The organism is Methylophilus flavus (genome assembly GCF_042678905.1).
GTDB classification, from domain to species: domain Bacteria; phylum Pseudomonadota; class Gammaproteobacteria; order Burkholderiales; family Methylophilaceae; genus Methylophilus; species Methylophilus flavus.
In genome coordinates this window covers 1,433,171-1,544,580 of sequence record NZ_JBHTLN010000001.1, presented here as the reverse complement: position 1 = coordinate 1,544,580, position 111,410 = coordinate 1,433,171, and the positions used below count along the sequence as shown (strand labels likewise).

Here is a 111,410-nt window from a genome sequence, read left to right as displayed (position 1 = left end):
ATGATGAGCCTAGTATTGACGAAATCATTGCCAACCGTCACAAAATCAAACACTGTATGTGGGAAGATAGTTGGGATCAAAAGTAAGCTTGGATCAGAAGTAATCCAGCTTTATCCTGTGAAACCCCGCAGTCGCGGGGTTTCTGTTATCTGGGAGGATAGCGATGAAGTCGCTCATTAAACGCTACCTGGCAGTATTGTATGAATCGCTGTTGATGTTGGCTCTGGCGCTGACACTGACAGCCATATACTACATGCTGTTTGGCGATGCCAGCCACGGCTGGAAAAGGTCGGGATTGCAGTTGCTGGTATGGGCAAGCATGGGCGCTTATTTTGTCCGCTGCTGGACAGTGACCGGGCAAACGTTAGCCAGTCAGACATGGAAGTTGAAAGTGGTGAATCAGCAAGGGCAGTTGCTAAACTGGCAACAGGCTTCGCTTCGCTACCTCGTTGCCAGCGTATTGCTTCTGCCTGTCGGTTTGACGCTGTGGTGGGCTATGCTTGACCGCGACCAGCAGTTTTTGCATGACCGCTTGCTGGGCTCGCGTATTGTCTGGGTGTAGCGGGATGAATACTAACGTTTTTCTACATAATGCAGCATGCCCAGGCCGGCAAATAAAAACAGTATGGTCGGGCCGATGGCACTAAACAAGGGTGACCAGTCGTTGAGCACACCCAGATGGACGAAAACACGGTTCATGATTTGATACACCACGCCTAGCAGAATCCCGGAAAATATTTTGGCACTGATACCGCCAGCGCGTTGCTGCAAAAAGCCAAACGGCAAGGCCAGCACTACCATCACCAGGCAGGCCAGCGGGTAGATCAGCTTGGACCATAATGCCACCTGGTAGCGAGTGCTTTTCTGGCCATTGCGATGCAAATGCTGGATAAAACTGTACAGGTTCCAAGCCGACATTTTTTCCGGTAACACCAGTAATACATTCAATAGTTCAGGTCTGATCAATGATTCCCACTGCGCCTGTTTCACGAACTTTGAAGTCACCGAGTTAGACTGTACGGAACGCTCATTATTGAACGAGGTTTGTGTCACATTCAGCAATTTCCAGTGATCGTCGGCAAAATGACCTTTTTCGGCATGGCTGATACTGCGCAGGCGGAATTGCGGGTCAAAGTCATAAATATCAATATTCACCAGGCTGCTATCCGGCAACACGGTGTTCACATTGACAAAGCTGCTGCCATCCTTGATCCATAAACCGGACTTGAAGTCTTGCGCCACCACAGAGTCAGTGGCCTGGATGCGGATACGTTGCGCCATTTTTTCACTTAATGGCGCAAGAATTTCACCAATCATAAAAGTGACGATGGCAAACACCAGGCCTATGCTCAGCAGTATCTTGGCAATGACTTTCAGTGAAATGCCACTGGTGCGCATGACAATCAGCTCGGAGTTACCGGCCATTGCGCCCAGGGTATACACAATGCCTAACAAAACAGCTACCGGTGCCACCTCATAAATATGCCCGGGGATACTCAGCCCGACAAATGTCAGCATGCTGTTGACACCATAGTGACCTTTGCCCAGGCTATCCAGTTCTTGCAGCAGGTCAAAGAATGAAAACATGGCGAGCAGGCCAAACAGCACCAGCATGATGTTAAAGCTGATCTCGCGCCAGAAATAACGATTGAGTATGGAAAGCGTCATGATTTATGCCGCAGCCTTTGGGCGACGCTTGAACAGGTCTGGAATCAGGGGTTTCAAGTGCTTTCGGCGATGGTACAGATACCAGCCCAACAGGATGAAACAGAGGTGCACCGGCCATAAGCCTACCCAGGACGAAATTCTGCCTTGCGTGATCCAGGCCTGGAAAATACTCAATATATTGTTATAGACGATAAAAATCAGGATGGCGAACATGATATTCAGCGATCGCCCGGCTCTGGGATCGACAAAGCTCAGGGGGATCGCCAGCAACACCATGACGATGGTGGAAATCGGTATGGCGAATCGCCAATGCAGCTCTGCCTGGTCAGATAACGAGGCATCTTTCATCAGCCCCAGTGTGGTCTTGCCTTGCGCCGTACCGGCTTCAGGCGCGGTTTCCTTGGTTTCGATACGGATATCGTAACGTTCGAATTCAGTGGTGGAGACGTCCAAAGTGTTGGGGATGACTTCGTAGCGCCGCCCATGTTGCAAGACGAGGAAATTGTCGCCGTTTTTGGCCTTATAGCGGCTGCCGCGATTGGCCGTGATAATGCCGGTTTTGCCATGCTGGCGCGATTGCACGAAGATATTTTTGACTTCATAACCTAGCTTGTCGAAACTCTCGATAAAGTAAATGCGCTCCCCGCTGCTTGATTCCTTGAATGCGCCGGGGCTGATAGAAGAGAGTTCGTCACGTTTTTTAAGTTGCTCACGGTAACCTTCTGCTTTTTCGGTCGCCCATGGCATCACGAACAGGCTAAGCAGGCTGATGATCAGCACGATAGGGAAAATAAAGCGCAGGATAGGTACAACCCATTGGCGCAGGCTCAGCCCGGCATTCATCCAGATCACCATCTCTGAATCGCGATGCCAGCGCGTTAACGTCAGCAGCACGGCGAGAAAAATAGCCAGTGACAGCATCATAGGCATCAGTTTCACCAGGCTGAAGGTGAGGATGGTGCCAATGGCATCGTTAGGCAGAATGCCTTTGGAAACCTGGCGCACGATGTTACCGGCGCGCTGTGCGACCACGATACCCAGAATAATCAGGAAAATGGCAGAAGATGAGGACATCAACTCTGCGGACAATGCACGTTTGAATATTTTCAATTTAAATGCACCGCTTTGAAATCAGCATAAAACACTAGATAATACAATCATCGCTCAAGTCACAGGCACTCGAACATAAAAGGATAAAGATGGAATTTAGCATAAAAAGCACTGGCCCGGAAAAATTGCGTACCGATTGTTTGCTGGTGGGGGTTTATGAAGGCCGTAAGCTGACTGATCTTGGTAAATCTTTGGATGAAGCAAGTGACAAAGCAATCACGCTTGCGCTGAAATCCGGTGATATCGAAGGCAAGGCTGGCAGTACTTTGTTACTACGCCAGTTATCCGGCATTACCGCGAACAGGGTACTGCTGGTTGGCTTGGGTAAATCCGAAGAATTCAGCCTGAGAACTTTGCGTAATGCTTTCCGCGCTGCCATTAAAAGTTTGCCCGCCGGTGTTGAGAGTCTGGCAACAGATTTTGCCGGTCTGGTGATCAAGAAATCTGATACCCAGTCAAAAGCGGCTGCACTGGCTGAAATTGCGTGGGAATCCATTTACCAGGTAAATGCGGTCAAAGAAAAGAAAGCGGAGCCAAAAGCACTCAAGCAGATTACTTTATTGGTCGGCAAATCCGATGTCGAAGGGGCCGAAGCCGGCATTAAACAAGGCCAGAGCGTGGGTAATGGCGTGGCGCTGGCTAAAGACCTTGGTAACCTGCCACCCAATATTTGTACGCCGACTTATCTCGGCAAACAGGCTGAGAAATTAGCCAAAGATTATGGTTTTAAAGTGGAAGTGCTGGAAGAAGCCGAGATTGAAAAACTCAAAATGGGTTCATTCCTCGGTGTGACACGCGGCAGTGACGAACCGCCACGCTTTATCGTCTTGCAACATTTAAAAGGTAAGAAAACGCAAAAACCGGTGGTGCTGGTAGGTAAAGGCATCACATTTGATACCGGTGGCATTTCGCTAAAACCCGGTGCCGATATGGATGAAATGAAGTACGACATGTGCGGCGCTGCTTCCGTACTAGGAGTGTTTAAGGCCATAGGCGAACTGGATTTGCCGTTGAATGTGGTTGGCCTGATCCCGACTTGCGAAAACATGCCTAGTGGCCGTGCCACCAAGCCGGGCGATGTGTTGACCAGTATGTCTGGCCTGACCATTGAAGTATTGAATACCGATGCGGAAGGGCGTTTGATCCTTTGTGATGCGCTGACCTATGCAGAGCGCTTTGAGCCGTCTGCCGTGATTGATATCGCAACCTTGACTGGTGCCTGCGTCATTGCATTGGGACATCACCCTAGCGGTTTGTTTGCCAATAATGATGCGCTGGCGAGAAAACTGCTTGATGCCGGTGAAAAAGCGCAAGACCGCGCCTGGCAGATGCCGTTATGGGACGAATACCAGGGTCAGCTGGACAGCAATTTTGCCGATATGGGCAATATCGGTGGCCGTGCCGGTGGTAGTATCACTGCGGCTTGTTTCCTGTCGCGTTTCGCCAAGAAATATGACTGGGCGCACCTGGATATCGCAGGGACTGCCTGGAAATCCGGCAAAGAAAAAGGCGCTACCGGCCGTCCGGTGCCATTGCTGGTGACCTACTTGTTACAGCAGGTAACTGACAAGGCCTGATAGGGTTAAAGATAAAAACGCTATGACGCGGGTACGCTTTTATACCGATATTCCTGACCGTGCCGGTTTGATTCTGCATCTGGTCGAGCAGGCCGTCGCCCGTCAACGGCAAGTGACCATCTATCTGGACTCACCTGAAGCGGCGGAACAGATCAGTCACAGCTTGTGGCAGCAACCCGCATTTATCCCCAATGTGCTGGCAGATGCGCCGCAAGCGGGCCTGACGCCAGTGCTGCTGGCCTGGTTACCAGAACATATCCGGCAGGATGATATGCTGTTCAACTGCCAGGCCGAGCTGCCAAAGTTTTTCAGTCGTTTCCGCCATCTGTTTGAATTGATAGGCGCTGCCGAAGAGGAAAAAACAGCGGGTCGCCAGCGCTATGCGTTTTACCGCGACCGTGGCTATGAAATTCAGCATATGAAGATGCAGGCGCAGTCAGCGCCTGACCAGGGAGGTTGTGTGGATATCTCAGAAATTCCGGTATTAACCAAAGTCGTACAAAAAAATAACCCGGCCACCGTGGACGTGGATGAGCTGGTTGCGCAGGTCAAACAGGCACTGCTGCCGGAGATTGCCGAGATTGTCACCAGTCAGTTGGGGCAACGGGCTTTTGAGCGGACAGTGGTTGAGCAACAAGCTTTGTCCGAATATGCGGAATCCATACAGCAGGATTTATCACGCCACGCACAAACCCAGGTCGGGGAAAGTATCCAATCCATTGAGCAGGCTTTTCGCGAAGCCATGAGCAATGTCGGCAAGCAGCAACTGCAATCTGTGGAAGAAGATGTAGCGCGTTTGACAGAAACACAACAGCAATTGCTGGCGACCACAGAGCAGACGATTCGGGAAGTGGCAGAAAATGCAGGCAAGCAGAAACTGGAAGAAAAGCTGGCGCAGCTGATAGATGACCAGCAGGCACAGATTGCCACCAAGGTGCTGGAGATGCAGGCGCAGCTTGAGAAAAGCATGGCGGATCATATCCACCAGTTGCAGGAGAGCAGCAAGGAAACGCTGACCAGCGGCCAGGAGGCGATGGAAGCCAGGCTGGTGGAAGAATATAAACTGACCCTGCAAACCGCCTTTGCCGAATTCACCGAGCAGCAAACTGCCGAGTTCAAGCAAAAATTCAATACAGAATTGTCTTCGGTCGAAGCCGAGTTACAGACCAAAGTGCAGGGCATGGTCACTGCGCAAATGCAGGTGATAGAAGGTGAACTGAACAAACGCCTGAAATCCAGCATTCTGGAAGTCTTGCAGGGCATCAAGTTCGTGATGCCCAGTATTTAAAGGTTTGCCTGCACTCCGGCTGATCTAAAGCAGGAAATCTTCAGGCATCCGCAAGCGTCAATACTACCGGTGTATGATCACTGGGGCGTTCCAGTTTGCGAGGCAGTTTATCAATCAGGCAGCTTTGGCATAACGGTTTCAAGGCGTCACTGACCAGGATGTGGTCTATGCGCAGCCCCATATTGCGACGGAATGCTGCCATCCGGTAATCCCACCAGCTGTAGTGACCAGCTTCATCAGTAAACAAGCGGAAACTGTCGGTTAAGCCTAATGCCAGCAGCTTCTGGTATGCCTCACGCTCCTGCGGGCTAACCAGCACCTGGCCTTCCCACGCCACAGGGTCATGGCAGTCCCTGTCATCCGGCGCAATATTGTAATCACCCAGCAGTGCCAGTTTTTCATGTTGCTTTAACTCGTCTACCACCCAATGGTGTAGCGCGTTGAGCCAGTTGAGCTTGTACTGGAATTTATCTGAATCCAGCGCCTGGCCATTCACCACATAAGCACAAATCACCCTGACACCTTGTATGGTCGCCGCTATAATGCGTTTTTGTTCGTCAGCAAAATTCGGCAGGTCCACATGCACATCATTGATCGCATGCGGGCTGATAATCGCCACGCCATTGTAGGTTCTCTGCCCGTTGTGGATGGCATTAAAACCCGCCTCTTTTAAAGCCGCATAGGGGAACTTGCTATCTTCCTGTTTGGTTTCCTGAAGGCACAGCGCATCTGGTTGATTGGCGACCAGCCAGTCCAGTACATGCGGCAGGCGTACCGTCAGCGAATTAACATTCCAGGTGGCCAGTTTCAACAGTATTCTCCAGTCATGGGTATGGATGGCAGTCAGCGATTGCGATTGCACTCGCGCATTTTACACCACTCTATTGCCGTTTCCGGTCATGTGCTGCCAGGGAGATCATAGGCTTATGTTGGCAGTTTACGAGTTGCCTGATTGAATATCAGACAAATGGCGTATTTTTCAACTGGCCGCCAGCCGTTACAGTGTGACCTGGATAATTGACTTTTCAGGAGAGCTGGCATGCAAGGTGACCTTAAACGCGATCAGGGGCGGCGCACCGGGTTTACGCAACACGAATGGGGGCTGGTGATCGCGATTGTGCTGGTTGCGATGGCGTTAAGGCCAGGCATTGTCTCCATGGGGCCTGTCTTGCCCGCCATCATTGATGCATTCCAGTTAAGTCATGCCACAGCCTCATTGATGACTGCGATTCCTGATTTATTAATGGGCGCGCTGGCCTTGCCTACTCCCTGGCTGGTACGCAGGTTCGGCGTGAACAGAGTGCTGATGCTGGCATTAGGCCTGCTCAGTGTTTCAATCGCTGTACGCGCTGGTGCAGGCAGCAGTTTGACCTTGATCACCGCCACCGTGGGGGTTGGTGCCGGTATTGCAGTGGCTGGCGCCATGTTTGCCGGGATTGTGAAAGCCAGTTTCTCCAATCGCGCCGCCTTAATGATCGGTATTTATGCTACTGCTTTATCATTGGGCAGCACCCTTTCCGCCGGCCTCACCGGCTGGATATTGCAATCTACAGGCTGGCGGGTAGCTATTGGTGTATGGGCAGCATTAGGGGTGGTTGCCCTGCTCGCCTGGTGGCGGGTGATACCAAAGTCAGTTGCCACACAGGAGGTGTCTGGCACAGAGGGCACATCAGCAACGCGTTTGCCATTGCATACACCAGTTGCCTGGCTGATTGCGCTGTTTTTTGCCTGCGTGAATTTCCTGTTTTATTCCATTCTCACCTGGACTGCAGCCATGTATCAGGAGGCAGGCATGCCCGCCGCTGAAACAGGTGGTGTGCTTGCCAGTTTTACCTTTTGTTTTATGCTGGCAAACCCGGTGGTGGGCATGCTTAGCAAGCGTCTGGACCGGCGCGGCTGGCTGGTGGCGTGTAGCTTGCTATCCACCATAGGCCTGGCGGGTATGGCAACTCCGGGCGCCTGGCCATGGCTATGGGTACCGCTCACGGCATTTGGCCTGGGCGGTGCTTTTACATTGGCCATGACTTTGCCGCTGGACCATACGCACACTCCGGATGCGGCGAATCGCTGGAATGCATTTGTGTTGACCATAGGTTATTTGATAGCGGCCACCGGGCCTTTTATCATGGGCTTAATGCATGATCACAGCGGGCATTTTGCTGGTGGTTTTCAATTACTGGCGGGTGTCTCCGCACTGATGCTGGTGCTGGCGACTTTGCTCAAACCGCCACGCTAAATACTTATTCCTGAAAGTAGTTCCTTAAAATTAAGCGACAGCACCAAAACGACTCTGCCTGCTGACGATTCATTTTTGCCATGGTTGTGGAAAGCCTTTCCGCAACCATGCGTTCCGCCAAGACCTGAACTAAATACACTGATATCCGCCATAAATCTCTGTCTATTTGGCTGATGTGATCAACACGGCTTACGGTATAAATCAGGCTGGACCCAATTCTCGGCAAAACGCCCAACCAGACTGCAGTGATATCGTTGTTCCAATAACCATGAAGCGCAACTCAACCCTCTTCTTATTCAGATGGCTGGTGGCTATTGTCACGTCCGCCATTGCCGGGTATGCATGTGCTTCTGAAGAGATTACCCTGCAACTGAAATGGCGGCACCAGTTCCAGTTTGCTGGCTATTACGCTGCCCAGCAGCAAGGCTATTACAAGGATGAAGGCTTGACCGTCAACATCATTGAAGGCAGCAAAGACCGGCCACCCGTGCAGCAGGTCTTGTCCGGGCAAGCGGACTACAGTATCGGCGATGCCGAAGTGTTGGTTTCACGTATTTCCGGTAAACCTTTGGTGGCACTGGCGGCTATTTTCCAGCATTCCCCCGGCGTATTGCTCAGCTTGCAGCAAAGCAATATCCAGCATCCTAAAGACCTGGTCGGTAAGCGCATCATGATGTCTTCTGATGACCAGGGCGTGTTCCAGTTCAAAGCCATGTTGCTGAAACAGCACCTGGATATCAAGGAAATGACCCTGGTGCCGCATACCTGGCGCCTGCAGGACCTGATCGATGGCAAGGTGGAAGTGATCTCAGCCTATGTGATGGACGAGCCGGAACAATTGAAACAGATGGGCTATTCGCCTGCCATCATCACCAACCAATCCTATGGTGTGGATTTTTACGGGGATGTGCTGTTCACCAGCGAGCGCGAATTATCCATGCATCCCGAGCGGGTCGATGCCTTTTTGCGCGCGACCAAGAAGGGCTGGCTGTATGCCTTGAGTCATCAATCTGAAATGGCCGAAAGTATTGCGGGCATGCCAGGCGTGGTCAAACGTGGCGTGAATAAACAAACGCTGATGCGTGAAGCCAGTATGATGCATCCCTATGTGCTGACAGAAGTCGTGCCATGGGGCCATATGAATGAAGAGCGCTGGTATGCCATTGCGCAGACCTTGGCCGATTTAGGCCTGGTGCAGCCGCATGTGGACCTCAAAGGCTTTATGTACCAGGGCGATATGCGCGTAAAGCGGCCCTACATAGTATGGTTGGCACGTGGTGTTTGTATCCTGTTACTTATCCTGGGCGTGACCTTTCTGTGGAACTTGCAGATCAGGCGCCAGGTGGTACACCGTACCCAGGCTTTACAAAATGAAATAGACCGCCGCAAACAGGCTGAGTACCTGCTCAAAGTAGCTGGTAGTGTCGCCAGGATTGGCGGCTGGATGATTGATGTAAAAACAAACACCTTGCAATGGTCGGATGAAGTTGCGGCTTTGCATGAAATGCCGCCCGGTTATACGCCGACGGTAGAAGAAGGCGTACGCATGTTTGTGCCTGAGTATCAGGCGCTCATGCAACATGCACTTGAAAAATGCATAGAGGATGGCGTGTCTTATGATCTGGAACTGGAAAAAATAACCGCCACAGGCCGCCGTTTCTGGGTGCGTGCCATGGGGCAAGCGGTGCGTGATGAGCAAGGCAATATTTTCAAGTTGCAGGGTTCACTACAGGATATTACTGCCCAGAAACAACTGGAAGCCATCAGGCAAGGGCAGGCCAGAATCCAGGCCATGATGCTGGCTGATGTGTCTCTGCACGAAATCCTAAATACTGTGGCGCAACTGATAGAACTGCAATTCCCGGGCGCCAGCTGTGCTATTTTGCTGCTGGACCAGGAAGGCACACATTTGCGCCATGCTGCTTTATCGACATTACCACCGCCGTATATCCAAGCCATGGATGGGATTGTGCTTGAAACCGATCAGATCGCGCTGCTTACCCAGGGCCGTGTGATTGCCAACGATATCAATACTTACCCGTTTGGCGACGAGAACCGGGCGCTGGCGCTCACTCATGGCCTGCAGGCCTGCTGGAGTGCACCCATCTTGTCACGCAGCTGGCGTGCATTAGGGGTGCTGGCCATCTACAGGCGGCATCAGCACACGCCAGCAGAGGCTGAACTTGATTTCGTCGAGAGTTATGCGCAAATCCTTGGCCTGGCCATTGAACGCGAGCAGTCGGACGAGCAGCTTAACCTGTTACGCAGCGGTATCTCCAGGCTGAATGACATTGTCATGATCACCGAGGCGCCACTGCAGGCACCCATGCAGCAAAAAATCGTGTTCCTCAATGAGGCATTCACCAAGATTACTGGATCTTCGCTTGAACATTTAAGCGGCAGTTCCCCTTTTGATATTTTCAATGTCGCCACGCCTGGCCGTGAACTCGAACGTATCAAACACGCTTTTCAACAGATGCTGCCTATCACGGCCGAAGTGGTCACCATCAATCTGGATGGTGCAGGCGTATCGCTGGAAATGGATGCATTGCCGCTGCATGACAGAGGTGGTCGCTATACCCACTGGGTACTGGTGTTGCGGGACATTACCGAACGCAAACAGGCCGATGCGCAGATACGCCAGCTGGCCTATTACGACACTATGACTGGTCTGCCTAACCGCTTATTGCTACAAGAAAAGCTGTCTTCCCACTTGCGCAAAGCGGTACGTAAGAAAACCGGCGGTGCCTTGCTGTTTATTGATATTGATAACTTTAAAACACTTAATGATACGCATGGGCACGATATCGGTGATGCATTGCTGATTGAGGTGGCAAAGCGCATCAAACATTCTGTCCGCCGTCTGGATACGGTCAGCCGCCTGGGTGGCGACGAGTTTGTCGTGGTGCTTGATGGCTTGCATAGGGACCCGGTACATGCCGAAAAACAGGCGCGTATCGTTTGTGAAAAAATCGTCGCCGCGTTTAAAGAACCGTTTAATTTAAACCATTACCAGCACTATACCTCGCCTAGTATCGGCGTAGCCCTGTTTGATCATGAGGTGCCCAGCCAGGCCGAAGAACTGTTGCGGCGGGCTGATATGGCCATGTACAAAGCCAAGGAGGCCGGTAGAAATGGTTACCAGTTCTTTGACACCTTAATGGAAACCGAATTATTGCAGCGTGTGGCACTGGAGGCTGATCTACATATCGCGATTGAACAGCAGCAATTCCAGCTGCATTTCCAGCCACAATATAACCAGCAGCACGATATCGTCGGCGCCGAGGCCCTGATCCGCTGGCAGCATCCCGAGCGCGGCCTGGTGATGCCAAATCAATTTATCACCATGGCCGAGAGTTCAGGCCAGATTGTCGAGATCGGGCACTGGGTGTTGCAAAAAGCCTGTCAGATACTACTGGCGTGGTCCGGTCATCCCCAACTGCGTTCATTAGTGCTATCGGTTAACGTCAGCCCTAAACAGTATCTGCAGCCTAATTTTGTGCAGCAAGTACAGCGCATGGTGAGCGACACCGGCATTTATGCAGGCAGGCTAAAACTGGAACTGACGGAAAGTATGCTGGTGGATAATGTGGAAGATATTATTGCCAAGATGACAGCCCTGAGAGAAGTCGGCGTATGTTTCTCACTGGATGATTTCGGCACCGGTTATTCTTCCTTGTCTTACCTGAAACGCTTGCCGTTTGACCAGCTTAAAATCGATCAGTCTTTTGTACGTGACATGCTCACCGGGCATGACCATCAAAGTATCGTCAATGCCATTATTTCGCTGGGGCAGAGTTTGCAGCTGGAAGTATTGGCTGAAGGGGTGGAAACAGATGCGCAATTGCGGGTATTGAAAGAGCTCGGTTGCCAGGTATTCCAGGGTTATTATTTCACCAGGCCATTAGCGATAGAACTGTTTGAACAGTGGGTGATTCACAATGCGGATAACGCTGCGCAGCATCAAACCGTGGAACAGATGCTATAAGCGGAAACGAGCGCGCACAATGAAAAACGGCAATCCTCTACAGATTGCCGTTTTTCGTTGGTAAAACTCAAGCCTGTTTACAACATACTGTAAAAACAGGCCAGAGTCATGGCTCTGCAGCAGCTGGAATTACTTCCTTGAAAAAGCAGATTTTTTCCAGGTGTAGGTGCCGCAAGTGATTAAATAAAGAATAGCCGAAAAGATATTGAGCACCGGCACCATGCTCCTGAAAGCAAGAAAAAATGCTTTGCCAAAAGCGTGCTTCAGCGTATCGAATTCACAATTACGAAACTCGATCAGAGAGCCGATGGCAGAGATCACTAGCGGTACTAAATAAAAAGCAGAGAAAATTTCAAAATCCATGACATTTTGTCCGTTGCTGCGGAGTTTATGGTTAGCGGTTATTTGAAGCAGGCTTATCAGTGCCAGAAGAGAATTTTACAACGCAATGCGTTGCAATATGGTAAATCAACCAGGGCGGAGATTAAATCAGATATGCTTTTTAAGCAGATATCGAATCAAGTTTTAAACGAAAACATCAATTTGACTTTGCTTATTCGTACGTTTGATCTGCTCTGAGACGGACTGCGTGCTTGCGTCAGAATTCTCTAGCGCTTTTTTGCTTTTCTCGGCCTCCTGTTGAACCAGTTGATTGAGCTGCATCTGGGCCATTTGTATCTGTAACTGAATATTTTTGGCTTTTTGCATACCTGCTTCACTTTGTTCACCCAATGCGCTTTTCAAGTCCTGATTGAGCGCAACAAGCTTCTTCTTCAGGCCTTCTATGGTATTGCTATTGCCGCGACCAGATGAGGAAGAACTTCCACCGGTAGATCCCACTTGCATGTTGATAGAAATAGCCATGTGAATGTCCGAATAATTGTTGAGTGACAGATGTTTATTTAACGGCAGTTTTAAGCACCTGCTTTAATGTTAATTTTATTCGGCCTATAAAACTAAAAAGCCTCGTCATCAGACGAGGCTAGTCAGTCACAATCTGCTCAATGAGTATCAGGCTGCAAAGTTCTTCGCAGCAAATTCCCAGTTAGCAAGGCTGGCCAAAAACGTTTCCACGAATTTTGGACGTGCATTGCGGTAATCGATGTAATACGCATGCTCCCACACGTCTATGGTCAGCAGTGCTGTCTCACCGGTTGTCAATGGCGTGCCAGCCGCGCCTGTATTCAGGATATCAACTGTACCATCGGTTTTTTTCACCAGCCAGGTCCAGCCGGAACCGAAGTTACCTACAGCAGAAGCCTGGAAGGCTTTTTTGAACTCTTCAAAAGAGCCCCATTTGGCGTTAATGGCATCTGCCAAAGCGCCTGAAGGTTCGCCACCACCGTTAGGAGACAGGCTGTTCCAGAAGAAAGTGTGGTTCCACACTTGTGCCGAGTTGTTGTAGATCCCGCCGGAAGACTTTTTGATGATCTCTTCCAGGCTGGCATTTTCAAACTCGGTACCCTTGATCAGGTTATTCAGGTTTGTGACATAAGTTTGGTGGTGTTTGCTGTAGTGGTAGTCAAACGTTTCGGCTGAAATGTGTGGTGCCAATGCATCTTTGGCAAACGGTAATGGTGGTAAGGTATGTTCCATGGTGTTTCCTTTTTTATGGTGTGTTGAATTGAAGTGGTATTAAAAAGCAGTGGTTAAACGTTGGTATTTTATAACAGCGACATGCAGGTGATATTTAGAACCACGAGACGGGCAAAAGGTTTAGCCATTGAATGGGATATTTTGCCATAGTTTGCTCTGCAGTAACATGATGCTTGGGTATAACTTGCCGGCGAAATCGCTTATTTTTTGCGCGCACGCGGATGCGCCGCGTCATAAATTTTGCTCAGGTGCTGAAAGTCCAGATGGGTATAGACCTGCGTGGTGCTGATATTCGCATGGCCCAGCATTTCCTGCACTGCGCGTAAATCACCGCTGCTCTGCAACACATGGCTGGCAAAACTGTGGCGCAACATATGCGGATGGACATGATTATGCAGTCCTTGCTTGATTGCCCAGTCATTCACGCGCAGCTGTATGGTGCGCCCGCTGATACGCCGGCCTTGCTGGCTGATAAACACCGCAGTTTCAGCCGGACGTTTGGTTAGCCATAGTGGGCGCACACTTAACCAGGCATGCATGGCGGAAATAGCTTTGATACCCAGTGGCACCATACGGGTTTTGTTTCCCTTGCCGATCACGGTGACAACGCCCTCCTGCAAATCCAGCCGATCCAGGTCAAGGCCGACCACTTCGCTTAAACGCAGGCCGGAAGAGTAAAACAACTCCAGCATGGCGCGGTCACGCACTACGATCGGGCCATCCCCTTCCAGTTCTACCAGCTTATTGGTTTGCTCGATAGAAAGCGCATGCGGCAGCGTTTTCGGCGACTTGGGTGCGCGCAAGCCGATCACAGGATTGGATGGGAATTGATGATGCAACACCAGGTAGTGGAAAAACCCACGCCAGCTGGAGAGGATGCGGGCAATGCTGCGGCCACTCAAGCCTTGACTGTGCAAACTGGCAATATTGCGGCGTATCAGTTGCGGGGTCAGCGTTTTCAGGTCCTGCGCATGCTGTTTTAACAGCAGGGTGATGTCACGCTGGTAATTGTTGCGGGTATGTTCGCTCAGGCCGCGTTCAAAGTGCAGGAAGTTGAGGTAATCATCCAGCAATTCATGCATACCAACATTCCCGGTATTGTAAACATGAGCGAGCGGCAGGAAGTGCAAGGCGCACGGCACGCAGGAACCGGAATGTACATGCGGGTACATGAGGGTTCCGGGTACCGAGCAACGCGGCAATTTGGCCGCGCAGCCATGTTTGATTTACGCTGACAATTGCCGCAAGAAGATACCTCTCGGCGGAAACCTCAGCGGGGGCTTTCATATGATGTATCTGGCAAGCGATGCGCTGACCAGCTCGCCTATCCTGTTCAAGAACAACGTGCCCATGCCGGCATAGAAGCGGCTGCGTTGCTCGCTGGGGATCGCCAGCAGGCCAAAGGTCACATCCTGGTAGCGCATGGGGATTACCGCCAGTGAAACCGGTGACTCGGTGAACCAGCCTGCAATATCCATGGTAGGCAGGGTGCCGCAATAAGGCTGGCTTAAGTCCTTGGCCCAGTTTTTCAGTGAGTCTTCGGCGGCAATGAAAATGTCATCGGCAGCATGGCTTTCATTGGTCCACAACCTGAGTCTTGCGTTGGGTAACTGAAAGTGCGTGGCCAGAAACTCCACCAGGTGCGCATGTAATGCCGGTACATCTTTGGCAAACAATAAGCCCAGCGTCAACTCATGGACTTTATTGGCAGTCGCTTCATTTTCTTCCGCCGTCAGGATCAGCTCGGTAAAGCGTGATTCCAGCACACGGATTTTATCGCGCTGCGCTATCTGCTGGCGTTCTGCCAGCGAAATGGTGCCTTTGCCGTGCGGGCTGGGCAGGAACAGTTCGGCCAGCAAATGCGCATGGCTTTCAAAAAAGTCCGGGTGCGCTTTCAGGTAATGCTTGATGTCGTTTTCGTTGATGCTGTCTTCCATTATGCTTCTGCAATCTTCTTAAATTTCAATGTCGCCTTCAAAGACGATGTCTGCCGGACCTGTCATCATGACCGGGCTATTGCTACCATTCCAACTGATGGTCAGTATGCCGCCGCGTGTATGCACTTTTACCGGGCTTTGCAAGGTACCAAGCTGAATGCCACTCACTGCCGCCGCGCAAGCGCCGGTACCGCAGGCCAGCGTTTCGCCACTGCCACGTTCGTAGACGCGCAGGTTGATCTCGTGCTCGTTTAACACCTGCATAAACCCGGCATTCACGCGTTGCGGAAAGCGCGGATGCGATTCTATCTGCGGGCCAAGTAAAGCTACTTCAGCAGTATGCACGTTATCCACCAGCATGACTGCATGGGGGTTGCCCATAGAGACGGCACTGATAGTCACCGTATCGTCCTCCAATGGCAGCTCATAGGCAGTCGCTTCGGCTTCAGCCTCGAACGGGATCTGTGCCGGGGCGAATCTTGGTGCACCCATATTCACGGTGACCTGGCCATCATCCTGCAAGGTCAGGGTCAGGTTGCCACTGGCAGTTTCCACCCTGATTTCGCGTTTGTCCGTCAGGCCTTTGTCCACCACAAAGCGCACAAAGCACCGGGCGCCGTTGCCGCATTGTTCGACTTCGCTGCCATCGGCATTGAAGATACGGTAGCGGAAGTCTATTCCAGGTGTGTCTGTGGTTTCAACCATCAGCAACTGGTCGCAACCGACACCGAAATAGCGGTTCGCAATGTGCTGGATCTGTGTGTGGGACAGGTGGACAGGCGCTTGCGTCGCATCAATAACGACAAAGTCATTGCCTGCGCCCTGCATTTTGGTAAATCTGAGTTTCATGGCTTGAAATGATACTCTAACAACCCCTGCAATGGCAGCTTGCGCACAACATTTATTCCGTTTGCCAGGCAAACTCGGGTAGAATCTTGCTTCCTTTTAGGTACCGGCTTCAGCCTTTAGTCGGTGTCATTGATCAACCACTTTTACTTTTCAAGGCGTCAAACATGAGTGAATATCTTTTTACTTCGGAATCGGTTTCCGAAGGCCATCCCGATAAACTGGCTGATCAGGTGTCTGACAGCATTCTGGATGCAATTCTTGCCCAGGATCCGACCGCACGCGTGGCTGCCGAAACACTGGCCAATACCGGCTTGATCGTGCTGGCAGGCGAAATTACCACCACAGCGAATGTGGATTACATCAAAGTCGCACGTGATGCGGTGAAACGCATAGGCTATGACAATACCGATTACGGTATTGATTACAAAGGCTGCGCGGTATTGGTAGCTTACGACAAGCAATCTCCTGATATTGCCCAGGGCGTGGACAACGCTAACGATGACCCGCTCGATCAGGGCGCTGGCGACCAAGGCCTGATGTTTGGTTATGCCGTGAATGAAACCCCGCAACTCATGCCATTGCCGATCTGGCTCAGCCACCGTGTGATGGAGCGCCAGGCACAACTGCGTAAAGATGGCCGTTTGCCATGGCTGCGCCCGGATGCCAAATCACAAGTGACGGTGCAGTATATCGATGGCAAACCGCACAAGATCGATACGGTACTGGTCTCTACCCAACACGCGCCGGACATGACGCTGGAAGCCATCCGTGAAGCGGTGATTGAAGAGATCATCAAGCCAACACTACCGGCTGAATTGATTAAAGGCGAGATTAAATTCCTGGTTAACCCTACCGGCCGTTTTGTGATCGGTGGCCCGCAAGGCGATTGCGGCCTGACTGGCCGTAAAATCATTGTAGATACCTACGGTGGTGCAGCTCCTCATGGTGGTGGTGCTTTCTCCGGTAAAGATCCTTCAAAGGTTGACCGTTCTGCCGCGTATGCGGGGCGTTATGTGGCCAAAAATATTGTGGCGGCTGGCCTGGCAGACAAATGCCTGGTGCAAGTCAGTTACGCGATTGGCGTTGCGCAGCCAACCTCTATCATGGTGGAAACCTACGGTACAGGTAAAATTTCGGATGACAAATTGACTCAGCTGGTACGCGAGCACTTTGACCTGCGTCCTAAGGGCATTGTGAAAATGCTGGATCTGTTGCGCCCGATTTATACTAAAACGGCAGCTTATGGACATTTTGGCCGTGATGAGCCCGAATTCACCTGGGAAGCCACAGATAAAGCCGCCGAGTTACGCGCGGCTGCCGGATTGTAATATTGCCAATAAAGCATCGTTACAAAAAGTAATTTTAAAGAGGGCTTTTAGCCCTCTTTTTTTTCGATTCTTTGACGATATCAAGCGTAAGATGTTGTGTATAAAGTCAAAAGAGTAGAGACGCAAGCTGGCAGTATGTTAAAAACAATCGCCGTCAATCAGGTAAGAATCGGGATGTATATCCAGGAGCTGAAAGGCCCATGGATGGATCATCCCTTTTGGCGCACCAAATTTATCCTCAAAGATGAGATGGACCTGCTCAAACTCAGGGGCAGTGCACTCAAACAGGTGGTGATTGATATCAAACGCGGGCTCGATGTATTGCCCGAGCCTGAGCCCGTTGCGGTGGTACTGACAGACAAAGAACTGGCCCTGCTGGAACTTGAGAGCACCACTCTCGAAGAAGTGATGCCGCAGGTCAAACAGGCACCACTGGATGCGGAGCACCGCAAGGCGGCCAGAATCATCCAATCCACCCGGCGTGAAGTCATGTCCATGTTTAAAGATTTGCGCATGGGTAAAGTGATTGAGGCAGCCAAAGTGATGCCGCTGGTCGAGGAGATTTCTGCTTCCGTTGCGCGTAATACCCATGCATTGATCAGCCTGGTGCGCCTGAAAACAGCGGATGATTACACCTATATGCACTCGATTGCAGTGAGTGCCTTAATGAGCAACCTTGCCAGAGAACTCAAAATGTCAGAGGTGGAAGTCAAGCAGGCTGGCCTGGCCGGGTTGATGCACGACCTGGGTAAAGCCGAGGTCCCGGTACAGATTCTGAATAAACCCGGATCATTAACCGACAATGAGTTTGATGTCGTCCGCCAGCATCCGCAAATTGGTTATGACATGCTGGTAAAAGCCGATATCACAGATCCGGTGACACTGGATGTCTGTTTGCATCATCATGAAAAAATGGATGGCAGCGGCTATCCGGGCCACCTGGCTGGAAACAATATCAGCATTTATGCCAGGATGGGAGCCATCTGTGATGTCTATGATGCGCTGACTTCTACACGTGCTTACAAACCAGGCTGGGAGCCCGGCATCGCCCTCAAGCGCATGGCTTCATGGAGTGGGCATTTTGACCCGGTCGTGCTGGAAGCCTTTGTCAAAAGCATGGGCATTTACCCGATAGGCACGGTAGTGATGCTTAAATCTGGCCGTCTGGCAGTCGTTGTCCGCCAGTCACCGGACAACTTGTTAACGCCGGTGGTTAAGGCATTTTTCTCCACCAAGTCACTGGTGCATATCCCGGTCGAAGAAATTGATTTATCCAGGCAGTTGGCGGATGAGATAGTCAGCAATGAATCGGCCACCAGCTGGGGCATAGGCAATATTGATCATCTGTGGGCATCACAGTGACACCTGGATAATTAGTAAGCCGGACAAAAGCTGTCTTGACCAGACGCCTGCAGGTTCAGAGTTTGCTGACCAAGTCATTCACGATTGCGTGCTTTAATCGCTGACAGAAAGTGATTAATATAAAAAAGATTCACGTAAAAGTAATTTTCAAGAGGGCTTTTTGCCCTCTTTTTTTTCCAATTTTTTTGAGTTAACAGAAGTTAAGATATCAACAATCAAAAGGAGCTGATTGTCTGATGCTTAAGACTGTTTTAGTCAAAGATGTGTGCTTGGGAATGTATATCCATGAACTGAAAGGGGCATGGATAGATCATCCTTTCTGGCGCACACATTTTGTATTGAAAGATCCGGCCGATCTGCAAAAGCTTCAGGAAAGTCCCGTTCGTGAAGTGGTGATTGATGCGAGCCTGGGGTTGGATTTAGCGCCAGCGGACATCAAACCGGCACCCGATTCCGACAAGACGATCACGTCAACAAATGAAGCACCTAAGCCGCTACCATCTTCCAGAAAGTCAAAACAGGTGACATTTGAGGAAGAGCAGGCGCAGGCTGCCAAAATCATCGCTTCATCGCGTCATGAGATTGAGTCCATGTTCTCAGACTTGCGCTTGGGCAAAACGATAGCGGTCAACAGCGTGCTGCCGATAGTCGAAGAGATTTCGGAATCGGTCACCCGTAATATACATGCGCTGGTGAGTCTGGTGCGCCTGAAAACAATCGATGACTGTACTTATATGCATTCCATCGCCGTCTGCGCACTGATGACCGCCCTGGCAAGGGCACTCGGGCTTTCAGAAGCCGAAGTCAGGCAGGCTGGCCTGGCGGGGTTGATGCATGATGTGGGCAAGGCTGCTATTCCATTAGAGATATTGAACAAACCCGGCGCACTGAGTGAGCAGGAGTTTGAGGTGGTGCGGCATCACCCCAGGCTTGGTCATCATCTGTTGATGGAAGCCAGTATTACTGACCCGGTCACGCTGGATGTTTGCCTGCACCATCATGAAAAAGTGGATGGAAGCGGTTATCCCGAAAAGCTGGGTGCTGACCAGATCAGCCTGTTTGCCAAAATGGGTGCCGTGTGCGACGTGTATGATGCAGTCACATCTACCCGTCCATACAAACCCGCCTGGGAGCCAGGTATCGCGCTCAAGCGGATGGCCAGCTGGGAAGGCCATTTTGATATGAATATCTTCAAGGCTTTTGTCAGGAGCCTGGGCATTTATCCCATAGGCACGGTAGTGATCCTGAAATCCGGGCATCTGGCCGTGGTTGTGCGTCAGAATTCTGCAAGCCTGCTAAAACCTGTGGTCAAAGCATTCTTTTCCACCAAGTCCAAACTGCATATTCCGGTGGATGAGCTGGATTTGTCCAAAGGAATGGATGAAATCGTAGGCAACGAATCTGCGGAAACCTGGGGCTTGGGGAATATAGACCATTTGTGGGCGATTTCCACCAAATAAAAAAGGCGCCTGAGGCGCCTTTTTTATGAGACTGCGTTATTATTCAGCCGCTTTTTTTGTACGCTTGGCCGCTGCTGGCTTTGCTGCTGCGGCTTTTTTGGGAGCGGCTGCCGCTGTTTTCTTGACCGGGGCTTTCTTAACTGGGTCTTTCTTCGAAGGCGCTTTTTTTGCAGCTGTCTTTCTACCTGTTGCTTTGCCGCCGCCCTTGGCAGCTTTCTCTGTCAGTAATTCCAAGCCCTGTTCCAGCGTCAGCTCTTCCGGCGTCACGCTTTTAGGCAGGGTTGCGCGTATGCCGCCATGTTGCACATAAGGTCCAAAGCGGCCAGAGAACACTTCCACCCTGCCTTCACCGGAAGGGTGCGCCCCCAAATCGGCCAACACTGCCGGACCGCTAGCCGCAGCCAGTAGCGTCACGGCGCCAGCCAAGTCTATGCCAAACACGCTCTCGGTTTTAGGGATGGATTTGAACTTGCCATCATGATTGACGTACGGCCCAAAGCGGCCGATGTTGGCGATAATTTTCTTACCAGTATCCGGATGCGTACCTAGGTCACGTGGCAAACTCAACAGCATATGTGCCGTATCGATATTGACCTGGCTGAGCGGGATCTCTTTCGGGATACTGACACGCTTAGGCTTTTTCTTTTCGCCTTCAACTGGCAACCCTACCTGCAGATAAGGGCCATATGGACCATTCATCAGGTAAATCTCTTTATTTGTTTCCGCATCCTGGCCAATCACGACCGGTTCGCTGGCGGCATTGGCTTCGCCATCCAGGCTGCGCTTGTAGTCGCATTTAGGGGTGGCGTTATAGCCGGTACAGCCAATAAAACTGCCATAGCGGCTTAATTGTTTTTGCAGCTGGCGGCCACATTTCGGGCATTGCTCATCGATTAATTCATTGCCCGGGCGTTCGACATCGGCTTTGCCAATAATTTGCTGGTTGAAGCCTTGCCAGAACTTATCCATGACCGGAATCCAGTCCAGGTTACCTTCAGCAATTTCATCAAGTTCGTTTTCCAGCTTGGCCGTGAAATCGTAATCGACGTATTGGGTAAAATGTTCAGTCAGGAACTTGTTGACCACACGACCAACGTCAGTTGGCGTAAAGCGTTTTTTATCCAGGATGACGTATTCGCGGTCTTGCAGGGTGGAGATGATGCTGGCGTAAGTCGAAGGGCGGCCAATACCGTGTTCCTCCAGCGCTTTAACCAGGCTGGCTTCAGAATAACGTGGTGGTGGTTCGGTAAAGTGTTGCTCACCGAAGATTTTTTCTACCGTCAGCACCTCGCCTGTTTCCAGATGCGGCAGTTTGGCTTCTGCATCTTCGTCGTCTTTGTCGTCATCCTTGCCTTCCATATACACGGCGATAAAGCCCGGGAAGATCAAAGTCTGGCCGCTGGCACGGAATAAGGTTGCTTCGCTACCCACCGCCAGGTCAACACTTACAGCATCATATTTTGCCTGTGTCATCTGGCAGGCCAATGTCCTTTTCCAGATCATTTCATACAATTTGAATTGTTCGTCGTTCAAGTACTGGCGCACGCTTGCTGGTGTGCGGGTGATATCGGTAGGTCGGATTGCTTCATGCGCTTCCTGCGCATTCTTGGCCTTGGTTTTGTACATGATAGGAGATTTTGGCAGGTAGTCTGCATCAAAATTCTTTTTCACGTATTCACGGATCTGCATTACCGCTTCAGCCGCCAGGCTGAAAGAGTCGGTACGCATATAGGTAATCAAACCTACGGTACCGCTACCTACATCCATCCCTTCATAGAGTTGCTGTGCCACACGCATGGCGCGGCTGGTAGTAAACCCTAGTTTACGCACGGCTTCCTGCTGTAGCGTGGAAGTAGTAAACGGTGCAGCGGGGCTGCGGCTGCGTTGTTTCTTCTCTACGCGGGTAACCGTTGTTTTGCCGGCAGAGGCCAGTAACAGTTTACCTACAATATCCGCTTGCTGATCGTGCTGTGTCACGGTGAATTGCTCCACCTTTTGACCATTCAGCTGTACCAGCTTGGCATCGAATCCGTGCGCATGCTTGAGCGCACTCATGTGGATACTCCAGTATTCCTGGCTGGTAAACGCTTCGATCTGCAGTTCACGTTCGACAATCAAGCGTAAAGCAGGGCTTTGCACGCGGCCTGCAGACAAGCCACGGCGGATCTTTTTCCACAACAGAGGTGATAGATTAAAACCTACCAGGTAATCCAGTGCCCGGCGTGCTTGTTGCGCATTGACCAGGTCCATTGAAATATCACGCGGATGATCGATCGCGTATTTCACAGCCGTTTGTGTGATCTCGTTGAATTCGACACGTTTGACCAGCTTGTTCTTGATCAGCTTTTTTTCCGCAAGAATCTCGGCAATATGCCAGGAAATGGCTTCCCCTTCGCGGTCCGGGTCGGTCGCCAGATAAATGCTGTCTGCATTTTTTACTGCTTTGGCAATCGCATCCACATGCTTGCTGTTGCGATCAATAATGTCATATTTCATCGCGAACTGTTGTGTGGGGTCCACCGCCCCGTTTTTCGGGATCAGGTCGCGCACATGCCCGTATGAAGCCAGGACTTCAAAATCACTACCCAGATATTTTTTCAGGGTCTTGGCTTTTGACGGGGATTCAACGATAAGCAGTTTAGACATTAGGAGGTGTGTGTAAGAGTTGGCTAGATAATAGCAAGCGTTCTAACGAATAGACAACATATGAGTGCGGAAAGTCCATATTTTTTAAGTCTTTCCGGCCTCCATGGTTATTTATTCTTCAGTCGTCACTGAAATGGGGAGTGGTTTACGCGCAAACTCGATCCGTTTGTCATCCTGCGAAGCAATGGTCAGCGCCATATCGGTTGGTGCAAATTTTTCGTGATCAAACATCGGGTCTTCATCTTCCTCTTTGGCCTGGCTCAGGTGCTTAAAGTCATACAGGTCAAAGTCAGCCAGGTGCGAAGGTTCGACATTGCCTATCGCGCGGAAAATATTATTGATACGTCCCGGTTGCTCGCGTTCCCAGTTGTTCAGCATATCCTTGATTTTTTGCCGCTGCAGGTTTTCCTGGCCACCACATAAATCGCACGGAATAATAGGGAATTCCATGGCGCGGGCATAAGCCGCAATGTCTTTCTCGGCACAATAAGCCAATGGGCGGATGACCATGAATTCACCACGATTGGTCGCGAGCTTGGGTGGCATGGCTTTCATTTTCGCGCCATAAAACATGTTAAGGAACAAGGTCTGTACGATGTCATCCCTGTGGTGGCCCAGGGCGATCTTGGTCGCACCCAGCTGCTGTGCAGTCGTGTAAATAATGCCGCGGCGCAGGCGTGAGCACAGGCTGCAAGTGGTTTTACCTTCGGGGATTTTCTCTTTAACGATAGAGTAAGTATCCGCTTCAACTATGCGGTATTCCACGCCCAGTTGATCCAGGTAACGCGGCAGCACATCCTCAGGGAAGTTTGGCTGTTTCTGGTCCAGGTTCATCGCGATTAATTTGAAATTGATTGGTGCGCGTTCTTGCAATGCCAGCAAAATCATCAGCATGGCATGGCTGTCTTTACCGCCGCTCATGCACACCAGCACGGTATCGCCTTCTTCAATCATGTTGTAATCGCCGATGGCTTTGCCGGTGGCGCTGATCAACTGATTGCGCAGTTTCAGGAAGTTTTGGCTAACGCCCTCAGGATAGTGTTTGATCTTCATAGGCGCGCATTATAGCGGAAAGCAATGTAAAGTCACGCTAAGTCTTTGATTATTCTGGCTGATTTAAGTATGTTAGTCCTGAATCCATGTCTGTTTATTGCATTCGTTATCACATTCAATGTGATCAGCGTATCAGAATCATGTACTTAAATGGCGGCCACCATCCACAGCGAGCACATGCCCGGTTACAAACGGCGCGTCAAAAATCAGGAACTTGACTGCCTTGGCAATATCAGCCGGTTCACCCGTGCGTTTAAGCAATGTCTGGTTAATAACCTGCTGGCGATACGCTTCATCAAACTCCTGATTGTCATCCGGCCATAACACCGGCCCGGGGGCTACCGCGTTGACTCTGACCCTGGGCGCGAGTTCCTGTGCCAGTGACTTGGTCAGGCTGACCAATCCGGCTTTGGCCGCACTGTAAACAATGTAATGTTTTTTCGGCCGCTCAACATGCATATCCGTGATATTGATAATGCAGCCCTCGCTGGCCTCAAGCGCACCGGCGGCCGCCTGGCTCAGGAATAACGGCGCTTTCAGGTTGCTGCCCATCAGGTCTTCCCATTGCTCAGGCTGGATCGATCCCAGCTTGGTCGGGTAGTAACTGGAAGCATTATTCACCAGTGCATCCACTCGGCCAAAGTATTGCACAGTCGCTTTCACCAGTGCGGGCAAGTTGGCAGTATCCAACAGGTTGCCCTGATGGATGGCGACACTGTCGGGGCGTGCAGCATTCAGTTCGGCCTGCAAGGCTAGCGCTTCGGCAACGCTGGTGTGATAGTGCAGCATGATATTGGCACCGTTGCCATGCAGTTCACGAGCGATCGCGGCGCCCACACGTTTGGCTCCACCGGTAATTAACACGACCTTGGTTGTTTGCATGGCGACTTGCTTGGTTGCTGGATTGGAATTCACGTTGTGTTCTTTATTCTGGACTGGTCACATTATAATGTCTGGATGACTGCGCAAACCATTTCTTCACGATTGCCTGCACTGGATGCGTCGGCACAGCACCATTGCGAAACTGTAGTCGCACATATTCGTCAGCAAATACAAGATCAAGGTGGCTGGATATCCTTTGCCGACTATATGCAGATGGCGCTGTATACGCCGCACCTTGGCTATTACAGCGGTGACGCCAATAAGTTCGGCCATAGCGGAGATTTTGTCACTGCACCGGAGATTTCACCATTGTTTTCACGTGCGATGGCGAATCAGGTGAGCCAGGTGCTGAGTCAGACCGGTGGTGATGTGCTGGAGCTGGGCGCCGGCACCGGGAAACTGGCGAGCGTTATGTTGCAGCAACTCAGTGAGCTAGGGCAGTTACCGAATCACTATTACATTCTGGATGTAAGTGCCAACTTGCGTGAGCGGCAGCGTCAATATTTACACTCCTCATTGCCTGAATCTGTATTTTCTCGAGTGCAATGGCTGGAGACTTTACCTGACAGTTTTACCGGTGTAGTCGTTGGCAATGAAGTGCTGGATGCAATCCCTATACATTTGATTCACTGGCAAAACGGGCAATGGCTGGAGCGTGGAGTTGTGTATGAACAGGGATTTGCCTGGCAGGATAAGTTGCTGAAAGAGGCATCTTTGGTAACAGGCATTGAAACCAGCGAGTTGCCGGACAATTATGTCACCGAAGTTTCTCCGGCGGGGCAGGGCCTGATTGCCAGTTTGACAGCCATGTTGCAGCAAGGCCTGATACTTATGATTGATTATGGTTTTTCAGCGCGGGAGTATTATCACCCACAGCGCAGGCAAGGCACAGTCATGTGCCACTTCCAGCATTATGCACATGATGATCCGTTTATCTATCCCGGTTTGCAAGACATCACTGCACATGTGAATTTTACCGCTATGGCTGAAACGGCACTTGCGCATGGCTTGAGTTGTGCAGGTTACACCTCGCAGGCGCAGTTTTTAATCAACAGTGGCATTTTGCAGATGCTGGAAGCGGTATCGCCTGAAGATAGTGGGCGTTATTTGCCTATGGTGGCTGCAGTGCAAAAATTGCTTTCCCCGGCGGAGATGGGGGAGTTGTTTAAGGTATTGGCATTGGGTAAGGGACTGGAATTGCCGTTGTTGGGGTTTTTGCAGGGAGATAAGCGGCATCAGTTGTGATGGGTGATGGATTGCTTTTGAAAAGGCAATTCTTTGATTCTTCTTTAAATGCGTAAGGCGGACTTAAATGGCATTTTTTGTCCCTGCTTAACATACGCAATTGCGTCAAATGGTGCGCGTTGCAACAGTCATCATTCCGGCGGAGGCCGGAATCCAGGCAAGGTTCATAATTAGCTTAGTTACAAGAAGCAGCAGATGTTGCACGTGCTAGAAGTTTAATCGGTATTTCTTTGGAAGGTCAAACATTCCTTTTCGCCCTTAGGCGAGTTACTTTTCTTTGCTTGCCCAAAGAATAAGTAACCAAAAGAAAAGGCACCCTAACTTCCGCTTGTATCCTGCGTTGCTCCTCCTAGGACTTTCGTACCTAACCGGACTCTGTGTGGGCGTCCAACGAAACTCGCCCTGACAAGCCACACAGAACGTGGCTTGTTGCGGAACTCAAACAGACGCTGGCCGAAGACTCCCACGCTGACTGCGCTACTCGCCGCGTCAGATAGGGGCCCGTGAAACCCCACGCGTTTAGTGAGGTGAGACTCGTCCATATTCATCCCCGCTCAACCATTGAAATAAAACAAAACAACAATACAAAACCCAACAACACAATGGAATTGGTTTGTTGGGTTCAGTCCTGAGAATTAAAAAGGTCACTAAGCGCCCTGAATGCAAAACCTTTAACTAACGTTTCATCGTGATGGGTTTCAACGGGCCCCTATCTGACGCGGCGAGTAGAGGAGTCAAGATAAGGAGTAAGGGAGCGACTGTCTGAATCCCGCGGTGGCCTGCGTACTGTGCAGGCCGCTAGGATGAGTTTCGTGACCGCTTATTTTGGCGAGCAACGCAGGAAGCAAGCGGAAGCTAGGGTGTCTTGTTCTTTGCCTTCTTTCTTATGGACAAGCATAAGAAAGAACGGTCGCCCTAGAGGCGAAGAAGAACGATCATTAAGCGGACGGCCGAAGAATATAACGTGTTACTTCCTAAAAGATCTTTGTATGAAATAAATTTTTCAGCCGTTCCTAATAAAGGGAATTACGCGCTGTAAAGTATAATGCGCCCCATGACCGAAATCGACCAAACCCCCGAATCCTCCGAAGCCCCTTATCAACGCCGCATCCGCAGTTTCGTCCTGCGCCAGGGCCGTTTAACCAAGGGGCAGGAACGTGCCTTGGAAACCGCCTGGCCTCAATTCGGCATCGAATATGCCGAGCACGCATTGGATCTGGCGAATACCTTTGGCCGCGACAACAGCCCTAAAATCCTCGAGATCGGTTTCGGTATGGGCGATGCTACCGCCAAGATCGCACAGACTTTGCCAGAAAGTGATTTCCTTGCGGTTGAAGTGCATACACCAGGCGTGGGCAGTTTGCTCAAACTGATGCAGGAAGGCGATATTTCGAATATCCGTATCGTGCAGCACGATGCCGTCGAAGTTTTACAGAATATGCTGGCCGACGCGTCTCTGGATGGGGTACATATTTTCTTCCCTGACCCCTGGCATAAAAAACGTCACCACAAACGTCGCCTGATACAGGCCGAGTTTGTGCAGCTGCTTTGCTTAAAACTGAAAGCGGGCGCTTACATTCATGTGGCGACTGACTGGCAGGAATATGCGGAATGGGTTCTGGAAGTATTGCGTGCTGAACCACAGTTGCAAAATACGGCTGTGGATTATGCGGAGAAACCAGCTTACCGGCCACTGACCAAGTTTGAGAATCGCGGCCTCAAGCTCGGTCATGGCGTGTGGGATTTGGTGTTTAAGCGTATAGCGTAAAGCGATGGCAGCTGTTGCAGGCTGCAGTTTTTTAGTCAGGTAGAGGTTGTGCTGCTGCCGGGTCTGTATCAGCCGTTAAAAACCATTCACCCAGTACTTTTTCAGCTTCATCCACGCCTTGTTTTTTCAGGCTGGAAAATAGCTGCACGCTGATCTCGTCGCCCCAGGTGTCTTTCAGTTCTTTGCGGACTTTGTTCAGGGTAATGGTAGATTCACCGCGGGATAATTTATCACTCTTAGTCAACAGCACATGCACCGGCTTACCAGTCGGGCAGAACCAGTCCAACATCTGTTTATCCAGAGGGGTAAGCGGATGGCGGCTATCCATCACCAGTACCAGGCCAGCCAGGCTTCGGCGTTCACTTAAATAACGCGATAAGACATTTTGCCAGTGGTTGCGCATGGCTTCAGGCACTTTGGCATAACCATAACCAGGTAAATCCACCAAGTGTTTGTCATCGCCCAGCGTGAAAAAGTTAATCAGCTGCGTACGGCCAGGCTGTTTACTGACAAATGCCAGACGATTATGGTTGGCCAGTGTGTTGAGTGCGCTGGATTTTCCGGCATTCGAACGTCCGGCAAAGGCGACTTCGATCCCGCTGGCAGGCGGCAGGTCGCGTAAATGATGTGCCGAAATATGAAAGCGGGCGTTTTGGAAAACTGGCATGGTGGGGTTGAGTTGCCTCAAGGTTTTATGGACTATTCAGCTGTGAATGCTATCACGAACAGGGTTTGTTTGATAAAATGGCGCCAAATAAAATGTTGGGGCATTGAATTATGTTGAAGAGTTTTAAAGCAGGGTTGTTTTTACTGCTGGTAATGGGCTTTCAGCCTGTGTTTGCCGAAGAGACTGCTGCTACCGAAGCAGCCCCTGCGGTCAATAGTCCAGATAAAGTGGTGCAGAACGTATGTGCGGCCTGTCATGGCGCGGATGGTAACAGCGTCATCACGACTAACCCGAAACTGGCTGGTCAGCATCCTGAGTATTTGCTCAAGCAATTGACTAACTTTAAAGATGGCTCGCGGGCCAATGCGGTAATGAGTGGCATGGCCGGTGCGTTGAGCCAGGAAGATATGGAAGGTATTTCGAAATACTTTTCCAATCAAAGCATCAAGTTAGCCAAGTCTAAAGAAAATGGTAAAGGCTCTCTGGGTGAGAAAATCTACCGTGGCGGTATCGCGGCGACTAAAACACCAGCCTGTGCAGCCTGTCATGGTGTAACCGGCGCTGGCCTGCCTAAGCAGTTTCCGCGTTTGGCCGGTCAACATACCGATTACACGGTGCAGCAGTTGCGTACTTTCCGCACTGGTGAACGCGCTAATGCACCTATGATGGCAACCATTGCCGCTAAAATGAGCGATGCTGAAATGCAGGCGGTTGCAGATTATATTCAAGGTCTGCGTTAATCTGAGCAACATGGAGAAAGGTGGCCGCGGCCACCTTTTTTGCTAAGTGCCGTTTTGCATGATGCAATGATACTCAGCCCATGTTTTTCAGCCAACGTTTGTTCGCGCATCCAGTGAATGTCATGCAACTTAACCATGTCGTCCATAAGCCCATGTCGTCCACAAGTGCGTTTGCAACGTTACAACGTTGTCATTGGCTATCCTGCCCCGATAATCACATAAGCCAACTCTGAAGAGAACATATTGAAAGCGTCCGTTCCTTTATCAAAACGTGTCTACGAACTGATGAGTTCGATGCGTTTTGCCGTGAGCCTGCTGACCTTGCTCGGCGTGGCATCTATTATTGGTACCGTTCTGAAACAGAACGAGCCCTACCAGAACTACATTATCAAGTTTGGCCAGTTCTGGTTTGAACTCTTCGAATTGCTGGGGCTGCTCGATGTCTATCATGCCGCCTGGTTCCTGCTGATTCTATTATTCCTGGTCATCTCTACCACGCTGTGCGTTTTCCGCAATACGCCGGTGATGTTGAAAGAGTGGCGTGCTTACAAGGAAAATGCCACCGAGAAATCCTTACGCCTGTTCAGTCACCAAACCAGCCTGGCAACCAGTCAGCCCCTGCCTGAAACGCAATCGCAGTTAAACGAATTTTTAACCGCTGAGCGCTATACTTTTAAAACCAGGCAGCAAGACAATGGCGATGTGCTTATCGCCGCCCGCCTGGGCACGCATCAGCGCCTGGGCTATATTTTTACGCACGCGGCGATCGTGGTGATTTGTTTCGGTGGCTTGCTGGATGGCAATTTGCCATTGAAAGTGCAAGAGTTGCTCGGTTTCAAAAAAATTGAGACCCGGGATATTGCTACGCGCAAGGTGCCGGAAGAAAGCCGGCTGGGCGTGAATAATTTATCGTTCCGCGCCAATATGACCTTGCCGGAAGGCGAACGTGACAACGTGGCTTTTGTGCGCGTGCGTGACGGTTACCTGGTGCAGGATCTGCCGTTTACGGTGGCACTCAAGGATTTCCGCATTGAACATTACCCGACCGGGATGCCGAAATCATTTGAGAGCGATATTGTCATTACCGACCCGGAGTTATCCAAGCCGATTGAAGCCACCATACGCGTCAATCATCCCTATATCCATAAAGGCATTGCGATTTACCAATCCGATTTCCAGGATGGCGGATCACAACTCAAATTCAAACTATGGAATCTGGCAGCGGCTAATCAGGATAGTTTTGATATAGATGGCGTGATCCTGCAAAAAGGCTCACTGGGAGAAGGCGCAGAAAAACTGAGCGTAGAATTCAACGAGTTCCGCCAGTTCAATATCCTGAATTTGTCCAAGGATGGCAAAGGTAAACCGCACAATGTCGGGCCGAATACCACGCTGAAATTGCGTAATGCCAGCGGCCAGGCGCGCGAATACGTCAATTATATGCAGCCGCTGCAGCTGGATGGCCGCGCCTATTTCGTTTCCGGCATGCGCGAGACGGTACAGGATGAATTCAAATACCTGCGCGTACCCGCAGATGATGAACTTGAGATCACGGGCTTTATGGCCTTGCGCCAGACCATGCGTAACGAGCAGTCGATTCGCGATATCGCCAGCCAGGTGGCCGGGCAAATGCCGAGTGGCAATGCGCAGCTCAAGGTACAATTCGAGCAAAGCTTGCAGCAGTTACTATTGACCTTTAAGCGTGGCGGTTACAGCGAGCTTTCCAGGATTATTGAAAATGCGGTGCCGAAAGACCAGCGCGAGCAAGCGGCTCAAACCTATTTGAAATTATTAAACACGGCTGCTTTGCAGGCTTACCAGATCAGCCGCGCAAAGCGCAATCTGGAACCGGCGCCGCAAGACCAGGCAACGGCCATATTTGTGCAGGACAGCTTGAATGCCATGAATGACCTGTTTTTTTATGGCACGCCTTATTATTTCCAGTTGAAGAATTACACGCTGAAACAGGCAAGTGGCTTCCAGCTGACTCGCTCGCCAGGCCAGAACTGGGTGTATCTGGGTTCGGTCATGCTTGTGTTAGGGATTTTCTCCATGTTTTATATCAGGGAACGACGCGTGTGGTTATTACTCAAACCCGCACAGCAGGAAGTTTTGCTGGCCATGTCGTCCAACCGTAAAAATATGGATCTGGACCAGGACTTTGTCCGTATGCAACAGCAGCTTACCGGGCTGTTGCAAACACAGGTGTCATCAACACCTGTTTAAACAGCTAGAGGGGATATTTCAATGAGTACATCACCAACGTGGACTAAACCAGCGTCCTTCTGGCAGTCACTGACTGCCTATGACTGGTTGTATGCAGTGCTGCTGCTGGCTGGCGGTATTTTTTCCTACCAGCGCTATGCTGGCTATATGGATATCTACGAAGTCAGCTTCCTGTTTGGCGCGGTGGGCGTATTCAGCTATCTTGGCTGGCGCTGGTCGGCGATTGCCAGACTGGTGCTGGGTGTAGCGATTGTCAGTTTGATTGGTGTGTATAGCTACCAGGGTGACCTTGCCAATGGTGGTCAACGCTTCCTGCTCAAATTCTTGCTGGCAAGCCAGTCCGCGATCATGTGGATGAATGTGTTGTTTGTCCTGGCGATGCTGACCTATTGGCTGGCGCTGTTCCAGCGTTCCGAGTTCACTGCAAAAGTCGCTTCTGCCTTGACCTGGTCAGCGACTTTGTTCGGCTTTGTCGGGCTGATGGTGCGCTGGTATGAGTCTTATCTGATTGCGCCGGATATCGGCCATATTCCCATCAGTAATTTATACGAAGTATTTATCCTGTTTTGCCTGATCACTGCCTTGCTTTACCTGCACTACGAGCAGCTGTTCAAAACCCGTCAGCTGGGTGGGTTTGTGCTGGTAGTAATTAACGCAGCAGTGGGATTCATCCTTTGGTATACCTTTGACCGTCATGCCAACGAAATTCAGCCATTGGTGCCCGCGCTGCAAAGCTACTGGATGAAGATACACGTACCAGCCAACTTTATCGGTTATGGCGCATTTTCACTGGCGGCCATGGTGGCCGGGGCTTATTTGCTGGTCAAGAATGGTGTTTTGGCCAGTCGCTTGCCTGCGCTGCATGTGCTGGATGACTTGATGTATAAAGCCATCGCCATCGGCTTTGCTTTCTTTACCATTGCTACTATTTTGGGTGCAATGTGGGCGGCTGAGGCATGGGGTGGTTACTGGTCATGGGATCCTAAAGAAACCTGGGCATTGATTGTCTGGCTGAACTATGCCGCCTGGCTGCATTTGCGCCTGATGAAGGGCTTGCGCGGGACTGTATTGGCCTGGTGGGCGCTGGTAGGCTTGCTGGTCACTACCTTTGCTTTCCTGGGAGTGAATATGTTCCTGAGCGGTTTGCATTCTTACGGTACCCTGTAAATGCGAATTAAATAAAAATATAAGAGTAATTTCTTGATCCTCGAATGGGCAGGCCTTAAAGGCTTGCCCATTTTGTTTTGAATATTCCTGAAATGTTGCCAGCGACAAGATTAACTAATGTTTATTTTATTTAATAAATGTTAATATTTTTGCGCTGGCTGAGTTATTTGGTCCAGCGTGGTGCTGTAAAAAATACTCAATAAAAAATATCAGGAGAATTTAAAATGAACAGGCAAAAAGGATTTAGTTTGATTGAATTGGCTATTGTGCTGGTGATTGCAGGGTTGTTACTGGCGGGTGTGATGCGGGGGCAGGAATTGATCGCGAATGCCAAAGTGAAAAGTCTGGCCAGTGACTTCAGGAATATTCCCGCTTATTTTTATGGTTATCAGGACCGCTTTCGCGTGCTACCTGGTGATGATCATGCTGCCAACGCGCATTTCAATGGCGGCACAAATGCGACCACCGGTGGCCAGCTACAGAATGGCTTGATACAAGGCAACTGGAATTCAGATACGGCCACTGACGAGGCGTTCTTGTTATGGCAGCATCTGCGCTTAGCCGGGCTGGCCACTGGCGCCAGCGATACCGCCAGCGCACAGTATATTCCCAGGAATAGCGAAGGCGGCCGGGTAGGGGTGACCAGTGTTGATGCCCTAGGTGCCGTGACCGCTGGTACGTTTAACAGCGCGCATGCCATGTGCTCGGACGGCATTTTAGGCAGATATGCCACACAACTGGACACCATGCTGGATGATGGCGCAGGCAATAGCGGTGTCATGCGTATATTGGTGAGCGGTACGCCGGGCACCGGTGAAGCCGCGCCACAGGCTGCTTCGCCTTATTTAGTTTGCATGAGTTTTTAGTGTAGAATACAACACATCTGTGACGCAAAAAGCCTGTTTTTCGGGCTTTTTGTTTTATACGATTTACATACAGAATTCTCAACGGTTTCTGATTTAGAATGAGAGCCGCTTGCAAAAGAAACCAACCACATGGCCCAATCAATCGTAGAAATTAAAGACCTTTCCTTTGGTTACAAAGGTAAATTGTTGCATCACGGCATCAATATGACCTTCCAAAAAGGCAAGGTCGTGGCGATTATGGGCGGCAGTGGCAGCGGCAAAACGACCTTGCTTCGCCTGATAGGTGGCCAGCTGAAGCCGACCAAAGGTGAGGTGCTGGTAGGCGGTGAAGTGGTGCACAAACAAGACCGTGACGGTATTTACCGCTTGCGCAGGAAAATGGGCATGCTGTTTCAGCACGGTGCCCTGTTTACCGATTTATCCGTATATGAAAATGTCGCTTTCCCTATTCGCGAGCATACTGATCTGCCGGAAAGCATGATTCGTGACCTAGTATTGATGAAGCTGAATGCGGTAGGCTTGCGCGGCGCGCACGCCTTGAGGCCGACGGAACTTTCAGGTGGTATGGCGCGGCGTGTCGCTTTGGCAAGGGCAATCGCGCTGGATCCTAGCATTATCATGTATGACGAACCTTTCGCCGGGCTGGACCCGATTTCCATGGCAGTGATTTGTGACCTGATCCGCAGCCTGAATGATGCGCTGGGTGCGACTTCCATTATCGTTACGCATGATGTGGAAGAAACCTTCCAGTTTGCCGATTATGTGTATTTTGTGGCCAATGGTGTGGTCGCCGCTGAAGGTACGCCTGATGACTTGCGCAAGTCTGAATTGCCATTTGTGCACCAGTTTGTGCATGGTGAAAAAGATGGTCCGGTGCCATTCCACTATGCTGCGCCTGAATATCATGCCAGTTTGTTAAGAGGGGCGCGTTAATGCGTAAAGTAGAACGCTTGCTCAAGATTCTGGGCGCCGGCTTTATCAATAAAATTTGGCGATTTGGTGCGGGCGCCAGATTGTTCGGGTTGACGCTGATTTCTTCCGGGGAGAGTTTCCGCCGTTTCAGGTTGACAGTGAGGGAAGTATATTTCACCGGTGTATTGTCGCTGATCATTATCCTGGTATCCGCATTCTTTGTCGGCATGGTGCTGGCCTTGCAGGGTTACCACACCTTGCAACGGTATGGTTCTTCAGAAGCCATCGGCGTACTGGTGGCACTGGCGCTTGTGCGTGAACTTGGCCCGGTGGTGACCGCATTGCTATTTGCAGGCCGGGCTGGCACTGCGATCACTGCCGAAATCGGTTTGATGAAAGCCACCGAGCAGCTTTCTGCCATGGAGATGATGGCGGTGAGCCCGATTTCACGCGTGATTGCGCCAAGGTTCTGGGCGGGTGTCATTGCCATGCCTATCCTGGCGACTTTATTCACCATGATGGGGATTTTAGGCGGCTATATGGTGGCTGTGCCTCTGATTGGCGTTGATGCCGGGGCTTTCTGGTCGCAGATGCAGGCCAATGTGGATTGGGAGTACGACATTCTCAATGGCGTCTTCAAAAGCGTGGTGTTTGGTATTGCGTGTACGATGATTGCCCTGTTTGAAGGCTATGATGCGCCGCCGACAGCAGAGGGTGTGAGCCGCGCTACGACACGCACAGTGGTGACGTCGTCGCTGGCAGTACTGGCATTGGATTTTATATTAACAGCGTTCATGCTCGGCTAAAGAAACAACGCTAGTTAACAACACTAGAGTTAAACAAACTAGATCAAGAGCATTCGTGAGGAGCAGCAATGGAAAGAACAACAATTGATTTATGGGTAGGGATTTTTGTAGCGCTGGGTTTTGCGGCATTACTGGGCCTGGCCATGAAAGTCGGCAACCTGACCACCACAGATATTGGTGCAACCTACACCGTCACCGCGAACTTTGAGAATATCGGTGGTCTTAAACCTCGTGCGCCAATTAAAAGCGCTGGCGTTGTCGTAGGCCGTGTTGAAGGAATTACCTTTGATCCGAAAACTTATGAGGCCGTTGTCAGTCTGAATATCGACAAGCGCTACAGCTTCCCTAAAGATACTTTCGCCAATATCTACACGGCGGGTTTGTTAGGCGAGCAGTACCTTGGGCTGGAAGCCGGTGGCGACGAAACCAGCTTGAAAAATGGTGACAAAATTACCCAGACACAAGATGCAGTTGTGCTGGAAAAATTGATTAGCCAGTTTTTGTATAGTAAAGCGACTGAAGGTGATGATAAACCAGCAAAAACCGCTGCGACATCAACCGAAACAGGTGCTGATGCGTTAGATGCCAGTCCGTTGGACAAAATTGGTAAGTAATTAAACGGTTAATAAAGGGAATTCGATGAAAAAATGGTGGATGGCTTGTGCCATATGGCTGGTAAGTAATGTGGCATTTGCAGGTTTGGCACCGGATCAGCTGGTGAAAAAGACTGCCGATGATGTGATTGATGTCATCAAGTCTGATAAGGATATTCAGGCAGGTAACCAGCAAAAGATTTTTGCATTGGCGGAAGAAAAAATTCTGCCAAATTTCGATTTCGAAAAAGTATCACGCCTGGTGCTGGGTAAAAACTGGAATAAAGCAACGCCTGAGCAGCAATCCGCTTTCCAGGCGGAGTTTAAAACCCTGTTGTTGCGTACGTATGCAACCGCATTGTCCAAGTATAAAAACCAGACGATTGAATACAAACCTTTCCGTTTGGACCCGGCTGCTGACTCAGCGACTGTAAAAACAGCGATTCAGCAACCAGGTGGCGAACCTATCTCTGTTGACTATACTCTGGGTAAAAAAGGCGAAGACTGGAAAGTGTACGATATTGTGATTGAAAGCGTGAGCCTGGTCACCAACTACCGTAGCCAGTTTGCACAGGAAATCCGCCAGAACGGTTTGGACAGCCTGAACAAAAAGCTGGCTGAAAAAAACAAAGCGGCAACTGGTAAATAATTTCTTTAAAGGCTTATCGTGGTCACTATTACGCAACAGGAAAATACATTGAGTTTTAGCGGGGACTTGCTGATCAATAATATCAGTGAAGCGCTGGCTCAACTGGAAACGTTGCGCCTGAATCCGCCTTTGACATTGGATTTTTCAAGGGTGGCTGAGGTGGATACCGTGGCTGTGAGCCTGATATTTGAGATTCAAAGGCAGTTCCATCATGAGCACGCCCAGGCCGGTTCAGTCTCGGTAGTAGGGGTGTCTGACAATCTGCGTAGTTTGATGCAGTTATATGGTGTGGATAGTTTCCTGTTAAATTAACTAAACATTAGAGTCAGAAAACCCCAGCTCTGGACAGAGGTGGGGTTTCGTTTTTTTAGGATATTGAAAGGCAACACCGTGGTGGCAGCCGTAGAAATAAAAGGAATTACCAAGCATTTTGGTGCGTTTGAAGCACTGCGCGGGATAGATCTGACCATACAGCCAGGTGAATTTTTTGCATTGCTGGGCCCGAACGGGGCCGGTAAATCGACATTGATTAATCTGTTATCAGGCCTGTTAAAGCCGACCAGCGGCCATATTCGCATCATGGGACATGACGTGCAAACAGCATATCAGCAAGCGCGCATGGCTTTGGGAGTGGTGCCGCAGGAGCTTGTGTTTGACCCGTTTTTTAATGTGCGGGAAATGATGCGCTTTCAAGCCGGTTACTTTGGCTGTGGCCCGGAAAATGATGCCTGGGTGGATGAAGTAATTGAGGGCCTGGGGCTGACAGACAAAGCGCATACCAATATGCGCAAGTTATCCGGTGGCATGAAACGGCGTGCACTCATTGCGCAGGCGCTGGCGCACAAGCCGCCTGTGATTGTCCTGGATGAGCCAACTGCCGGTGTGGATGTGGAGCTGCGCCAGATGCTGTGGCAGTTTATCCAGAAGCTGAACAATCAGGGTCATACCATTATCCTGACCACCCATTACCTGGAAGAGGCAGAAACTTTGTGCGAACGTGTTGCCATGATGAAGCAAGGAAAAATTGTGGCATTGGACACCACAAAACAACTATTGCAAAGCCATGCTGCCAAGCAGTTGTCCATGCGACTGGAAGGCGCAGTGCCTGCCCAGTTGCAACCTTTGATCAAACAGCAACAGGGCGATGAAGTGACTTTTAATTTGCCAGATATCGGCCGCATTGAAGTGATTCTATCTGCATTGCGTCAAGCCGAGGTCAACGTGCTGGATATCCAGCTGCAAGAAGTTGATCTGGAAGATGTATTCCTGAATCTGGTCGGTAGTCACGGGGGGCAGGCATTATGAAATTGCTACTAAAGTGGCTGAATCCTTTTTATTGGCTGGATGATCTTATCAGCGCGCGTTACCGTGGCATGTATACGCTGTTCAAGAAAGAGCTATTAAGGTTTTGGCGGGTCGCTTTTCAAACCATTGCCTCGCCTATCCTGACGGCATTGCTCTATCTATTGATTTTTTCACATGTGCTGGAGTCGCATGTGAAAGTCTACGACCAGGTCAGTTATACAGCCTTCCTGGTGCCGGGACTGATGATGATGTCATTGCTGCAGAACGCGTTTGCCAATAGTTCATCCAGCCTGATCCAATCAAAGGTGATGGGCAGTATTATTTTCCTGATGCTGACGCCACTCACCTACCTGGAGTTTTTTGTGGCTTTCCTGGCTGCTTCCATGATACGTGGCCTGGCAGTCGGGTTAAGTATCTACCTGGTGGCGTTGTTTTTTGTCGATGTGCCCACAGTGCATCCATTATGGATTATTACTTTTGCATTGCTGGGCAGTGCGCTGCTGGGTACGTTCGGGGTGATTGCCGGGATCTGGGCGGACAAGTTTGACCAGATGGCGGCCTTCCAGAACTTTGTGATTATGCCGCTGACATTTCTGTCGGGCGTGTTTTACTCTATCCACTCCCTGCCACCATTCTGGCAGGCAGTGTCGAAGCTCAACCCGTTTTTCTACATGATAGATGGGTTCAGGTATGGATTCTTCGGCCAGGGCGATGTCTCGCCGTGGTTAAGCGTCAGCGTGGTAGGTGTGTTTCTATTGGCATTGGCGTGGGTATGCCTAAAGATGTTAAAATCCGGTTATAAATTACGGAGTTAGTGCAAGTAAGTAGCAGCAAAAGTGCGCTGCCGTGTCCGCACTGATATTGAAATAAAAGCGAGGTCTTGTGTTAACAGCAGCTCAATTGCAATCGTATATCCTGAGTGGATTGGAATGCGACTATATAAAAGTGAATGGCGACGACGGTACGCATTTTGATGCGGTGGTGGTCAGTCCTTTATTTGAAGGTAAACGTATGGTGCAACAGCATCAGCTGGTGTATGCCGCGTTAGGTGACCGGATGCGCACCGAAATTCATGCGCTGGCGATGCAAACCTATACGCCGACACAATGGCAACAAATGCAGCAGGCTTAAATGCCGCAAGTTGCAAGTAAACAGATTTGATTGGAGATAAACATGGACGCACAAGCAAAGATTAAAGAGACAGTCACCAGTAATAAAGTGGTGCTGTATATGAAAGGTAGCCCGAAGTTTCCGCAATGTGGTTTTTCAAATGTGGCGACACAGATCCTGGATGCCTGCGGCGCTGAATTTGTCGCTGTAGACGTGTTGCAGGACATGGATGTTCGCGAAGGCATTAAACAATACGCCAACTGGCCAACTATTCCGCAGTTATATGTTAAAGGCGAGTTTATTGGTGGTGCTGACATTATGCGTAGCATGTACCAGAGCGGTGAGCTGCAAACCCTGTTGTCGGAAGCATAATCTTGGACAAACTGATTATTGAGGGTGGCGTGCCCTTGCACGGCGAAATCGTTGTGTCCGGCGCCAAGAATGCCGCCTTGCCTATTTTATGTGCAGGCTTGCTGGCGGAAACGCCGCTGATATTGACTGGTGTGCCAGAGTTGCGCGATGTGGCTTCCACACTCAAGCTGCTGGACACCATGGGCGTTAAGGTCAGCAAAGCGGATGACCAGGTCAGCCTGGATGCCAGTGATGTGGCTTCGTTTGAGGCGACCTACGAAATGGTGAAAACCATGCGTGCTTCTATCCTGGTGCTAGGTCCTTTGTTGTCCCGTTTTGGTACCGCACGTGTGTCATTGCCCGGTGGCTGTGCGATTGGGTCACGTCCGGTAGACTTGCACATCAAAGGCCTGCAAGCCATGGGTGCTGCGATGCATATCACGCATGGTTATATCCAGGCCAGTACTTTGCATTTGCCTAACCGCCGCTTGCAGGGCGCTACTTACTATATGGATATGGTGACGGTCACCGGCACTGAAAACCTGATGATGGCCGCCGCGCTGGCGCAAGGTACTACCGTATTGGAAAATGCGGCCAAAGAGCCTGAAGTGGTGGATCTGGCTGAATGCCTGAACAAAATGGGTGCGAAAATCACTGGTGCTGGCACTGATACCATTACCATTGAAGGTGTAGAGCGTCTGACTGGCGCACAGCACCATATCGTGTGTGACCGTATTGAAGCGGGTACCTATATGGTGGCGGCCGCCATGACCGGTGGCGAGGTGACGTTGAAAAACGCCCGTGCCGACCTGCTGGAAGCCGTGATCGAAAAACTGCGTGAAGCGGGTGTGCAGATCAGAACGGATGCAAACAGCATTACCGTTAAAAGCAATGGCCAGTTGAAAGCGGTCAATATCCGCACTGCCCCGCATCCTGCTTTCCCTACCGATATGCAGGCGCAGTTTATGGCGATGAACACCATGGCAGAAGGCGTCTCCACGGTGGTGGAAACCATTTTTGAAAACCGCTTTATGCACGTGCAGGAACTGCAACGCATGGGCGCCAATATCGAGATTCAGGGTAATACCGCTTTTGTCAAAGGTGTGCCTGCACTGGAAGGCGCCAATGTCATGGCCACTGACTTACGCGCTTCTGCCGGACTGGTGTTAGCCGGGCTGGTGGCCGAGGGTGAAACCGTGATTGATCGTATCTACCATCTGGATCGCGGTTATGAACGGCTGGAAGAAAAATTGAATCAATTGGGCGCCAAAGTACGCCGGTCAAATTGAATACCCAAATTAAAATAATACGCAGGTTAAACAAACGATGATTACTATTGCACTCAGTAAAGGGCGCATTTTTGAGGAAACCACACCGCTGCTGGCAGCGGCTGGTATCCGGTCGCTGGAAGATCCTGAATCTTCGCGCAAACTGATACTTCCCACCAACCGTGACGATGTCCGGCTGATTATTGTCCGCGCGACCGATGTGCCGACTTATGTGCAATATGGGGCAGCGGATATCGGCATTGCCGGTAAGGACGTGCTGGATGAACATGGCGGTGAAGGCCTGTACCAGCCACTGGATTTGAATATCGCCCGTTGCAAGATGATGGTCGCCGTGCGCGAAGACTTTGATTACGAAGCAAGCATCCGCCAGGGCGCACGTTTAAAGGTAGTCACCAAGTATGTGAAAACGGCGCGTGAGCATTTTGCCGCGAAAGGCATGCACGTAGACTTGATTAAATTATATGGCTCCATGGAGCTGGGTCCTTTGGTAGGGCTGGCCGATGCGATTGTCGACCTGGTCAGCACCGGTGGCACCTTGCGTGCCAATAAACTCAAGGCAGTGGAAGAGATCGGCTCTATCAGTTCACGGCTGGTAGTCAACCAGGCCTCATTCAAGGTCAACCGTCCGTCACTGCAGCCGATTATTGACAGTTTTGCTGAAGCTATCCAGAAAGATTCATCACAGTAAAGATATGAAGATCAAACGTTTAACCACCCAATCTGCGGATTTTGAGCGCGAACTGAAAGCCTTGCTGGCGTTTGAAACTGCGCAGGACGATAACATTGACCTGGTGGTCGCCAATATTCTCAAGGATGTGAAAGCGCGCGGGGATGCCGCGGTGCTGGAATATACTAATCGCTTTGATAAAACTGGTGCGGATAGCCTGGCGCAACTCGAAATTCCACAAGCTGAATTACAGGCGGCTTTGACTAGCCTGCCAGCCGCGCAGCGTGAAGCCCTGCAAGCTGCGGCTGACCGTGTGCGTAGCTATCACGAAAAGCAAGTGGTGCAGTCATGGCAATACACCGAGGCGGATGGCACCTTGTTAGGCCAGCAGGTCACCTCGCTTGATCGCGTAGGTTTGTACGTGCCTGGTGGTAAAGCCGCTTATCCCTCTTCAGTCTTGATGAATGCAATCCCGGCCAAAGTCGCAGGCGTGCAAGAGCTGATCATGGTCGTGCCCACACCTAACGGCGAGAAAAATCCCTTAGTGCTGGCTGCTGCTGCGGTGTGCGGTGTGACACGCGTGTTCTGTATCGGCGGCGCGCAAGCGGTCGGCGCGCTCGCTTATGGCACTGAAACTGTGCCACAAGTAGATAAGATTGTCGGCCCGGGTAATGCCTATGTGGCAGCTGCCAAACGCCGTGTCTTCGGCGTAGTCGGCATTGATATGGTAGCCGGGCCTTCTGAAATTCTGGTCATCAGCGATGGTAAGAGTAATCCGGACTGGACAGCGATGGATTTGTTCAGCCAGGCGGAACACGATGAACTGGCGCAGGCGATCTTGTTATCACCAAGTGCCGAGTTTCTCGACCAGGTGCAGGCCAGTATTGAACGCCAGGTGACTGACATGCCAAGGCAGGAAATCATCCGTACCTCCTTGGAAAATCGTGGTGCACTGATACAGGTAAAAGACCTGGAAGAGGCGGCAGAGATTTGTAACTTTATTGCGCCTGAGCACCTGGAATTATCCATGGACGACGCGTTAGCTTTCAGCAAAAAAATCAAACACGCCGGTGCCATTTTTATGGGGCGTGATACCTGTGAGGCTTTGGGTGATTACTGCGCCGGGCCTAACCACGTGTTGCCTACATCACGCACGGCGCGCTTCAGCTCGCCGTTGGGTGTCTATGATTTCCAGAAGCGTTCCAGCCTGATCATGGTGTCGAGTGAAGGTGCACAAACGCTAGGCAAGATCGCAGCGACTCTGGCTTATGGCGAAGGCCTGCAGGCACATGCGCGCAGCGCCGAATATCGCTTGAAATAGGTTAATCAGATGAGTAAATTCTGGAGCCCAATCGTGCATGCCCTTACACCTTACGTGCCAGGCGAGCAGCCCAAGATTCAAAACCTGATCAAACTGAACACCAACGAGAATCCTTATGGGCCCAGCCCCAAGGTAATTGCGGCATTGCAGGCGGAAGCCGCAGATAGCCTGCGCTTATACCCTGATCCTGATTCCAGCCGTATGAAAGCAGCCATTGCCGAATATCACGGATTGCAAACAAACCAGATATTTGTGGGGAATGGCTCAGATGAAGTGCTGGCACATATTTTCCAGGCATTACTTAAACATGACCATCCCTTGCTGTTCCCGGATATCACCTATAGTTTTTATCCGGTCTATTGTGGCTTGTATGGTATCCAATATGAAACCGTGCCGCTGGATGCGCAGTTTGAAATTGCCATAGATGACTATCTGCGTCCCAATGGCGGCATTATTTTCCCTAATCCCAATGCGCCTACAGGTATCCCGTTACCGTTGGCCGAGATTGAGCGATTGCTGCAAGCCAATAAAGATTCGGTTGTCGTGGTTGATGAGGCGTATGTGGATTTTGGTACCGAGTCAGCTGTCGCCCTGGTCAGTCGCTATCCGAATGTGCTGGTGACGCATACTTATTCTAAATCGCGCTCGTTAGCAGGTCTGCGGATTGGCTATGCGGTGGGTGATGCCGGTTTGATCGAAGCGCTGATCCGGGTCAAGGACAGCTTTAACTCTTACCCTATAGACCGGTTTGCGGAAGCAGGGGCAGTGGCTGCCTTGCAAGATGATGATTATTTTCAGCAAACCAGGCAGCAGGTCATCGCTGCGCGCGAGCAATTGGTGAGTAATTTACGGGCGCTGGGCTTCGAAGTGTTGCCATCGGGTGCCAATTTTATCTTTGCACGCCATCCACAATATGCAGGTGAGCAACTTGCGGCAGCCTTACGTGAACAGGCTGTGATTGTGCGACATTTCAAAAAACCGGCCAGGATTGCTGATTTTTTACGCATTACCATAGGCAATGACACACAAAATCAGGTATTGGTAAAAGCCCTAAGAGGTGTTTTACAGGCTTGATGTCGTTAAAATTAAAGTATGTGCAGCAATATAACGGCTAACATCGCTTAAATGATTCTTTAACGACGTAAAAAAAGATGACGCAATATTGTCATTTTGTTTGAAATACGGTTATGATGCACGCTATTGTACATAATGTGCAGTGAGGGTTGCGTTTGCATCATTGCTGCGCAAAAGTTCATTGGATTTAAAATAGAGCAAACTCGGAGGAAGAAAAATGGCACAAACCCAGATGGCATTAGACTCATTGGATTTTGACGCAACAATCGCTTTGGCCGCCAAAGTGGCGCCACATGTTGATATCCTGGAAATTGGTACACCTTGTATCAAGCATAACGGTATCGAACTGTTGAAAGCATTGCGTACTAAATTCCCTAACAACAAGATTTTGGTTGACCTGAAAACCATGGATGCAGGCTTCTACGAAGCTGAGCCATTCTACAAAGCCGGCGCGGATATCGTGACTGTGCTGGGTACTGCAGATGTGGGTACGATCAAAGGTGTAGTTGATGCTGCTAACAAATACGGTAAAGAAGCTCAAGTTGACCTGATCAACGTAAAAGACAAAAAAGCACGTACATTAGAAGTAGTTAAATTGGGCGCGCACATTATTGGTGTACACACTGGCTTGGATCAACAAGCTGCTGGTCATACACCATTTGCTGACTTGGGCTTGGTATCTGGCTTGAAAACAGGCGCTAAAGTATCTGTTGCCGGTGGTGTTAAAGCCGCTACAACTAAACAAGTAGTTGATGCTGGTGCTGACATCGTTGTTGCTGGTGCTGCTATCTACGGTGCTGCTGATCCTGCTGCTGCTGCTTCAGAAATCACCAAAATCGCGCACGGTGCTGGTACTTCTGCAAAAGGCGGTAACAAATTGCTGCCATGGATCATCGCTGCGGTTGCTGCAGTGTTGGTATTCTCACTGCTGGGTAAAAAATCTGAAGAAGCTGCTCCTGCTTCTGACGCACCAGTGGTTGAAGAATCTGCCCCTGCTGCAGAAGCTCCAGCTGCTGAAGCACCTGCCGCTACTGAAGAAGCTGCTCCAGCGGCAACTGAAGAAGCTGCACCAGCTGCAGAAGCTGCTCCAGCTAACTAATCTCTGCCAGATCTGATCTGTTGGCCGCCCTGGGCTGGTCACAGCAAAGAATCAGCAGTCTAAAAAAGCAGTCCTCACGGACTGCTTTTTTGTTTTTAACGACAGATTTTGCCTGGCCACGAAGACTTGCGGTAAAATGCCTGTATTATTTGCTAAATCTCTGTGAACACCTCTTTCCTCACTATGTCACGCCAAGCTGAAGTCACGCGCAATACACTCGAAACCCAAATTACAGTTGCTATCAATCTGGATGGCACTGGTGTGTCTGATTTGCAGAGCGGATTAGGATTTCTGGATCACATGCTGGACCAGATTGCCCGTCACGGTATGATTGATCTGAAGGTGCATGCCAAAGGTGATTTGCATATTGATGCGCACCATACGGTAGAAGATATCGGCATCACGCTAGGCCAGGCTTTTGCCAAGGCGCTAGGTGATAAAAAAGGATTGACCCGTTATGGCCACAGCTATGTGCCGCTGGATGAGGCTTTAAGCCGGGTTGTGCTGGATCTGTCCGGACGCCCAGGCCTGGAGTTTGACTGTAAGTTTACGCGTGCCATGATAGGCGAGTTTGATGTAGACTTATTTTATGAGTTCTTTCAGGGCTTCATTAATCACTCGCTGGTGACTTTGCATATTGATAACCTCAAGGGTCACAATGCGCACCACCAGGCGGAAACAATTTTCAAGGCGTTTGGTCGCGCCTTGCGCGTCGCCATTACACCAGACCCGCGCATGGCCGGGATGATGCCATCGACCAAGGGTTCGCTATAAGCCGATAAGCCATACATGAATCGTTTGCAAGTCGCCGTCATTGATTACGGCATGGGTAATTTAAGATCTGTCGCCAATGCCTTGAAAGCAGTTGCGCCGGATGTGCGCATCGAGATCACCAGTGATCCGGAACAGATCGCTACAGCTGAACGGGTTGTGTTTCCTGGACAGGGCGCGATGCCTGACTGCATCCGCGAGCTTGATACACGCGGTTTACGCCAGGCAGTGATCGCCGCCACCCGTGATAAACCTTTCCTGGGTATCTGTATCGGTTTGCAAATGCTGTTTGAGCATTCCGAAGAAGGTGACGTTCCTGGCCTGGGTATTTATCCAGGGGAAGTAAAGCGCTTCCCAGCCGAAAAAATGGTCGACATCCATGGCGCCAAATTGAAAGTGCCGCACATGGGCTGGAGCCAGGTTGAGCAAAGCGTAACACACGATATGTGGCGGGATATTCCTGACCTGGCACGCTTTTATTATGTACACAGCTATTATGTGGCACCTGCAGAGTCGGCATTAACAGCCGCTACTACGGCGTACCCATTTGACTATACCTGTGCGATTGCGCGGGACAATGTATTTGCCGTGCAATTTCACCCGGAAAAGAGTGCAGAATCAGGCTTGCAACTTTTGCGTAATTTTGTAAACTGGAAACCATGATTGTGTTTTCCAACCTTTTGTCCCAACCCGTTATATTTCAAAACAAAACAGCATGTTAATTATCCCGGCAATTGATTTAAAAGATGGTCACTGCGTACGCTTGAAGCAGGGGCTGATGGAAGAATCCACCGTATTTTCTGAAGACCCGGCGTCCATGGCCAGACACTGGGTGGATCAGGGTGGCAAACGTTTGCACCTGGTTGATTTGAATGGTGCGTTTGCCGGAAAGCCGGTCAACGAAAATGCCATCAAGTCTATCGTTGCTGCTGTCGGTGGCGATATCCCTATCCAGCTGGGTGGCGGTATCCGCGACCTGGATACGATTGAACGTTATCTCGATGACGGCATCAGTTACATCATCATAGGCACGGCGGCTGTGAAAAACCCCGGGTTTTTGCATGAGGCATGCTATGCATTTCCTGGCCAGATCATGGTCGGCCTGGATGCCAAGGATGGCAAAGTGGCCGTGGATGGCTGGTCTAAACTGACCGGCCACGACGTGATAGACCTGGCTAAAAAGTTTGAAGATTATGGTGTGGAAAGTATCGTCTATACCGACATTGGTCGTGACGGCATGCTGACCGGCGTCAACATTGAAGCGACTGTGGCCCTGGCGCAAGCCTTGACCATCCCGGTGATCGCCAGTGGTGGCGTCACCAACCTGGATGATGTACGCAAACTGTGTGCAGTACAGGCTGAAGGGATCATTGGTACGATCACCGGCCGTGCTATTTACGAAGGCACACTGGATTTCTCTGCAGCCCAGACATTGGCAGATGAGCTCAGCGCATAATGGGATGTGCTAAACGCATCATCCCTTGCCTGGATGTGACGAATGGTCGTGTGGTCAAAGGCGTCAATTTTCTTGAGCTACGTGATGCCGGAGACCCGGTAGAGATCGCGCAGCGTTACAACGATCAGGGCGCCGATGAATTGACCTTCCTCGATATCACGGCCAGTTCTGATGACAGAGACCTGATTTTACATATTATTGAACGTGTGGCGGAGCAGATATTTATCCCGCTGACGGTAGGCGGCGGCGTGCGCAAAGTGGAAGATGTACGCCGATTGCTGAATGCCGGAGCTGACAAGGTCAGTATCAACACCACCGCTGTGTTGAATCCGCAGGTGGTGGCAGATGCCGCCAGCCGTTTTGGTTCACAATGCATCGTGGTTGCCATCGATGCCAAGAAAGTCGATAACCAGCCGTTCGAGTGGGAAGTTTTCACTCACGGCGGCCGCAATGCGACAGGGTTGGATGCAGTCGAATGGGCTCGTAAAATGGTTAGCCTGGGTGCCGGTGAGTTACTGGTGACCAGTATGGACCGCGATGGTACCAAGATTGGTTTCAACAATCCCTTGAACAAGGCTATCAGTGATGCGGTAGACGTGCCGTTGATTGCTTCAGGCGGCGTGGGTAACTTGCAGCACCTGGTAGACGGCGTGACATTGGGTGGGGCGGATGCGGTGCTGGCCGCCAGTATTTTCCATTATGGTGAATTTACGGTACAGCAGGCGAAAGAATATATGCGTCAACACGGGTTGGAAATACGATGACTTGGCTGGATCAAGTAGCCTGGACGGATGATGGACTGGTGCCGGTCATTGCGCAGGAACAATCCTCAGGCAAGATTCTGATGTTTGCCTGGATGAATCGCGAAGCGTTGCAGCTGACGCGGGAGACCGGCCACGCCGTGTATTACTCCCGCTCGCGCAACAAACTCTGGCACAAGGGCGAAGAGTCCGGCCATACCCAGGTCGTGCATGATATCCGCCTGGATTGTGACAATGACGTGGTGTTGCTGACGGTAGAGCAACAAGGTGGTATCGCCTGTCACACCGGGCGACACAATTGCTTTTTCCAGCAACTGCAAAATGATGACTGGGTCACTGTAGAGCCTGTCATCAAAGACCCGAAAGCGATTTATCATGAGTGATGTTTTAAATCGATTGTCCGAACTGCTGGAACAGCGCAAATCTGCTGATCCATCCTCTTCATACGTGGCCAAGCTGTATGCCAAAGGCCTGGACAGCATTTTGAAGAAGATAGGCGAAGAAGCCACAGAAACAGTGATTGCGGCCAAAGGCGGCAATGCCGAAGAGATCATTTATGAAACCGCTGATTTATGGTTCCATACCCTGGTGTTGCTTAGTCACGTCGGTTTGAGCGCGCAGGATGTGCTCAATGAATTGGCGCGCCGCGAGGGCTTGTCCGGTATTGCCGAGAAAGCGGGCAGGGCAGAATGAGCGCAGATTGTATTTTTTGTAAAATCGCCGCCGGTAGCATCCCCTCGAAAAGCATATATGAGGACGATAATGTCATTGCTTTCCATGACATCCGCCCGATGGCAAAAGTACACTTTCTGATTGTGCCAAAAAAGCATATTGAAACCTTGAAAGATTGTACTGCTGAAGATCAGGCTTTACTCGGTGGCATGATGTTGCTGGCACCAAAGCTGGCAGCAGAACAAGGGTTAGTTGGCTACAAAACGTTAATGAATGTGGGCCGTGAAGGCGGGCAAGAGGTTTTTCATATTCATTTGCATGTCTTTGGTGGCGGTGCTGTTGCTGATAAAGCATAGGCAAAGCAGCGAGTGGATTAAAGGAGATTGTGATGGGAAGCTTCAGTTTATGGCATTGGTTGATTGTGTTGCTGATCGTGGTACTGGTGTTTGGTACCAAAAAGTTACGTAACATCGGTAGTGATGTCGGCGGCGCGGTGAATGAATTCAAGAAAGCCGTCAATGATGGCAAGGGTGAATCCAAGCCCGACGAACTTTCAGATAAAAAATAATTCACTACTGAACTGTGTTTGATATTTCTTTTTCTGAGCTGCTGGTCATCGCCATTGTTGCATTGGTGGTGATCGGGCCGGAAAAACTGCCAAAAGTTGCCCGTACTGCGGGCGCTTTTTTTGGCCGCTTGCAGCGATTTGTTGCGCAGGTCAAAGATGAAGTCAATCGTGAATCGCGCTTTGCAGAGCTGCAGAAGTTGCAGGATGAAGTGCATTCCAGTTTCCAGCAAAGCTATGACGATATCGAACGCAGCATTCTGCCGACAGAATCGCAGCTGATTGAAGAGCAACCGGCTGAGGCCGAGGTCGTTAAAAAGCCTCGCAAGCCACGCTTGGCGAAAGTGAAGCAAGTGCCGGCGGAAGGTTCATCGTCCACACCAGGACGCCGCTCCAAAGCCCCCGTTAAAGAAACCCCTACGGTAGCAGAACTAGAGCAAAGTCCGGCTTCCCAGGACACTGCTTCAGATACTGCGGTTAGTGCCGCTACTCGTCGTCCGCGCAAGCCTAAACCCAAGCCAGCCAGCGACACTCCCGATATGTTTGTCGATGAGCCACGCTCTTAAGCCAGAGATAATGTGCTTGAAGTATGACGCCTACTGAAAACTTTATTACCCATCTGGTTGAACTGCGCAACCGCCTGCTGCGTGCGGTGGTAGGCTTGCTGGTGATATTCGTCGGTTTGTTTCCTTTTGCAGACAAGCTCTACAGCCTGCTTGCTGCGCCGCTTTTAGCCAAGTTGCCGCAAGGTGCACAAATGATTGCCACAGCGGTCACCACACCTTTTTTTGTGCCCATGAAAGTCACCATGCTGGCGGCATTTTTGCTGGCTTTGCCTTGGATTCTTTACCAATGTTGGGCATTCGTGGCGCCGGGCTTGTATGCGCACGAGAAACGTATGTTGATGCCTTTACTGGCGGCATCGCTGATCCTGTTTTTTATCGGCATGACCTTCGCGTATTTTGCTGTTTTCCCGGTGGTATTCGGTTTCCTGGTGGGCAGTGCGCCGCAGGGCGTGGCGGTGATGACGGATATTGCTGAATACCTCGATTTTGTGATCGGTATGTTCCTTGCGTTTGGGTTTGCTTTTGAAGTGCCGGTCGCAGTAGTGCTGATGGCGCTGATGGGTTGGGTGACTTTGGAACAACTCAAGGAAGCGCGCTCTTACGTGGTGGTTGGTGCTTTTGTGCTAGGGGCGATTTTTACGCCGCCGGATATCGTGTCCCAGTTTATGCTGGCGATCCCGTTGTGGATATTATACGAAGCCGGGCTGCTGGTTGTTCGCTGGTTACCACCGCGTGATGCCAGCCCGACTTCTGCGTAATTCAACTATTCTTTATTTGGGTATTTTATTTGGTAACGGGCGCTTACCTACCACGAGCTCGATATCCACTTTTTTGCCAGTGCGCAAAATAGACAAAGTCGCTTTCTCGCGTGGTTTTAACAGCGCAATAATATTCAGCATGGATTGACTATCTGTCACCGGTTTCTTGTTAATTGCAGTGAGAATATCGCCGGGGCGTAATCCGGCACGGTCTGCCGGGCTATCCAGTAACACCCCTGCAATCAACGAGCCATTGATGTTCTTCAAATTAAATGACTCAGCCAGTTCTGGTGTGATGTCTTGCGCTTCTATACCTATCCACCCACGCGTAACCGAGCCGCTGGAAGTGATTTGTTCCATCACTTGCTGCGCAATGCTCACCGGAATGGCAAAGCCTATGCCCATGCTGCCGCCATTACGGGAGTAGATAGCGCTATTGATGCCGATCAGGTTTCCGTTGGTATCGATCAATGCGCCGCCGGAGTTGCCAGGATTGATCGACGCATCGGTCTGGATGAAATTCTCAAAGGTATTAATGCCCAAATGATTGCGCCCCAGCGCACTGATAATGCCTTGCGTCACGGTTTGACCGACACCAAACGGATTGCCAATCGCCAGCACTACATCGCCAACCTTCATTTGCTCGCTGTTACTAAAGGTGATTGCTGGTAAATTCTTGCGGTCGATTTTAAGTACCGCCACATCTGTTTCCGGGTCGGTACCCACTACTGTTGCGGACGATTTACTGCCATCACTTAATGCCACTTCAATCTGGTCTGCAGAACTGATGACGTGATTATTGGTGAGAATCAGGCCATCGGCACTGACAATCACGCCACTACCCAGGCTATTCTCAGGCTGGTCATCTTCTTCTTCCATTTCTTCGCCAAAGAAATGACGGAATAGCGGGTCATTTTTTAGCGCACGGTGCGGGTCCTGGCTGATATGGGCGGTGGTGAAAATATTGACGACTGAAGGCGTTGCCTTGCTGACGGCGCTACGATAGCCCGTTTTTGCGATGGCGGCGGCTTGGTTGTCAGCGATGGATGGCTTAACGATCACCTGTTGACTGTTAGTTTGCACCAGTAGGTTGGGATAAAATAATTTCATCACAAACAGAATACCGAGGCAGACGGTGACAGCTTGTGAGAATATGGTCCAGAGTTGGCGCATGGGTGCAGTTAAATAATTGTTTTAATAATTGATTAGTATATGAGAGTCAGAGATGGAATTGAATCGTCTTGTTAGCGAATTGGCTAATTTTTTGCAAGTTGTCAGATTTCAGGACTATTGCCCGAACGGATTGCAAGTAGAAGGGCGACCAGAAGTACGGCGCATCGTCACCGGGGTCACTGCCAGCCAGGCATTGATCGAGGCTGCCATTGAAGCGGATGCGGATGCCATCATGGTGCATCACGGCTATTTCTGGCGCGGTGAGCCGGCAGAGGTCACAGGCATGAAGCGAAAGCGCCTGAAACAATTGCTGACGCACGATATCAGCCTGCTGGCTTACCATTTACCTCTGGATGCTCATGCTGAAGTTGGCAACAACGTGCAGTTGGGTAAGGTGCTTGGCTGGCCGCTGGTGCGCTATCTGGATGAGAAAAACATGTTGCCAATGACAGCCTTGCCACAGGCGGTTTCATTGCAGCAGTTGGGCGAGCATGTCACCAAGCAATTAGGCCGCCAGGTGCAGTTGCTTGGTGATCCAAAACAGCAGGTACGTACGGTGGCCTGGTGCACTGGTGCCGCGCAATCCTATATCCAGCAGGCAGTGACGTCAGGAGTGGATGTGTTTATTAGTGGGGAAGTGTCTGAACCCACCTGGCATACTGTTCAGGAAACCGGTACCGCCTACATTGCTGCAGGGCATCATGCCACTGAACGTTACGGCATTCAGGCGCTGGGGCAATGGGTGGCCGAAAATTACGGAATTGAGCATATTTTCATAGAAGTGGATAACCCGATTTAATTGATAAATATCAATAAGTTATTGAATTATATTTGGATTGTGTACACGGAAAATGTATAATCGCGACTCAAGTTTTGATCTAACTGTTACCTTCAAAGGGTAGATTAAGGAAGCCAATGTCAGAAAACAAAATCGACAACCCTAGTTTGTCGTTTTGCGCGCCATCTGAGGTGGATTTGCAAAAGCGTGATTTTTTGGTGAAAGCCACTGCTGCCACCGGTGCTGTCGGTGTCGCTGCGGTAGCGGTGCCATTTGTAGGAAGCATGTTACCTAGCGAGCGCGCCAAAGCTGCTGGTGCACCGGTAGAAGTCGATATCAGCAAACTGAAGCCGGGTGAAAAGATGACAGCCGAATGGCGTGGTCAGCCAGTGTGGATTGTGCGCCGTTCACCAGAAATGATGGCGATACTGGACAAGCACGATGCGGATTTATCCGATCCAAATATGGAAGTGCCGCAGCAACCTGAATATTGCAAAAACAAGGCGCGCGCGATTAAACCTGAATTTGCGGTGATGTTGGGCACATGTACGCATCTGGGTTGTTCGCCGAATGATAACTTTGCGCAAACCTCTGACTGGCCTGGTGGTTTTGTCTGTCCATGCCACGGTTCAAAATTCGACCTGACTGGCCGGGTATTCAAAGGCTCTCCAGCACCGACTAACCTGATTGTGCCGCCACATCAATATCTGACAGAAACCACCATCCTGGTTGGTGATGACAAAAAGGCGGAGGCTTAAATATCATGGCAAATAATAATAAAACGATTGCCGCTGGCGTGCTGGACTGGGTAGATGCCCGTTTCCCGCTGACCAGTACCATCAAAGGACACCTTACCGAGTATTACGCACCGAAAAACTTCAACTTCTGGTATTTCTTCGGTTCATTAGCTTTATTAGTGCTGGTGCTGCAAATCGTCACCGGTATTTTCCTGACCATGAACTACAAGCCGGATGCTGAACTGGCATTTGCTTCGGTGGAATACATCATGCGGGATGTATTTGGCGGAAACATTATTCGTTACATGCACTCGACGGGTGCCTCCATGTTTTTTGTGGTGGTTTACCTGCATATGTTCCGTGGCATTATTTATGGTTCATACAGGACGCCACGCGAACTGATCTGGCTGTTTGGTGTAGGTATTTTCCTGGTGTTGATGGGCGAGGCGTTCTTCGGCTACCTGTTGCCATGGGGTCAAATGTCCTACTGGGGCGCGCAGGTGATTGTGAACCTGTTCTCTACCGTGCCTTTTATCGGTCCTGATCTGTCCGAGTGGTTGCGGGGCGACTACCTGGTGTCTGATGCGACATTGAACCGCTTCTTTGCTTTCCACGTGATTGCCTTGCCATTGGTGCTGTTGGGCCTGGTGGCTGTGCATATCGTGGCTTTGCACGAGGTTGGTTCTAATAACCCTGATGGTGTGGAAATCAAGAAGCATAAAGATAAGGAAACCGGTATTCCGCTGGATGGCATTCCTTTCCATCCTTACTATTCAGTGAAAGACTTGGTTGGCGTGGTCGCCTTCCTGATGGTGTTCTTTGCCATCGTGTTCTTTATGCCTGAAATGGGTGGTTACTTCCTCGAAGCCAACAACTTTATTCCTGCTGACCCGCTGAAAACACCGGCACATATTGCACCGGTCTGGTACTTCACTCCTTATTACTCTATCTTGCGTGCAGTGCCGCCTATCGGTATTTCACAATTCCCTGGGGTGGTGGCGATGGGCTTGTCAGTTGTTGCATTCGCTTTCCTGCCCTGGCTTGACAGAAGTCCTGTGAAGTCTATTCGCTACCGTGGCGCCTTGTACAAGCGCTGGTTGAGTGCCTTCGTCATCAGCTTTGTCATCCTGGGTTATCTGGGTACGGTTCCGGGCGATGTCTGGGGTCAATTCGGGCCATGGCTGGGACGCGCAGACCGTGCGACCGTGGTTGCCCGTATTTGTATGGTGATTTACTTTGCATATTTTGCATTAATGCCTTGGTACACCAAAAAAGACAAAACCAAACCAGTGCCGGAAAGGGTGACATACAAATGATGAAGAAATTGTTTATTCAGGCATTTGCAAGTGTAGCGCTGCTGGTTTCAGGCGTTGCTTTGGCGAATGAGGTGCATATTGATGTAACGGCGCCGATTAACATGAGTGATAAAGCCTCTTTGCAACGCGGGGCCAAGATTTTTGTAAACTACTGCCTCAACTGCCATAGCGCCAACTACATGCGTTACAACCGTTTGCAGGATATTGGCCTGACCGACAAGCAAATCAAGGATAACTTGCTGTTTGCCGGTGAGAAAGTCGGCGAGACCATGCGTGTCAGCATGAATCCCAAAGATGCCAAAAAATGGTTTGGTGCGGCACCGCCTGACCTGAGCGTGGAAGTGCGGGCGCGTGGTGCAGACTGGGTCTATGCCTACCTGCGCAGTTTCTACAAGGATGACAGCCGCCCTACCGGCTGGAATAACCAGGTGTTTGATAAAGTCGCCATGCCGCACGTGTTGTACGAGCTGCAAGGTGTGCAGGTGCTGGATCACGAAACGCATACACTGAAACTGGAAAAAGCCGGTAAATTGAGTCCTGAAGAATATGACCAGTTTGCAGGTGATTTAACCAACTTTATGGCATTTATGGCAGAGCCTGCGAAACAGTCCCGTATCTGGATTGGCGTTTTCGTACTGCTGTTCTTGTCTGTGCTGTTAGTCTTGGTGAAGAAAATCAAAGCCGAATACTGGAAAGACATTCGGTAACCAGCAACCAAGTCCGACACCAGGGCTCTGGCCTTGGTGTCTTTTTTTATAGGGAAAAATGATTATGATGAGATTGTATTCGGGCACTGTCGATCCTTACAGCCACCGTTGCCGTATCGTGCTGTTTGAAAAGGGCATGGACTTTGAAGTCATTGATGTCGACCTCACCAACAAAACTGAAGACCTCGCCATTCTGAATCCTTACGGCGAAGTGCCGGTACTGGTTGAGCGTGACCTGGTATTGTCAGAAGCCAATATTATTAATGAGTACATTGACGAGCGCTTCCCGCATCCGCAACTGATGCCGGCTGACCCGGTCATGCGCGCTCGTGCGCGCCTGTACCTGTATAACTTTGAAAAAGATCTGTTTAACCATATCAAAGATATCGAGTCTGGTGAAGATGAAAGGGTGGAGCGCGCACGTAAAGTCATTCGTGATAATCTGACGCAGCTGGTGCCTATCTTCAGCAAGCAGAATTACTTGATGGGCGATGAATACTCCATGCTGGACGTGGCGATTACGCCATTGTTATGGCGCCTGGGTCACTATGGTATTGAACTGCCAAATCAGGCAGCGCCTTTGCTGAAATATGCGGAGCGTTTGTTCTCGCGTCCCATGTATGCTGAAGCGATGACGCCTTCTGAAAAGGCCATGCGCAAGTAATTCTTGGTTCGCAGATATACAGCGCGGTGAAATTTTCCCGCGCTGTTTTTTTAAGGAAAGTCAGCATGAGCACATTGATCCCGACCACTGCTTATTTGATACGTGCGATACATGAATGGTGTGTCGATAATGCTTTGACACCGCATCTGCTGGTGAAAGTAGATGCGCAAACGCGTGTGCCTATGGCGTTTGTGAAAAATGGCGAGATCGTGCTCAATATTAATTACACCGCGGTAAAGGATCTGCACATTGATAATGATGCGGTAGTGTTCTCGGCGCGCTTCAGTGGCGTGGCGCAGCATATTTATGTACCTATCGGGCGCATTGCCGGTGTATTTGCCAGAGAAAACAGCCAGGGCATGTTTTTTGAGGTGACCGATGGTCATGCACCGGAGCCTTTAAAAAGAGTCGAGTCGTCAGCAGCGGAAGTGCCTGAATCAGCCGCGCCCAAAAAATCCCACCTCAAGGTTGTCAAGTAATCAGCGCCTCTGCAAAAAAAGCATGGTCACAAAAGTGGCATATTGCGCATGCACTATTCTTTATCGCCGAGAATAAAAAAAATTCTCAAAGCACTAGATAAAACTCATAAAAAAGTGCTATAGTTGCGCCTTTCCGAAATGCCGGGTTAGCTCAGTTGGTAGAGCAGCGCACTTGTAATGCGAAGGTCATCAGTTCGATTCCGATACCCGGCACCATAAAATTAAATACAGTTAGCATTGACGCTGATTGAATTTGCCGCGATAATCGCGGTCGATTTTGGAGGGGTGGCCGAGTGGTTAAAGGCGACGGACTGTAAATCCGTTCTCTCAGAGTACGCTGGTTCGAATCCAGCCCCCTCCACCAAATTTACTGTCTGTAGGCGTTTTGAAAAGCGGGATGGTGAGAGCCTTCCTTGGGTGTTCTGCATAGTGCGGGTGTAGCTCAGTTGGTAGAGCACTTGCCTTCCAAGCAAGATGTCGCGAGTTCGAACCTCGTCGCCCGCTCCAACAGCAATAAAGGCATGAAGCGCCCATGTGGCTCAGTGGTAGAGCACTCCCTTGGTAAGGGAGAGGTCGCGGGTCCGATTCCCGCCATGGGCACCAGTTTAGCTCGCGTTAAATTAGTAGTATAAAATTGATGACGTAGGGTTTGGTAGCATAGAGCTTGTTAAGTAGTGGCGTTTCAGGGTGATGTCATCCGCGTCGCGTAATTTGTGAAAACATAAATTATTTATTGGCATTTTCAGTATCAATAAAGGAAAACATCATGGCAAAAGGCAAATTTGAACGTACCAAGCCACACGTGAACGTTGGTACGATTGGTCACGTTGACCACGGTAAGACAACATTGACAGCGGCGATCACCACTGTATTGACTAAGAAATTTGGTGGTGAAGCGAAGGCTTACGATCAGATTGACGCGGCGCCAGAAGAAAAAGCACGTGGTATCACCATTAACACAGCACACGTTGAGTACGAGACAGCTAACCGTCACTACGCCCACGTTGACTGTCCAGGTCACGCTGACTACGTTAAAAACATGATTACCGGTGCTGCCCAGATGGACGGCGCAATCCTGGTATGTTCAGCTGCTGACGGCCCTATGCCGCAAACACGTGAGCACATCCTGCTGGCACGCCAGGTTGGCGTTCCATACATCATCGTGTTCCTGAACAAGGCAGACATGGTTGATGATGCTGAGTTGCTGGAACTGGTTGAAATGGAAGTGCGTGAATTGCTGAGCAAATACGACTTCCCGGGTGATGACACCCCAATCATCCACGGTTCCGCTAAACTGGCTTTAGAAGGCGACCAATCAGACATTGGCGAACCAGCGATCTTCAAATTGGCTGAAGCATTAGACAGCTACATCCCAATGCCAGAGCGCGCTATCGACGGTACCTTCCTGATGCCAGTAGAAGACGTATTCTCTATCTCAGGCCGTGGTACAGTTGTGACAGGTCGTATCGAGCGTGGTATCGTTAAAGTCGGTGATGAAATCGAAATCGTTGGTATCAAACCAACGGTTAAGACAACTTGTACCGGTGTTGAAATGTTCCGTAAACTGCTGGACCAAGGTCAGGCAGGCGACAACGTAGGTGTATTGCTGCGTGGTACAAAACGTGAAGATATCGAACGTGGTCAAGTATTGTCAAAATCAGGTTCTATCAAGCCACACACTAAATTCTCAGCAGAGATCTATGTGTTGGGTAAAGATGAAGGTGGTCGTCATACGCCATTCTTCAACGGCTACCGTCCACAGTTCTACTTCCGTACGACTGACGTGACTGGTGCGGTTGAATTGCCAGCAGGTACTGAAATGGTGATGCCAGGTGATAACGTTTCTATCTCAGTAGCGCTGATTGCGCCTATCGCGATGGAAGACGGCTTGCGCTTCGCTATCCGTGAAGGTGGTCGTACCGTTGGTGCTGGCGTCGTTGCTAAAATCATCGAGTAATTAATTTTTATGGGCGGCAGGAATTTCCTGCCGCTTTTGCTCTTTTTAAGGAAAAAACATGGCAGCTCAAAAAATTCGTATCCGTCTGAAAGCGTTTGATTATCGTTTGATCGACCAGTCAGCTTTGGAAATTGTGGATACTGCGAAACGTACTGGTGCAGTTGTAAAAGGTCCGGTGCCATTGCCGACACGTATTGAGCGCTTTGATATTCTGCGTTCCCCACACGTGAACAAAACTTCACGTGACCAGTTCGAAATCCGTACCCATCAGCGTTTGATGGACATCGTGGATCCTACAGACAAAACTGTAGATGCGCTGATGAAGCTGGATCTGCCAGCTGGTGTGGATGTAGAAATCAAGCTTTAATTCAAAAGCTGCAATTCTCGACATGGCCTTCAACTCGAAGGCTATTGTCAAATCCAGAATAGTTCGGTATAATCCGCGCTCTTCGGTGGACGGTCAATTGTAATCGTCCACTTTAAACTATTATAAGGAACTGATCATGAGCTTAGGGCTTATTGGTCGCAAGGTGGGCATGACCCGCATTTTTACAGAAGAAGGCGCAAGCGTTCCTGTAACAGTGCTGGAAGTGATTCCTAACCGCGTGACACAAGTAAAGACAGTTGCAACTGATGGCTATACAGGCCTGCAGGTTGCATACGGTGAGCGTCGTGCTAGCCGTATCAACAAAGCGTTGACTGGACACTTTGCCAAAGCTGGCGTAACTGCTGGTGCTGGTATCAAAGAATTCAATGTGGTTGAAGATGTTCTGGCTAACTTTCAGGTCGGTGGAAATATCACTGTTGATATTTTCTCCGTAGGTCAGTTGGTAGACGTGACAGGTACATCCATTGGTAAAGGTTTTGCCGGTGCGATCAAGCGTCACAACTTCTCCTCTAACCGTGCTTCTCACGGTAACTCTCGTTCACATAACGTACCTGGTTCTATCGGTATGGCGCAGGATCCGGGTCGAGTATTCCCTGGTAAGCGCATGCCTGGTCATTTGGGTGATGTTAAAGTCACAACCCAAAACCTGGAAATCGTTCGTGTAGACGTAGAGCGTAATCTGTTATTGATTAAAGGTTCCGTACCTGGCTCCAAAGGTGGCAATGTTGTTGTACGTCCAGCCATCAAAGCGAAAGGGGCTGCATAATGGAATTAAAGCTGATTGATCTGAACGGCAAAGTTGCTAAAAAAGGCGTGGATGCGTCTGATGTAACTTTCGGTCGTGAATTTAACGAATCACTGGTGCATGAAGTAGTCGTTGCTTACATGGCGAATGCCCGTACAGCAACCCGTGCACAGAAAACACGTGCTACCGTTGCCCACACTACCCACAAGCCATATGCGCAAAAGGGTACTGGTAACGCTCGTGCTGGTATGACTTCCAGCCCGATCTGGCGCGGAGGTGGTCGTGCATTCCCTAACAGCCCTAACGAAAACTACAGCCACAAAGTAAACCGTAAGGCTTACCGTGCTGGCATGCAGACTATCTTGTCTGAGTTGGTTCGTCAGGATCGTTTGAAGGTTGTTGATACATTTACTATCGACACACCAAAAACAAAACAATTGGTACAAAAAATCAATGCACTGGGTGTTGACGGTGGTGTGTTGGTACTGATCGATGGTTTTGATGAGAATTTGTACTTGTCTTCCCGTAACCTTCCAAACGTTTTGGTGATTGAAGCGCAATTTGCTGACCCGGTCAGCCTAGTGCGTTTCCCTAACGTTTTGGTCACTGCTGGTGCGGTGAAAAAACTTGAGGAGATCTTGGCATGATTACCGCAGCAACCAAAATTCAAGATCGTTTATTGCAAGTGATTTTGGCACCACAAATTACCGAGAAGGCAACGTTCATTGCTGACAAGCATCAGCAAATTGCTTTTAAAGTACGTACTGATGCAACCAAGCCGGAAATCAAGGCTGCAGTTGAGTTGGTATTCAAGGTCGAAGTGGCTTCTGTGTCTGTGATTAACGTTGCAGGTAAAGTGAAGCGTGCTGGCCGTCGTGCTGGTAAGCGTAGTGACTGGAAAAAGGCTTACGTTAGCCTGAAGCCAGGTCAAGAAATTAACTTTGCAGCTGGCGAATAAGGAGAGAAGACATGGCATTAGTTAAAGTCAAACCAACTTCCCCCGGTCGTCGTGGTGTATTGAAGGTTGTCACACCTGATTTGCACAAAGGCAAGCCTTACGCGCCGCTGTTGGAAAGTCAAAGTAAAAATGCTGGTCGTAATAACAACGGCCGCATTACAACCCGCCACCAGGGTGGTGGCCATAAGCAGCATTACCGTGTGATCGACTTCCGTCGTAACAAGGATGGTATTCCTGCAACTGTAGAACGTATCGAGTACGATCCTAACCGTACAGCCAACATCGCGTTGCTGTGCTATGCGGATGGTGAGCGTCGTTACATCATTGCGCCACGTGGCATTGCTGCCGGTGCACAACTGGTGAGCGGATCTGAAGCGCCTATCCGTGCTGGTAATGCATTGCCTTTGCGCAATATCCCGGTCGGTAGCACGATTCATTGTATCGAAATCCAGCCAGGCAAAGGCGCGCAAATTGCACGTTCAGCCGGTACTTCAGTTCAATTGCTGGCGCGTGAGGGTGCTTACGCTCAGTTGCGTTTGCGCTCCGGTGAAGTTCGCCGTGTGCACGTAGACTGCAAGGCAACTTTGGGTGAAGTGGGTAACGAAGAGCATTCATTGCGTTCTATCGGTAAAGCCGGTGCGATGCGCTGGCGTGGTGTTCGCCCGACCGTTCGCGGTGTGGTGATGAACCCGGTTGATCACCCGCACGGTGGTGGTGAAGGCCGTACTGCTGCAGGTATGAACCCGGTTTCACCATGGGGTCAGAAAACTAAGGGTTATCGTACACGTAAGAATAAGCGTACTGATAACATGCGCGTAAGTCGTCGTCCGAGAAATGTAAGGTAATCGCCATGGCACGTTCTATTAAAAAAGGTCCATTTGTGGACGCTCACTTGGCTAAAAAAGTCGAAACTGCGTCAGCGAACCGCGATAGAAAACCAATCAAAACTTGGTCTCGTCGTTCGACTGTATTGCCAGACTTTATTGGTTTAACCATCGCAGTGCACAATGGTAGACAACATGTGCCTGTGTTGATTTCTGAAAACATGGTTGGTCACAAACTTGGCGAATTTGCGTTAACGCGCACGTTCAAAGGGCACGCGGCTGATAGAAAAGCGAAGAAGTAAGGGGCTGATATGCAAGTTACTGCAGTTTTAAAAGGCGTACACCTTTCTCCGCAAAAAGCGCGTTTGGTGGCCGACTTGGTTCGTGGCAAAAAAGTAGATCACGCTTTGAATATCCTGGAATTCACGCCTAAGCGTGGTGCCGAGATCATCAAAAAAGTAGTGTTGTCTGCGATTGCCAATGCCGAGCATAACAATGGGGCTGATATCGATGCATTGAAGGTGACTTCAATCTACGTTGATAAAGGTGTTGTCATGAAACGTATCCGTGCACGTGCAAAAGGTCGCGCTGGTCGTATTACGAAACCAACATGTCACATTCATGTGACGGTCGGTGACTCAAAGGAATAATATGGGACAGAAAATTCATCCAATTGGGTTCCGTTTGAGCGTTCAGAAAAACTGGGCGTCACGTTGGTACTCAAATAGCCAGAACTTCCCTGCGATGTTGCAAGGCGACATCAAAGTGCGCGAGTTCCTGAACAAAAAACTGGCTAGCGCTGCTGTAAGCAAGATCATCATCGAGCGCCCGGCTAAAAACGCAAAAATCACCATTCACAGTGCCCGTCCAGGTGTTGTGATCGGTAAAAAAGGTGAAGACATCGAGTCTTTGCGTTCTACTCTGCAAGGGTTGATGGGCGTGCCTGTTCACCTGAACATTGAAGAAGTGCGTAAGCCAGAATTAGATGCAACATTGATCGCACAATCCATTGCCCAGCAATTGGAAAAACGCGTGATGTTCCGTCGTGCCATGAAGCGTGCCATGCAAAACGCCATGCGTTTGGGCGCACAAGGCATCAAGATCATGAGTTCCGGTCGTTTGAACGGTATCGAGATTGCACGTACCGAGTGGTATCGCGAAGGCCGTGTGCCTCTACATACACTGCGTGCTGATATCGACTACGGTGTGGCAGAAGCTTCTACCACCTACGGTATTATCGGAATTAAAGTTTGGGTATTCAAAGGTGAGATTTTCGGTGACAACGCTGCTAACGCTGCAGTTGCTGATGCTGAGCCAGAGAAAAAAGTAAGAAAGCCGAGGGCTAAAGATGCTGCAACCAGCTAGACAGAAATACCGCAAGATGCAAAAGGGTCGCAATAAAGGTATTGCGACTACTGGTAACAAGGTAAGCTTTGGTGAATTTGGTTTGAAAGCGATTGGTCGTGGTCGTCTGACTGCACGCCAGATCGAAGCTGCGCGTCGTGTGATGACTCGTCACATTAAACGTGGTGGCCGCGTCTGGATCCGTGTATTCCCTGATCAGCCAATTTCTAAAAAACCTGCTGAAGTGCGTATGGGTAATGGTAAAGGTAGCGTTGACTACTACATCGCTCAAATTCAGCCAGGCAAAATGTTGTACGAGATGGATGGCGTGAGCGAAGAGTTGGCTCGCGAAGCTTTCAAACTGGCTGCTGCTAAGTTGCCAATTGAAACTACATTCATGACCCGTCAAATCGGCAGTTAAGGAGTAGTGAAATGAAAGCTTCAGAATTTAGAGCAAAGTCAGCTGAAGAGCTGAACACCGAGTTGGTTGAATTGCGCCGCGCACAGTTTTCACTGCGCATGCAATTGGCGACTCAACAATTGAACAAAGCAGATCAGCTGGGTAAAGTGCGTAAAGATGTAGCTCGCGTTAAAACCGTGCTGGCTGAGAAGGCGAAACAAGCATGATGACTGAAAAAGCGAAAGTAGTACGCACTTTGACTGGTCGCGTAGTAAGCAACAAAATGGATAAAACCGTGACTGTGCTTGTTGAGCGTAAAGTTAAGCATCCTCTGATTGGTAAAGTGGTTTCTAAATCAAATAAATTTCATGCACATGATGAAGCGAATGCATGTAATGAAGGTGATTTAGTCACAATTACTGAATCACGCCCATACTCCAAGACCAAGTCTTGGGTAGTAAGCAAAATCGAAGCTAAGTAAGGCTTCAAATATAACTGGAAAAGCGCTTGTCACAAGCGTTTTTTTAGTTGTATAATGTTGGACTTTTCGGTGCCCGCCTTAGATGGCATGTAGCTGGCACCCCAATACTGACCGTGGTCTATTGGCCGAAAAATGTTTTTGAATGAAAGTTCAAGGCAGCGGCTGGTAGTGGTTATAACGGATTAAGTTGGAGATTATTTCTCATGATTCAAATGCAATCTCGGCTTGAAGTAGCCGATAACACTGGTGCGCGTTCCGTGCAGTGTATCAAGGTCTTGGGTGGTTCCAAGCGTCGTTATGCCAGCATTGGCGATATCATCAAGGTCAGCATTAAAGATGCTGCCCCTCGTGGTCGCGTCAAAAAAGGCGAAATCTACAATGCTGTGGTTGTGCGTACTGCCAAAGGTGTGCGTCGCCCAGATGGTTCTTTAGTTAAATTCGATGCCAATGCCGCAGTCTTGTTGAACAACAAGCTCGAGCCGATTGGTACACGTATTTTTGGCCCGGTGACACGTGAGTTGCGCAGTGAGCGCTTCATGAAGATCGTTTCATTAGCGCCTGAAGTGCTGTAATAGGCAGGAGACGATAAATGAGCAAAATTCGCAAAGGTGACCAGGTCATTTTGAATACAGGTAAAGACGCAGGTAAAACAGGTACTGTTTTAAACGTCTTGCCAACCGGCCATGTAGTTGTGGAGGGTCTGAATGTGGTTAAAAAGCACACTCGTCCTAACCCTATGCGTGGTGTTACTGGTGGCATCATCAGCAAAGAAATGCCTTTGGACATTTCTAATGTGGCGCTTTACAACGCTGCCACTAAAAAAGCTGATCGTGTTGGTTTTAAGGTACTCGAAGATGGTCGCAAGATTCGTGTTTACAAATCTAGCGGCGAGTCAATCGACGCATAGGAATACATATGGCACGTTTAAAACAATACTATAAAGATACAGTGGTTTCCAAATTGACTGAACAGTTTGGTTACACCTCCTCAATGCAGGTGCCTCGTATCGAAAAAATCACCCTGAACATGGGTGTGGGCGAAGCAGTGGCTGACAAAAAAGTCATGGAAAACGCAGTTTCCGATATGGAAAAAATTGCTGGTCAAAAACCTATCGTGACCAAGGCTAAAAAGTCTGTGGCTGCGTTTAAGATCCGTGATGATTATCCTGTTGGTTGTAAAGTCACATTGCGCCGCGAGCGTATGTATGAATTCCTGGATCGTCTGATTACTGTGGCTATTCCACGTATTCGTGACTTCCGTGGTATTTCAGGCAAGTCCTTTGATGGCCGTGGTAACTACAACATGGGTGTTAAAGAACAAATCATTTTCCCGGAAATCGAATACGACAAGATCGATGCCCTGCGCGGAATGAATATCACCATTACCACGACAGCTCAAACAGATGAAGAAGCAAAAGCACTGTTGGCTGCATTTAGTTTCCCCTTTAGAGGTTAAGTCATGGCAAAAGTATGTATGACAGAGCGCGAGCAAAAGCGTCGCGAAACCGTAAAAAAATATGCAGCCAAACGTGCTGAACTGGTTGAGATCATTAATAACCAGTCTGCAAGCGTTGAAGATCGTTTTGCTGCACGTTCAAAATTGCAAAGTTTGCCACGTAATTCCAGCCCGGTGCGTACACGTAATCGTTGTGCATTGACTGGTCGTCCACGTGGTGTGTTCAGTAAATTTGGTATCGCACGTAATGAGTTGCGTAAGTTGATGATGGCTGGTCATGTACCAGGCGTCACCAAGGCCAGCTGGTAACGGAGGAATAGAACATGAGTATGAGTGATCCGATTGCCGATATGTTGACCCGTATTCGTAACGCCCAACGTACGAATAAGCCATCAGTTTCAATGCCTGCCTCTAAAGTTAAAGGCGCCATTGCAAACGTACTGAAAGATGAAGGTTACATAGAAGATTTCAACGTTCAGGACAATGAAGGTAAGCCTGTTTTGAACATCAGCCTGAAGTACTATGCCGGTCGTCCAGTAATTGAGAAGATTGAGCGTGTATCTAAGCCAGGTCTGCGTATATACAAAGGTAGTCAAAACATTCCTCGAGTGATGAACGGTTTAGGTGTAACCATCGTTTCTACCTCTAAAGGTGTAATGACTGATCGTAAAGCACAAGCTGCCGGTATCGGTGGTGAAGTTTTGTGCATCGTGGCCTAAGAGGAGTTTGATATGTCACGTGTTGCTAAAAATCCGGTTGCGATTCCTGCCAAGGTAGAAGTCGTAATCTCTCCAGCCGAGATCGCAGTGAGCGGTCCTCTGGGTAAATTAAACCAAGCGCTGTCTGCAGATATCTCTGTGACGCGTGATGGCGAACAGCTGTTGGTAAAAGCCAACAATGAAACACAGCATGCGCGAGCAATGTCTGGAACTATACGTGCCTTGCTGGCAAATATGGTGTTAGGTGTTTCTGCTGGCTTTACCCGTAAATTGACACTGATTGGTGTGGGTTACAAGGCTAATGCTCAGGGTTCAACATTGAACCTGGAGTTGGGTTACTCCCATCCGATCAACCACAAAATGCCTGAAGGCGTGACTGTGCAGACACCAACACCAACAGAAGTTGTGTTGACTGGTGCCAACAAGCAAGTGCTTGGCCAGGTTGCTGCGCAGATTCGTGGTTACCGTGCTCCTGAGCCATATAAAGGCAAAGGCGTGCGTTATGCGGATGAAGTGGTTGCTATCAAAGAGACCAAGAAAAAATAAGTAAAGCACTTCTAGGTTAGAAATAGCCTGAACAGTGAATCAATATTAAAGGTAAATTCAATGAAAAACGTTAATAACCGATTGCGCAGAGCACGTAAAACCCGTGCCAAAATCGCCGAGTTAAAAGTGACACGTTTGAGTGTACATCGCACCAATACTAATATTTATGCACAGATCATCACGGAAACAGGTGATCGCGTATTGGCGAGTGCATCTACCGTTGAGGCGGAAGTGCGTCAACAACTGAAAAATGGTGGCAACATCGAAGCTGCAACCTTGATTGGCAAACGTATCGCTGAAAAAGCTGTAAAAGCAGGCATCACTGACGTTGCTTTTGATCGTTCAGGCTACAAGTATCACGGTCGTATCAAAGCTTTGGCTGACGCTGCCCGTGAACATGGTCTCAAATTCTAATGGGTGAGATGAATAATGGCTAAAGATTTTGAACAGCAGCAAACAGACGGTTTGCGTGAAAAAATGATTACTGTTAACCGTGTAAGTAAAACGGTTAAGGGTGGTCGTATCATGAGCTTCGCTGCATTGACCGTGGTTGGTGATGGTGACGGCACTGTGGGTATGGGTAAAGGTAAAGCACGTGAAGTGCCAGTGGCTGTACAAAAAGCCATGGATGAAGCCCGCCGCAGCATGGTAAAAGTGAATTTGAAGAATGGTACTTTGCATCATAGAGTTACCGGTGTACACGGTGCTGCTAAAGTGCTGATCCTGCCTGCCGCTGAAGGTACCGGTATTATTGCTGGTGGCACGATGCGCGCTATTTTTGAAGTGATGGGTATCACAAACGTGATTGCTAAGAGTCTTGGTTCTTCCAACCCTTACAATCTGGTGCGTGCAACCTTGAACGGTCTGGCTTCCATGAACACACCAGCTGAAATTGCTGCTAAACGTGGTAAGACCTTAGAAGAAATCAGAGGTTAATCATGGCTAAAGCAAAAAAAGAAAACGCTAACTTGAAAGTAACGTTAGTAAGAAGTTTGATTGGTCGTATTGAAGCGCATAAAGCGACAGTACGTGGCTTGGGTCTGCGTCGTATGCACCACACAGTTGAAGTGCAAGATACGCCAGAAATCCGCGGCATGATCAATGCTGTAAGCTATCTTTTAAAGGTTGAAGCATAATGCAATTGAACACGATTAAGCCTGCAGAAGGCGCTAAAAAGGAACGTCGTCGTTTAGGTCGTGGCATTGGCTCCGGTTTGGGTAAAACTGGTGGTCGTGGTCACAAAGGTCAAAAGTCACGTGCCGGTGGTTTCCACAAGGTAGGTTTCGAAGGCGGTCAAATGCCTTTGCAACGTCGTTTGCCTAAACGTGGTTTCAATTCATTGACACATGCTGATACCGCACGTATCCGTACTAGCGAATTAGCCTTGGTTGATGTTGAAGTGATTGATATTTTGGCATTGAAAGCAGCCAAACTTGTCCCGGCTTCTGTGAAATCAGTCAAAGTGTATTTGTCTGGCGACGTCACTGCTAAAGTACAGGTTCAAGGCTTGTTGTTGACCAAAGGTGCTAAAGCAGCCATCGAATCCGCTGGCGGCAAAGTACTCGAAGTTTAATTGTTGTCATAAGAGAGTATCAGCTTGGCACAGGATAATATTTTAAGTTCCGTAGGCAAACTTGGCGAATTAAAAGCCCGTTTGTGGTTCTTGTTGGGGGCGTTGATCGTTTATCGACTCGGTGCTCATATTCCGGTGCCAGGCATTGACCCTACTGTGTTGAAGCAGTTATTCGACACACAAAAGGATGGCATTCTGGGCATGTTTAACATGTTCTCTGGTGGAGCATTATCACGGTTCACCGTGTTTGCCCTAGGGATCATGCCTTACATCTCCGCTTCCATCATCATGCAGTTGCTGACCGTGGTATCACCACAGTTAGAACAGCTGAAAAAAGAAGGTGAAGCAGGCCGTCGTCAAATTACCAAATACACACGCTACGGCACTGTGTTGCTGGCAACTTTCCAGGCACTTGGCATTGCCATTGCGCTGGAAGGGCAGGCTGGCCTGGTACTTGATCCAGGCTTGGCGTTCCGCATCACTGCAGTGACCACCCTAGTGGCGGGCACCATGTTTTTGATGTGGCTTGGTGAGCAGATCACTGAGCGCGGTATTGGTAACGGTATTTCGATTATCATTTTTGCCGGTATTGTGGCTGGTTTGCCACATGCCATTGGCAGTACTTTAGATTTGGCAAAGACAGGCGCGTTCTCTATTCCATTAGTGATCTTCCTGTTTGTTGCAGTGATTTTGGTGACGGCTTTGGTAGTGTTTGTAGAACGTGGTCAACGAAAGATCACTGTGAACTACGCCAAGCGTCAGGTCGGTAACCGTATTTACGGTGGCCAATCGACCCACCTGCCATTGAAGTTGAATATGTCTGGTGTGATTCCGCCGATTTTCGCTTCAAGTATTATTTTGTTCCCAGCCACCCTGGCAGGCTGGTTTGGAAGTAGTGAACATATGTATTGGTTGAAGGATGTCAGTGCCAAACTGTCACCAGGTCAGCCATTGTATATTTTGTTGTTTGCAGCCGCGATTCTGTTCTTTGCGTTCTTCTATACCGCTTTGGTGTTTAACCCCAAAGAAACGGCAGATAACCTGAAAAAGAGTGGCGCTTTTGTACCAGGTATTCGTCCTGGTGATCAAACGGCAAAGTATATCGACAGGATTATGGGGCGTCTGACATTGATCGGTGCGCTATATATCACACTGGTTTGCTTGTTGCCGGAATTTCTGGTGCTGAAGTTCAATACACCGTTTTATTTTGGTGGTACGTCATTGCTGATTATTGTTGTTGTTACCATGGACTTTATGACACAAGTGCAATCGCACCTGATGTCACAGCAATATGAAGGTTTGCTGAAAAAAGCAAATTTTAAAGGATCTGGTCGCTAGATTTGCAATCTGCCAGTTGGCGGAGTTGCTGCAAAGATAACGCTAAATGATTTAACCCGTGCGTGAATAAATATTCCGCACAAAGTAAGTGAATTAATTAAAGGAAATAAGATGAGAGTTCGCGCATCAGTTAAAGCATTGTGCCGTAACTGTAAAGTGGTAAGACGTCGCGGTGTTGTTCGTGTTATTTGTACAGACCCACGTCATAAACAACGTCAAGGTTAATTGGTATAACAATTTCTTGTGAGGGTCAGGATTGGCTGATATAATATGCGGCTTTTCTTTTCTACGCACAAGTTTAATCGTGATGAACGATTGATTATTGGAGTTTAAGTATGGCTCGTATTGCCGGGGTGAATATCCCAAACCACAAACATGCAGAAATCGCTTTAACATCGATTTACGGTATTGGCCGTAACACTGCGCAAAAAATCTGTGCAGCAGCAGGTGTACAAACGACATCTAAAGTTAAAGACCTGAGCGATGCAGAAGTGGAAAAGTTGCGTGACGAAGTTGCGAAGTTCACTGTAGAAGGTGACTTGCGCCGCGAAGTAACCATGAACATCAAGCGTTTGATGGATCTGGGTTGCTACCGTGGTATCCGTCATCGTCGCGGTTTGCCAGTGCGCGGACAGCGTACCAAGACCAATGCGCGTACGCGTAAAGGTCCTGTCAAGGCCATCAAGCAAGCTAAATAATCTCTTTGAACATTAGTAGATATTAAGGACAGTACAACATGGCAAAAGCTAATGTACGCGTTAGAAAAAAAGTTAAAAAGAATATTGCCGAGGGTATCGCTCACGTGCACGCTTCCTTTAACAACACCATTATTACGATTACAGATCGTCAGGGCAATGCGTTGTCATGGGCTACTTCTGGTGGTCAGGGTTTTAAAGGTTCACGTAAGAGTACTCCTTTTGCAGCACAGGTTGCTTCTGAAGTAGCTGGTAAAGCAGCACAAGAGTCTGGCGTTAAGAATCTGGAAGTGCGTATCAAGGGCCCAGGTCCAGGTCGTGAGTCTGCAGTACGTGCATTGAATGCTGCTGGTTTCAAAATCACTAGCATTACTGATGTAACACCAGTACCGCACAACGGTTGCCGTCCACCTAAAAAACGCAGGATTTAATTATTTCGCTGATATTCATTATTAGCGAATCGATTAACGGAGAATATTTTGGCTAGAAATCTAGACCCTAAATGCCGCCAGTGCCGTCGTGAAGGTGAGAAGTTATTTCTGAAAGCTGAAAAATGCTTTACAGACAAATGCGCAATCGAAAAGCGTAACTTCGCCCCAGGTCAGCATGGCCAACGCCGAGTGGCCCGTATGTCGGACTACGGTGTGCAGTTGCGTGAAAAACAAAAAGTGCGTCGTATTTACGGAGTTTTGGAAGGTCAATTCCGTGCTTACTACGCTAAAGCAGATGGTCAAAAAGGAATTACCGGCGAGAGCTTATTGCAATTGCTGGAATCACGTTTAGACAATGTAGCTTATCGTATGGGGCTGGCAGGTTCGCGTTCCGAAGCTCGTCAGGTTGTACGCCATAACAGCATTCTGGTGAATGGCAAACGTGTGAACATCCCTTCTTACCAGGTTAAAGCAGGTGATGTGATCAGTGTTTCACAAAAGGCTAAATCGCAATTGCGTATTACAGCTGCAGTTGAAGCAGCTGGGCAGCGCGGCTTTCCTGAGTGGTTGGACGTCAACATCAAGGCATTGAGTGGTATGTACAAGGCTAAGCCTCAGCGTGATGCGTTGCCAGTTACCATCAATGAGTCATTGATCGTTGAGTTGTATTCTAAGTAATCACTTAGTCCAGGCTAAGGTTTATTTGTTTATACCCAATTACTCCAAGGAAATATATGCAAAATAGCCCTACAGAATATTTGAAGCCACGTGTTGTTGATGTTGAGGTGATTAATCCTCTGCGTGCACGTGTGACTTTAGAACCAATGGAGCGAGGCTTCGGCTATACATTGGGTAACGCTTTAAGAAGAGTGCTTTTATCTTCTATCCCAGGCTTTGCCATTACTGAAGTAAAAATAGATGGCGTAGTACATGAGTACTCCACGATTGAAGGCGTTCAGGAAGATGTTGTTGATATCCTGCTGAACCTTAAAGGTGTTGCATTAAAACTGCACAACAAAACTGAAACCATCTTGGTATTAAGCAAGTCTGGCGAAGGTATTGTGACTGCTGGTGACTTTGAAGTTGGTCATGATGCTGAAATTGTGAACCCGAATCACGTGATTGCACATATCACCAAAGGTGGTAAGTTGAATCTGGAAGTGAAGATTGAAATGGGTCGTGGTTATCAACCTGTACCAGCTCGCCAGAAAGCTAACGATGAAGACCGTGTATTGGGCTTCATGATGGTAGATGCCTCTTTCAGCCCGATCAACAAGGTAAGCTATCATGTTGAGAGTGCCCGTGTTGAGCAACGTACCGACTTGGACAAGCTGATCATGGACGTTGAAACCAACGGCATTATCGAGCCTGAACAAGCGATTCGTGATGCAGCGCGTATCTTGATCGGTCAGTTGTCAGTATTTGCAAACTTGGAAGGTGCTTCTGCTGATGTAGAAGTGAAAGCTGCACCACAGGTTGATCCTATCTTGTTGCGTCCAGTGGATGATCTGGAATTGACAGTACGTTCTGCCAACTGCTTAAAAGCAGAAAACATTTTTTACATTGGTGATTTGATTCAACGTACAGAAAACGAGCTGTTGAAAGCTCCGAACCTGGGCAGAAAATCACTGAATGAAATTAAAGACGTGTTGGCCTCCAAAGGCTTGACACTTGGAATGAAGCTGGAAAACTGGCCACCTGTTGGCTTGGAAAAAGCTTAATTTCTAATAAGATAAATACTTAAGGAATTACTATGCGTCACGGTAATAGCAATCGTAAATTGAACAGAACAAGTAGCCACCGCGCTGCTATGTTCCGCAACATGGTGACCTCTTTGCTGCGTCACGAAGTCATTAAGACTACTTTGCCAAAAGCAAAAGAACTACGTAAATATGCAGAGCCTTTGATCACTTTAGGTAAAACACCGACATTGGCAAATCGTCGCCTGGCTTTCAGCCGTTTGCGTGACCGTGATATCGTTGGTAAGTTGTTCGCTGAACTGGGCCCACGTTACACCGAGCGTAATGGTGGCTACCTGCGTATCCTTAAATGTGGTTTCCGTAATGGCGACAACGCACCAATGGCATTTGTTGAGTTGGTTGATCGTCCAGAAATCGCTGAAGCACCGGCAACTGCAGAATAATTTCTGCCGCGTGATTCAAATAAAAAGCCAGCATTGCTGGCTTTTTTGTTTTTATCAGTACTGAGTTTTCACTTTCCAAAAAATTACTGTTAGCTTTTGAATCTGCAGGATTTTTTATTTTTGTTCACTTAACCAGGTTGTCACCTGCGTTTCATTGAATGGCCAAAATAAGTAACTTTCTTCAGTATTTTCCAATACCGGAATGCTGGTGGCAAACTTCTCCAGCAAGCGATTGTCATCAATGATGTCGATTGTCTTATAAGTTAGCCCTAAAGTCTGCAATACACGCTCTGCATCGTCACATAAATGGCAGCCCAGAGTGCCGTATAAAATCAAATACTTCTGCATAAATCGCTAGGTAGTGTCATCAACGCTTTGTACAATATTACCTGTAAAAAATAAACCCTGCTCAACATTGGAATAAGCATGACTGAAATTCGTGAACATGATGAGAAGGTGAGTGAAAGCAAGGAGAGCCTGAGCGAAACATTGCAACAGGTGATTAACCTGCTCGGTAAGCACAAGCTGGTCGAACATGTCGTGCATAAGCAGGATATGCCAAAGCACGATCTGGTTGAGTCACTCGTCCACAAACAAAATCTGAATATCCTCCAGCACAAACTGGATCAGTTACATCCGGCTGACGTAGCTTATATTTTGGAGTCGCTGCCTCTTGATGATCGTCTCATGGTATGGGACTTGGTCAAAGCCGAGCGCGATGGTGAAATTCTGCTTGAAGCGTCTGATGCGGTACGCCAGACGCTGATTGCAGACATGGACAGCGAAGAGCTGCTGGCTGCGGCCGAACAGCTGAATACCGATGAGCTGGCTGACCTGGCGCCCGACTTGCCTAAAGACGTGTTGCAGGACTTGATGTACAGCCTGGATACGCAGAATCGCGAGCGTTTGCAGTCTGCACTTTCTTATCCGGAAGACACCGTAGGTGCTATCATGGATTTTGATATTGTCACCATTCGTGATGATATTACTCTGGAAGTGGTGTTACGCTACCTCCGCCGCTTGCCTAAATTCCCTGACCATACTGATAAATTGTTCGTGATTAATCGCGACGACATTCTGCAAGGCGTACTGCCACTCAAACGTATTATCCTGAATGATCCAGAAACTGCAGTTGGCGACATCATGTCAACCGATGCGGTGGTTTTTCATCCTGAAGATATGTCTGACCAGGCGGCGATGGCGTTTGAACGTTATGACTTGGTAACAGCGCCGGTGGTAGATAACAATCGCAAGCTGGTAGGACGTATTACCGTAGATACAGTCATGGATATTATCCGGGAAGAAGCGGAGGCTGACATGCTCTCCTGGGCCGGTTTGCGCGAAGAGGAAGACTTCTTTGCCTCGATCTGGAAGTCAGTACAGAACCGTTGGGCCTGGCTGGCCATTAACCTGGTCACGGCTCTGGTTGCTTCGCGTGTTATTGGCTTATTCGAGGACAGTATCGAAAAAATTGTGGCGCTGGCGGCGCTGATGCCGATTGTAGCCGGCATCGGCGGTAACTCAGGTAACCAGACCTCAACCATGATTGTCCGTGGTCTCGCGCTCGGGCAAATTTCCAGCTATCACATGAAATCGCTATTGCAAAAAGAGTTGGGCGTGGCATTGCTTAACGGTCTGCTCTGGGGTGGCGTGCTGGGGCTGATCGCCTACATGTTATATGGCAGTGCCGCACTGGGCATGGTGATGATGGCGGCAATGACGCTTAATTTACTATTGGCAGCGGTTAACGGGGTGATGATCCCGTTAGTGATGAATAAGCTGGGGCGGGACCCGGCTGTGGGTACTAGCGTCCTGATCACCGCGATTACAGACAGCGGCGGTTTTCTCATATTCCTCGGGTTGGCAACCATCATCTTGTTGTAGATAAAAATAATGGATAACGACATTAATATTCTTTGGAAAGAAATCGTTCAGGATTTTACTACCGCTTCTGCCATGTGGCAGTTATTAGTGGTCGGGTGCATTCTTGCTGTAAGTGGCTTGCTTAATTGGCACCTTCGTAAGCAGATCCAGGCTGGCCGGGTAAATGTAGTTTACAAAATGCTACTTGGTGGCATAGAGCGCCTGTTTTTTCCTTTTGTAGGCTTTTTGTTACTGGTGATTGCGCGCTACTCGTTACAACACTGGATGCATGTAGGTCTGATCCGCTTGGCCGCACGCATGTTGCTGGCCATGATCATTATTCGTAGCGTTGTATTTGTGCTGCGCTACGTGTTTTCACCCAGCGCCTGGTTGCAATCGTTTGAACGTGTGATTGGCTGGACAGTTTGGGTGATAGTCGCCTTGCATATAGGCGGCTTCCTGGACCCTGCATTGCAGGTGCTTGAAAATGTGCAATTCAGTGTCGGCAAGCAAAAGCTGGATCTGCTACTGCTGATTCAAGGCGGATTGACCATTGTAATAACCATGCTGGTCGCCTTGTGGCTGAGTCGTATGCTAGAGCTGCGACTGATGGCCTCGGAGAATATCGATAGCAACTGGCGTGTCATCATGGTCAAGCTGGTACGAATGGTGGCGATCGTGATCGCCTTGCTGATGTCTTTGGCCGCTGTAGGTATTGATGTCACCATGCTATCGGTATTTGGTGGTGCTTTGGGTGTAGGTCTGGGTTTTGGCTTACAAAAGATTGCCAGCAACTATGTGAGTGGTTTTATTATCCTGATGGATAAGTCGCTGCATATGGGCGATATCGTGACCATACGCGGTTTCTATGGCATGGTGGGAGAGCTGCGCTCGCGCTATATTGTCTTGCGCAAGCTGGATGGAACAGAGTTTATCATCCCTAATGAAACCATCATCACTGACGTGGTGATTAATCATACCTCCGCAGCGCACAAAGCAAAAGTGCCGGTTTCGGTGCAGGTCTCATATGCAAGCGATCTTGATTTAGCCATCAAATTATTACAAGAGGTTGGTAGAACGCATGAGCGCACTCTTAGAGATGACAGTGCGGTCGAGGTGATCATCAAATCATTTGGTCAGTACGGAATTGATTTGCAGTTGGCGGTAGGCGTGCTTAATCCTGAAGAGGGCACTGCCAAGCTGCAAAGTGATATCTATTACGAGATCTGGCAGCGCTTTAAAGCGAATAATATTCAGATCCCATACCCACAGCAGGAGGTGCGCATTATTTCGGGCCAGGACGCGTTGAATGCGGCTCCGGAGTAATTAAGCATCACCTGGAATAATAGCTAATAAAAAAGCCTGCATATGCAGGCTTTTTTATTTAAGACGGTAAGAAATAAATTATTTCAATTTAGTTTCTTTGTACAGTACATGCTTACGAGCAACTGGATCAAATTTTTTGATTTCCATTTTCTCAGGCATGGTACGTTTGTTTTTAGTAGTGGTATAGAAATGACCTGTACCAGCACTTGATTCCAATTTGATTTTTTCACGCATGATAATATCCTTTGCAGACTAAATGTCGCGAGTTAGATTTTTTCGCCAGCTGCACGCAAATCAGCCAACACAGCGTCGATACCATTTTTGTCGATAGTACGCAAAGCAGCGTTAGTAATGCGCAGGCTTATCCAGCGGTTTTCGCTCTCAACCCAGAACTTACGGTTTTGCAAGTTAGGCAAGAAACGGCGTTTTGTTTTGTTTTGTGCGTGAGAAACATTGTTACCCACCATCGGCTTTTTGCCTGTTACCTGACATACACGTGCCATGGTTATCTCCAAATACTTTATCTTTTTCAGAAAGAGCGAGATTATAGAATGAAAAGCAAGACTAAATCAAGCAATTGTTATGCTTTTTACTGATTAATGCTTTCCGGTACTGCCAAAGCCACCTTCACCACGTTCACTCGAGGTAAATTCATCCACAATATGAAAATCTGCCTGTACCACCGGCACGATCACCATCTGCGCGATACGCTCCAGCGGGTTCAAAATAAATGGCTCTTTACTGCGGTTCCAGCATGAAACCAGTAGTTGGCCCTGGTAATCCGAATCGATCAGTCCTACCAGGTTACCGAGCACGATACCGTGCTTGTGTCCCAGCCCTGAGCGAGGCAAAATCAGCGCAGCATAATAGGCATTATCAATATGGATCGCCATCCCGGTGGGAATCATGATGGTTTCACCAGGCTGTATGGTTTGGGTATGCTCGATACAGGCACGCAAATCCAGCCCTGCGGAGCCAGGCGTCGCATAGGTCGGCATCATATGATGCAAACGCGGGTCCAGGATTTTAAGGTCTACAGTAATTGACATATTTGCTCCAAAAATATTGCGCTATTAAAGCATGAAATATGCTGCAAAATCACTTAGCGCGATAACTAGCTCACAATTAAAAAAGCCAGCTAGTGCTGGCTTTAAGGTGTGTGGCTATTTTAAAACTTGTATTGAGCGTTTAATCCGATCAGATAGTTACGTTCAGCAGAGGGTTCAAAAAACCTGCTATTGGCATCATTGATTCGGACAGAGCCTAAATATTCCTTATCACCCAGGTTTTCTACACGGATAAACTCCTTAAAAATCCAGTTGCTAAGTACTTGTTCGAATCCCGCCCGAATATTGAAGATCGTGTAAGAGGAGGCGGAGTCCGTATTTCGGTCGTTCACATATACCTTACTGTTGTATCTGGTCTCAAATGCTGTATGGAAACCTAGTGGCTCATATTTCCAGCGTATCTCCCCATATGCCTGGCTGCTATAGGTGCCAGGAATATGATTGCCTGAGGCGATTAGCCCCGTAGCACTATTAAAGTCAGAGTCAAACTTTGCATTTAATAATGTGTATGAAAGGTAGGTTGAAATGTTATTGCTGAAATTAGACTCTAATGAAAGCTCGGCACCTTTTCTTACAGTCTTGTTTGCGTTGGCGAATATGCTTCTGTTTGCCGGGTCAATCAAGCTCACCACAATTTCATCATCTGTTTTAATGTAATACAAGGTGAGGTTTGCCCGGGTATTGTCAGTCACATAAGCCTTGGTCCCCACTTCAAAGTTCTCACTGGTGCTAGGCTTCAGGCTCAAGTTAGGGGTTGCACCGCTGGTGGCTGCGTTGTAGGCAGCTTCCACAAATGTAGGCGTTTCAAAACCTCTGCCATAGTTTGCATACAAATTGACTTCAGGGGTGACTTTCCAGGTTGCACCAATGACAGGGTTTGTTTTGTTGTATGAGACTGACCCACTGTTATCGCCAAAACCCAGGAAGCTGTCCTTGACTGTTAAATTCACTTTAGTTCTTCTGACGCCTGCATGGATATCTACAGTATCAGTTGCTGAGAGCTTGCCCTGAATGTAGCGGTCGTAATTAGTGGAAATGTTTTCTTCATTGCGGTTCGTTACATTGGCTGGAGCACCGGCTAGCTGTGTGTTAACGTCCAGTCGATCATCTTGAGATTTTCCGTAATTCATCCCCAGGCTAACGGTATAATTTTTCCCTAATACTTCGCCATTGTTATCCCATCTAAGATCCGCGCCATAGAAACTTCTATCAATTTCGCTAGTTCTGGCATTAGTTCCTAAAGCGTTAATCGGCAGGACTTGCGAGTTACGTCGAGTACCCACATAAGGAATAAATGAAATTCTGTTAGTTTCATTAATGGCATGTTCCAGGTTGAAACCAACTTGGGTATGGCTGCGTGATACCCGGGTGTTCGCGTTATTTGCCGCAGCTACGGTGCCTTTTCTATCGTTCCTGACACCTGCCCTGGTTAAGCCTAAAGGGTCCTGGGCATCTTGATCAAACCAGTTAACCAAGGTTGTCAGCTTGGTATCGTCACTGATATGAAATTTGAATTTGGCTGTGCCCATTTGTTTGTCACTACTGCTATGGTCTCGATAACCATTGGACTCGAAGTTTGAGACATTCAGCATATACTCAATGCCCTCTGATCGACCAGCGGCCTCCAGCACATTGCGTTTGGTATCGTAACTACCAAACATGGTAGTGGCGCCAATGGTTGGAGTAGCTGGTGCGTCAGCTGTAAACATTTGAATAACGCCGCCAGAGGAGTTTCCATAAAGTGATGAGAATGGTCCGCGCATGACTTCTATGCTTTTGATTGCAGAAAGGTCAACCACACCTGGCTGACCTTGGCCATCAGGCATGGTCAATGGAATGCCATCCACGTAGACTCTTACTCCGCGTACACCAAAGGATGAGCGTGAGCCAAAACCGCGGCTGGAAATTTGCGGATCCTGCGCTTGCTGAGTCCGGTTTTGTGCGGTAATGCCGGGCACGCGGATCAGGCTTTCGGATAATTGCATTTGCAATTGCCCTTCTTTAATATCTTTTTCAGTCACCACGTCAATCGCCACTGGCAGGTCAAAACTGTTTTGCGCCTGGCGGGTGGCAGTGACTACCACTGGTGAAAGTATCAGGGTTTTTTCTTCTTCGGCTTCGGCCACTGCTAGGCTGCCAAAAGCTGATGAAATCGCCAAACAGACTGGCGTTAAACGAAACACAAAAGCGCGCATAGGTTACTCAATACTAATGAAATCAAATGGCGCGATTGTAAGCTTTTTGGCAGGCCGAACCCCTCAGTATTTTCATGAATATACTGAGGGGCTGTGTATTTGCAGCGGATTAGTTCAGTTGGTGTTTCAGGTGCGTCAGGATTTTCGCAGCAATCGTGGTTTTATCGGCTGTATCCAGCGGGTAATCACCCGTTGCATCAATGAGTATGACGCTGTTGTTGTCACTTCCTAAAGCCAGGTTGGCCCGGTTTGCCACAATCAGCGGAATCTTTTTGTCCAGCCGCTTTTGTCTGGCGTATTCAAGCACACGCTCTGTTTCAGCGGCGAAGCCGACACAATAGGGCGGGTTTGGTAATGAGGCAACATCAGCCAGGATATCTTTATTCTTTTTAAGTTCAATAGTAAGTGTTTGCTCACTTTTCTTGATTTTCTGGTCAGATGAAACTAATGGGCTGTAATCTGCGACAGCGGCTACACCGATAAATACTTCTTGGTCTGCAATGTGCTGCATGACGCTTTGGTACATGTCATGGGCGGTGCCCGCATAGTATGCATGCCTGACCTGAGGGCGCGATGCGGTCGCGTGACCATAGACTAATGTCACTTCGGCGCCCATCTGAGTGGCTACTTTGGCCAAAGCAAAGCCCATTTTTCCACTGCTGATATTGGTGATGCCGCGCACCGGATCCAGCATTTCCATCGTAGCGCCTGCAGTAATCAGGATTTTTTTGTCTGCCAGTAGCTTGGGCGTCAAGTGCGCCTGCACACCCTCGATCAGCATGTCAGGTTCCAGCATCCTGCCCTGGCCGACTTCACCACATGCCTGTTCGCCGCTATCTGGCCCTAATATCGTGACCTGGTCTTTAAGTAACTGCGCAATATTGCGTTGAGTGCTAGCATTTTCCCACATTTGCTTATTCATAGCTGGTGCAACCAGGAGTGGGCACTCACGCGCTAGGCACAATGTCGACAGCAAGTCGTTCGCAAAGCCATGTGCAAGCTTGGCAATGAAATCAGCACTGGCTGGTGCAACCAGAATGGCATCTGCTGGTCGGCTTAATTCTATGTGCGGCATGCCATTTGCAATACGCGCATCCCAGCTATCGACAAATACCGGGTTACCGGAAAGCGCCTGCAATGTGGTCGGTGTGATGAAATGGGTAGCCGCTTCTGTCATCACTACTTGTACTGTATGGCCTTGCTTGATGAGCAGGCGGATAAGCTCGGCAGTTTTGTATGCGGCAATGCCGCCGGTGACCCCAACAAGTAAATGCTTGGGCTGCAAATAATCGTACTGTGACTGAGCGCTATTCATGGCTGCATTTTAACTGTAAAGCGCGCATATTTGGAATCTGGTCGGATGGCAAAATCTTTAAACATGTTAAGATATGGCAATCAATAAGGTGAAGTGATGCTGAAAACGATAAGGATTATTTTCTGGGTGGCGGTCGTGTTTACAGCGCTGATGCAGGTATGGGAGGAATATCAAGGTCTACAGTGGCGTAAGCCTTTGCGGGTCGCTTTGTATCCAGTGAATGCAGATGGTTCCGCAGAGGTTGAGGCTTATATGGCGAGCTTGCAGGAAAAAGATTTCGAAGTCATCGCGCAATATTTTTCACGCGAAGCGCTCAGGTATCAGCTGCCCTTGCATAGCCCGATAATTTTTCTTCTTGGCCCTGGCATCAAAGAGGTACCGCCTGCGCCGCCCGCAATCAATGCTAGTCCGATAGATATTATCCTTTGGAGCCTTAAATTCCGCTGGTTTGCCTGGCAGCATCAACCAGCCCTTGGCGTGCCCATTGATATCAAACTCTATCTGTTGTACCACGATGTGAAAACACATACGCGTTTATTGCATTCGACAGCGCTACAAAAAGGGCGGATAGGCCGTGTGAATTTATTCGCAGCCCCTGATCAGCATGCTGGTAATACGGTTGTGATCGCACATGAATTGTTACATACCTTGAGTGCCAGTGATAAATATGACCTGAATACTAATGCGCCTTTGCGCCCGCAAGGCTATGCCGAGCCTTACATGCAACCACTGTATCCACAAAGGAAGGCAGAAATCATGGCGGGGAAAATCCCGCTTTCTCCAAACCGTGCACGCATGGCCAGAAACCTGGATGAGACCATCATTGGTCGGCCTACGTCTAGGGAAATCGGCTGGGCAAAGTAACGTGATGCGAGGATAAGCGATGGCAATCACTGACTGGCCCGAACAAGAACGTCCGCGCGAAAAGTTGTTGCGGGCTGGTGCCATGACGCTTTCGGATGCGGAGTTACTCGCTATCTTTTTACGGGTAGGCGTGGTTGGTAAATCGGCCGTCGATCTGGCGCGTGACCTGTTGCAGCATTTTCACAGCCTGAATGGTATTTTCTCGGCGACTATGGCCGAGATGCAGCAAGTGCATGGCATGGGGGAAAGTAAATATTGCCAGCTGCAAGCGGTGCTGGAAATGAGCAAGCGTGCGCTCGGTGAAACATTGCAACAGGCAGATAGCTTTAACTCGCCTGCTCAGGTGAAAGCCTATTTGCGATTGCAGTTATCACATCTGTTGCGTGAAGTATTCGGCATCCTGTTTCTTGATGCACAAAATCGGCTGATCGCTTATGAAACCTTGTTTGAAGGAAGCCTGATGCAAACCAGTGTTTATCCGCGTGAAGTGGTCAAGCGTGCGCTCGAACTAAATGCGGCGGCTGTCATCCTGAGTCATAACCACCCCGGCGGATCGGCTTCGCCCAGTCGTGCGGATGAGCAATTGACCCGGACATTAAAAGAGTCATTAAGCCTGGTAGATATAAAGGTGCTGGATCACATCATTGTGGCCGGTCAGGACACATTTTCATTCAGCGAGCGGGGATTGATTTGAAGCTGTTTGTTTAAGAAGGCAGGGGAGTGGTGGGTGCTAACGGGGTCGAACCGCTGACATTCGCCTTGTAAGGGCGACGCTCTACCAACTGAGCTAAGCACCCGTGCCTTGTAACGAAGGCCGCATTATACCTAACCCTTTTGTTCTTGCAAGAGGGGCGGCTTAGTTTTTAGCAGGTAGTTTTGAAGGCGGCGGCTAGACAGTTAAGCGCTTTGTGATATTGATCAACTGTAATGAAATATCGGCCAACCCTGTTCTGCGCTTGTCTGCCATCTCGGAAAGCAATGAATAAGCTTCTTCTTCATTGAGGGCTCGCTGACGCATCAAAATGTCCCTGGCACCATCCACCAGTTTCTGATCTTCCCGACTCAAAAGGGCGTGTTGCGAAGCGTCAAACGGGAGTGAAGTCGTGGGCGTTGAAGGTCTCATCGGTCAAAAAGTAAAGTAAGTTTAATGCTGAACAGGATTTAGCAATCTATGTGCCAGTTAACTGCATGATTGTAAGTCTATGATTGTTAAGGTATATTGCCCACAATATAGGCGTGGGTGGATAATGGTTGATTGCACCACCGCAGTGCCCTTGCACCAAGTCGCGAGCGATTGAACGATGACGCAGGCTTTTTACAGATAAGAAAAACATTAAAAAGAGAAAGAAATAATATGAAGGGTTTTTTAGGGCGTGCTGGCTGGGCCGGGCTGACATTGCTGGGGGTATTTGCCGTAGCGCAAGTGGCGCTTTCCAGAGGCGAAGCGCTAAATGTCCTTTGGCTGATTACAGCGGCTATCTGCGTGTATGCGATTGCCTACCGATTTTATGCTGCCTGGATAGCAGCCAGCATCTTGAGCCTGGATGCCACCAGGGCGACGCCCGCCGAGCGTTTGAATAACGGGCGGGATTTTGTGCCAACCAACCGCTGGGTGGTGTTCGGCCATCATTTTGCCGCGATTGCCGGACCAGGTCCATTGGTCGGCCCTACACTGGCGGCGCAGTTTGGTTATTTGCCCGGCACGCTATGGATACTGATTGGTGCCGTGCTTGGTGGCGCGGTGCAGGATATGGTAACGCTGTTTCTTTCCACCCGCCGCAATGGACGCAGCCTGGGCCAAATGGCACGCGACGAGATTGGAGCTATCGGCGGTGTGGCCGCTATGTTTGGCACCTTTATGATCATGATTATTCTGATTGCCGTTTTAGGCCTGGTGGTGGTGAATGCCATGAAACACAGTCCCTGGGGCACTTCTACTGTGGCCGCCACCATCCCGATCGCCATGATTGTGGGCGTCTACATGCGTTACCTGCGACCAGGGCGCGTGCTGGAAGCTTCGCTGCTGGGCGTGGTTTTGCTGTTAGGGTCGGTGGTATTGGGTGGCTGGGTGGATCATCACCCGGTATTATCCGGCTGGTTTGATCATGAGGGATTGCCGCTGGCGTTCAGCGTGATCGCCTATGGTTTTGCCGCAGCGGTGCTGCCGGTATGGCTGTTGCTGGCACCTCGTGATTACTTATCCACCTTTATGAAGTTGGGCACCGTGCTGATGCTGGCGATTGCTATTTTATGGTTACGCCCGGATATCCGTATGCCTGCTATTACACCGTTTATTGATGGCACAGGTCCCATATTTGGTGGCAAGCTGTTTCCGTTTGTGTTTATTACGATTGCCTGCGGGGCGATTTCCGGTTTTCACGCCTTAATTGCAAGTGGCACTACGCCCAAGCTCATTACCAGCGAATACGATATCCGCATGATAGGTTACGGCGCCATGTTGCTGGAGAGTTTTGTGGCGATGATGGCGATGATCGCTGCGACCATTCTTGAACCAGGCGTATTTTTCGCAATTAACAGCCCGGCCGGGGTGGTTGGTAAAGAAGCGCTCGATGCTGTAAATACCATCAGCAGTTGGGGTTACCAAGTGACTGTTGAGCAAATGCAGGATTTAGCAAACGCCATGGGTGAAAGCACCTTATTTGCCCGCACAGGAGGCGCGCCTAGCCTGGCTGTTGGCATGGCCAGTATTTTAGGCACGGTTTTTGGTAAACATTTGCTGGCACTGTGGTATCACTTCGCCATAATGTTCGAAGCCATTTTTATTCTGACTACGCTGGATGCTGGAACCCGCGTCGGCCGCTTTATGTTGCAGGACATGCTGGGCAATCTGCACCCCAAACTTGGCGAAACTTCTTATACGCCTTCGGTGATTTTCACCAGTGCACTGGTGGTCGCCGGCTGGGGTTATTTCCTCTACATCGGGGTGATTGACCCTAATGGCGGGGTAAATATCCTGTGGCCGTTATTTGGCATTGCCAATCAGATGCTTGCCGCCATTGCTTTGTCAGTGGGGACGGGTATTCTGATCAAGTCGGGTAAAGCCAGTAAAGCCTGGATCACTGGCTTGCCTTTGATCTGGTTGCTTACGATCACGACAACCGCAGCTTATGAGAAGATATTCAGCAATGATACGCGGGTAGGTTTTTTTGCCGCAGCCAATGATTTGGCAGCCAAATTGACCGCTGGACTATTGCCGCCTGATAAAGCAGCAGTCGCGCCACAATTAATCTTCAATCAACAACTAGATGCCTGGCTGACTCTGTTTTTTGTAGCGGTATTATGGGTGGTGTTTATTGATGTAGTGCTGATGAGCTTGCGTTATTTTACTGGCAAGCCGGTGTTGCCATCGACCGAAACGCCTTATGTACCAACCAAGTATGTAGCGGGCAAGTTTTAGGCTGATGGAGATAATTCCTTGGATCGTATAAAACATATTTGGCAGCGCATCCGTCAATTGTCAGGCGATGACGTTTACGAACGTTATCTTGCGCATTATGCCGAGCATCATGCTGATGAGGTTGATGGTACTCCGCCATTATCACGTGCTGAATTTTTCAGGCAATGGCAGGATCAGAAGTGGCAAGGCATTAAAAGGTGCTGTTAAAGACAGTCATTCTTAAAGTCTTTAAATATTTTTTCAAGTGATCAAAATTAACGTCATCAAGATACTCAAGGTCAGGTCTTGCAGCTCGCGCGACATTGATATTTCATAGCTAAACCTGCTCAAATCCTTTGTATCCCACATTGTTTGTAAGCTCAAGCTACTGAAATCGTCTCGGCGCGAATGTAACAAACCTGTTTCAGGCGCGCAAGGCTGTACGTATTCAGTTAAAATAAGACTTTACCGATTATTCCAGATTTCAAATGCCTAAATACCGCTCACACACGACTACGCAAGGTCGGAACATGGCTGGTGCACGCGCACTTTGGCGTGCCACTGGCATGAAGGATGAAGATTTCTCCAAGCCGATTATTGCTATCTCAAACTCGTTTACCCAGTTTGTCCCTGGACATGTCCATCTGAAAGATTTAGGGCAGTTGGTCGCACGTGAAATTGAAAAAGCGGGTGGCGTAGCCAAAGAGTTCAACACTATTGCGGTGGATGATGGCATCGCCATGGGTCACAGCGGCATGCTTTACAGTTTGCCTAGCCGCGACCTGATTGCAGATAGCGTTGAATATATGGTGAATGCACATTGCGCAGATGCGCTGGTGTGTATCTCAAACTGCGACAAGATCACGCCCGGCATGTTGATGGCGGCATTGCGCCTGAATATCCCGGTGGTATTTGTCTCCGGCGGCCCGATGGAAGCCGGTAAAGTGAACTGGCAAGGCACAGTGCGTAAACTGGATCTGGTCGATGCCATGGTCGAAGCGGCAGATAGCCGCGTCAGCGATGAAGAGGTGGCTGAAGTTGAACGTTCCGCCTGCCCGACTTGTGGCTCATGTTCCGGTATGTTTACCGCGAACTCCATGAACTGCCTGACCGAAGCATTGGGGTTGAGTTTGCCTGGTAATGGTTCAACCCTGGCAACGCATGGCGCGCGTAAACAATTATTCTTGCAGGCAGGCCGCCTGATTGTGGATCTGGCCAAGCGTCATTACGAGCAGGATGACTATTCAGTCTTGCCACGCAATATCGCCAATATGCAGGCATTTGAAAATGCCATGAGTCTGGATGTCGCCATGGGTGGCTCTACCAATACTGTATTGCATCTGCTGGCGGCAGCGCACGAGGCGGGAATCGATTTCACGATGCGTGATATCGACCGCATTTCGCGTCAGGTGCCTTGTGTGTCTAAAGTGGCACCAGCAACCAGTAAATATCATATGGAAGATGTGCATAGGGCCGGTGGCGTGATGGGCATCCTGGGCGAACTTAATCGCGCCGGTGTCATCCATACGGATGTACCAACCGTTCATAGTGCAAGCATGGGTGAAGCGTTAGCCAAGTGGGACATTGTCACCACGCAAGATGAAGAAGTGAAAAAGTTTTATCGTGCAGCCCCTGGTGGCATTTCAACCACCATCGCTTTCAGCCAAAGCATGTTGTGGCCGGAGCTGGATGATGACCGTGAGAACGGCTGTATCCGTAACAAGGAACATGCTTATTCACAGGATGGTGGTTTAGCTGTGTTATACGGCAACATTGCGCTGGATGGATGTATTGTGAAAACCGCAGGTGTTGATGACAGTATTCTAAAGTTTACGGGTCGCGCACGTGTATTTGAAAGTCAGGATGATGCGGTTGAAAGTATTCTGGCTGACCAGGTAGTGGCGGGTGATGTCGTGGTGATTCGTTACGAAGGCCCACGTGGCGGACCGGGCATGCAGGAGATGTTGTACCCGACTTCTTACCTGAAATCCAAAGGATTGGGTAAGGAATGTGCCTTGCTGACTGATGGTCGTTTTTCTGGTGGTACTTCTGGTTTGAGTATCGGCCATGCCTCGCCAGAAGCGGCCGAGGGTGGGGCAATCGGACTGGTGGAAGAAGGGGATACGATTGAGATCGACATCCCTAACCGCACTATCCATTTGGTCATCAGTGATGAAGACATGGCGCACCGCCGCGCCACTATGGAAGCCAAAGGGCATCACGCCTGGAAACCGGCAAGCCGCGAACGCGTGGTTTCGCCAGCATTGCGAGCCTATGCCGCTATGACTACCAGTGCTGCCAGAGGCGCAGTAAGAGATGTGTCACAAATTGAAAGGGGTAATAAATGACCGCACACGCAACATTGGAGCATGGTCAACCCGATATGACAAAGCGCTTGAAGCTGCACGCGCATGTCAACCAGTTGCAAGACGAAAACGGTCTGCAATACCTTGAGATTGATAACCCGTTAGCGACTGGTAAAATTGCCTTACAGGGCGCGCATGTCATGGAGTGGCAGCCTAAGTTTTTAGCTGATCCGGTGTTATGGCTGTCAAGTAATGCACGTTATGTCAAAGGCCGTTCTATCCGTGGCGGTACCCCGATTTGCTGGCCATGGTTTGGTGCACATCCGACTGACAGTACATTGTGCCCGCATGGTTTTGCGCGGGTGATTCCATGGCGCGTGATGGATATCGATGCGACACCAACAGGCGCTACTCGCATTATTTTAGAAATGCAGCAAACCCCGGAAGCCCAGCGCCAGTTGTCATACCCTTATGAATTAACGCTCACGATTACCATAGGTCGCCGTTTACGTATTGATCTGGCTACCACTAATCTGGCCAAGCATCCATTTGTGATCAGTGAAGCTTTCCATACCTATTTCAATGTCAGTGATATATCCAATATCAAAATCACCGGCATGCAGGATTGCGTCTATCTGGACAAACTGCTGGATTATGAACGTAACGTTGAGCACAATGCATTAGCCTTTGATGGTAGTGAGTATGACCGCGTGTACGTCCACCATAGTTCTGATTGCGCGATACATGACAGTGGCTTCAACCGCATTGTACATATCGCAAAATCCGGCAGTGATGCCACTGTGGTATGGAACCCGGGTGCTGAAAAAGCAGGCTCTATGGGCGATATGGGCGTGGGTGACGAATGGCGCAAAACCATTTGTGTAGAAACTACTAATGCTCTGGATAATATGGTCGTGATCAACCCTGGCCGCAAACATATTTTAAGCGCTGAATACTCCATAGAAACGCTGTAAATCCCCTTGAAAACGCGCGTGTCAACGCATTCATGGCACGCGCGTTTTATCCCTGTTGGCAAAATACCAATCCAATTGAAAATATTTGATTCGCCTTAGAATTTCCGCAGCTTCATACTTGTGGAATTTTGATGGTCAGGTAAGATGCCACATGCATGAAAATTGCATTGGGGATTTATTATTTTAAAGATATTCAAGGAGTGCGCATGAAAGTTTTATTTTCTGCAATCACAGCAGCCATCTTACTAATGGCTGGTCAGGTTCAAGCGGCGGATGCAGCTGCCGCAAAAGCATTGGCACAAAAAAGCGGCTGTTTAGCTTGCCACAGTGTTGATGCAAAAGTATTGGGTCCAGCATACAAAGATGTTGCGGCAAAATACAAGGGTGACAAATCAGCAGAAGGCAAGCTGATTGAAAAAGTGAAAAAAGGCGGCAGTGGTGTTTGGGGAAACATTCCTATGCCAGCTAACAGCCCGCAGGTTAAAGACGAAGATATCAAAACGATTGTTGAGTGGATTCTGGCTCTGTAATATCGCTTGTGCAGTTTAAAAAGCCGACTAATTAGTCGGCTTTTTTATTTTCTTACGGTTAACTGAGGGCGTTTTATCTCAATTTATACCTAGCGCGCCAGCTTGCTGTGCCTGATTGAATAAACAAAGTAGAAAACAGCACCTACTATCGCCCAGGTGATAAAACGATGCCAGGTTTCCGCAGGCAGGAATGACATTAAGGCACCACAAGCCACCACACCGGCAACCGGAATTAAAGGATTAAAAGGATTCTTGAACGGGCGGGCCAAATCCGGATGGGTCATGCGCAAGCGAATCACGCCGATACACACCATAATAAAACTGGCTAAAGTACCAATATTAACTGTTTCTGCCAGTTCACCCAGCGGAATAAATCCGGCCACGATAGAAACCACAAAGCCGCACATCAGGATAATTTTGCTCGGCGTCTGGCGATCAGGATTCACTTCTGAAAAGATCGGCGAAATCAGTCCATCGCGGCTCATGGCAAAAAGAATCCGCGTAAGGCCATAGAGCAGCACCAGCAGTACCGTAATTAAGCCGGCAATCACACCAGTGGCGACTAAGGTTGAAGACCAGTGATATCCCAGTTTGGTCAGCGCATACGCCACAGGTGATGAAGTGTTCAATTCTTCGTAAGGCACCACACCGGTTAAGGTCCCCGAGACTATGATGTAAATAATGGTGCAAAAAAGCAGCGAAGCAATCAGGCCGATGGGCAAATCCCGTTGCGGATTTTTGCATTCTTCTGCGGCAGTAGACACGGCATCAAAGCCAAAATAGGCAAAAAACACCAGTGAGGCACCAGCGAAAACGCCTATGTTTTTGCCATTATCCAGGGTTTCGAACCAGCCATATGGCATAAACGGTTGCCAGTTGTCGGTATTAATATGGCCGACTGCAAGCACAATAAAAGTCACGATGGTGGAAAGCTTGATAATCACCATGATGTTGTTGGCACGCGCACTTTCTTTCACACCTGTCATTAACAGCAAGGTTAATATCCAGATAATTGCGAATGCCGGAAGATTGATGGTGCCGCCAAGCACTGGCGCTTTAGTCAGGTGTTCGGGGATATGAAAACCAAGATTGGTGGCGGTATTTACAAAATAGCCTGCCCAGCCATTGGCGACGGCTGCTGCGCCGACACCATATTCCAGTAATAGCATCCAGCCCATCATCCAGGCGGCAAACTCACCAAAAGCGACATAGCTGTAACCGTAGGCACTGCCTGAACCACCAATGGAGGAGGACAGTTCGGCATAAGCGAGTGCAGCAAAGCCTGCGGCTACACCGGCAATAATAAAAGACAGAACGACCGCCGGGCCGGATTGTGTTGCTGCTGCGATGCCGGTCAGCACAAAGATGCCGGTGCCTATGGCGCCGCCGATACCGAGTAATGCCAGATCAAATGCGGTCAGACATTTTTTGAGGCCGGTATGCGCATGCGGTTGAATTGGTTTTTTACGTAATAGTTGTTTGAACATTGCTGATCCCCTTGTGCTACAAGGGTAAAGCAATCGTTATACCAGCGTCAATGCTGATGAGAAATGCATGGTGAATTATTTAACGACTGCAGCCGAAGTGGTTATTAAAGTCACTTGGCCGCTGCTTCAAAACAGCTTTGCGGATGATGAGTTGCCTGATTGCTAGCTGGCGTAATGCTGTTTTAATGTCGCAATCATATAGCCATGATCCAGTACCCCGGCGCTCTCGCGTATGCTGTGCATAGCCCACATCGGGTTGCCGACATCTACCGTGGCAATGCCGAGTTGTGCAGCCATGATCGGGCCTATGGTACTGCCACAGCCTAAATCGGTGCGGTGCGCATATTGCTGGTAAGGCACGCCAGCCTGCTCACATAGCTGGATAAAGCGTGCGGCGGTAGCCGCGTTGGTGCTGTAACGCTGGTTGGCATTGGTTTTAATCACCGGCCCCTGATTCACTTGCACATGGTGGCAAGGCTCATAGCTACCTGCATGGTTAGGATGAAAGGCATGTGCCATATCCGCACTGATAAAAAAGCTTTGTGAATAACTGCGCAGCTTTTCTTCGTGGCTCAGGTTGTGCGAGTGGCAGATTCGCGCCATCACATCCAGTAAAAAGCTGCCGCCCGCACCGGTTGCACTTTCAGAGCCGACCTCTTCGTGGTCAAATAATGCACAAATACCGGTCGCCTGCGGCTTTTCGGTGCCAATCATTGCTTCCAGTGCCGCATGGCACGAAGCCAGGTTATCCAGCTGGCTATTGGCAATAAATTCTTGCTCTATACCCCAGAAACTGCCGCGTTGGGTGTCATAAAACGCCAGATCCCAGCTCAAGATATCAGCGGCATTTACTTGCAAGCTACTTGCTAAAGTGTCGGCCAGTAATTGTTTGGCGGTTTCGCTGTTGGCAGCATGGCCGAAAATCAAAGGCAAGCCGGTTTGCTTGTTGAGCGCCAGACCTTTTTCATTGACTTCACGATTCATATGGATCGCCAGGTTGGGCAGGCGGGCAATGGGCTGGTCCAGTTTGATCAGGTGCGAGGTAAGGCCTGATATGGTTTTAACAATCACGCGCCCGGCCAGGCTCAGGTCGCGGTCAGTAAACGTGGCTAAAATGGGTCCACCGTAAACTTCTACACCGAACTGCGCGATCCCTTCAGTGCTGTAGGCCGCTTTGGGTTTCAAGCGCAGGCCAGGGGAGTCGGTGTGGGCACCCACAATGCGGAATCCATGTTCTGCGATGGCTGCCTGGCCGAGTACAAACGCAATAATAGAACCGCCATCACGCACGACATAATATTTGCCTCCTTGAGTAAACTGCCAGGCATCCCTTTCATTCAGCTGGGTAAATCCCTGTGCAGCAAGCGCCTTTTCTACCTGTGTCACAGCATGCCAAGGACTTGGGCTGGCATCAATAAAATTCAGCAAGGCCTGTGCGTGTTGTCTGGCTTCTATTGATACTTGCATGCTTAAACCCAGTCTTTCTCAATCAAAAAGTCGGTATAAAGTTTGGCCTCAGGACTGCCGTTTTCGGGCTTCCAGTCGTAGCGCCATTTCACCACAGGCGGCATCGAGAGCAGAATGGATTCAGTACGGCCATTAGACTGCAAACCGAATATGGTGCCACGGTCGAAGATCAGGTTGAATTCAACATAACGGCCACGGCGGTAGGCCTGGAAATCGCGCTCTCGTTCACCATAAGGCTGATTTTTGCGACGTTGAACGATAGGCAGGTAAGCCTGTAAGAATGCGTCGCCAATCGCGCGTTGCAAGGCAAAGCTTTGCTCAAATCCCAGTTCACTGAAATCATCAAAGAATACACCACCTACGCCGCGTGGTTCTTTTCGATGCTTGAGGAAGAAATATTCATCGCAGGCTTGCTTGAACCTGGTGTAATAATCAGCACCGAACGGAGCCAGCGCTTCTTTGTTCACACGGTGAAAATGAATACAGTCTTCTTCTTCGCCGTAATAAGGCGTGAGGTCCATGCCGCCACCAAACCACCAGATATCCTGCTCGCCTTCCTGTTGCGCTCTGGCGACAAAAAAACGCACATTCATGTGCACGGTTGGAATAAAAGGGTTGTGCGGATGAAATACCAGCGATACACCCATGGCTTCCCATGGCCTGCCCGCTGCTTCCGGGTGGGCAACACTGGCCGCAGGGGGAAGTTTATTCCCTAAGACATGTGAAAAGCCGACACCTGCACGCTCAAACACATTGCCATTTTCCAGCAGGCAGGAATTGCCGCCGCCACCTTCCGGCCGCTGCCAGCTATCCTGTAAAAAATTTTTGCCATCGACCAACTCAACCGCTTCGACAATACGTGCCTGTAATCCCTGCAGGAAGGCGTAAACGGCTTGAGGCTGGATCTGTTCTGTCATGGTTTAGCTGGCTTTAATGGCACGGTAGCCAATATCTTTACGATGTTGCGCGCCTTCAAATTTGATGGATTCGAGGATTTTGTAGGCTGATTCCTGCGCTGATTTAACCGACTCACCCAATGCGGTGACACACAATACGCGGCCACCACTGGTAAGCACTTTGCTGTCTTTCAGTATAGTGCCGGCATGAAATACATGACCGTCTTGCACATTAACCGGCAAGCCGGTGATTTCATCCCCAAGTCTGGGTGTTTCCGGGTAGTTAGCACTTGCCATCACTACACCTAAAGCAAAACGGCTATCCCATTCGGCGCTGGCCTGGTCTAGCGTACCATCTGCAGCATGTGCAGCCAATGCCACCAGGTCAGATTTCAATCGCATCATGATAGGCTGCGTTTCCGGGTCGCCCATACGGCAGTTGAATTCCAGTGTTTTTACTTCACCTTTGGGTGAAATCATCAGCCCTGCATATAAAAAGCCGGTGTAAGGGATGCCATCTTTCGCCATGCCTTCTACGGTCGGGATAATGATTTCGCGCATGGCCTTTGCATGCACTTCAGGTGTGACTACAGGTGCCGGAGAATAAGCACCCATGCCACCTGTATTCGGGCCTTGATCAGCATCCAGCAGGCGTTTGTGGTCCTGACTTGTGGCGAGTGGCAGGATGTTTTTACCATCAACCATCACCATAAAGCTGGCTTCTTCGCCTTCCAGAAACTCTTCAATCACCACACGGGCACCGGCATCGCCCAGCTTGTTGTCAGCCAGCATGGCGTCCACGGCTGCGTGAGCTTCTTGCAGTGTCATTGCCACTACCACACCTTTGCCTGCAGCCAGTCCATCGGCTTTAATCACGATAGGCGCCCCGTTAGCATCGATATATGCGTGCGCTTGAGCGACATCGCTAAAGGTTTGATATTTCGCGGTCGGGATGTTGTGGCGATACATAAAGGATTTGGCAAAATCCTTGGAGCTTTCCAGTTGCGCAGCGGCTTTGGTCGGGCCAAATATTTTCAGGTTTGCGGCACGGAAAGCGTCTACCACTCCTTGTGAGAGAGGTGCTTCCGGGCCGACAATAGTGAGGGCGATGTTTTCGTCATGCGCAAATTTCACCAATTCATCAATCTTGGTTATCGGCACATTGGTCATGGCTGTATTGGTAGCTGTCCCGGCATTGCCAGGCGCAACAAACACACGGCTGACTTCTTTATTGTGTGATACTTTCCAAGCCAGGGCGTGCTCACGGCCGCCAGAACCAATCACTAGAATTTTCATAATTCACTACCTACAAAGTTATAGCCACAGAGGGCACAGAGCACACAGAGAACTTCAAGTTCTAAAGCAATTTTTTGCTTTTCTCTGTGATCTCTGTGTCCTCTGTGGCAAATTGATTAATGTCTGAAATGACGGATGCCAGTGACTACCATGGCCAGGCCGCGTTCATCTGCTGCTGCGATCACTTCTTCGTCACGCATGCTGCCACCCGGGTGAATCACGCAGCTGGCACCGGCATCGGCCAATACGTCTACGCCGTCTCTAAACGGGAAGAAGGCATCTGAAGCGACCACCGAGTTTTGCAGGCTCAAACCGGCGTTTTGCGCCTTGATCGCTGCAATCTTGGTGCTATCCACACGGCTCATCTGGCCAGCGCCTACGCCCAGTGTCATGCCATTGCCGCAGAACACGATGGCATTCGATTTCACATATTTCGCCACATTCCAGGCAAACAGCAAGTCCTGCAATTGCTCAGGCGTCGGTTGCAGCTTGGTGACGACTTTGATATCTGCCAATTGCAGGTCATGGTTATCGGCAGATTGCAGCAGAATGCCAGAGCCCACGCGTTTGGAATCGACCGCATTGCGGCCTTGCTCCCAGGCATTGCTGCCGCCTTGTGGTAATGCAATTTTCAGTACACGCACATTGGCCTTGGCGCTGAAAATAGCTAATGCTTCTGGTGTGTATTCAGGCGCAATCAGTACTTCAACAAATTGCTTGCTCACCACCTCGGCGGCTGCACCATCCAGTACGGTATTGAAAGCGATGATGCCGCCAAATGCTGAAGTCGGATCGGTTTTAAACGCTTTGTTGTAAGCTTCAAATGCATGGGCACCCAGTGCCACGCCACATGGGTTCGCATGTTTCACAATCACGCAGGCTGGTGTGCTGAAAGACTTCACGGCTTCCCACGCGGCATCGGCATCGGCGATGTTGTTATAACTTAATTCTTTGCCTTGCAGTTGCTGGGCTGTGGCCAGGCTGCCTGGTGCAGGATACAGGTCGCGGTAGAATGCTGCTTGCTGGTGGCTATTTTCACCATAACGCAAGTCCTGCACTTTGATAAAGTTGCTGTTCATCTGGCTAGGGAATTGGCTCAGCACTGGTTTGCCAGCTGTTTCGGTTTCGGCAAAATCAATCGCAGACAGATAATTACTGATCGCGGCATCGTATTGGGCGATACGGTTAAAAGCCGCTACAGATAATTTAAAACGTGTTGATTTTGACACGGCGCCGTTATTAGCTTTCAGTTCGGCAGTCACTTCCGCATATTGTGCGGCATCGGTCAGCACTGCGACATCATTCCAGTTTTTGGCCGCTGAACGCACCATGGCCGGGCCGCCGATATCAATATTCTCAATCGCGTCTTCCAGCGTGCAGTCCGCTTTCGCGACAGTCGCTTCAAACGGGTACAAATTCACCACCAGCAGATCTATGTTCTCGATGCCATATTGCTGCATGGCTGCCACATGCTCCGGCAGATCGCGACGGCCCAGCAAACCACCATGCACTTTTGGATGCAGCGTTTTTACACGGCCATCCAGCATTTCCGGAAAGCCGGTGAAGTCGCTGACCTCTTTGACCGGAATCTGGTTGTCGCGGAAAAGTTTGGCGGTGCCGCCGGTTGAAAGAAGTTCTACACCCAGTTGGTGTAAGGATTGTGCCAGTTCGAGCACACCGGTTTTATCTGAAACACTGATAAGCGCGCGTTTAATTGTCATGGTATTTAATCTGAGAGGTTGCTTGATAATAAGATTCGGTTGGCACTAAGGTCAGCACCGGGTAGGGCGTTGTTCACTCAAGGCCGTAAGCGGCCATTTTTTTTCGTAAGGTATTACGGTTGATGCCGAGCATGTCGGCCGCTTTGCTTTGGTTGCCGCCTACTTTGATCAGTACTACTTCCAGCATGGGTTTTTCAACACAGCCTAATACCATGTCGTAAATAGCATGCGGTGGCTGGCCATCCAGGTGGGTGAAATACTCGTCAAGAGACTCGCGGATGGCGAGGCTTATTTTGCCATCGGTTTGCATTATGCTGCCAGCTCCTGGTCGTTTTCTTGTTCGTTGTCTTCCGCATATACCAGCCTGTCATTTTTGGCCCGGAGTTCAGTGAAAAAGTCATTGATGGCGTTTAGTTGCAAATCAATGGTTTGCAGGGTATTCATGTTATGACGGAAAGCGGCGGAACCTGCCAGGCCTTTGGTATACCAGGAGATATGCTTGCGGGCGACGCGCATGCCAGTCAGGTCACCATAGAATTCATATAAATCATGCAGATGCTCCAGCATGACATTGTGGATCTCATCCACCGTAGGCGGCAGCATATGTTCGCCGGTATTCAGGAAATGCTCGGTCTCGCGGAAAATCCACGGGCGGCCCTGGGCAGCGCGGCCTATCATCACGGCATCGGCTTTGGTGTAATCCAAAACGAATTTGGCTTTTTCAGGGGTGGTGATATCACCATTGGCAATCAGCGGAATATTGATCGCCTGTTTGACAGCGGCAATGGTGTCGTACTCAGCATCCCCATGGTAAAGGTCGTTGCGAGTGCGGCCATGAATCGTCAGGGCTTGTACGCCAATATCTTCTGCCATTTTGGCGATCATGATGGCGTTTTTATTCTGCCTGTCCCAGCCGGTACGGATTTTCAATGTCACCGGCACATCTACTGCATTGACAACTGCTTTGAGGATTTGTGAGACCAGCGGTTCATCCCGCAGCAGCGCAGAACCCGCCATCACATTACAGATTTTCTTGGCCGGACAGCCCATGTTGATATCGATGATCTGTGCGCCGTTATCCACATTGTGTCTGGCAGCTTCAGCCATCATGGCTGGCTCGGCACCGGCGATCTGCACCGAGATCGGGCTGACTTCGCCTTCATGGTTGGCGCGGCGTTTGGTTTTTTCACTGCCGTATAGTAAAGAATTGGAAGTGACCATTTCAGACACGGCCAATCCTGCGCCCATTTTTTTGCATAACATGCGGAATGGACGGTCGGTGACGCCAGCCATAGGCGCGACAACCAGGTTATTCTTTAAGAGGTGGGATCCGATTTGCATGAGAATCAGTAGGCTCTGATAAGTCAGTGAAAAGACTGACTATTTTAACTGCAAATCGGAATGGATGGAATTATTTAAGACTATTTTTGCTTATTTTTTACGCAGTTTGATATGTGTTTCTATCAGTTTCATGGCTGTATCGCGAAATAAAGTGCCTTCCGTATCCTTCACCCACATATGTAATAAGCCAGAGAAAAATAGATGCGTATCCAAAGCCAGTTCAGCCGCCGTCAGTTGTGTACTGACTTGGCCGAGCTCTTGCGCTTTGGCATATGCTTGCTCCATTTTGTGGATAAGGCCGCTACAATTGCTTAGAATGGACTTGAGCACATCGGCGAATTCGTCGACATATTCGCATTTGGCCATCATGACTTCATAGGTTTCGCGCATGGTCTGGTCTTCTTCCAGCGTTTGAATGGTGTTTTCAAGATGCTTGCGAATACGGCCAAGCGGGTCAGGATTGCGCTCATCCGCGTTCCCTAATAAGGTATCGTCCATGCGATCAATCAATGGCAGATAGACGGCTTCACGCATGGCGTAAAAGAGTTCTGCCTTGTTTTGAAAGTGCCAGTAGACGGCGCCACGGGTGACGCCCGCATGGGAGGCAATATGCTCCAGGCTGGTGCGGCTGACGCCTTTCAGCAAAAACGTTTCGCGCGCAGCATCAATAATACGTTGACGGGTAATTGCGGCGTCTTCCTTGGTTTTACGTACCATAAGTCTTTATCGCTCTTTCACTTTAATCATTAAAGTTTCTTAAAAGTGCTGTATTTTACCGACTAGGGTCGGCTGACTTTCAGCAAATTTTTTACAAAAGCCATTTACATACATTCGTGTTTGTATATAATATACATCCAAGAATGTATGTAATCAAGTTTATTTTGAAAATTATTAAGGGATAACATGTTGATTTCACAGAGTATCCAACCTCATCGTGCGTTAGTTTTACTGGCTTTGGGCGTTGTATTAAGTGCTTGCGGAAAATCTTCCAGCGAACAGGGACCTGCCGCCGGTGGCATGCAGGCCATGCCGGTCAGCGTGCAATCGCTGACTGCAGAAACGGTACCTATCCAGACGGAAGTGGTCGCGCAAACCGAAGGTGCCAAACAAATCGAAGTGCGGCCACGCGTCGGTGGCATTGTGCTGAAACGTTTGTATCAGGAAGGCGAGTCAGTCAGGGCTGGTCAGGATATGTTCCTGATCGACCCGATGCCGTTCCAGTTGCAGGTAGATCAGGCACGCGCCATGATCGCCCAGCAAAAAGCCAGGATTGACCAGACTGCACGTGAAGCGCAACGCCTTAAAGGCTTGCTGGAAACGAAGTCAATAAGCCAGCGCGAATATGACAATGCAACTTCAGATAATTCAGTAGCTTCTGCCACCATGATGCAATACCAGGCGCAGCTGCGTGAAGCTGAGTTGAATCTGTCTTATACGCATGTGAAGGCACCTGAAAGCGGTATTGCCGGTCGCTTTGTACTTTCAGAAGGTGCGCTGGCAAGTGCCAATACCACTTTGCTGAGCACAATTGTGCAAGTGTCACCGATCTGGGTTCGTTTCAGTTTGTCAGAGTCTGACCTGTCAAGCCTGGGAGGTCATTTAAGTCCGGGTAAAGTGCAGGATGTACGTCTGATCCTCGGTGACGAGACTGAATATCCATTATCAGGAAAAATTAACTTCTCAGCCAGCCAGATCGACCCGGCACTCGGCACTCAACAGTTGCGTGCAGAGTTCCAGAACCCTGATAAAACCTTGTTGCCAGGCCAGTTTGTACGCGTGCGTTTGACCACAGGTAAGCGTGATGGTGTATTCCTGATTCCCCAGACTGCTGTGTTAACCGGTCAGCAAGGCAAGTTTGTGTTTGTGGCTGAAAAAGATAAAGAAGGCAAAACCGCTGCTGCGGTACGCCCGATTACGGTCGGTGGCTGGTTCGGCGAACGCTGGAGTGTACTGAGCGGCTTGAAAGCTGGCGATCAGGTAATTCTTGATAACCTGATCAAAGTGCGCCCAGGTGCACCAGTGGCACCACATGCACCAGAGGCTGCAGCGGCACCGGGCCAGGAAAAACCCGCAGCGCCCGAGAAACACTAAGTCTTAAGATTTACTCGCGTTTTTTGTAGCAAATATCATGTTATTTACGGCCTGAGTACCAGGTATTCAGGCCGATTTCAGGAAAAACGATATGACCCGATTTTTTATCACACGCCCGATCTTTGCCAGCGTGCTGTCTATCATTATCGTGTTGGCAGGATTGGCAGCGGCATTTAAATTGCCGATTGCGCAATATCCGCAAATTGCGCCGCCAACCGTGCTGATTACAGCAACCTATCCAGGTGCCAGTGCCGAGACACTGTCTAAAACCGTGGCTGCGCCGATTGAAGAGCAGTTGAGCGGGGTGGAAAACCTGCTTTACTTCAACTCAAGCTCTGACAGTAGCGGCACCCTGACCATCACAGCGACCTTTGATATCGGAACCGATGTAGACCAGGCAACCTTTAACGTTAGTAACCGCGTGAATATTGCCTTGCCCAGATTGCCGGAAGACGTACGCAGGACCGGCGTGGTTGTGCAAAAGCGTTCCAACGATATTCTGCTGGTGGTGATGCTGATCTCCAAAAAGAAAGAGCATGACCGTTTGTTCCTGAGTAATTACGCCACCTTGAATGTGCTGGATGAATTCAAGCGTATCAAGGGTGTGGGCGATGTCACCATTTTTGGTGGCCAGGATTACTCCATGCGTATCTGGTTGCGTCCTGACCGCATGGCGCAACTGGGTGTTTCCACCAGTGACATTTCTGCAGCCATTAATGCTCAAAACGCGCAATATGCCGCGGGCAAGATCGGTGCTGAACCGGCACTGCCTAGCCAGCAATTATCATTCACGGTGACCGCCAAAGGGCGTTTGATCGAGCCTGAAGAGTTCGGCAATATCATCATTCGTGCGCAAGGCCCTAACGGTGTACTGCGCCTGAAAGATGTCGCACGTATCGAACTGGGTGCCCAAACTTATAACGTCGCTTCTGCGCTGAATGGTCAGCCTGGTGTAGCCCTGCCTATCTTCTTGCAAACCGGTGCCAACGCGCTGGAAACTGCCGAAGCGATCAAGGCTAAAGTGGATGAGTTGAAAGCCAAGTTCCCTGAGGGCATGGATTACAACATTCCTTACGATACCAGTGACTTCGTAAAAGCGACCATTGAAGAAGTGTTCCACACCTTTGGTGAGGCGCTGATCCTGGTGGTGCTGGTGGTGTTCCTGTTCCTGCAGAGCTGGCGCGCGACCTTGATCCCCATGATTGCGGTGCCAATTTCAATTGTCGGTACCTTTGCCGGGTTGTACCTGTTCGGATTCTCCATCAACCTCTTGACCATGTTTGCCATGATTCTGGCGATTGGTATTGTGGTGGATGATGCGATTGTGGTGCTGGAAAACACCGAACGTTTGATGAAAGAAGAAAACCTCAATCCGTTGCAGGCAGCGATCAAATCGATCGCCCAGGTACAGGCGGCGGTGGTGGCGATCGTGCTGGTGCTGTGCGCGGTTTTTGTGCCGGTGGCTTTCCAGGGTGGTATCGCCGGTGAGTTATATCGCCAGTTTGCGGTAACGGTAGCGATTTCTGTGGTGATTTCAGGTGTAGTGGCGTTAACGCTCACTCCGGCCCTGTGCGCCATGATCCTGAAAAACAGTCACCATGAAAATGGCTTCTTCAGGGCTTTCAACCGTGGTTTCGGCCGTTTAACTCACTTGTATACAGACACCGTGAACCTGACCTTGCATCACAAGATCATTGGCGCAATTGTGTTTGGCGGTATGGTGATTGTCATGATTTTCCTGTTCCGCGCTGTTCCAGGTGGTTTTGTACCGCCAGAAGATCAGGGTTATGTGATCAGTGTTGTGGTGATGCCGGATGGCGCCACCTTGAAGCGTACTTCTCAAACTGTTGAAAACATACGCGCGGCTGTCGCAAAAGACCCGGCCACTGCGCATGAGTTTGCGGTGAACGGATTTGAAATACTGACCGGCGCGAATAAAACCAACGCCGGTACCATGTTCGTACGTATGACAGACTGGGACAAGCGCACTACCAATGCTGACCAGATGGTAGGCAAGCTGATTGGCATAGGCATGAGCCAGCCTGACGGCATGGGCTTTGCAGTGAACCCGCCAGCGATTCGTGGCCTGGGTTCTGCAGGTGGTTTTGAAGTGTATGTACAGGCCCATGGCGATACCGATGCGATCAAGCTGTCGCAAGTCATGAATAACTTTATGGATGCAATGCGCGCTGACCCGAAATTGACTGGTATCAATAGTTTCTTCCGCCCGACTGTTCCTCAGCTGTTTATTGAGGTGGATGAACCTAAAGCCCTGTCACAAAATGTGAAGATCGCGGATATCTACGCTACCTTGCAAAGCACCATGGGTTCGTTGTATGTGAATGACTTTAACCGTAGCGGCCGTACTTATCGCGTTCAGTTGCAAGCTGAAGCCGCTTACCGTATGAAGCCTGAAGATCTGGGCAAGGTGTATGTACGTAGCCAGCCGACGGAAGAAAGTCCAAACGGCAACATGGTACCTATGTCTGCCCTGGCTAAGGTCAGCAACATCGTCGGTGCCGAGCAGTTGGAGCGTTACAACGGTCTGCTGTCCGCCAAAGTGTTTGGTAGCGGCGCGCCTGGCGTGAGCTCTGGCGATGCAATCAAGCTGGTAGAAAAAATCGCCAGGGAAAACCTGCCGGATGGTTACCAGATTGCATGGACCGGTCAGGCTTACCAGGAAAATCGTACCGGTTCTGCGGCGCTGGTTGCATTCGGCTTTGCGACCATTATGGTGTTCCTGATCCTGGCGGCACAGTTTGAAACCTGGGCATTGCCACTGGCTGTGATCATGGCGATTCCGTTTGCGATGACAGGCGCGTTGATTGCCGTGCTGACACGTGGCATGAATAACGACATCTACTTCCAGATCGGGCTGATTACGCTGATAGGTCTGGCGGCAAAGAACGCGATCCTGATCGTGGAGTTCGCCTCGCAGAAAATGGAAGAAGGTATGCCATTGGCTGAAGCTGCACTGGAAGCTGCCCGTTTACGTTTCAGACCGATTGTGATGACTTCGATGGCGTTTATGCTGGGTATCCTGCCACTGGTGTTTGCAACGGGTGCTGGCGCGGCAGCACGACAATCCATGGGTACCGGCGTGTTTGGCGGTATGCTGATTGCAACCTTTATTGCTACCATCTTTATCCCGTTGTTCTTTACCTGGTTGACCAATGAGAAAAAAGTGCGTCACCACGGTCATGTTGAAGAAGAGGAATCGGTATGAAACCGACAATGAAATTGACTTTAAAACCATTGCAACAGTCTCTGCTGTTAGGGCTGGTCACCATGTCACTGGCTGGTTGCCAGGTAATTGGACCATTTTATTCACGGCCCGAGCCGGTAGTGCCTGCGCAATATACCAGTGGTGAAGCTGGCCAATTGACTCAGGAGCAGCAACTGGCCTTGCAACAATGGTGGACATTGTTTAATGACACTAAGCTGAATCAGTTGGTGGATACTGCGCTGGCAAAAAACAACAACCTGCAATCCGCTGTTGCACGTATCGAAGAAGCAGATGCATTTGCGCGTGAAAGTGGTGCCAGCTTGTTGCCTACCGTGACTGCGACAGGTTCAGGAATACGTAACCGGGTGACCGAATCCGGGATTTTCCCGGTGTTTGGCGATAACCCGCGTAAAACCTATAAGGTCGGTTTGAACGGTAGTTATGAGCTGGATTTCTGGGGCAAGCTGCGCCGCGCGAATGAAGCTGCGCGCGCGCAGTTACTGGCAACCCGCTACGCAAAAGAGGCGGTGACCTGGTCTCTTTCCAGCCTGGTGACCAACAACTACCTGATGATACGCAGCATAGACGCGCAGTTACGCGTGAATGAACAAAACCTGAAAACGGCGCAAGACAGTTTTGATCTGGCAAACCGCCGTGTTGAAGGTGGCGTGGCTACCATTCTGGATGCCCACCAGGCAGAACTGGTAGTGACCACGTTGCGGACGCAAGCGCTGGAACTGAAAAGACAGCGTGCTTTAAGCGAGCATCAGCTGGGCTTGTTAACCACTGATCTGGGATTGAAAATCCCGGCAGGTGACCTGATGGCCATGCCACAACCACTCACACCGCCAACAGGGTTGCCTTCTGCGTTGATGGAAGCCAGGCCCGATGTGCGTCAGTCTGAGCAAGCCATGATTGCGGCGAATGCCAATATCGGCGTGGCGCGTGCGGCGTTTTATCCAAGTATTTCATTGACGGGTACGTATGGCGGAGAAAGTATCGCGCTGAATAACTTGCTGAAATCACCAGCACGTGTCTGGTCGCTGGGTCTGGATATCAACCTGCCTATCTTCAACGGCGGGCGTCTGAAAGCCCGTGAAGAGCAGGCCACTGCGCAGCAAAAACAAACCCTGGCAAGTTACCAGAACACCTTGCAGACTGCATTTACCGAAGTAAGCGATGCGCTGTCGAACACCAGCCAGTATCGTGAGCAGGAGGCGCTTGCGCAATCCAAGGAAAAAACCACGGCTAATATCCTGACAGTGGCGCAAAACCGTTATCAGGCCGGTTACACCAGTTATCTGGAAGTGCTGGATGCACAGCGTAACCATAACGAAGCCACACAGGCCATGGTACAAAGCCGCCAGAACACTTTGATTGCTACCGTTGATTTATTCAAGGCACTAGGTGGCGGCTGGAAACCGGAAACAGTGAAACAGGAAGAGTTTTACAAAAAGTAATTGATTACTTTTTTCTGCCTGTAAAACCGGGACAGCGGGAAATCGCTACCCGGTTTTTTGTTTGCTGCTTTGCAAAAGCGTGCTACCCACTTAAGATGGCGCCATGCATTCGCCATCAATTCCATCGTCCGCCAACTTACCATCCATGTCACGCATTGCCTTTGCCAGTTTTATAGGCACGGCCATCGAGTTTTATGATTTTTATATCTATGCCATGGCGGCAGCGCTGGTGATCGGGCAAGTGTTTTTTCCTGCCAGTGCTCCGGCCATACAATCCTTAAATGCCTTGCTGACCTTCGGCCTGGCGTTTATCGCGCGCCCCCTGGGCGCTTTATTATTCGGGCATTTTGGTGACAGAATCGGGCGTAAATCTACATTGGCAGCGTCGTTGCTGGTGATGGGCGCTTCCACTTTTTTGATAGGTTTATTACCCGGTTACGACACATTAGGCGTGTGGGCACCGGTGTTACTCTGCCTGCTGCGCTTTGGTCAGGGGTTAGGGCTGGGCGGCGAATGGGCCGGTGCAGCCTTACTGGCAACGGAGTATGCGCCTGAAGGTAAGCGTGGCTGGTATGGCATGTTTCCACAGTTAGGCCCTTCAATAGGGTTTTTACTGGCAACACTGACCTTTCTCGGTTTAAGCCTGGGCCTGACAGATGACCAGTTTGTAGCATGGGGTTGGCGGGTGCCATTTATCATTAGTGCAGCGCTGGTAATGGTAGGGTTGTATGTCAGATTCAAGTTGGCAGAAACGCCAGCCTTTGCACAAGCCAAGTCAGAACAGCATATCCATCGCTGGCCACTTAAAGCACTGATCTTGCAACACGGCAAGGCGATTGTGCTGGGTGCTCTGGCAATGGGGGTGTGCTATCACCTGTTTTACACGGCGACTGTGTTTTGTTTGAGCTATGGCACGCAGGCATTGAATATTTCACGTCCCGTATTCCTGTGTATGCTATGCATCGCAGTCATTGGCATGGCAGTGGCGACACCACTTGCTGCCTGGTGGGCTGACCGTGTTGGCAGGCGCCTGGTATTGATGAGTGGCCAGTTGCTGGCGCTAATATTAGGCTTCGCACTAGCACCCATGCTAGGTAGTGGGAATTTGCTGTTGATTGTATTGTTCCTGTTTTCAGCGCTATTTTTAATGGGCGTGACATTCGCCCCTATGGGCGCCTTCCTGCCCGAGCAATTTCCGGTGGCTGTACGCTACAGTGGCGCCGGTTTGGCTTACCAGCTGGGCGGTATTCTTGGCGCTTCGTTTGCGCCAGCGGTGGCGCAGTTTTTAGTGCAGCAGGGTGGTTTACCCTGGGTGGGATTTTATATGTCCTCAATGGCAGCTATTAGTGCGCTGGCTGTCTGGCAAATGAAGCCTGTACCATTTACCCGGCATGACTGAACGTATTCAGCGGGTATAATGCAGCTTTTACTAACTGACCTCTTTTAAGTATGTTCATCCATCCCGGATTTAACCCTATCGCGTTGCAAATCGGCAGTTTTGGTATTCACTGGTATGGCCTGATGTACCTGGTGGGCTTTTTTGGTGGGCTTTGGCTTGGTCAATACCAGGTGAAACGCCTGAAAAAGATTGACCCAAATTCGCCCTGGCAGCATAAAGACCCCGACGATATGTTGTTTTACATCGCACTGGGCGTGGTACTTGGTGGCCGGCTGGGCTATGTACTGTTTTACCAGCCTATGTATTTCCTGCAACACCCCCTGGAGATCTTCGCTTTGTGGCAAGGCGGCATGTCTTTCCATGGCGGCTTTATCGGCGTGATGGTGGCTATGGCATTATTCGCGCGCAAGCGTGGCGTGATCTGGTTACAGCTGATGGATTTTGTCGCTCCGCTAGTTCCTATTGGATTAGGTGCTGGCCGCCTGGGTAACTTTATCAATGGTGAGCTTTGGGGAAGACCCACGCAGTCAGATTGGGGGATGGTGTTCCCGCAAGTGGATGCACTTGCGCGTCATCCTTCGCAACTGTACGAGTTTGCACTGGAGGGCGTAGCGATGTTCTTGATACTGTGGTGGTTTGCCGGCAAAAAACGTCCCATAGGTGCGGTATCAGCGGTGTTCTTGCTCAGCTATGGCAGCTTCCGTTTCCTGGTGGAATTCACGCGTGAGCCAGATAGCTTCTTAGGGTTATTGTCACTAGGATTAAGCATGGGTCAGTGGCTATGCATCCCCATGATTCTGGTTGGCCTGGCCATGTTGCGCTGGGCTTATCGCAAGCCTTAATGTGTTGAGTCTGGCCGCGTCGCCAGCTCAAGCGCACTCAACCAGTTGATGGCATACGTACGCGTTTGCTGCGTGTCGCCGCACATTTCAACATCAGGTTGTAGACCTCCACAAAAAGCCGGGCGTTCCGGCTTGCCAAATAATTTGCAGCGGTAATCTTCATCCAGCTGAATGCAAGGCGTGCCGGCTGGTTTGCCATTCGGCATGCCAGGAAGCGGGCTGTGGATAGAAGGCGCTATGCAACATGCGCCACATTGCGGTCGGCAGTTCATTTTGCTAAACATCCACCCAAGGATAACCCAGCGCCGAGACGCCAGCCTTGAGGTCAAGCATGGCCTGTTTAACTAGCAAGCTTTCGCCTTTCATGCCTACTTCTGTAGTCCTGCGTTGATTGGTGCGTGGCAAACTGAATAGCTTGAGCGCGGGATACTGCGCCAGCATGTGATTCATCAAATCGATCAAATCACTTTCACCAGCCTCAGTCACCACAATTGCCTGTTCCAGATGATCAAGCGTATGGAATAAATGTCTGTAGTAAGTCTCGAGCACCCACTCTACCATCGGGTGGGCCATTTCAGGAAAACCCGGCACAAAATAATGCTGGTTGATGCTGAACCCGGCCACTTGATTGATCGGGTTGGGAATGAGTTCACAGCCTTGAGGAAAGTCAGCCATCAACACCCGTTTAGGATAAGCGCTTTCACCATATCGTGCTTCAATGTTGGCAACAGCACCGGCGTGCCGCTCAATCATCACGCCAGCTGCTTCCGCGGCACATTGCCGGGTATGGTCATCCGGCGTAGCGCCTATGCCGCCAAAACTGAATACAATATCGCCGCGCGCCATGCTGGCTTTTAAATGACTGGTGATTTGTTCGGGGATATCCGAGATAAAGTATGCCCAGCTTAATGGCAGCCCGCGTGCTGAAAGTAATGCAATGACTTTACTCAGATGCGCATCCTGGCGTTTGCCGGACAAGATTTCGTCGCCAATAATGTAGATACCAAAGGACTGCATGCTGAGAGATGGATGATGAGTGACAGAGTATTATACCGCTGGCGGCGCGATATTAAATGCTGGACTGAGTAAGAGCAAAAGTCTAAAAAAGCAAAATGGCGATGACTTTCCAGTCATCGCCATTTCTTGATTTTTATCTAACTAATGCTTGATTACGCTAGGCTTTGCGCAATGCACGCGACAGGAAAATCAGGAAGATAGCACCGATAGTCGCAACCACTATGCTACCAATCAAACCGCCACTTGCACTCAAGCCGAGCAATCCAAACAGCCAGCTACCTACAACAGCACCGGCAATGCCCAAAATCAAATCCCAGATCAGGCCATAGCCATCACCCTTCATAATCAAACCTGCCAGCCAGCCAGCAATAATGCCAATTACGATGGTCCAAATCATAGTCATTTCCTCATTGTTGTTATCAAATGTTTGAATCGCAATGTTAATGCTTACAATATGGTTAATCTGTCAGAGCATGTAGGAAAAACTTGTCAGAAAAGACTGATACGGATTGATGGCCAGCTTATTTTTTCAAGCCAACCAATGCGATGCCTGCACCCGCAACAATCAGGATAATGCTTAGCACCTGCGGGATCTCAACATCTTTAGTCACTTCTGCACTGGCTTCAAGCGAACCAATTTTGGCGACAGTTTCTTTACTTTCATAGCTAAAGCCCTTGTAAAAAAGGCCAGCAGTGCCAAGTGCAATCAGGATGATGCCGATAATAACGGATGATTTCATGGTAATTTCCCCTTTCGAATGTTCGAAGCATCACCTTAACACGGATGAATATTAATGTGCACTTTCCCAGCTATTACCGATGCCGACTTCGGCCAGCAATGGCACATCCAGTGTAGCGACACTTTGCATCAGCAACGGTAATTGTTGTTTGACTAACTCAAGCTCGGTATCTGGCACTTCCAGCACCAGTTCATCGTGTACCTGCATAATCAGCTTGGTTTGCAGTTTCTCATCAGTCAGCCATTTATCCACGGCAATCATGGCCAGTTTGATCAGGTCAGCCGCCGTGCCTTGCATGGGGGCGTTAATCGCGGCACGTTCAGCGCCGGCGCGGCGATTACCATTAGCGCTGTTGATTTCCGGTACCCATAACCTGCGGCCAAAAATGGTTTCTACATAACCTTGCTGTTTGGCCAGCTCACGTGTTTCGCTCATGTACTGGCGCACGCCTGGATAACGCGCAAAGTACCGTTCAATATAGCTCTGCGCGGCACTGCGTTCGATGTTCAGGTTTTGCGCCAGACCAAATGCGCTCATGCCATAAATCAGGCCAAAGTTGATCACTTTGGCATAACGGCGTTGTTCGTTATCAACAGCAGTTTTTTCCACGCCAAAGATTTCAGCCGCTGTCGCACGATGAATATCTTCGTTGTTGGCAAAGGCGCTTAGCATGCCTGCATCCTGTGAAAGGTGGGCCATGATACGCAGCTCAATTTGCGAATAGTCAGCCGACACAATATGGCTGCCACGTGGTGCGATAAACGCTTCACGGATACGGCGACCTTCCGCAGTGCGTACCGGAATGTTCTGCAAATTAGGATCGCTACTTGCCAGACGTCCGGTGATCGCCACGGCCTGGTTGTAGTTGGTGTGCACGCGCCCGGTCTGTGGATTGATCATTTTGGGCAACTTGTCGGTATAGGTGGATTTCAATTTTGCCAGGCCGCGGTATTCCAGCAACACTTTAGGCAAAGGGTAATCCAGCGCCAGTTCCTGCAGTACATCTTCATCGGTAGACGGCACACCGGAAGGCGTTTTCTTCAATGGCTTGATGCCCAGTTTGCCGAACAGGATTTCCTGTAATTGTTTGGGGCTGCCCAGATTGAACGGCTGTCCTGCCAGTTCATAAGCCTGTTTTTCCAGTTCCATCAGGCGCAGGCCGATTTCATTGCTCTGGCGGTTCAGCATATGGCTGTCAATCAATACGCCGTGACGCTCCATGCGTTGCAAGGCCAGCATGCTAGGCATTTCTATCTGTGCATAGATAAAGTCGAGTTTTGAGGACTCTGCCACTTGCGGGTAAAGCGCACGGTGCAGTTGCAGCGTGATATCAGCATCTTCTGCTGCATATTCGCTGGCTTGTTCAACCGTCACCTGGTTAAAACTGACTTGCTTGGCCCCTTTGCCTGCCACCGCCTCGAATGGGATAGGTGTAATGCCCAGATGACGCTCACTCAGTTCATCCATGCCATGGCCTTTGTGGCTTTCAAACACATACGACTGCAGCAGGGTGTCGTGGGCGACGCCTTGTAACTGTATGCCGTGATTGGCCAGCACATGCATATCGTACTTAAGATTCTGCCCGACTTTTTTAATCGCCGTGTTTTCCAGGATAGGTTTCAGTTTGTCTAAAGTGGCATGCAGCGGCAACTGGGTAGGGGCGTCAAAGTAATCATGGGTGAGGGGTACATAGGCCGCTTCACCCGGCGTGACGCTGAATGACACGCCGACGATTTTCGCCTGTAGCGGGTCCAGCGAAGTGGTTTCGGTATCGAAGCACACCAGCTCGGCTTGTTGTAAGCGTGCTAACCAGTTATCCAGCTCATCCTCTGTAAAAATGGCCTGATACTGACGGCGGGTGTCAGGCACATAATCATTTTTTGTTGCAACGGGAGCTGATGGCGGCGGCGGTGTTGCCGAGGCAGTGCTTGAAGTTGAGCCATCAGATAATTTGTCCAGCTCGCGTTTCCAGGTGCGGAACTCGAAATGGTCAAACAGGGAATGGAGTTTTTCAATATCCGGTGCCTGTTGAATCAGGTCATCAAAATGTTCGCATACGCCGACATCACAGCGGATAGTGATTAATTCACGTGCAGTCGGTAACCACGGCAGGGCTTTGCGCAAGTTGTCACCGACCACGCCTTTGATGCTGTCAGCATTGGCAACAATGTTATCCAGTGAGCCATATTCTGTCAGCCATTTCACGGCGGTTTTGGGGCCGACTTTTTCCACGCCGGGCACGTTATCCGAGGTGTCGCCAACCAGGACTAAATAATCAATGATTTTGTCGGGTGGGATGCCAAACTTGTTTTCCACGCCTGCTACATCCAGCACATCATCAGTTTTACGGAAGGCATCGCGCATGGTGTTGACGACGGTAATATGTGCATTCACCAGCTGGGTGATGTCTTTGTCACCGGTGGAAATGATGGTTTTAATACCCTCTTTTTCTGCCTGCTTGGCTAATGCGCCAATCACATCGTCTGCTTCAACGCCTTCTTCAATAATCAGCGGCCAGCCCATGGCGCGTATGGTTTCGTACAAAGGCTCAATTTGCACCCGCAAATCATCCGGCATGCTGACGCGGTTGGCTTTGTATTCAGGGTACAAGTCTTCGCGAAAAGTTTTGCCTTTGGCATCGAACACGCAAGCGCTGTATTCAGAAGGATAGTCTTTATGCAGGCGGCGCAGCATATTCAGCACGCCCTGGATAGCGCCTACCGGTTCGTTGGCTGAGTTGCGCAGATCGGGCATGGCGTGAAAAGCACGATAAAGATAACTGGAGCCGTCTACCAAAAGCAGGGTTTTCATTGTTGTATTCTCATGTCTTATTCAATCGGCAACTGCGAGAGGGCTGATTGAATGGCGCTGATTAAAAGGGTGTGAGCAAAGGATCAATTCAATGGCGTATTTTACGCAATTCAAAGCGACTTCATGTACACTAATTTTTGTTTGAGTTTTGAAGGACAGTCGTATGAATAACCAAAAGCTGCCGAGCATGGTGGAACCGGAATTGCTCAATGGCGCTGATGCAAGCCATGAATCCTGGCATGCGTTTGAGATTATGGCTGAATTTGTCGGGGCAACTGAAAATCTCAAGGCGATCATGCCTGCGGTGTCCATTTTTGGCAGTGCGCGTACCAAGCCGGATCATCCTTACTATCAACAGACTGAAGAAATCGCGCGATTACTCTCAGATTCCGGCTTTAGCGTGCTCTCAGGTGGCGGCCCCGGCATTATGGAAGCTGCCAATAAAGGTGCTTTCCCCGGGCGCGGGGCCAGTGTGGGCCTGAACATCAGGCTGCCGTTTGAACAGCATGGTAATCCCTACCAGGATATCGGCATCAGCTTTAAATATTTCTTCATGCGTAAAGTGATGTTCGTCAAATATGCCAGTGCGTTTGTGGTGATGCCTGGCGGCTTTGGCACACTGGATGAGTTGATGGAAGCGATTACGCTGGTGCAAACCGGCAAAACCCGCAAACTGCCGATTATCCTGGTCGGTAGCCAGTATTGGTCGGGGTTGGTCGATTGGTTACGCAATACACTGGTGGCAGAGGGCATGGCCTCTGAAGCAGATATGGATTTAATCCAGATCATAGATGAACCGCAAAAAATCGTAGATGCTATCTTCAAGCATTATGAAACGACAGGGTTTGAGCTCACCCCCGCAGAGCGAAAATTGCAGCTTTATCTGTAATGGATTTACGCTGAAAATTCGCTCCAGATACACCGCGTTTGTTCGTTTAGTGCCTCTGTATAATTATTTCGCGGTTATTGTGATTGCAGATGACGACTAGTGGCGGCTTTTTGCTAGAATAGCAATCACTGATTAAGGAGTTCTCCATGCGTGACTTTCCCCGTTTCTTGCTTGCTGTTGTTTGTGCTGCCGGTTTTGCACTGCCGGTTTGGGCAGCCGCCCCTGGCAATGCAGAGTTGCTGGAGGAGGTCCCTTCGCCACCCAAAATCATTGAAGGCCAGCCGATCGACCAGCCGACTGTTACAAAACGCAAAGATGGTGAAAACGAGCTTGAGGAATACAGCATTAATGGCGACGTCTACATGGTCAAGGTAACGCCTCCTAGCGGCAAACCTTATTATTTGCATCGTGAAGACAGGAATGGGGACTGGGTTAACGATGGCCCGACCCGCCCGCTTTCTGTGCCTAAATGGACACTGTTCCGATTCTAATTCTAATCTTTGAGGTCTGCCCGAAATGGGCGGACCTGTAAATCACATGTCTGTTTTTACCACCCTGAGTCTGGAAGAAGTGCGCGAGTGGCTGACGCCTTTTAATATTGGCGAATTGCAGACCCTGCGCGGCATTGCTGCCGGTATTACCAATACCAATTATT

General features: G+C 49.7%; 125 protein-coding genes and 5 tRNA genes (2 of these 130 running past the window's edge). 95 read left to right on the top strand and 35 right to left on the bottom strand.

Annotation, left to right across the window (positions count from 1 at the left end; all coding sequences use genetic code 11):
- A protein-coding gene (fae, locus tag ACFQ2T_RS07645) for a formaldehyde-activating enzyme (RefSeq protein ID WP_055830150.1) crosses the window boundary here: on the top strand, positions 1-86 show its 3' portion. Its footprint begins 457 nt before the window's first position; 86 of the gene's 543 nt are visible here — the last part of the coding sequence; its start codon lies beyond the left edge, outside the window; its stop codon occupies positions 84-86.
- 77 nt (positions 87-163) lie between these two features.
- Positions 164-562, top strand: a complete 399-nt coding sequence (locus ACFQ2T_RS07640) for an RDD family protein (RefSeq protein ID WP_379032652.1) — start codon at positions 164-166, stop codon at positions 560-562.
- A gap of 11 nt (positions 563-573) precedes the next feature.
- Here the strand turns inward: ACFQ2T_RS07640 and lptG are convergent, their stop codons facing one another.
- Entirely contained in the window at positions 574-1,668 is a 1,095-nt protein-coding gene (gene lptG, locus ACFQ2T_RS07635; RefSeq protein WP_379032650.1) for an LPS export ABC transporter permease LptG, read from the bottom strand.
- A gap of 3 nt (positions 1,669-1,671) precedes the next feature.
- Entirely contained in the window at positions 1,672-2,778 is a 1,107-nt protein-coding gene (gene lptF, locus ACFQ2T_RS07630) for an LPS export ABC transporter permease LptF (protein ID WP_379032647.1), read from the bottom strand.
- An 89-nt stretch (positions 2,779-2,867) separates the two neighbouring features.
- Here lptF and ACFQ2T_RS07625 point away from each other — a divergent pair, with 89 nt between their 5' ends.
- Both ACFQ2T_RS07625 and ACFQ2T_RS07620 read left to right on the top strand, forming a co-directional pair.
- The gene (locus ACFQ2T_RS07625; protein ID WP_379032644.1) at positions 2,868-4,355 is read left to right on the top strand and encodes a leucyl aminopeptidase; all 1,488 of its coding nucleotides are present in this window, start codon (positions 2,868-2,870) and stop codon (positions 4,353-4,355) included.
- Between the two features lie 22 nt (positions 4,356-4,377).
- Complete coding sequence (locus ACFQ2T_RS07620) at positions 4,378-5,643, top strand: DNA polymerase III subunit chi (RefSeq protein WP_379032641.1); 1,266 nt, start codon at positions 4,378-4,380, stop codon at positions 5,641-5,643.
- A gap of 40 nt (positions 5,644-5,683) precedes the next feature.
- On the opposite strand, the gene xth is transcribed toward ACFQ2T_RS07620, so the two are convergent.
- Entirely contained in the window at positions 5,684-6,454 is a 771-nt protein-coding gene (gene xth, locus ACFQ2T_RS07615) for an exodeoxyribonuclease III (RefSeq protein WP_379033926.1), read from the bottom strand.
- Positions 6,455-6,682: 228 nt separating this feature from the next.
- Between xth and ACFQ2T_RS07610 the strand changes: the two genes are divergently transcribed.
- Both ACFQ2T_RS07610 and ACFQ2T_RS07605 read left to right on the top strand, forming a co-directional pair.
- Positions 6,683-7,879 (top strand): MFS transporter, encoded by a 1,197-nt coding sequence (locus ACFQ2T_RS07610; RefSeq protein ID WP_379032638.1) that lies wholly within the window; start codon positions 6,683-6,685, stop codon positions 7,877-7,879.
- A 307-nt stretch (positions 7,880-8,186) separates the two neighbouring features.
- Positions 8,187-11,867, top strand: a complete 3,681-nt coding sequence (locus ACFQ2T_RS07605; RefSeq protein ID WP_379032635.1) for an EAL domain-containing protein — start codon at positions 8,187-8,189, stop codon at positions 11,865-11,867.
- A gap of 129 nt (positions 11,868-11,996) precedes the next feature.
- Here ACFQ2T_RS07605 and ACFQ2T_RS07600 read toward each other — a convergent pair whose 3' ends face one another.
- The 6 genes from ACFQ2T_RS07600 to dapF form a co-directional block, all read right to left on the bottom strand.
- Positions 11,997-12,230: a hypothetical protein gene (locus ACFQ2T_RS07600; RefSeq protein WP_379032632.1), complete on the bottom strand. Its 234-nt coding sequence runs from the start codon at positions 12,228-12,230 to the stop codon at positions 11,997-11,999.
- Positions 12,231-12,392: 162 nt separating this feature from the next.
- Positions 12,393-12,731: a hypothetical protein gene (locus tag ACFQ2T_RS07595; protein WP_379032629.1), complete on the bottom strand. Its 339-nt coding sequence runs from the start codon at positions 12,729-12,731 to the stop codon at positions 12,393-12,395.
- Positions 12,732-12,878: 147 nt separating this feature from the next.
- The gene (locus ACFQ2T_RS07590; RefSeq protein WP_379032627.1) at positions 12,879-13,463 is read right to left on the bottom strand and encodes a superoxide dismutase; all 585 of its coding nucleotides are present in this window, start codon (positions 13,461-13,463) and stop codon (positions 12,879-12,881) included.
- Positions 13,464-13,663: 200 nt separating this feature from the next.
- Positions 13,664-14,545: a tyrosine recombinase XerC gene (xerC, locus tag ACFQ2T_RS07585; protein ID WP_379033924.1), complete on the bottom strand. Its 882-nt coding sequence runs from the start codon at positions 14,543-14,545 to the stop codon at positions 13,664-13,666.
- A 201-nt stretch (positions 14,546-14,746) separates the two neighbouring features.
- Positions 14,747-15,400 carry a DUF484 family protein gene (locus tag ACFQ2T_RS07580; RefSeq protein ID WP_379032624.1) on the bottom strand — a complete coding sequence of 218 codons (654 nt, stop codon included), beginning with the start codon at positions 15,398-15,400 and terminating at the stop codon, positions 14,747-14,749.
- 18 nt (positions 15,401-15,418) lie between these two features.
- The gene (gene dapF, locus ACFQ2T_RS07575) at positions 15,419-16,249 is read right to left on the bottom strand and encodes a diaminopimelate epimerase (protein WP_379032621.1); all 831 of its coding nucleotides are present in this window, start codon (positions 16,247-16,249) and stop codon (positions 15,419-15,421) included.
- A gap of 164 nt (positions 16,250-16,413) precedes the next feature.
- Here dapF and metK point away from each other — a divergent pair, with 164 nt between their 5' ends.
- From metK to ACFQ2T_RS07560, 3 genes are all read left to right on the top strand, one after another.
- Positions 16,414-17,577, top strand: coding sequence for a methionine adenosyltransferase (metK, locus tag ACFQ2T_RS07570; RefSeq protein WP_379032618.1), 1,164 nt, complete (start codon positions 16,414-16,416; stop codon positions 17,575-17,577).
- Positions 17,578-17,712: 135 nt separating this feature from the next.
- Positions 17,713-18,939 (top strand): HD-GYP domain-containing protein, encoded by a 1,227-nt coding sequence (locus ACFQ2T_RS07565; protein ID WP_379032616.1) that lies wholly within the window; start codon positions 17,713-17,715, stop codon positions 18,937-18,939.
- 236 nt (positions 18,940-19,175) lie between these two features.
- Entirely contained in the window at positions 19,176-20,399 is a 1,224-nt protein-coding gene (locus ACFQ2T_RS07560; RefSeq protein ID WP_379032613.1) for an HD-GYP domain-containing protein, read from the top strand.
- Positions 20,400-20,438: 39 nt separating this feature from the next.
- Here the strand turns inward: ACFQ2T_RS07560 and topA are convergent, their stop codons facing one another.
- The 3 genes from topA to ACFQ2T_RS07545 all read right to left on the bottom strand — a co-directional run bounded on the left by topA (position 20,439) and on the right by ACFQ2T_RS07545 (position 24,980).
- Positions 20,439-23,045, bottom strand: a complete 2,607-nt coding sequence (topA, locus tag ACFQ2T_RS07555) for a type I DNA topoisomerase (RefSeq protein WP_379032610.1) — start codon at positions 23,043-23,045, stop codon at positions 20,439-20,441.
- A gap of 111 nt (positions 23,046-23,156) precedes the next feature.
- Positions 23,157-24,098 carry a tRNA 2-thiocytidine(32) synthetase TtcA gene (ttcA, locus tag ACFQ2T_RS07550; protein ID WP_379032607.1) on the bottom strand — a complete coding sequence of 314 codons (942 nt, stop codon included), beginning with the start codon at positions 24,096-24,098 and terminating at the stop codon, positions 23,157-23,159.
- 138 nt (positions 24,099-24,236) lie between these two features.
- Positions 24,237-24,980 carry a pteridine reductase gene (locus tag ACFQ2T_RS07545; protein WP_379033922.1) on the bottom strand — a complete coding sequence of 248 codons (744 nt, stop codon included), beginning with the start codon at positions 24,978-24,980 and terminating at the stop codon, positions 24,237-24,239.
- Between the two features lie 75 nt (positions 24,981-25,055).
- On the opposite strand from ACFQ2T_RS07545, the gene ACFQ2T_RS07540 reads away from it, so the two are divergent.
- Positions 25,056-26,225 (top strand): class I SAM-dependent methyltransferase, encoded by a 1,170-nt coding sequence (locus ACFQ2T_RS07540; RefSeq protein ID WP_379033920.1) that lies wholly within the window; start codon positions 25,056-25,058, stop codon positions 26,223-26,225.
- A gap of 1,054 nt (positions 26,226-27,279) precedes the next feature.
- Positions 27,280-27,993: a tRNA (guanosine(46)-N7)-methyltransferase TrmB gene (gene trmB, locus ACFQ2T_RS07535; RefSeq protein ID WP_379032604.1), complete on the top strand. Its 714-nt coding sequence runs from the start codon at positions 27,280-27,282 to the stop codon at positions 27,991-27,993.
- A 31-nt stretch (positions 27,994-28,024) separates the two neighbouring features.
- Here the strand turns inward: trmB and yihA are convergent, their stop codons facing one another.
- Positions 28,025-28,660, bottom strand: coding sequence for a ribosome biogenesis GTP-binding protein YihA/YsxC (gene yihA / locus ACFQ2T_RS07530; protein WP_379032601.1), 636 nt, complete (start codon positions 28,658-28,660; stop codon positions 28,025-28,027).
- Between the two features lie 110 nt (positions 28,661-28,770).
- On the opposite strand from yihA, the gene ACFQ2T_RS07525 reads away from it, so the two are divergent.
- From ACFQ2T_RS07525 to tatC, 28 genes are all read left to right on the top strand, one after another.
- Complete coding sequence (locus ACFQ2T_RS07525) at positions 28,771-29,400, top strand: c-type cytochrome (protein ID WP_379032599.1); 630 nt, start codon at positions 28,771-28,773, stop codon at positions 29,398-29,400.
- 294 nt (positions 29,401-29,694) lie between these two features.
- Positions 29,695-31,626 (top strand): cytochrome c biogenesis protein ResB, encoded by a 1,932-nt coding sequence (locus ACFQ2T_RS07520; RefSeq protein WP_379033918.1) that lies wholly within the window; start codon positions 29,695-29,697, stop codon positions 31,624-31,626.
- A 21-nt stretch (positions 31,627-31,647) separates the two neighbouring features.
- Positions 31,648-32,793: a c-type cytochrome biogenesis protein CcsB gene (gene ccsB / locus ACFQ2T_RS07515; RefSeq protein ID WP_379032596.1), complete on the top strand. Its 1,146-nt coding sequence runs from the start codon at positions 31,648-31,650 to the stop codon at positions 32,791-32,793.
- Positions 32,794-33,017: 224 nt separating this feature from the next.
- Positions 33,018-33,659 (top strand): type II secretion system protein, encoded by a 642-nt coding sequence (locus ACFQ2T_RS07510; protein WP_379032594.1) that lies wholly within the window; start codon positions 33,018-33,020, stop codon positions 33,657-33,659.
- Between the two features lie 129 nt (positions 33,660-33,788).
- Positions 33,789-34,592, top strand: coding sequence for an ABC transporter ATP-binding protein (locus tag ACFQ2T_RS07505; protein ID WP_379032592.1), 804 nt, complete (start codon positions 33,789-33,791; stop codon positions 34,590-34,592).
- Positions 34,592-35,377: a lipid asymmetry maintenance ABC transporter permease subunit MlaE gene (gene mlaE / locus ACFQ2T_RS07500; protein WP_379032589.1), complete on the top strand. Its 786-nt coding sequence runs from the start codon at positions 34,592-34,594 to the stop codon at positions 35,375-35,377. Before ACFQ2T_RS07505 ends, mlaE begins: the two co-directional genes overlap by 1 nt.
- A gap of 68 nt (positions 35,378-35,445) precedes the next feature.
- Positions 35,446-35,991 (top strand): outer membrane lipid asymmetry maintenance protein MlaD, encoded by a 546-nt coding sequence (gene mlaD, locus ACFQ2T_RS07495; protein ID WP_379032586.1) that lies wholly within the window; start codon positions 35,446-35,448, stop codon positions 35,989-35,991.
- A gap of 25 nt (positions 35,992-36,016) precedes the next feature.
- Positions 36,017-36,619: an MlaC/ttg2D family ABC transporter substrate-binding protein gene (locus ACFQ2T_RS07490; RefSeq protein WP_379032583.1), complete on the top strand. Its 603-nt coding sequence runs from the start codon at positions 36,017-36,019 to the stop codon at positions 36,617-36,619.
- 18 nt (positions 36,620-36,637) lie between these two features.
- Complete coding sequence (locus ACFQ2T_RS07485; RefSeq protein WP_379032580.1) at positions 36,638-36,931, top strand: STAS domain-containing protein; 294 nt, start codon at positions 36,638-36,640, stop codon at positions 36,929-36,931.
- Positions 36,932-37,009: 78 nt separating this feature from the next.
- Positions 37,010-37,924 carry an ABC transporter ATP-binding protein gene (locus tag ACFQ2T_RS07480; protein WP_379032577.1) on the top strand — a complete coding sequence of 305 codons (915 nt, stop codon included), beginning with the start codon at positions 37,010-37,012 and terminating at the stop codon, positions 37,922-37,924.
- Between the two features lie 68 nt (positions 37,925-37,992).
- Entirely contained in the window at positions 37,993-38,739 is a 747-nt protein-coding gene (locus ACFQ2T_RS07475) for an ABC transporter permease (protein WP_379033916.1), read from the top strand.
- Positions 38,740-38,806: 67 nt separating this feature from the next.
- On the top strand, positions 38,807-39,055 hold the full coding sequence (locus tag ACFQ2T_RS07470; protein WP_379032574.1) for a BolA family protein: 249 nt from the start codon (positions 38,807-38,809) through the stop codon (positions 39,053-39,055).
- Between the two features lie 42 nt (positions 39,056-39,097).
- Entirely contained in the window at positions 39,098-39,406 is a 309-nt protein-coding gene (gene grxD, locus ACFQ2T_RS07465) for a Grx4 family monothiol glutaredoxin (protein ID WP_379032571.1), read from the top strand.
- Between the two features lie 2 nt (positions 39,407-39,408).
- On the top strand, positions 39,409-40,674 hold the full coding sequence (murA, locus tag ACFQ2T_RS07460) for a UDP-N-acetylglucosamine 1-carboxyvinyltransferase (RefSeq protein ID WP_379032569.1): 1,266 nt from the start codon (positions 39,409-39,411) through the stop codon (positions 40,672-40,674).
- Between the two features lie 37 nt (positions 40,675-40,711).
- The gene (gene hisG / locus ACFQ2T_RS07455) at positions 40,712-41,362 is read left to right on the top strand and encodes an ATP phosphoribosyltransferase (protein ID WP_379032566.1); all 651 of its coding nucleotides are present in this window, start codon (positions 40,712-40,714) and stop codon (positions 41,360-41,362) included.
- A 4-nt stretch (positions 41,363-41,366) separates the two neighbouring features.
- Entirely contained in the window at positions 41,367-42,662 is a 1,296-nt protein-coding gene (gene hisD, locus ACFQ2T_RS07450; protein ID WP_379032564.1) for a histidinol dehydrogenase, read from the top strand.
- 9 nt (positions 42,663-42,671) lie between these two features.
- The gene (gene hisC / locus ACFQ2T_RS07445; RefSeq protein WP_379032561.1) at positions 42,672-43,736 is read left to right on the top strand and encodes a histidinol-phosphate transaminase; all 1,065 of its coding nucleotides are present in this window, start codon (positions 42,672-42,674) and stop codon (positions 43,734-43,736) included.
- 217 nt (positions 43,737-43,953) lie between these two features.
- Complete coding sequence (gene hxlA / locus ACFQ2T_RS07440; protein ID WP_379032558.1) at positions 43,954-44,835, top strand: 3-hexulose-6-phosphate synthase; 882 nt, start codon at positions 43,954-43,956, stop codon at positions 44,833-44,835.
- A gap of 183 nt (positions 44,836-45,018) precedes the next feature.
- A complete protein-coding gene (hisB, locus tag ACFQ2T_RS07435) occupies positions 45,019-45,609 on the top strand; it encodes an imidazoleglycerol-phosphate dehydratase HisB (protein WP_379032555.1) in 591 nt (196 codons plus the stop codon).
- Between the two features lie 15 nt (positions 45,610-45,624).
- Entirely contained in the window at positions 45,625-46,269 is a 645-nt protein-coding gene (hisH, locus tag ACFQ2T_RS07430; RefSeq protein WP_379032552.1) for an imidazole glycerol phosphate synthase subunit HisH, read from the top strand.
- 52 nt (positions 46,270-46,321) lie between these two features.
- Positions 46,322-47,062 carry a 1-(5-phosphoribosyl)-5-[(5-phosphoribosylamino)methylideneamino]imidazole-4-carboxamide isomerase gene (gene hisA, locus ACFQ2T_RS07425; RefSeq protein ID WP_379032550.1) on the top strand — a complete coding sequence of 247 codons (741 nt, stop codon included), beginning with the start codon at positions 46,322-46,324 and terminating at the stop codon, positions 47,060-47,062.
- A complete protein-coding gene (gene hisF, locus ACFQ2T_RS07420) occupies positions 47,062-47,826 on the top strand; it encodes an imidazole glycerol phosphate synthase subunit HisF (RefSeq protein WP_379032547.1) in 765 nt (254 codons plus the stop codon). Before hisA ends, hisF begins: the two co-directional genes overlap by 1 nt.
- A complete protein-coding gene (hisI, locus tag ACFQ2T_RS07415) occupies positions 47,823-48,206 on the top strand; it encodes a phosphoribosyl-AMP cyclohydrolase (protein ID WP_379032545.1) in 384 nt (127 codons plus the stop codon). The genes hisF and hisI overlap by 4 nt, the downstream gene beginning before the upstream one ends.
- Positions 48,199-48,516 carry a phosphoribosyl-ATP diphosphatase gene (locus tag ACFQ2T_RS07410; protein WP_379032542.1) on the top strand — a complete coding sequence of 106 codons (318 nt, stop codon included), beginning with the start codon at positions 48,199-48,201 and terminating at the stop codon, positions 48,514-48,516. Before hisI ends, ACFQ2T_RS07410 begins: the two co-directional genes overlap by 8 nt.
- Positions 48,513-48,851 carry a histidine triad nucleotide-binding protein gene (locus ACFQ2T_RS07405; protein ID WP_379032539.1) on the top strand — a complete coding sequence of 113 codons (339 nt, stop codon included), beginning with the start codon at positions 48,513-48,515 and terminating at the stop codon, positions 48,849-48,851. The genes ACFQ2T_RS07410 and ACFQ2T_RS07405 overlap by 4 nt, the downstream gene beginning before the upstream one ends.
- Before the next feature lie 32 nt (positions 48,852-48,883).
- Positions 48,884-49,063, top strand: a complete 180-nt coding sequence (tatA, locus tag ACFQ2T_RS07400; RefSeq protein ID WP_379032536.1) for a Sec-independent protein translocase subunit TatA — start codon at positions 48,884-48,886, stop codon at positions 49,061-49,063.
- Positions 49,064-49,077: 14 nt separating this feature from the next.
- Positions 49,078-49,626, top strand: coding sequence for a Sec-independent protein translocase protein TatB (gene tatB, locus ACFQ2T_RS07395; RefSeq protein ID WP_379032534.1), 549 nt, complete (start codon positions 49,078-49,080; stop codon positions 49,624-49,626).
- A 23-nt stretch (positions 49,627-49,649) separates the two neighbouring features.
- Positions 49,650-50,384, top strand: coding sequence for a twin-arginine translocase subunit TatC (tatC, locus tag ACFQ2T_RS07390; protein WP_379032531.1), 735 nt, complete (start codon positions 49,650-49,652; stop codon positions 50,382-50,384).
- Positions 50,385-50,396: 12 nt separating this feature from the next.
- Here the strand turns inward: tatC and ACFQ2T_RS07385 are convergent, their stop codons facing one another.
- Complete coding sequence (locus tag ACFQ2T_RS07385; RefSeq protein WP_379032528.1) at positions 50,397-51,557, bottom strand: Do family serine endopeptidase; 1,161 nt, start codon at positions 51,555-51,557, stop codon at positions 50,397-50,399.
- A 52-nt stretch (positions 51,558-51,609) separates the two neighbouring features.
- Here ACFQ2T_RS07385 and ACFQ2T_RS07380 point away from each other — a divergent pair, with 52 nt between their 5' ends.
- The 39 genes from ACFQ2T_RS07380 (at position 51,610) to rplQ (ending at position 72,235) form a co-directional block, all read left to right on the top strand.
- A complete protein-coding gene (locus ACFQ2T_RS07380) occupies positions 51,610-52,356 on the top strand; it encodes a Nif3-like dinuclear metal center hexameric protein (protein ID WP_379032525.1) in 747 nt (248 codons plus the stop codon).
- Between the two features lie 116 nt (positions 52,357-52,472).
- Positions 52,473-53,093 carry a ubiquinol-cytochrome c reductase iron-sulfur subunit gene (gene petA / locus ACFQ2T_RS07375; protein ID WP_379032523.1) on the top strand — a complete coding sequence of 207 codons (621 nt, stop codon included), beginning with the start codon at positions 52,473-52,475 and terminating at the stop codon, positions 53,091-53,093.
- 5 nt (positions 53,094-53,098) lie between these two features.
- On the top strand, positions 53,099-54,388 hold the full coding sequence (locus ACFQ2T_RS07370) for a cytochrome b (protein WP_379032520.1): 1,290 nt from the start codon (positions 53,099-53,101) through the stop codon (positions 54,386-54,388).
- Positions 54,385-55,095 (top strand): cytochrome c1, encoded by a 711-nt coding sequence (locus tag ACFQ2T_RS07365; protein ID WP_379032517.1) that lies wholly within the window; start codon positions 54,385-54,387, stop codon positions 55,093-55,095. The genes ACFQ2T_RS07370 and ACFQ2T_RS07365 overlap by 4 nt, the downstream gene beginning before the upstream one ends.
- A 64-nt stretch (positions 55,096-55,159) precedes the next feature.
- Positions 55,160-55,759 carry a glutathione S-transferase N-terminal domain-containing protein gene (locus ACFQ2T_RS07360; protein ID WP_055830862.1) on the top strand — a complete coding sequence of 200 codons (600 nt, stop codon included), beginning with the start codon at positions 55,160-55,162 and terminating at the stop codon, positions 55,757-55,759.
- A 65-nt stretch (positions 55,760-55,824) separates the two neighbouring features.
- Entirely contained in the window at positions 55,825-56,238 is a 414-nt protein-coding gene (locus ACFQ2T_RS07355; RefSeq protein WP_379032515.1) for a ClpXP protease specificity-enhancing factor, read from the top strand.
- Between the two features lie 140 nt (positions 56,239-56,378).
- Positions 56,379-56,454 (top strand) — tRNA-Thr (locus tag ACFQ2T_RS07350).
- Positions 56,455-56,517: 63 nt separating this feature from the next.
- Positions 56,518-56,602: transfer RNA gene (locus tag ACFQ2T_RS07345), tRNA-Tyr, on the top strand.
- Between the two features lie 67 nt (positions 56,603-56,669).
- Positions 56,670-56,745: transfer RNA gene (locus ACFQ2T_RS07340), tRNA-Gly, on the top strand.
- A gap of 21 nt (positions 56,746-56,766) precedes the next feature.
- Positions 56,767-56,841 (top strand) — tRNA-Thr (locus tag ACFQ2T_RS07335).
- Between the two features lie 163 nt (positions 56,842-57,004).
- Positions 57,005-58,195: an elongation factor Tu gene (gene tuf, locus ACFQ2T_RS07330; RefSeq protein WP_379032513.1), complete on the top strand. Its 1,191-nt coding sequence runs from the start codon at positions 57,005-57,007 to the stop codon at positions 58,193-58,195.
- Between the two features lie 58 nt (positions 58,196-58,253).
- A complete protein-coding gene (rpsJ, locus tag ACFQ2T_RS07325; protein ID WP_018986280.1) occupies positions 58,254-58,562 on the top strand; it encodes a 30S ribosomal protein S10 in 309 nt (102 codons plus the stop codon).
- Positions 58,563-58,698: 136 nt separating this feature from the next.
- The gene (gene rplC, locus ACFQ2T_RS07320) at positions 58,699-59,349 is read left to right on the top strand and encodes a 50S ribosomal protein L3 (protein WP_379032510.1); all 651 of its coding nucleotides are present in this window, start codon (positions 58,699-58,701) and stop codon (positions 59,347-59,349) included.
- Positions 59,349-59,975, top strand: coding sequence for a 50S ribosomal protein L4 (gene rplD, locus ACFQ2T_RS07315; protein WP_379032507.1), 627 nt, complete (start codon positions 59,349-59,351; stop codon positions 59,973-59,975). Before rplC ends, rplD begins: the two co-directional genes overlap by 1 nt.
- Complete coding sequence (rplW, locus tag ACFQ2T_RS07310) at positions 59,972-60,286, top strand: 50S ribosomal protein L23 (RefSeq protein ID WP_379032505.1); 315 nt, start codon at positions 59,972-59,974, stop codon at positions 60,284-60,286. The genes rplD and rplW overlap by 4 nt, the downstream gene beginning before the upstream one ends.
- Before the next feature lie 11 nt (positions 60,287-60,297).
- Positions 60,298-61,131 carry a 50S ribosomal protein L2 gene (rplB, locus tag ACFQ2T_RS07305; RefSeq protein ID WP_325241270.1) on the top strand — a complete coding sequence of 278 codons (834 nt, stop codon included), beginning with the start codon at positions 60,298-60,300 and terminating at the stop codon, positions 61,129-61,131.
- Positions 61,132-61,136: 5 nt separating this feature from the next.
- Positions 61,137-61,412 carry a 30S ribosomal protein S19 gene (gene rpsS, locus ACFQ2T_RS07300; RefSeq protein ID WP_379032502.1) on the top strand — a complete coding sequence of 92 codons (276 nt, stop codon included), beginning with the start codon at positions 61,137-61,139 and terminating at the stop codon, positions 61,410-61,412.
- 9 nt (positions 61,413-61,421) lie between these two features.
- A complete protein-coding gene (gene rplV / locus ACFQ2T_RS07295) occupies positions 61,422-61,760 on the top strand; it encodes a 50S ribosomal protein L22 (RefSeq protein ID WP_379032499.1) in 339 nt (112 codons plus the stop codon).
- Position 61,761: 1 nt separating this feature from the next.
- Complete coding sequence (rpsC, locus tag ACFQ2T_RS07290) at positions 61,762-62,475, top strand: 30S ribosomal protein S3 (protein WP_029147999.1); 714 nt, start codon at positions 61,762-61,764, stop codon at positions 62,473-62,475.
- Entirely contained in the window at positions 62,459-62,875 is a 417-nt protein-coding gene (gene rplP, locus ACFQ2T_RS07285; protein ID WP_055827127.1) for a 50S ribosomal protein L16, read from the top strand. Before rpsC ends, rplP begins: the two co-directional genes overlap by 17 nt.
- Positions 62,876-62,886: 11 nt before the next feature.
- A complete protein-coding gene (rpmC, locus tag ACFQ2T_RS07280) occupies positions 62,887-63,081 on the top strand; it encodes a 50S ribosomal protein L29 (RefSeq protein ID WP_055827124.1) in 195 nt (64 codons plus the stop codon).
- On the top strand, positions 63,078-63,335 hold the full coding sequence (gene rpsQ, locus ACFQ2T_RS07275; protein WP_379032495.1) for a 30S ribosomal protein S17: 258 nt from the start codon (positions 63,078-63,080) through the stop codon (positions 63,333-63,335). Before rpmC ends, rpsQ begins: the two co-directional genes overlap by 4 nt.
- A 203-nt stretch (positions 63,336-63,538) precedes the next feature.
- A complete protein-coding gene (rplN, locus tag ACFQ2T_RS07270; RefSeq protein ID WP_019881229.1) occupies positions 63,539-63,907 on the top strand; it encodes a 50S ribosomal protein L14 in 369 nt (122 codons plus the stop codon).
- A 17-nt stretch (positions 63,908-63,924) separates the two neighbouring features.
- Positions 63,925-64,242, top strand: coding sequence for a 50S ribosomal protein L24 (gene rplX, locus ACFQ2T_RS07265; RefSeq protein WP_379032492.1), 318 nt, complete (start codon positions 63,925-63,927; stop codon positions 64,240-64,242).
- Between the two features lie 8 nt (positions 64,243-64,250).
- On the top strand, positions 64,251-64,790 hold the full coding sequence (rplE, locus tag ACFQ2T_RS07260) for a 50S ribosomal protein L5 (RefSeq protein ID WP_379032490.1): 540 nt from the start codon (positions 64,251-64,253) through the stop codon (positions 64,788-64,790).
- Between the two features lie 3 nt (positions 64,791-64,793).
- Positions 64,794-65,099 carry a 30S ribosomal protein S14 gene (rpsN, locus tag ACFQ2T_RS07255; RefSeq protein ID WP_379032487.1) on the top strand — a complete coding sequence of 102 codons (306 nt, stop codon included), beginning with the start codon at positions 64,794-64,796 and terminating at the stop codon, positions 65,097-65,099.
- A 14-nt stretch (positions 65,100-65,113) separates the two neighbouring features.
- Positions 65,114-65,509, top strand: coding sequence for a 30S ribosomal protein S8 (rpsH, locus tag ACFQ2T_RS07250; RefSeq protein WP_379032485.1), 396 nt, complete (start codon positions 65,114-65,116; stop codon positions 65,507-65,509).
- A gap of 12 nt (positions 65,510-65,521) precedes the next feature.
- Positions 65,522-66,055, top strand: coding sequence for a 50S ribosomal protein L6 (gene rplF / locus ACFQ2T_RS07245; protein ID WP_379032482.1), 534 nt, complete (start codon positions 65,522-65,524; stop codon positions 66,053-66,055).
- 60 nt (positions 66,056-66,115) lie between these two features.
- Entirely contained in the window at positions 66,116-66,469 is a 354-nt protein-coding gene (rplR, locus tag ACFQ2T_RS07240; RefSeq protein ID WP_055827104.1) for a 50S ribosomal protein L18, read from the top strand.
- Between the two features lie 15 nt (positions 66,470-66,484).
- Complete coding sequence (rpsE, locus tag ACFQ2T_RS07235) at positions 66,485-66,991, top strand: 30S ribosomal protein S5 (protein ID WP_325241246.1); 507 nt, start codon at positions 66,485-66,487, stop codon at positions 66,989-66,991.
- A gap of 2 nt (positions 66,992-66,993) precedes the next feature.
- Complete coding sequence (rpmD, locus tag ACFQ2T_RS07230) at positions 66,994-67,191, top strand: 50S ribosomal protein L30 (protein WP_325241244.1); 198 nt, start codon at positions 66,994-66,996, stop codon at positions 67,189-67,191.
- Positions 67,191-67,628 carry a 50S ribosomal protein L15 gene (gene rplO, locus ACFQ2T_RS07225; protein WP_379032477.1) on the top strand — a complete coding sequence of 146 codons (438 nt, stop codon included), beginning with the start codon at positions 67,191-67,193 and terminating at the stop codon, positions 67,626-67,628. Before rpmD ends, rplO begins: the two co-directional genes overlap by 1 nt.
- Before the next feature lie 24 nt (positions 67,629-67,652).
- Positions 67,653-68,966 (top strand): preprotein translocase subunit SecY, encoded by a 1,314-nt coding sequence (gene secY, locus ACFQ2T_RS07220; protein ID WP_379032474.1) that lies wholly within the window; start codon positions 67,653-67,655, stop codon positions 68,964-68,966.
- Positions 68,967-69,077: 111 nt separating this feature from the next.
- Entirely contained in the window at positions 69,078-69,191 is a 114-nt protein-coding gene (rpmJ, locus tag ACFQ2T_RS07215) for a 50S ribosomal protein L36 (RefSeq protein ID WP_325241676.1), read from the top strand.
- Positions 69,192-69,301: 110 nt separating this feature from the next.
- Complete coding sequence (gene rpsM / locus ACFQ2T_RS07210; protein WP_379032470.1) at positions 69,302-69,664, top strand: 30S ribosomal protein S13; 363 nt, start codon at positions 69,302-69,304, stop codon at positions 69,662-69,664.
- 38 nt (positions 69,665-69,702) lie between these two features.
- Positions 69,703-70,092: a 30S ribosomal protein S11 gene (gene rpsK / locus ACFQ2T_RS07205; RefSeq protein ID WP_018986256.1), complete on the top strand. Its 390-nt coding sequence runs from the start codon at positions 69,703-69,705 to the stop codon at positions 70,090-70,092.
- 48 nt (positions 70,093-70,140) lie between these two features.
- Positions 70,141-70,770 carry a 30S ribosomal protein S4 gene (rpsD, locus tag ACFQ2T_RS07200; protein WP_379032465.1) on the top strand — a complete coding sequence of 210 codons (630 nt, stop codon included), beginning with the start codon at positions 70,141-70,143 and terminating at the stop codon, positions 70,768-70,770.
- A 56-nt stretch (positions 70,771-70,826) separates the two neighbouring features.
- A complete protein-coding gene (locus tag ACFQ2T_RS07195; protein ID WP_055827085.1) occupies positions 70,827-71,813 on the top strand; it encodes a DNA-directed RNA polymerase subunit alpha in 987 nt (328 codons plus the stop codon).
- Between the two features lie 32 nt (positions 71,814-71,845).
- A complete protein-coding gene (gene rplQ, locus ACFQ2T_RS07190; RefSeq protein ID WP_379032462.1) occupies positions 71,846-72,235 on the top strand; it encodes a 50S ribosomal protein L17 in 390 nt (129 codons plus the stop codon).
- A gap of 114 nt (positions 72,236-72,349) precedes the next feature.
- Here rplQ and ACFQ2T_RS07185 read toward each other — a convergent pair whose 3' ends face one another.
- Positions 72,350-72,583, bottom strand: a complete 234-nt coding sequence (locus ACFQ2T_RS07185; RefSeq protein WP_379032459.1) for a glutaredoxin family protein — start codon at positions 72,581-72,583, stop codon at positions 72,350-72,352.
- Positions 72,584-72,661: 78 nt separating this feature from the next.
- On the opposite strand from ACFQ2T_RS07185, the gene mgtE reads away from it, so the two are divergent.
- Both mgtE and ACFQ2T_RS07175 read left to right on the top strand, forming a co-directional pair.
- Positions 72,662-74,119, top strand: a complete 1,458-nt coding sequence (mgtE, locus tag ACFQ2T_RS07180) for a magnesium transporter (protein ID WP_379032457.1) — start codon at positions 72,662-72,664, stop codon at positions 74,117-74,119.
- A gap of 9 nt (positions 74,120-74,128) precedes the next feature.
- On the top strand, positions 74,129-75,424 hold the full coding sequence (locus ACFQ2T_RS07175) for a mechanosensitive ion channel family protein (protein ID WP_379032454.1): 1,296 nt from the start codon (positions 74,129-74,131) through the stop codon (positions 75,422-75,424).
- 78 nt (positions 75,425-75,502) lie between these two features.
- Here the strand turns inward: ACFQ2T_RS07175 and rpmG are convergent, their stop codons facing one another.
- The 5 genes from rpmG to coaBC form a co-directional block, all read right to left on the bottom strand.
- Positions 75,503-75,658, bottom strand: coding sequence for a 50S ribosomal protein L33 (rpmG, locus tag ACFQ2T_RS07170; protein WP_011478679.1), 156 nt, complete (start codon positions 75,656-75,658; stop codon positions 75,503-75,505).
- 32 nt (positions 75,659-75,690) lie between these two features.
- Positions 75,691-75,927: a 50S ribosomal protein L28 gene (gene rpmB / locus ACFQ2T_RS07165; protein ID WP_379032449.1), complete on the bottom strand. Its 237-nt coding sequence runs from the start codon at positions 75,925-75,927 to the stop codon at positions 75,691-75,693.
- A gap of 93 nt (positions 75,928-76,020) precedes the next feature.
- Positions 76,021-76,473, bottom strand: a complete 453-nt coding sequence (dut, locus tag ACFQ2T_RS07160; protein WP_379032447.1) for a dUTP diphosphatase — start codon at positions 76,471-76,473, stop codon at positions 76,021-76,023.
- 119 nt (positions 76,474-76,592) lie between these two features.
- Entirely contained in the window at positions 76,593-78,686 is a 2,094-nt protein-coding gene (locus ACFQ2T_RS07155) for a TonB-dependent receptor family protein (RefSeq protein WP_379032444.1), read from the bottom strand.
- A 109-nt stretch (positions 78,687-78,795) separates the two neighbouring features.
- Entirely contained in the window at positions 78,796-80,001 is a 1,206-nt protein-coding gene (coaBC, locus tag ACFQ2T_RS07150) for a bifunctional phosphopantothenoylcysteine decarboxylase/phosphopantothenate--cysteine ligase CoaBC (RefSeq protein ID WP_379032441.1), read from the bottom strand.
- Positions 80,002-80,097: 96 nt separating this feature from the next.
- On the opposite strand from coaBC, the gene ACFQ2T_RS07145 reads away from it, so the two are divergent.
- Positions 80,098-80,865 carry a hypothetical protein gene (locus tag ACFQ2T_RS07145; protein ID WP_379032438.1) on the top strand — a complete coding sequence of 256 codons (768 nt, stop codon included), beginning with the start codon at positions 80,098-80,100 and terminating at the stop codon, positions 80,863-80,865.
- Between the two features lie 19 nt (positions 80,866-80,884).
- Positions 80,885-81,559: a RadC family protein gene (gene radC, locus ACFQ2T_RS07140; protein ID WP_379032435.1), complete on the top strand. Its 675-nt coding sequence runs from the start codon at positions 80,885-80,887 to the stop codon at positions 81,557-81,559.
- 27 nt (positions 81,560-81,586) lie between these two features.
- Here radC and ACFQ2T_RS07135 read toward each other — a convergent pair.
- Positions 81,587-81,662 (bottom strand) — tRNA-Val (locus tag ACFQ2T_RS07135).
- A gap of 92 nt (positions 81,663-81,754) precedes the next feature.
- A complete protein-coding gene (locus ACFQ2T_RS07130; protein ID WP_379032433.1) occupies positions 81,755-81,931 on the bottom strand; it encodes an ANTAR domain-containing protein in 177 nt (58 codons plus the stop codon).
- A gap of 288 nt (positions 81,932-82,219) precedes the next feature.
- Here ACFQ2T_RS07130 and ACFQ2T_RS07125 point away from each other — a divergent pair, with 288 nt between their 5' ends.
- The 5 genes from ACFQ2T_RS07125 (at position 82,220) to ACFQ2T_RS07105 (ending at position 88,072) form a co-directional block, all read left to right on the top strand.
- Positions 82,220-84,283 (top strand): carbon starvation CstA family protein, encoded by a 2,064-nt coding sequence (locus tag ACFQ2T_RS07125; RefSeq protein ID WP_379032430.1) that lies wholly within the window; start codon positions 82,220-82,222, stop codon positions 84,281-84,283.
- An 18-nt stretch (positions 84,284-84,301) separates the two neighbouring features.
- A complete protein-coding gene (locus tag ACFQ2T_RS07120) occupies positions 84,302-84,490 on the top strand; it encodes a YbdD/YjiX family protein (protein WP_379032427.1) in 189 nt (62 codons plus the stop codon).
- A 260-nt stretch (positions 84,491-84,750) separates the two neighbouring features.
- Positions 84,751-86,610 carry a dihydroxy-acid dehydratase gene (ilvD, locus tag ACFQ2T_RS07115; RefSeq protein ID WP_379032424.1) on the top strand — a complete coding sequence of 620 codons (1,860 nt, stop codon included), beginning with the start codon at positions 84,751-84,753 and terminating at the stop codon, positions 86,608-86,610.
- Complete coding sequence (locus ACFQ2T_RS07110) at positions 86,607-87,542, top strand: D-hexose-6-phosphate mutarotase (RefSeq protein WP_379032421.1); 936 nt, start codon at positions 86,607-86,609, stop codon at positions 87,540-87,542. The genes ilvD and ACFQ2T_RS07110 overlap by 4 nt, the downstream gene beginning before the upstream one ends.
- 206 nt (positions 87,543-87,748) lie before the next feature.
- A complete protein-coding gene (locus tag ACFQ2T_RS07105; protein ID WP_379033914.1) occupies positions 87,749-88,072 on the top strand; it encodes a c-type cytochrome in 324 nt (107 codons plus the stop codon).
- An 89-nt stretch (positions 88,073-88,161) separates the two neighbouring features.
- On the opposite strand, the gene ACFQ2T_RS07100 is transcribed toward ACFQ2T_RS07105, so the two are convergent.
- From ACFQ2T_RS07100 to ACFQ2T_RS07065, 8 genes are all read right to left on the bottom strand, one after another.
- Positions 88,162-89,559 (bottom strand): amino acid permease, encoded by a 1,398-nt coding sequence (locus tag ACFQ2T_RS07100; protein WP_379032419.1) that lies wholly within the window; start codon positions 89,557-89,559, stop codon positions 88,162-88,164.
- 162 nt (positions 89,560-89,721) lie between these two features.
- A complete protein-coding gene (locus ACFQ2T_RS07095) occupies positions 89,722-91,026 on the bottom strand; it encodes a M18 family aminopeptidase (protein ID WP_379032416.1) in 1,305 nt (434 codons plus the stop codon).
- Positions 91,027-91,028: 2 nt separating this feature from the next.
- Entirely contained in the window at positions 91,029-91,943 is a 915-nt protein-coding gene (hemF, locus tag ACFQ2T_RS07090; RefSeq protein WP_379032413.1) for an oxygen-dependent coproporphyrinogen oxidase, read from the bottom strand.
- Positions 91,944-91,946: 3 nt separating this feature from the next.
- Positions 91,947-93,218 carry a phosphoribosylamine--glycine ligase gene (gene purD / locus ACFQ2T_RS07085; protein ID WP_379032411.1) on the bottom strand — a complete coding sequence of 424 codons (1,272 nt, stop codon included), beginning with the start codon at positions 93,216-93,218 and terminating at the stop codon, positions 91,947-91,949.
- 116 nt (positions 93,219-93,334) lie between these two features.
- The gene (gene purH / locus ACFQ2T_RS07080; protein WP_379032408.1) at positions 93,335-94,939 is read right to left on the bottom strand and encodes a bifunctional phosphoribosylaminoimidazolecarboxamide formyltransferase/IMP cyclohydrolase; all 1,605 of its coding nucleotides are present in this window, start codon (positions 94,937-94,939) and stop codon (positions 93,335-93,337) included.
- A 73-nt stretch (positions 94,940-95,012) separates the two neighbouring features.
- Positions 95,013-95,249, bottom strand: coding sequence for a helix-turn-helix domain-containing protein (locus tag ACFQ2T_RS07075; protein WP_379032405.1), 237 nt, complete (start codon positions 95,247-95,249; stop codon positions 95,013-95,015).
- Positions 95,249-96,280: a tRNA dihydrouridine synthase DusB gene (dusB, locus tag ACFQ2T_RS07070; RefSeq protein ID WP_379032402.1), complete on the bottom strand. Its 1,032-nt coding sequence runs from the start codon at positions 96,278-96,280 to the stop codon at positions 95,249-95,251. Before dusB ends, ACFQ2T_RS07075 begins: the two co-directional genes overlap by 1 nt.
- A 90-nt stretch (positions 96,281-96,370) precedes the next feature.
- On the bottom strand, positions 96,371-96,997 hold the full coding sequence (locus tag ACFQ2T_RS07065; RefSeq protein ID WP_379032399.1) for a TetR family transcriptional regulator: 627 nt from the start codon (positions 96,995-96,997) through the stop codon (positions 96,371-96,373).
- A gap of 186 nt (positions 96,998-97,183) precedes the next feature.
- Between ACFQ2T_RS07065 and ACFQ2T_RS07060 the strand changes: the two genes are divergently transcribed.
- The 5 genes from ACFQ2T_RS07060 (at position 97,184) to lgt (ending at position 105,298) form a co-directional block, all read left to right on the top strand.
- The gene (locus ACFQ2T_RS07060) at positions 97,184-98,371 is read left to right on the top strand and encodes an efflux RND transporter periplasmic adaptor subunit (RefSeq protein ID WP_379032396.1); all 1,188 of its coding nucleotides are present in this window, start codon (positions 97,184-97,186) and stop codon (positions 98,369-98,371) included.
- A gap of 91 nt (positions 98,372-98,462) precedes the next feature.
- The gene (locus tag ACFQ2T_RS07055; protein ID WP_379032393.1) at positions 98,463-101,597 is read left to right on the top strand and encodes an efflux RND transporter permease subunit; all 3,135 of its coding nucleotides are present in this window, start codon (positions 98,463-98,465) and stop codon (positions 101,595-101,597) included.
- Positions 101,598-101,605: 8 nt separating this feature from the next.
- Positions 101,606-103,057: an efflux transporter outer membrane subunit gene (locus tag ACFQ2T_RS07050; RefSeq protein ID WP_379032390.1), complete on the top strand. Its 1,452-nt coding sequence runs from the start codon at positions 101,606-101,608 to the stop codon at positions 103,055-103,057.
- 103 nt (positions 103,058-103,160) lie between these two features.
- The gene (locus tag ACFQ2T_RS07045) at positions 103,161-104,456 is read left to right on the top strand and encodes an MFS transporter (protein WP_379032387.1); all 1,296 of its coding nucleotides are present in this window, start codon (positions 103,161-103,163) and stop codon (positions 104,454-104,456) included.
- 50 nt (positions 104,457-104,506) lie between these two features.
- The gene (lgt, locus tag ACFQ2T_RS07040; RefSeq protein ID WP_379032384.1) at positions 104,507-105,298 is read left to right on the top strand and encodes a prolipoprotein diacylglyceryl transferase; all 792 of its coding nucleotides are present in this window, start codon (positions 104,507-104,509) and stop codon (positions 105,296-105,298) included.
- On the opposite strand, the gene ACFQ2T_RS07035 is transcribed toward lgt, so the two are convergent.
- The 5 genes from ACFQ2T_RS07035 to polA all read right to left on the bottom strand — a co-directional run bounded on the left by ACFQ2T_RS07035 (position 105,295) and on the right by polA (position 109,866).
- Complete coding sequence (locus ACFQ2T_RS07035) at positions 105,295-105,570, bottom strand: YkgJ family cysteine cluster protein (RefSeq protein WP_379032381.1); 276 nt, start codon at positions 105,568-105,570, stop codon at positions 105,295-105,297. The genes lgt and ACFQ2T_RS07035 overlap by 4 nt on opposite strands.
- 4 nt (positions 105,571-105,574) lie before the next feature.
- A complete protein-coding gene (locus ACFQ2T_RS07030; RefSeq protein ID WP_379032378.1) occupies positions 105,575-106,315 on the bottom strand; it encodes a competence/damage-inducible protein A in 741 nt (246 codons plus the stop codon).
- A gap of 157 nt (positions 106,316-106,472) precedes the next feature.
- On the bottom strand, positions 106,473-106,712 hold the full coding sequence (locus tag ACFQ2T_RS07025; protein ID WP_379032376.1) for a GlsB/YeaQ/YmgE family stress response membrane protein: 240 nt from the start codon (positions 106,710-106,712) through the stop codon (positions 106,473-106,475).
- 124 nt (positions 106,713-106,836) lie between these two features.
- Positions 106,837-107,055, bottom strand: a complete 219-nt coding sequence (locus ACFQ2T_RS07020; protein ID WP_379032373.1) for a hypothetical protein — start codon at positions 107,053-107,055, stop codon at positions 106,837-106,839.
- 51 nt (positions 107,056-107,106) lie between these two features.
- Positions 107,107-109,866, bottom strand: a complete 2,760-nt coding sequence (polA, locus tag ACFQ2T_RS07015) for a DNA polymerase I (RefSeq protein WP_379032370.1) — start codon at positions 109,864-109,866, stop codon at positions 107,107-107,109.
- A 163-nt stretch (positions 109,867-110,029) separates the two neighbouring features.
- Between polA and ACFQ2T_RS07010 the strand changes: the two genes are divergently transcribed.
- The 3 genes from ACFQ2T_RS07010 to ACFQ2T_RS07000 form a co-directional block, all read left to right on the top strand.
- Positions 110,030-110,755, top strand: coding sequence for an LOG family protein (locus ACFQ2T_RS07010; protein ID WP_379032367.1), 726 nt, complete (start codon positions 110,030-110,032; stop codon positions 110,753-110,755).
- Positions 110,756-110,901: 146 nt separating this feature from the next.
- Entirely contained in the window at positions 110,902-111,246 is a 345-nt protein-coding gene (locus ACFQ2T_RS07005) for a DUF2782 domain-containing protein (protein ID WP_379032364.1), read from the top strand.
- A gap of 46 nt (positions 111,247-111,292) precedes the next feature.
- On the top strand, positions 111,293-111,410 hold the beginning of the coding sequence (locus ACFQ2T_RS07000) for a homoserine kinase (RefSeq protein ID WP_379032362.1). 809 nt of this gene lie beyond the right edge of the window; 118 of the gene's 927 nt are visible here — the first part of the coding sequence; the start codon lies at positions 111,293-111,295; its stop codon lies beyond the right edge, outside the window.

What these genes read in the sequence shown, in the direction of transcription:
- ACFQ2T_RS07640 (WP_379032652.1), top strand. Translation starts at nt 164, where the DNA reads ATGAAGTCGCTCATTAAACGCTACCTGGCAGTATTGTATGAATCGCTG.
- lptG (WP_379032650.1), bottom strand. Translation starts at nt 1,668, where the DNA reads ATGACGCTTTCCATACTCAATCGTTATTTCTGGCGCGAGATCAGCTTT.
- ACFQ2T_RS07625 (WP_379032644.1), top strand. Translation starts at nt 2,868, where the DNA reads ATGGAATTTAGCATAAAAAGCACTGGCCCGGAAAAATTGCGTACCGAT.
- ACFQ2T_RS07620 (WP_379032641.1), top strand. Translation starts at nt 4,378, where the DNA reads ATGACGCGGGTACGCTTTTATACCGATATTCCTGACCGTGCCGGTTTG.
- ACFQ2T_RS07610 (WP_379032638.1), top strand. Translation starts at nt 6,683, where the DNA reads ATGCAAGGTGACCTTAAACGCGATCAGGGGCGGCGCACCGGGTTTACG.
- ACFQ2T_RS07600 (WP_379032632.1), bottom strand. Translation starts at nt 12,230, where the DNA reads ATGGATTTTGAAATTTTCTCTGCTTTTTATTTAGTACCGCTAGTGATC.
- ACFQ2T_RS07595 (WP_379032629.1), bottom strand. Translation starts at nt 12,731, where the DNA reads ATGGCTATTTCTATCAACATGCAAGTGGGATCTACCGGTGGAAGTTCT.
- ACFQ2T_RS07590 (WP_379032627.1), bottom strand. Translation starts at nt 13,463, where the DNA reads ATGGAACATACCTTACCACCATTACCGTTTGCCAAAGATGCATTGGCA.
- xerC (WP_379033924.1), bottom strand. Translation starts at nt 14,545, where the DNA reads ATGCATGAATTGCTGGATGATTACCTCAACTTCCTGCACTTTGAACGC.
- ACFQ2T_RS07580 (WP_379032624.1), bottom strand. Translation starts at nt 15,400, where the DNA reads ATGGAAGACAGCATCAACGAAAACGACATCAAGCATTACCTGAAAGCG.
- dapF (WP_379032621.1), bottom strand. Translation starts at nt 16,249, where the DNA reads ATGAAACTCAGATTTACCAAAATGCAGGGCGCAGGCAATGACTTTGTC.
- metK (WP_379032618.1), top strand. Translation starts at nt 16,414, where the DNA reads ATGAGTGAATATCTTTTTACTTCGGAATCGGTTTCCGAAGGCCATCCC.
- ACFQ2T_RS07565 (WP_379032616.1), top strand. Translation starts at nt 17,713, where the DNA reads ATGTTAAAAACAATCGCCGTCAATCAGGTAAGAATCGGGATGTATATC.
- ACFQ2T_RS07560 (WP_379032613.1), top strand. Translation starts at nt 19,176, where the DNA reads ATGCTTAAGACTGTTTTAGTCAAAGATGTGTGCTTGGGAATGTATATC.
- topA (WP_379032610.1), bottom strand. Translation starts at nt 23,045, where the DNA reads ATGTCTAAACTGCTTATCGTTGAATCCCCGTCAAAAGCCAAGACCCTG.
- ttcA (WP_379032607.1), bottom strand. Translation starts at nt 24,098, where the DNA reads ATGAAGATCAAACACTATCCTGAGGGCGTTAGCCAAAACTTCCTGAAA.
- ACFQ2T_RS07545 (WP_379033922.1), bottom strand. Translation starts at nt 24,980, where the DNA reads ATGCAAACAACCAAGGTCGTGTTAATTACCGGTGGAGCCAAACGTGTG.
- ACFQ2T_RS07540 (WP_379033920.1), top strand. Translation starts at nt 25,056, where the DNA reads ATGACTGCGCAAACCATTTCTTCACGATTGCCTGCACTGGATGCGTCG.
- trmB (WP_379032604.1), top strand. Translation starts at nt 27,280, where the DNA reads ATGACCGAAATCGACCAAACCCCCGAATCCTCCGAAGCCCCTTATCAA.
- yihA (WP_379032601.1), bottom strand. Translation starts at nt 28,660, where the DNA reads ATGCCAGTTTTCCAAAACGCCCGCTTTCATATTTCGGCACATCATTTA.
- ACFQ2T_RS07525 (WP_379032599.1), top strand. Translation starts at nt 28,771, where the DNA reads ATGTTGAAGAGTTTTAAAGCAGGGTTGTTTTTACTGCTGGTAATGGGC.
- ACFQ2T_RS07520 (WP_379033918.1), top strand. Translation starts at nt 29,695, where the DNA reads ATGCGTTTTGCCGTGAGCCTGCTGACCTTGCTCGGCGTGGCATCTATT.
- ccsB (WP_379032596.1), top strand. Translation starts at nt 31,648, where the DNA reads ATGAGTACATCACCAACGTGGACTAAACCAGCGTCCTTCTGGCAGTCA.
- ACFQ2T_RS07510 (WP_379032594.1), top strand. Translation starts at nt 33,018, where the DNA reads ATGAACAGGCAAAAAGGATTTAGTTTGATTGAATTGGCTATTGTGCTG.
- ACFQ2T_RS07505 (WP_379032592.1), top strand. Translation starts at nt 33,789, where the DNA reads ATGGCCCAATCAATCGTAGAAATTAAAGACCTTTCCTTTGGTTACAAA.
- mlaE (WP_379032589.1), top strand. Translation starts at nt 34,592, where the DNA reads ATGCGTAAAGTAGAACGCTTGCTCAAGATTCTGGGCGCCGGCTTTATC.
- mlaD (WP_379032586.1), top strand. Translation starts at nt 35,446, where the DNA reads ATGGAAAGAACAACAATTGATTTATGGGTAGGGATTTTTGTAGCGCTG.
- ACFQ2T_RS07490 (WP_379032583.1), top strand. Translation starts at nt 36,017, where the DNA reads ATGAAAAAATGGTGGATGGCTTGTGCCATATGGCTGGTAAGTAATGTG.
- ACFQ2T_RS07475 (WP_379033916.1), top strand. Translation starts at nt 37,993, where the DNA reads ATGTATACGCTGTTCAAGAAAGAGCTATTAAGGTTTTGGCGGGTCGCT.
- grxD (WP_379032571.1), top strand. Translation starts at nt 39,098, where the DNA reads ATGGACGCACAAGCAAAGATTAAAGAGACAGTCACCAGTAATAAAGTG.
- hisG (WP_379032566.1), top strand. Translation starts at nt 40,712, where the DNA reads ATGATTACTATTGCACTCAGTAAAGGGCGCATTTTTGAGGAAACCACA.
- hisD (WP_379032564.1), top strand. Translation starts at nt 41,367, where the DNA reads ATGAAGATCAAACGTTTAACCACCCAATCTGCGGATTTTGAGCGCGAA.
- hisC (WP_379032561.1), top strand. Translation starts at nt 42,672, where the DNA reads ATGAGTAAATTCTGGAGCCCAATCGTGCATGCCCTTACACCTTACGTG.
- hxlA (WP_379032558.1), top strand. Translation starts at nt 43,954, where the DNA reads ATGGCACAAACCCAGATGGCATTAGACTCATTGGATTTTGACGCAACA.
- hisB (WP_379032555.1), top strand. Translation starts at nt 45,019, where the DNA reads ATGTCACGCCAAGCTGAAGTCACGCGCAATACACTCGAAACCCAAATT.
- hisH (WP_379032552.1), top strand. Translation starts at nt 45,625, where the DNA reads ATGAATCGTTTGCAAGTCGCCGTCATTGATTACGGCATGGGTAATTTA.
- hisA (WP_379032550.1), top strand. Translation starts at nt 46,322, where the DNA reads ATGTTAATTATCCCGGCAATTGATTTAAAAGATGGTCACTGCGTACGC.
- hisF (WP_379032547.1), top strand. Translation starts at nt 47,062, where the DNA reads ATGGGATGTGCTAAACGCATCATCCCTTGCCTGGATGTGACGAATGGT.
- hisI (WP_379032545.1), top strand. Translation starts at nt 47,823, where the DNA reads ATGACTTGGCTGGATCAAGTAGCCTGGACGGATGATGGACTGGTGCCG.
- ACFQ2T_RS07410 (WP_379032542.1), top strand. Translation starts at nt 48,199, where the DNA reads ATGAGTGATGTTTTAAATCGATTGTCCGAACTGCTGGAACAGCGCAAA.
- ACFQ2T_RS07405 (WP_379032539.1), top strand. Translation starts at nt 48,513, where the DNA reads ATGAGCGCAGATTGTATTTTTTGTAAAATCGCCGCCGGTAGCATCCCC.
- tatA (WP_379032536.1), top strand. Translation starts at nt 48,884, where the DNA reads ATGGGAAGCTTCAGTTTATGGCATTGGTTGATTGTGTTGCTGATCGTG.
- tatC (WP_379032531.1), top strand. Translation starts at nt 49,650, where the DNA reads ATGACGCCTACTGAAAACTTTATTACCCATCTGGTTGAACTGCGCAAC.
- ACFQ2T_RS07385 (WP_379032528.1), bottom strand. Translation starts at nt 51,557, where the DNA reads ATGCGCCAACTCTGGACCATATTCTCACAAGCTGTCACCGTCTGCCTC.
- ACFQ2T_RS07380 (WP_379032525.1), top strand. Translation starts at nt 51,610, where the DNA reads ATGGAATTGAATCGTCTTGTTAGCGAATTGGCTAATTTTTTGCAAGTT.
- petA (WP_379032523.1), top strand. Translation starts at nt 52,473, where the DNA reads ATGTCAGAAAACAAAATCGACAACCCTAGTTTGTCGTTTTGCGCGCCA.
- ACFQ2T_RS07370 (WP_379032520.1), top strand. Translation starts at nt 53,099, where the DNA reads ATGGCAAATAATAATAAAACGATTGCCGCTGGCGTGCTGGACTGGGTA.
- ACFQ2T_RS07365 (WP_379032517.1), top strand. Translation starts at nt 54,385, where the DNA reads ATGATGAAGAAATTGTTTATTCAGGCATTTGCAAGTGTAGCGCTGCTG.
- ACFQ2T_RS07360 (WP_055830862.1), top strand. Translation starts at nt 55,160, where the DNA reads ATGATGAGATTGTATTCGGGCACTGTCGATCCTTACAGCCACCGTTGC.
- ACFQ2T_RS07355 (WP_379032515.1), top strand. Translation starts at nt 55,825, where the DNA reads ATGAGCACATTGATCCCGACCACTGCTTATTTGATACGTGCGATACAT.
- tuf (WP_379032513.1), top strand. Translation starts at nt 57,005, where the DNA reads ATGGCAAAAGGCAAATTTGAACGTACCAAGCCACACGTGAACGTTGGT.
- rpsJ (WP_018986280.1), top strand. Translation starts at nt 58,254, where the DNA reads ATGGCAGCTCAAAAAATTCGTATCCGTCTGAAAGCGTTTGATTATCGT.
- rplC (WP_379032510.1), top strand. Translation starts at nt 58,699, where the DNA reads ATGAGCTTAGGGCTTATTGGTCGCAAGGTGGGCATGACCCGCATTTTT.
- rplD (WP_379032507.1), top strand. Translation starts at nt 59,349, where the DNA reads ATGGAATTAAAGCTGATTGATCTGAACGGCAAAGTTGCTAAAAAAGGC.
- rplW (WP_379032505.1), top strand. Translation starts at nt 59,972, where the DNA reads ATGATTACCGCAGCAACCAAAATTCAAGATCGTTTATTGCAAGTGATT.
- rplB (WP_325241270.1), top strand. Translation starts at nt 60,298, where the DNA reads ATGGCATTAGTTAAAGTCAAACCAACTTCCCCCGGTCGTCGTGGTGTA.
- rpsS (WP_379032502.1), top strand. Translation starts at nt 61,137, where the DNA reads ATGGCACGTTCTATTAAAAAAGGTCCATTTGTGGACGCTCACTTGGCT.
- rplV (WP_379032499.1), top strand. Translation starts at nt 61,422, where the DNA reads ATGCAAGTTACTGCAGTTTTAAAAGGCGTACACCTTTCTCCGCAAAAA.
- rpsC (WP_029147999.1), top strand. Translation starts at nt 61,762, where the DNA reads ATGGGACAGAAAATTCATCCAATTGGGTTCCGTTTGAGCGTTCAGAAA.
- rplP (WP_055827127.1), top strand. Translation starts at nt 62,459, where the DNA reads ATGCTGCAACCAGCTAGACAGAAATACCGCAAGATGCAAAAGGGTCGC.
- rpmC (WP_055827124.1), top strand. Translation starts at nt 62,887, where the DNA reads ATGAAAGCTTCAGAATTTAGAGCAAAGTCAGCTGAAGAGCTGAACACC.
- rpsQ (WP_379032495.1), top strand. Translation starts at nt 63,078, where the DNA reads ATGATGACTGAAAAAGCGAAAGTAGTACGCACTTTGACTGGTCGCGTA.
- rplN (WP_019881229.1), top strand. Translation starts at nt 63,539, where the DNA reads ATGATTCAAATGCAATCTCGGCTTGAAGTAGCCGATAACACTGGTGCG.
- rplX (WP_379032492.1), top strand. Translation starts at nt 63,925, where the DNA reads ATGAGCAAAATTCGCAAAGGTGACCAGGTCATTTTGAATACAGGTAAA.
- rplE (WP_379032490.1), top strand. Translation starts at nt 64,251, where the DNA reads ATGGCACGTTTAAAACAATACTATAAAGATACAGTGGTTTCCAAATTG.
- rpsN (WP_379032487.1), top strand. Translation starts at nt 64,794, where the DNA reads ATGGCAAAAGTATGTATGACAGAGCGCGAGCAAAAGCGTCGCGAAACC.
- rpsH (WP_379032485.1), top strand. Translation starts at nt 65,114, where the DNA reads ATGAGTATGAGTGATCCGATTGCCGATATGTTGACCCGTATTCGTAAC.
- rplF (WP_379032482.1), top strand. Translation starts at nt 65,522, where the DNA reads ATGTCACGTGTTGCTAAAAATCCGGTTGCGATTCCTGCCAAGGTAGAA.
- rplR (WP_055827104.1), top strand. Translation starts at nt 66,116, where the DNA reads ATGAAAAACGTTAATAACCGATTGCGCAGAGCACGTAAAACCCGTGCC.
- rpsE (WP_325241246.1), top strand. Translation starts at nt 66,485, where the DNA reads ATGGCTAAAGATTTTGAACAGCAGCAAACAGACGGTTTGCGTGAAAAA.
- rpmD (WP_325241244.1), top strand. Translation starts at nt 66,994, where the DNA reads ATGGCTAAAGCAAAAAAAGAAAACGCTAACTTGAAAGTAACGTTAGTA.
- rplO (WP_379032477.1), top strand. Translation starts at nt 67,191, where the DNA reads ATGCAATTGAACACGATTAAGCCTGCAGAAGGCGCTAAAAAGGAACGT.
- rpmJ (WP_325241676.1), top strand. Translation starts at nt 69,078, where the DNA reads ATGAGAGTTCGCGCATCAGTTAAAGCATTGTGCCGTAACTGTAAAGTG.
- rpsM (WP_379032470.1), top strand. Translation starts at nt 69,302, where the DNA reads ATGGCTCGTATTGCCGGGGTGAATATCCCAAACCACAAACATGCAGAA.
- rpsK (WP_018986256.1), top strand. Translation starts at nt 69,703, where the DNA reads ATGGCAAAAGCTAATGTACGCGTTAGAAAAAAAGTTAAAAAGAATATT.
- ACFQ2T_RS07195 (WP_055827085.1), top strand. Translation starts at nt 70,827, where the DNA reads ATGCAAAATAGCCCTACAGAATATTTGAAGCCACGTGTTGTTGATGTT.
- rplQ (WP_379032462.1), top strand. Translation starts at nt 71,846, where the DNA reads ATGCGTCACGGTAATAGCAATCGTAAATTGAACAGAACAAGTAGCCAC.
- ACFQ2T_RS07185 (WP_379032459.1), bottom strand. Translation starts at nt 72,583, where the DNA reads ATGCAGAAGTATTTGATTTTATACGGCACTCTGGGCTGCCATTTATGT.
- mgtE (WP_379032457.1), top strand. Translation starts at nt 72,662, where the DNA reads ATGACTGAAATTCGTGAACATGATGAGAAGGTGAGTGAAAGCAAGGAG.
- ACFQ2T_RS07175 (WP_379032454.1), top strand. Translation starts at nt 74,129, where the DNA reads ATGGATAACGACATTAATATTCTTTGGAAAGAAATCGTTCAGGATTTT.
- rpmG (WP_011478679.1), bottom strand. Translation starts at nt 75,658, where the DNA reads ATGCGTGAAAAAATCAAATTGGAATCAAGTGCTGGTACAGGTCATTTC.
- rpmB (WP_379032449.1), bottom strand. Translation starts at nt 75,927, where the DNA reads ATGGCACGTGTATGTCAGGTAACAGGCAAAAAGCCGATGGTGGGTAAC.
- dut (WP_379032447.1), bottom strand. Translation starts at nt 76,473, where the DNA reads ATGTCAATTACTGTAGACCTTAAAATCCTGGACCCGCGTTTGCATCAT.
- ACFQ2T_RS07155 (WP_379032444.1), bottom strand. Translation starts at nt 78,686, where the DNA reads ATGCGCGCTTTTGTGTTTCGTTTAACGCCAGTCTGTTTGGCGATTTCA.
- coaBC (WP_379032441.1), bottom strand. Translation starts at nt 80,001, where the DNA reads ATGAATAGCGCTCAGTCACAGTACGATTATTTGCAGCCCAAGCATTTA.
- ACFQ2T_RS07145 (WP_379032438.1), top strand. Translation starts at nt 80,098, where the DNA reads ATGCTGAAAACGATAAGGATTATTTTCTGGGTGGCGGTCGTGTTTACA.
- radC (WP_379032435.1), top strand. Translation starts at nt 80,885, where the DNA reads ATGGCAATCACTGACTGGCCCGAACAAGAACGTCCGCGCGAAAAGTTG.
- ACFQ2T_RS07125 (WP_379032430.1), top strand. Translation starts at nt 82,220, where the DNA reads ATGAAGGGTTTTTTAGGGCGTGCTGGCTGGGCCGGGCTGACATTGCTG.
- ilvD (WP_379032424.1), top strand. Translation starts at nt 84,751, where the DNA reads ATGCCTAAATACCGCTCACACACGACTACGCAAGGTCGGAACATGGCT.
- ACFQ2T_RS07110 (WP_379032421.1), top strand. Translation starts at nt 86,607, where the DNA reads ATGACCGCACACGCAACATTGGAGCATGGTCAACCCGATATGACAAAG.
- ACFQ2T_RS07105 (WP_379033914.1), top strand. Translation starts at nt 87,749, where the DNA reads ATGAAAGTTTTATTTTCTGCAATCACAGCAGCCATCTTACTAATGGCT.
- ACFQ2T_RS07100 (WP_379032419.1), bottom strand. Translation starts at nt 89,559, where the DNA reads ATGTTCAAACAACTATTACGTAAAAAACCAATTCAACCGCATGCGCAT.
- ACFQ2T_RS07095 (WP_379032416.1), bottom strand. Translation starts at nt 91,026, where the DNA reads ATGCAAGTATCAATAGAAGCCAGACAACACGCACAGGCCTTGCTGAAT.
- hemF (WP_379032413.1), bottom strand. Translation starts at nt 91,943, where the DNA reads ATGACAGAACAGATCCAGCCTCAAGCCGTTTACGCCTTCCTGCAGGGA.
- purD (WP_379032411.1), bottom strand. Translation starts at nt 93,218, where the DNA reads ATGAAAATTCTAGTGATTGGTTCTGGCGGCCGTGAGCACGCCCTGGCT.
- purH (WP_379032408.1), bottom strand. Translation starts at nt 94,939, where the DNA reads ATGACAATTAAACGCGCGCTTATCAGTGTTTCAGATAAAACCGGTGTG.
- ACFQ2T_RS07075 (WP_379032405.1), bottom strand. Translation starts at nt 95,249, where the DNA reads ATGCAAACCGATGGCAAAATAAGCCTCGCCATCCGCGAGTCTCTTGAC.
- dusB (WP_379032402.1), bottom strand. Translation starts at nt 96,280, where the DNA reads ATGCAAATCGGATCCCACCTCTTAAAGAATAACCTGGTTGTCGCGCCT.
- ACFQ2T_RS07065 (WP_379032399.1), bottom strand. Translation starts at nt 96,997, where the DNA reads ATGGTACGTAAAACCAAGGAAGACGCCGCAATTACCCGTCAACGTATT.
- ACFQ2T_RS07060 (WP_379032396.1), top strand. Translation starts at nt 97,184, where the DNA reads ATGTTGATTTCACAGAGTATCCAACCTCATCGTGCGTTAGTTTTACTG.
- ACFQ2T_RS07055 (WP_379032393.1), top strand. Translation starts at nt 98,463, where the DNA reads ATGACCCGATTTTTTATCACACGCCCGATCTTTGCCAGCGTGCTGTCT.
- ACFQ2T_RS07050 (WP_379032390.1), top strand. Translation starts at nt 101,606, where the DNA reads ATGAAATTGACTTTAAAACCATTGCAACAGTCTCTGCTGTTAGGGCTG.
- ACFQ2T_RS07045 (WP_379032387.1), top strand. Translation starts at nt 103,161, where the DNA reads ATGCATTCGCCATCAATTCCATCGTCCGCCAACTTACCATCCATGTCA.
- lgt (WP_379032384.1), top strand. Translation starts at nt 104,507, where the DNA reads ATGTTCATCCATCCCGGATTTAACCCTATCGCGTTGCAAATCGGCAGT.
- ACFQ2T_RS07035 (WP_379032381.1), bottom strand. Translation starts at nt 105,570, where the DNA reads ATGAACTGCCGACCGCAATGTGGCGCATGTTGCATAGCGCCTTCTATC.
- ACFQ2T_RS07030 (WP_379032378.1), bottom strand. Translation starts at nt 106,315, where the DNA reads ATGCAGTCCTTTGGTATCTACATTATTGGCGACGAAATCTTGTCCGGC.
- ACFQ2T_RS07025 (WP_379032376.1), bottom strand. Translation starts at nt 106,712, where the DNA reads ATGATTTGGACCATCGTAATTGGCATTATTGCTGGCTGGCTGGCAGGT.
- ACFQ2T_RS07020 (WP_379032373.1), bottom strand. Translation starts at nt 107,055, where the DNA reads ATGAAATCATCCGTTATTATCGGCATCATCCTGATTGCACTTGGCACT.
- polA (WP_379032370.1), bottom strand. Translation starts at nt 109,866, where the DNA reads ATGAAAACCCTGCTTTTGGTAGACGGCTCCAGTTATCTTTATCGTGCT.
- ACFQ2T_RS07010 (WP_379032367.1), top strand. Translation starts at nt 110,030, where the DNA reads ATGAATAACCAAAAGCTGCCGAGCATGGTGGAACCGGAATTGCTCAAT.
- ACFQ2T_RS07005 (WP_379032364.1), top strand. Translation starts at nt 110,902, where the DNA reads ATGCGTGACTTTCCCCGTTTCTTGCTTGCTGTTGTTTGTGCTGCCGGT.